Source organism: Dactylosporangium sp. NPDC051485 (genome assembly GCF_040682015.1).
GTDB lineage: Bacteria > Actinomycetota > Actinomycetes > Mycobacteriales > Micromonosporaceae > Dactylosporangium.
This window is the reverse complement of the sequence record NZ_JBFAZW010000022.1, coordinates 1-112,498: the sequence shown is the minus strand read 5'-3', so window position 1 is coordinate 112,498 and position 112,498 is coordinate 1. Positions and strand designations below refer to the sequence as shown.

General features: G+C 70.9%; 103 protein-coding genes, 4 tRNA genes, 1 other RNA gene and 4 pseudogenes (1 of these 112 cut by a window edge). 53 read left to right on the top strand and 59 right to left on the bottom strand.

The features are described 5' to 3' along the window. From AB0M46_RS15660 to AB0M46_RS15650, 3 genes are all read right to left on the bottom strand, one after another. Window positions 1–1,435, bottom strand: partial view of an MFS transporter gene (locus AB0M46_RS15660; RefSeq protein WP_363336372.1) — the 5' portion only. Its footprint begins 80 nt before the window's first position; the window shows 1,435 of its 1,515 coding nt (coding positions 1–1,435); its start codon is at window positions 1,433–1,435; its stop codon lies beyond the left edge, outside the window. Window positions 1,436–1,578: 143 nt separating this feature from the next. Then, window positions 1,579–2,640 (bottom strand): aspartate-semialdehyde dehydrogenase, encoded by a 1,062-nt coding sequence (locus AB0M46_RS15655; protein ID WP_363336370.1) that lies wholly within the window; start codon window positions 2,638–2,640, stop codon window positions 1,579–1,581. 10 nt (window positions 2,641–2,650) lie between these two features. Further along, window positions 2,651–3,916, bottom strand: a complete 1,266-nt coding sequence (locus AB0M46_RS15650) for an aspartate kinase (RefSeq protein ID WP_363336368.1) — start codon at window positions 3,914–3,916, stop codon at window positions 2,651–2,653. A 39-nt stretch (window positions 3,917–3,955) separates the two neighbouring features. On the opposite strand from AB0M46_RS15650, the gene AB0M46_RS15645 reads away from it, so the two are divergent. The 4 genes and pseudogenes from AB0M46_RS15645 to AB0M46_RS15630 form a co-directional block, all read left to right on the top strand. After that, window positions 3,956–4,831 carry a hypothetical protein gene (locus AB0M46_RS15645; protein ID WP_363336366.1) on the top strand — a complete coding sequence of 292 codons (876 nt, stop codon included), beginning with the start codon at window positions 3,956–3,958 and terminating at the stop codon, window positions 4,829–4,831. 158 nt (window positions 4,832–4,989) lie between these two features. After that, complete coding sequence (leuA, locus tag AB0M46_RS15640; protein ID WP_363336364.1) at window positions 4,990–6,696, top strand: 2-isopropylmalate synthase; 1,707 nt, start codon at window positions 4,990–4,992, stop codon at window positions 6,694–6,696. An 81-nt stretch (window positions 6,697–6,777) separates the two neighbouring features. Further along, window positions 6,778–7,494, top strand: a complete 717-nt coding sequence (locus AB0M46_RS15635) for a DUF1524 domain-containing protein (RefSeq protein ID WP_363336363.1) — start codon at window positions 6,778–6,780, stop codon at window positions 7,492–7,494. Window positions 7,495–7,746: 252 nt separating this feature from the next. Further along, window positions 7,747–7,980: pseudogene (locus AB0M46_RS15630) on the top strand (hypothetical protein); the annotation flags it as partial. Here the strand turns inward: AB0M46_RS15630 and recR are convergent. Next, window positions 7,977–8,570, bottom strand: coding sequence for a recombination mediator RecR (gene recR, locus AB0M46_RS15625; RefSeq protein WP_363336361.1), 594 nt, complete (start codon window positions 8,568–8,570; stop codon window positions 7,977–7,979). The pseudogene AB0M46_RS15630 and the gene recR overlap by 4 nt on opposite strands. Before the next feature lie 15 nt (window positions 8,571–8,585). Next, window positions 8,586–8,906: a YbaB/EbfC family nucleoid-associated protein gene (locus AB0M46_RS15620; RefSeq protein WP_350619114.1), complete on the bottom strand. Its 321-nt coding sequence runs from the start codon at window positions 8,904–8,906 to the stop codon at window positions 8,586–8,588. A 241-nt stretch (window positions 8,907–9,147) separates the two neighbouring features. Here AB0M46_RS15620 and AB0M46_RS15615 point away from each other — a divergent pair, with 241 nt between their 5' ends. Together AB0M46_RS15615 and AB0M46_RS15610 are read left to right on the top strand one after the other, a co-directional pair. Further along, entirely contained in the window at window positions 9,148–9,627 is a 480-nt protein-coding gene (locus AB0M46_RS15615) for a DUF6232 family protein (RefSeq protein WP_363336359.1), read from the top strand. A gap of 170 nt (window positions 9,628–9,797) precedes the next feature. Further along, complete coding sequence (locus tag AB0M46_RS15610; protein ID WP_363336357.1) at window positions 9,798–10,001, top strand: DUF397 domain-containing protein; 204 nt, start codon at window positions 9,798–9,800, stop codon at window positions 9,999–10,001. A gap of 3 nt (window positions 10,002–10,004) precedes the next feature. Here AB0M46_RS15610 and AB0M46_RS15605 read toward each other — a convergent pair whose 3' ends face one another. The 5 genes from AB0M46_RS15605 to AB0M46_RS15585 form a co-directional block, all read right to left on the bottom strand. After that, window positions 10,005–10,256 carry a DUF397 domain-containing protein gene (locus tag AB0M46_RS15605; protein ID WP_363336355.1) on the bottom strand — a complete coding sequence of 84 codons (252 nt, stop codon included), beginning with the start codon at window positions 10,254–10,256 and terminating at the stop codon, window positions 10,005–10,007. Next, window positions 10,237–11,142 (bottom strand): helix-turn-helix transcriptional regulator, encoded by a 906-nt coding sequence (locus AB0M46_RS15600; RefSeq protein WP_363336353.1) that lies wholly within the window; start codon window positions 11,140–11,142, stop codon window positions 10,237–10,239. The genes AB0M46_RS15605 and AB0M46_RS15600 overlap by 20 nt, the downstream gene beginning before the upstream one ends. Before the next feature lie 237 nt (window positions 11,143–11,379). Next, window positions 11,380–11,664 carry a hypothetical protein gene (locus AB0M46_RS15595; protein ID WP_363336351.1) on the bottom strand — a complete coding sequence of 95 codons (285 nt, stop codon included), beginning with the start codon at window positions 11,662–11,664 and terminating at the stop codon, window positions 11,380–11,382. Window positions 11,665–11,819: 155 nt separating this feature from the next. Beyond that, window positions 11,820–12,155, bottom strand: a complete 336-nt coding sequence (locus AB0M46_RS15590; RefSeq protein ID WP_363336349.1) for a hypothetical protein — start codon at window positions 12,153–12,155, stop codon at window positions 11,820–11,822. A 228-nt stretch (window positions 12,156–12,383) separates the two neighbouring features. Further along, window positions 12,384–12,468: transfer RNA gene (locus tag AB0M46_RS15585), tRNA-Ser, on the bottom strand. A 55-nt stretch (window positions 12,469–12,523) separates the two neighbouring features. Between AB0M46_RS15585 and ffs the strand changes: the two genes are divergently transcribed. Further along, an RNA gene (ffs, locus tag AB0M46_RS15580) (signal recognition particle sRNA small type) lies at window positions 12,524–12,617 on the top strand. A gap of 98 nt (window positions 12,618–12,715) precedes the next feature. After that, window positions 12,716–15,328 carry a DNA polymerase III subunit gamma and tau gene (locus AB0M46_RS15575; protein ID WP_363336347.1) on the top strand — a complete coding sequence of 871 codons (2,613 nt, stop codon included), beginning with the start codon at window positions 12,716–12,718 and terminating at the stop codon, window positions 15,326–15,328. A gap of 234 nt (window positions 15,329–15,562) precedes the next feature. On the opposite strand, the gene AB0M46_RS15570 is transcribed toward AB0M46_RS15575, so the two are convergent. Continuing rightward, on the bottom strand, window positions 15,563–16,000 hold the full coding sequence (locus tag AB0M46_RS15570) for a hypothetical protein (protein WP_363336345.1): 438 nt from the start codon (window positions 15,998–16,000) through the stop codon (window positions 15,563–15,565). An 8-nt stretch (window positions 16,001–16,008) separates the two neighbouring features. Here AB0M46_RS15570 and mtnA point away from each other — a divergent pair. Next, a pseudogene (gene mtnA, locus AB0M46_RS15565) lies at window positions 16,009–16,986 on the top strand (S-methyl-5-thioribose-1-phosphate isomerase); the annotation flags it as partial. A 54-nt stretch (window positions 16,987–17,040) separates the two neighbouring features. On the opposite strand, the gene AB0M46_RS15560 reads toward mtnA, so the two are convergent. Further along, complete coding sequence (locus AB0M46_RS15560; RefSeq protein ID WP_363336344.1) at window positions 17,041–18,045, bottom strand: prephenate dehydrogenase/arogenate dehydrogenase family protein; 1,005 nt, start codon at window positions 18,043–18,045, stop codon at window positions 17,041–17,043. A 115-nt stretch (window positions 18,046–18,160) separates the two neighbouring features. Here AB0M46_RS15560 and AB0M46_RS15555 point away from each other — a divergent pair, with 115 nt between their 5' ends. The 5 genes from AB0M46_RS15555 to AB0M46_RS15535 all read left to right on the top strand — a co-directional run bounded on the left by AB0M46_RS15555 (window position 18,161) and on the right by AB0M46_RS15535 (window position 21,242). Further along, window positions 18,161–19,294: a hypothetical protein gene (locus tag AB0M46_RS15555; protein WP_363336342.1), complete on the top strand. Its 1,134-nt coding sequence runs from the start codon at window positions 18,161–18,163 to the stop codon at window positions 19,292–19,294. Window positions 19,295–19,316: 22 nt separating this feature from the next. Then, window positions 19,317–19,844: a hypothetical protein gene (locus AB0M46_RS15550; protein ID WP_363336340.1), complete on the top strand. Its 528-nt coding sequence runs from the start codon at window positions 19,317–19,319 to the stop codon at window positions 19,842–19,844. Window positions 19,845–19,927: 83 nt separating this feature from the next. Continuing rightward, window positions 19,928–20,095: a hypothetical protein gene (locus tag AB0M46_RS15545; RefSeq protein WP_363336339.1), complete on the top strand. Its 168-nt coding sequence runs from the start codon at window positions 19,928–19,930 to the stop codon at window positions 20,093–20,095. A 101-nt stretch (window positions 20,096–20,196) separates the two neighbouring features. Then, entirely contained in the window at window positions 20,197–20,718 is a 522-nt protein-coding gene (locus AB0M46_RS15540) for a tRNA adenosine deaminase-associated protein (protein ID WP_363336337.1), read from the top strand. A 95-nt stretch (window positions 20,719–20,813) separates the two neighbouring features. Beyond that, on the top strand, window positions 20,814–21,242 hold the full coding sequence (locus AB0M46_RS15535; RefSeq protein ID WP_363336384.1) for a nucleoside deaminase: 429 nt from the start codon (window positions 20,814–20,816) through the stop codon (window positions 21,240–21,242). On the opposite strand, the gene AB0M46_RS15530 is transcribed toward AB0M46_RS15535, so the two are convergent. The 4 genes from AB0M46_RS15530 to AB0M46_RS15515 are packed head-to-tail and all read right to left on the bottom strand — an operon-like array spanning window position 21,207 to window position 24,104. Next, window positions 21,207–21,662 (bottom strand): thioesterase family protein, encoded by a 456-nt coding sequence (locus AB0M46_RS15530; protein WP_363336336.1) that lies wholly within the window; start codon window positions 21,660–21,662, stop codon window positions 21,207–21,209. The two genes, AB0M46_RS15535 and AB0M46_RS15530, sit on opposite strands and share 36 nt — an antisense overlap. Then, on the bottom strand, window positions 21,663–22,292 hold the full coding sequence (locus AB0M46_RS15525; RefSeq protein WP_363336334.1) for a TetR family transcriptional regulator: 630 nt from the start codon (window positions 22,290–22,292) through the stop codon (window positions 21,663–21,665). A gap of 37 nt (window positions 22,293–22,329) precedes the next feature. Then, the gene (locus tag AB0M46_RS15520) at window positions 22,330–23,451 is read right to left on the bottom strand and encodes an ATP-binding protein (protein WP_363336332.1); all 1,122 of its coding nucleotides are present in this window, start codon (window positions 23,449–23,451) and stop codon (window positions 22,330–22,332) included. Beyond that, on the bottom strand, window positions 23,448–24,104 hold the full coding sequence (locus AB0M46_RS15515) for a response regulator transcription factor (protein WP_363336330.1): 657 nt from the start codon (window positions 24,102–24,104) through the stop codon (window positions 23,448–23,450). Before AB0M46_RS15515 ends, AB0M46_RS15520 begins: the two co-directional genes overlap by 4 nt. Window positions 24,105–24,274: 170 nt before the next feature. Between AB0M46_RS15515 and AB0M46_RS15510 the strand changes: the two genes are divergently transcribed. Genes AB0M46_RS15510 through AB0M46_RS15495 form a run of 4 tightly spaced genes read left to right on the top strand, consistent with a single transcriptional unit; the run spans window position 24,275 to window position 27,601 of the window. Further along, complete coding sequence (locus AB0M46_RS15510; protein ID WP_363336328.1) at window positions 24,275–24,766, top strand: hypothetical protein; 492 nt, start codon at window positions 24,275–24,277, stop codon at window positions 24,764–24,766. Beyond that, on the top strand, window positions 24,763–25,794 hold the full coding sequence (locus AB0M46_RS15505) for a peptidoglycan-binding protein (RefSeq protein ID WP_363336326.1): 1,032 nt from the start codon (window positions 24,763–24,765) through the stop codon (window positions 25,792–25,794). Before AB0M46_RS15510 ends, AB0M46_RS15505 begins: the two co-directional genes overlap by 4 nt. Beyond that, window positions 25,791–26,441, top strand: a complete 651-nt coding sequence (locus AB0M46_RS15500) for an ABC transporter ATP-binding protein (protein WP_363336324.1) — start codon at window positions 25,791–25,793, stop codon at window positions 26,439–26,441. The genes AB0M46_RS15505 and AB0M46_RS15500 overlap by 4 nt, the downstream gene beginning before the upstream one ends. Then, window positions 26,438–27,601, top strand: coding sequence for an ABC transporter permease (locus AB0M46_RS15495; RefSeq protein WP_363336322.1), 1,164 nt, complete (start codon window positions 26,438–26,440; stop codon window positions 27,599–27,601). Before AB0M46_RS15500 ends, AB0M46_RS15495 begins: the two co-directional genes overlap by 4 nt. A gap of 81 nt (window positions 27,602–27,682) precedes the next feature. Here the strand turns inward: AB0M46_RS15495 and deoD are convergent, their stop codons facing one another. Continuing rightward, complete coding sequence (gene deoD / locus AB0M46_RS15490; RefSeq protein ID WP_363336321.1) at window positions 27,683–28,390, bottom strand: purine-nucleoside phosphorylase; 708 nt, start codon at window positions 28,388–28,390, stop codon at window positions 27,683–27,685. Window positions 28,391–28,457: 67 nt separating this feature from the next. On the opposite strand from deoD, the gene AB0M46_RS15485 reads away from it, so the two are divergent. Next, window positions 28,458–28,544, top strand: a tRNA-Ser gene (locus AB0M46_RS15485). Between the two features lie 163 nt (window positions 28,545–28,707). Here AB0M46_RS15485 and AB0M46_RS15480 read toward each other — a convergent pair. From AB0M46_RS15480 to AB0M46_RS15470, 3 genes are all read right to left on the bottom strand, one after another. Next, entirely contained in the window at window positions 28,708–29,163 is a 456-nt protein-coding gene (locus AB0M46_RS15480) for a hypothetical protein (RefSeq protein ID WP_363336320.1), read from the bottom strand. Between the two features lie 35 nt (window positions 29,164–29,198). Next, a complete protein-coding gene (locus AB0M46_RS15475) occupies window positions 29,199–29,789 on the bottom strand; it encodes a winged helix-turn-helix domain-containing protein (protein ID WP_363336318.1) in 591 nt (196 codons plus the stop codon). A 163-nt stretch (window positions 29,790–29,952) separates the two neighbouring features. Beyond that, window positions 29,953–30,414, bottom strand: coding sequence for a hypothetical protein (locus AB0M46_RS15470; protein ID WP_363336316.1), 462 nt, complete (start codon window positions 30,412–30,414; stop codon window positions 29,953–29,955). 64 nt (window positions 30,415–30,478) lie between these two features. Between AB0M46_RS15470 and AB0M46_RS15465 the strand changes: the two genes are divergently transcribed. Further along, the gene (locus tag AB0M46_RS15465) at window positions 30,479–31,522 is read left to right on the top strand and encodes a PHP domain-containing protein (protein ID WP_363336315.1); all 1,044 of its coding nucleotides are present in this window, start codon (window positions 30,479–30,481) and stop codon (window positions 31,520–31,522) included. Window positions 31,523–31,594: 72 nt separating this feature from the next. Here AB0M46_RS15465 and AB0M46_RS15460 read toward each other — a convergent pair. Beyond that, window positions 31,595–32,332: pseudogene (locus tag AB0M46_RS15460) on the bottom strand (DMT family transporter); the annotation flags it as partial. Window positions 32,333–32,521: 189 nt separating this feature from the next. On the opposite strand from AB0M46_RS15460, the gene AB0M46_RS15455 reads away from it, so the two are divergent. Then, a complete protein-coding gene (locus AB0M46_RS15455; protein ID WP_363336313.1) occupies window positions 32,522–34,192 on the top strand; it encodes a DUF885 domain-containing protein in 1,671 nt (556 codons plus the stop codon). 60 nt (window positions 34,193–34,252) lie between these two features. Here AB0M46_RS15455 and AB0M46_RS15450 read toward each other — a convergent pair whose 3' ends face one another. The 6 genes from AB0M46_RS15450 to AB0M46_RS15425 form a co-directional block, all read right to left on the bottom strand. Next, the gene (locus AB0M46_RS15450) at window positions 34,253–35,695 is read right to left on the bottom strand and encodes a DUF4407 domain-containing protein (RefSeq protein ID WP_363336312.1); all 1,443 of its coding nucleotides are present in this window, start codon (window positions 35,693–35,695) and stop codon (window positions 34,253–34,255) included. Further along, window positions 35,673–36,665 carry a hypothetical protein gene (locus tag AB0M46_RS15445; protein WP_363336310.1) on the bottom strand — a complete coding sequence of 331 codons (993 nt, stop codon included), beginning with the start codon at window positions 36,663–36,665 and terminating at the stop codon, window positions 35,673–35,675. Before AB0M46_RS15445 ends, AB0M46_RS15450 begins: the two co-directional genes overlap by 23 nt. Window positions 36,666–36,673: 8 nt before the next feature. After that, window positions 36,674–38,704, bottom strand: coding sequence for a hypothetical protein (locus AB0M46_RS15440; protein ID WP_363336308.1), 2,031 nt, complete (start codon window positions 38,702–38,704; stop codon window positions 36,674–36,676). Next, window positions 38,697–39,443 (bottom strand): hypothetical protein, encoded by a 747-nt coding sequence (locus tag AB0M46_RS15435; RefSeq protein WP_363336306.1) that lies wholly within the window; start codon window positions 39,441–39,443, stop codon window positions 38,697–38,699. The genes AB0M46_RS15440 and AB0M46_RS15435 overlap by 8 nt, the downstream gene beginning before the upstream one ends. A 34-nt stretch (window positions 39,444–39,477) precedes the next feature. Then, window positions 39,478–39,975 (bottom strand): Pycsar system effector family protein, encoded by a 498-nt coding sequence (locus tag AB0M46_RS15430; protein WP_363336304.1) that lies wholly within the window; start codon window positions 39,973–39,975, stop codon window positions 39,478–39,480. Window positions 39,976–40,347: 372 nt separating this feature from the next. Then, window positions 40,348–43,365, bottom strand: coding sequence for a tetratricopeptide repeat protein (locus AB0M46_RS15425; RefSeq protein WP_363336302.1), 3,018 nt, complete (start codon window positions 43,363–43,365; stop codon window positions 40,348–40,350). Window positions 43,366–43,541: 176 nt separating this feature from the next. Here AB0M46_RS15425 and AB0M46_RS15420 point away from each other — a divergent pair, with 176 nt between their 5' ends. Next, complete coding sequence (locus AB0M46_RS15420; RefSeq protein WP_363336301.1) at window positions 43,542–43,691, top strand: hypothetical protein; 150 nt, start codon at window positions 43,542–43,544, stop codon at window positions 43,689–43,691. Between the two features lie 20 nt (window positions 43,692–43,711). On the opposite strand, the gene AB0M46_RS15415 is transcribed toward AB0M46_RS15420, so the two are convergent. The 3 genes from AB0M46_RS15415 to AB0M46_RS15405 all read right to left on the bottom strand — a co-directional run bounded on the left by AB0M46_RS15415 (window position 43,712) and on the right by AB0M46_RS15405 (window position 46,726). Beyond that, on the bottom strand, window positions 43,712–44,419 hold the full coding sequence (locus tag AB0M46_RS15415; RefSeq protein ID WP_363336299.1) for a Crp/Fnr family transcriptional regulator: 708 nt from the start codon (window positions 44,417–44,419) through the stop codon (window positions 43,712–43,714). 153 nt (window positions 44,420–44,572) lie between these two features. After that, the gene (locus AB0M46_RS15410) at window positions 44,573–46,012 is read right to left on the bottom strand and encodes a DUF6114 domain-containing protein (protein ID WP_363336297.1); all 1,440 of its coding nucleotides are present in this window, start codon (window positions 46,010–46,012) and stop codon (window positions 44,573–44,575) included. A gap of 69 nt (window positions 46,013–46,081) precedes the next feature. Beyond that, window positions 46,082–46,726 carry a DUF6230 family protein gene (locus tag AB0M46_RS15405; protein ID WP_363336295.1) on the bottom strand — a complete coding sequence of 215 codons (645 nt, stop codon included), beginning with the start codon at window positions 46,724–46,726 and terminating at the stop codon, window positions 46,082–46,084. Window positions 46,727–47,303: 577 nt separating this feature from the next. On the opposite strand from AB0M46_RS15405, the gene AB0M46_RS15400 reads away from it, so the two are divergent. Then, a complete protein-coding gene (locus AB0M46_RS15400; protein ID WP_363336293.1) occupies window positions 47,304–50,144 on the top strand; it encodes a PQQ-dependent sugar dehydrogenase in 2,841 nt (946 codons plus the stop codon). Between the two features lie 216 nt (window positions 50,145–50,360). Here AB0M46_RS15400 and AB0M46_RS15395 read toward each other — a convergent pair whose 3' ends face one another. Genes AB0M46_RS15395 through AB0M46_RS15385 form a run of 3 tightly spaced genes read right to left on the bottom strand, consistent with a single transcriptional unit; the run spans window position 50,361 to window position 53,406 of the window. Next, on the bottom strand, window positions 50,361–51,731 hold the full coding sequence (locus AB0M46_RS15395) for an ABC transporter permease (RefSeq protein ID WP_363336382.1): 1,371 nt from the start codon (window positions 51,729–51,731) through the stop codon (window positions 50,361–50,363). Further along, window positions 51,731–52,423 (bottom strand): ABC transporter ATP-binding protein, encoded by a 693-nt coding sequence (locus AB0M46_RS15390; RefSeq protein ID WP_363336292.1) that lies wholly within the window; start codon window positions 52,421–52,423, stop codon window positions 51,731–51,733. The genes AB0M46_RS15395 and AB0M46_RS15390 overlap by 1 nt, the downstream gene beginning before the upstream one ends. Continuing rightward, on the bottom strand, window positions 52,423–53,406 hold the full coding sequence (locus tag AB0M46_RS15385; RefSeq protein WP_363336290.1) for an efflux RND transporter periplasmic adaptor subunit: 984 nt from the start codon (window positions 53,404–53,406) through the stop codon (window positions 52,423–52,425). Before AB0M46_RS15385 ends, AB0M46_RS15390 begins: the two co-directional genes overlap by 1 nt. Before the next feature lie 546 nt (window positions 53,407–53,952). On the opposite strand from AB0M46_RS15385, the gene AB0M46_RS15380 reads away from it, so the two are divergent. Continuing rightward, window positions 53,953–54,588 (top strand): hypothetical protein, encoded by a 636-nt coding sequence (locus tag AB0M46_RS15380; RefSeq protein ID WP_363336288.1) that lies wholly within the window; start codon window positions 53,953–53,955, stop codon window positions 54,586–54,588. Window positions 54,589–54,768: 180 nt separating this feature from the next. Here AB0M46_RS15380 and AB0M46_RS15375 read toward each other — a convergent pair whose 3' ends face one another. After that, on the bottom strand, window positions 54,769–55,173 hold the full coding sequence (locus AB0M46_RS15375; protein WP_363336287.1) for a helix-turn-helix domain-containing protein: 405 nt from the start codon (window positions 55,171–55,173) through the stop codon (window positions 54,769–54,771). Between the two features lie 59 nt (window positions 55,174–55,232). Here AB0M46_RS15375 and AB0M46_RS15370 point away from each other — a divergent pair, with 59 nt between their 5' ends. Then, entirely contained in the window at window positions 55,233–56,051 is an 819-nt protein-coding gene (locus AB0M46_RS15370; protein ID WP_363336285.1) for an SDR family oxidoreductase, read from the top strand. Window positions 56,052–56,098: 47 nt separating this feature from the next. On the opposite strand, the gene AB0M46_RS15365 is transcribed toward AB0M46_RS15370, so the two are convergent. The 8 genes from AB0M46_RS15365 to htpG form a co-directional block, all read right to left on the bottom strand. Then, a complete protein-coding gene (locus tag AB0M46_RS15365; RefSeq protein WP_363336283.1) occupies window positions 56,099–56,779 on the bottom strand; it encodes a hypothetical protein in 681 nt (226 codons plus the stop codon). 72 nt (window positions 56,780–56,851) lie between these two features. Continuing rightward, on the bottom strand, window positions 56,852–59,620 hold the full coding sequence (locus AB0M46_RS15360) for a DUF5682 family protein (protein WP_363336281.1): 2,769 nt from the start codon (window positions 59,618–59,620) through the stop codon (window positions 56,852–56,854). After that, window positions 59,617–60,729 (bottom strand): AAA family ATPase, encoded by a 1,113-nt coding sequence (locus AB0M46_RS15355; RefSeq protein ID WP_363336279.1) that lies wholly within the window; start codon window positions 60,727–60,729, stop codon window positions 59,617–59,619. Before AB0M46_RS15355 ends, AB0M46_RS15360 begins: the two co-directional genes overlap by 4 nt. A gap of 11 nt (window positions 60,730–60,740) precedes the next feature. After that, window positions 60,741–61,994, bottom strand: coding sequence for a VWA domain-containing protein (locus AB0M46_RS15350; RefSeq protein WP_363336380.1), 1,254 nt, complete (start codon window positions 61,992–61,994; stop codon window positions 60,741–60,743). 38 nt (window positions 61,995–62,032) lie between these two features. Then, the gene (locus tag AB0M46_RS15345) at window positions 62,033–63,358 is read right to left on the bottom strand and encodes a hypothetical protein (protein ID WP_363336277.1); all 1,326 of its coding nucleotides are present in this window, start codon (window positions 63,356–63,358) and stop codon (window positions 62,033–62,035) included. Next, window positions 63,358–63,852 carry a hypothetical protein gene (locus tag AB0M46_RS15340; RefSeq protein WP_363336275.1) on the bottom strand — a complete coding sequence of 165 codons (495 nt, stop codon included), beginning with the start codon at window positions 63,850–63,852 and terminating at the stop codon, window positions 63,358–63,360. The genes AB0M46_RS15345 and AB0M46_RS15340 overlap by 1 nt, the downstream gene beginning before the upstream one ends. A 63-nt stretch (window positions 63,853–63,915) precedes the next feature. Next, window positions 63,916–65,052 carry an aminoglycoside phosphotransferase family protein gene (locus AB0M46_RS15335; protein WP_363336273.1) on the bottom strand — a complete coding sequence of 379 codons (1,137 nt, stop codon included), beginning with the start codon at window positions 65,050–65,052 and terminating at the stop codon, window positions 63,916–63,918. A 67-nt stretch (window positions 65,053–65,119) separates the two neighbouring features. Next, entirely contained in the window at window positions 65,120–66,967 is a 1,848-nt protein-coding gene (gene htpG, locus AB0M46_RS15330) for a molecular chaperone HtpG (RefSeq protein ID WP_363336272.1), read from the bottom strand. A 397-nt stretch (window positions 66,968–67,364) separates the two neighbouring features. Here htpG and AB0M46_RS15325 point away from each other — a divergent pair, with 397 nt between their 5' ends. The 3 genes and pseudogenes from AB0M46_RS15325 (at window position 67,365) to AB0M46_RS15315 (ending at window position 68,542) form a co-directional block, all read left to right on the top strand. Then, window positions 67,365–67,463 carry a hypothetical protein gene (locus AB0M46_RS15325; RefSeq protein ID WP_363336270.1) on the top strand — a complete coding sequence of 33 codons (99 nt, stop codon included), beginning with the start codon at window positions 67,365–67,367 and terminating at the stop codon, window positions 67,461–67,463. 108 nt (window positions 67,464–67,571) lie between these two features. After that, a pseudogene (locus tag AB0M46_RS15320) lies at window positions 67,572–68,228 on the top strand (DUF6596 domain-containing protein); the annotation flags it as partial. Beyond that, on the top strand, window positions 68,225–68,542 hold the full coding sequence (locus AB0M46_RS15315) for a DUF5808 domain-containing protein (RefSeq protein ID WP_363336268.1): 318 nt from the start codon (window positions 68,225–68,227) through the stop codon (window positions 68,540–68,542). The pseudogene AB0M46_RS15320 and the gene AB0M46_RS15315, both read left to right, overlap by 4 nt. Window positions 68,543–68,692: 150 nt before the next feature. Here AB0M46_RS15315 and mgrA read toward each other — a convergent pair whose 3' ends face one another. Together mgrA and AB0M46_RS15305 are read right to left on the bottom strand one after the other, a co-directional pair. Then, complete coding sequence (gene mgrA / locus AB0M46_RS15310; RefSeq protein ID WP_363336266.1) at window positions 68,693–69,724, bottom strand: L-glyceraldehyde 3-phosphate reductase; 1,032 nt, start codon at window positions 69,722–69,724, stop codon at window positions 68,693–68,695. A gap of 12 nt (window positions 69,725–69,736) precedes the next feature. After that, window positions 69,737–70,756: a suppressor of fused domain protein gene (locus tag AB0M46_RS15305; protein WP_363336264.1), complete on the bottom strand. Its 1,020-nt coding sequence runs from the start codon at window positions 70,754–70,756 to the stop codon at window positions 69,737–69,739. Window positions 70,757–70,869: 113 nt separating this feature from the next. Here AB0M46_RS15305 and AB0M46_RS15300 point away from each other — a divergent pair, with 113 nt between their 5' ends. Then, complete coding sequence (locus tag AB0M46_RS15300) at window positions 70,870–72,441, top strand: methyl-accepting chemotaxis protein (RefSeq protein WP_363336262.1); 1,572 nt, start codon at window positions 70,870–70,872, stop codon at window positions 72,439–72,441. Between the two features lie 329 nt (window positions 72,442–72,770). Here AB0M46_RS15300 and AB0M46_RS15295 read toward each other — a convergent pair whose 3' ends face one another. Further along, entirely contained in the window at window positions 72,771–73,067 is a 297-nt protein-coding gene (locus AB0M46_RS15295; protein WP_363336260.1) for a hypothetical protein, read from the bottom strand. A 423-nt stretch (window positions 73,068–73,490) separates the two neighbouring features. Between AB0M46_RS15295 and AB0M46_RS15290 the strand changes: the two genes are divergently transcribed. The 7 genes from AB0M46_RS15290 to AB0M46_RS15260 all read left to right on the top strand — a co-directional run bounded on the left by AB0M46_RS15290 (window position 73,491) and on the right by AB0M46_RS15260 (window position 79,522). Further along, window positions 73,491–74,027, top strand: coding sequence for an RNA polymerase sigma factor (locus AB0M46_RS15290; protein ID WP_363336258.1), 537 nt, complete (start codon window positions 73,491–73,493; stop codon window positions 74,025–74,027). Next, on the top strand, window positions 74,027–75,004 hold the full coding sequence (locus tag AB0M46_RS15285) for a CU044_5270 family protein (RefSeq protein WP_363336256.1): 978 nt from the start codon (window positions 74,027–74,029) through the stop codon (window positions 75,002–75,004). Before AB0M46_RS15290 ends, AB0M46_RS15285 begins: the two co-directional genes overlap by 1 nt. Next, window positions 75,001–75,573 (top strand): hypothetical protein, encoded by a 573-nt coding sequence (locus AB0M46_RS15280; protein ID WP_363336254.1) that lies wholly within the window; start codon window positions 75,001–75,003, stop codon window positions 75,571–75,573. Before AB0M46_RS15285 ends, AB0M46_RS15280 begins: the two co-directional genes overlap by 4 nt. Beyond that, window positions 75,570–76,682 carry a peptidoglycan-binding protein gene (locus AB0M46_RS15275; protein ID WP_363336252.1) on the top strand — a complete coding sequence of 371 codons (1,113 nt, stop codon included), beginning with the start codon at window positions 75,570–75,572 and terminating at the stop codon, window positions 76,680–76,682. The genes AB0M46_RS15280 and AB0M46_RS15275 overlap by 4 nt, the downstream gene beginning before the upstream one ends. Next, a complete protein-coding gene (locus tag AB0M46_RS15270; RefSeq protein ID WP_363336251.1) occupies window positions 76,679–77,338 on the top strand; it encodes an ABC transporter ATP-binding protein in 660 nt (219 codons plus the stop codon). Before AB0M46_RS15275 ends, AB0M46_RS15270 begins: the two co-directional genes overlap by 4 nt. Beyond that, entirely contained in the window at window positions 77,335–78,519 is a 1,185-nt protein-coding gene (locus AB0M46_RS15265) for an ABC transporter permease (RefSeq protein ID WP_363336249.1), read from the top strand. The genes AB0M46_RS15270 and AB0M46_RS15265 overlap by 4 nt, the downstream gene beginning before the upstream one ends. Before the next feature lie 235 nt (window positions 78,520–78,754). Beyond that, window positions 78,755–79,522, top strand: a complete 768-nt coding sequence (locus AB0M46_RS15260; protein ID WP_363336247.1) for a hypothetical protein — start codon at window positions 78,755–78,757, stop codon at window positions 79,520–79,522. A gap of 262 nt (window positions 79,523–79,784) precedes the next feature. Here the strand turns inward: AB0M46_RS15260 and AB0M46_RS15255 are convergent, their stop codons facing one another. From AB0M46_RS15255 to AB0M46_RS15245, 3 genes are all read right to left on the bottom strand, one after another. Then, entirely contained in the window at window positions 79,785–81,827 is a 2,043-nt protein-coding gene (locus AB0M46_RS15255; protein ID WP_363336245.1) for a helix-turn-helix domain-containing protein, read from the bottom strand. A gap of 53 nt (window positions 81,828–81,880) precedes the next feature. Then, window positions 81,881–82,393 carry a hypothetical protein gene (locus AB0M46_RS15250; protein ID WP_363336244.1) on the bottom strand — a complete coding sequence of 171 codons (513 nt, stop codon included), beginning with the start codon at window positions 82,391–82,393 and terminating at the stop codon, window positions 81,881–81,883. 332 nt (window positions 82,394–82,725) lie between these two features. Beyond that, a complete protein-coding gene (locus tag AB0M46_RS15245; RefSeq protein ID WP_363336242.1) occupies window positions 82,726–83,190 on the bottom strand; it encodes a carboxymuconolactone decarboxylase family protein in 465 nt (154 codons plus the stop codon). Window positions 83,191–83,303: 113 nt separating this feature from the next. Between AB0M46_RS15245 and AB0M46_RS15240 the strand changes: the two genes are divergently transcribed. The 9 genes from AB0M46_RS15240 to AB0M46_RS15200 all read left to right on the top strand — a co-directional run bounded on the left by AB0M46_RS15240 (window position 83,304) and on the right by AB0M46_RS15200 (window position 90,918). After that, the gene (locus AB0M46_RS15240; protein WP_363336240.1) at window positions 83,304–84,158 is read left to right on the top strand and encodes a sigma-70 family RNA polymerase sigma factor; all 855 of its coding nucleotides are present in this window, start codon (window positions 83,304–83,306) and stop codon (window positions 84,156–84,158) included. Window positions 84,159–84,237: 79 nt separating this feature from the next. Beyond that, window positions 84,238–84,798 (top strand): chemotaxis protein CheW, encoded by a 561-nt coding sequence (locus tag AB0M46_RS15235; protein WP_363336238.1) that lies wholly within the window; start codon window positions 84,238–84,240, stop codon window positions 84,796–84,798. Beyond that, window positions 84,795–85,631 (top strand): CheR family methyltransferase, encoded by an 837-nt coding sequence (locus AB0M46_RS15230; RefSeq protein WP_363336237.1) that lies wholly within the window; start codon window positions 84,795–84,797, stop codon window positions 85,629–85,631. The genes AB0M46_RS15235 and AB0M46_RS15230 overlap by 4 nt, the downstream gene beginning before the upstream one ends. After that, window positions 85,624–86,106 carry a hypothetical protein gene (locus AB0M46_RS15225; RefSeq protein WP_363336235.1) on the top strand — a complete coding sequence of 161 codons (483 nt, stop codon included), beginning with the start codon at window positions 85,624–85,626 and terminating at the stop codon, window positions 86,104–86,106. Before AB0M46_RS15230 ends, AB0M46_RS15225 begins: the two co-directional genes overlap by 8 nt. Beyond that, window positions 86,103–87,134, top strand: coding sequence for a chemotaxis response regulator protein-glutamate methylesterase (locus AB0M46_RS15220; protein ID WP_363336233.1), 1,032 nt, complete (start codon window positions 86,103–86,105; stop codon window positions 87,132–87,134). The genes AB0M46_RS15225 and AB0M46_RS15220 overlap by 4 nt, the downstream gene beginning before the upstream one ends. After that, on the top strand, window positions 87,127–88,182 hold the full coding sequence (locus tag AB0M46_RS15215) for a methyl-accepting chemotaxis protein (RefSeq protein ID WP_363336231.1): 1,056 nt from the start codon (window positions 87,127–87,129) through the stop codon (window positions 88,180–88,182). The genes AB0M46_RS15220 and AB0M46_RS15215 overlap by 8 nt, the downstream gene beginning before the upstream one ends. Before the next feature lie 8 nt (window positions 88,183–88,190). Continuing rightward, window positions 88,191–88,559, top strand: coding sequence for a response regulator (locus AB0M46_RS15210; RefSeq protein ID WP_344610610.1), 369 nt, complete (start codon window positions 88,191–88,193; stop codon window positions 88,557–88,559). Continuing rightward, window positions 88,556–88,825 carry an STAS domain-containing protein gene (locus tag AB0M46_RS15205; RefSeq protein ID WP_363336229.1) on the top strand — a complete coding sequence of 90 codons (270 nt, stop codon included), beginning with the start codon at window positions 88,556–88,558 and terminating at the stop codon, window positions 88,823–88,825. Before AB0M46_RS15210 ends, AB0M46_RS15205 begins: the two co-directional genes overlap by 4 nt. Beyond that, window positions 88,822–90,918 carry a chemotaxis protein CheA gene (locus AB0M46_RS15200; protein ID WP_363336227.1) on the top strand — a complete coding sequence of 699 codons (2,097 nt, stop codon included), beginning with the start codon at window positions 88,822–88,824 and terminating at the stop codon, window positions 90,916–90,918. Before AB0M46_RS15205 ends, AB0M46_RS15200 begins: the two co-directional genes overlap by 4 nt. Window positions 90,919–90,961: 43 nt before the next feature. On the opposite strand, the gene AB0M46_RS15195 is transcribed toward AB0M46_RS15200, so the two are convergent. Together AB0M46_RS15195 and AB0M46_RS15190 are read right to left on the bottom strand one after the other, a co-directional pair. After that, entirely contained in the window at window positions 90,962–92,668 is a 1,707-nt protein-coding gene (locus AB0M46_RS15195; RefSeq protein WP_363336225.1) for a methyl-accepting chemotaxis protein, read from the bottom strand. 395 nt (window positions 92,669–93,063) lie between these two features. Then, a complete protein-coding gene (locus AB0M46_RS15190; RefSeq protein ID WP_363336223.1) occupies window positions 93,064–94,116 on the bottom strand; it encodes a hypothetical protein in 1,053 nt (350 codons plus the stop codon). 569 nt (window positions 94,117–94,685) lie between these two features. On the opposite strand from AB0M46_RS15190, the gene AB0M46_RS15185 reads away from it, so the two are divergent. The 8 genes from AB0M46_RS15185 (at window position 94,686) to AB0M46_RS15150 (ending at window position 103,217) form a co-directional block, all read left to right on the top strand. Next, window positions 94,686–94,776: transfer RNA gene (locus tag AB0M46_RS15185), tRNA-Ser, on the top strand. 44 nt (window positions 94,777–94,820) lie between these two features. Beyond that, window positions 94,821–94,893, top strand: a tRNA-Arg gene (locus AB0M46_RS15180). A 407-nt stretch (window positions 94,894–95,300) separates the two neighbouring features. Then, the gene (locus tag AB0M46_RS15175) at window positions 95,301–96,374 is read left to right on the top strand and encodes an integrase core domain-containing protein (protein ID WP_363336221.1); all 1,074 of its coding nucleotides are present in this window, start codon (window positions 95,301–95,303) and stop codon (window positions 96,372–96,374) included. 290 nt (window positions 96,375–96,664) lie between these two features. Then, window positions 96,665–97,492, top strand: coding sequence for an RICIN domain-containing protein (locus AB0M46_RS15170; RefSeq protein WP_363336219.1), 828 nt, complete (start codon window positions 96,665–96,667; stop codon window positions 97,490–97,492). An 8-nt stretch (window positions 97,493–97,500) separates the two neighbouring features. Continuing rightward, entirely contained in the window at window positions 97,501–98,754 is a 1,254-nt protein-coding gene (locus AB0M46_RS15165) for an MFS transporter (RefSeq protein ID WP_363336218.1), read from the top strand. 59 nt (window positions 98,755–98,813) lie between these two features. Then, entirely contained in the window at window positions 98,814–101,780 is a 2,967-nt protein-coding gene (locus AB0M46_RS15160) for an AAA family ATPase (RefSeq protein ID WP_363336216.1), read from the top strand. Window positions 101,781–101,795: 15 nt separating this feature from the next. Next, on the top strand, window positions 101,796–102,110 hold the full coding sequence (locus AB0M46_RS15155) for a hypothetical protein (RefSeq protein ID WP_363336214.1): 315 nt from the start codon (window positions 101,796–101,798) through the stop codon (window positions 102,108–102,110). 9 nt (window positions 102,111–102,119) lie between these two features. Continuing rightward, the gene (locus AB0M46_RS15150; RefSeq protein WP_363336212.1) at window positions 102,120–103,217 is read left to right on the top strand and encodes an integrase core domain-containing protein; all 1,098 of its coding nucleotides are present in this window, start codon (window positions 102,120–102,122) and stop codon (window positions 103,215–103,217) included. Between the two features lie 602 nt (window positions 103,218–103,819). Here the strand turns inward: AB0M46_RS15150 and AB0M46_RS15145 are convergent. The 9 genes from AB0M46_RS15145 to AB0M46_RS15105 form a co-directional block, all read right to left on the bottom strand. After that, complete coding sequence (locus AB0M46_RS15145; RefSeq protein ID WP_363336210.1) at window positions 103,820–106,195, bottom strand: ABC transporter permease; 2,376 nt, start codon at window positions 106,193–106,195, stop codon at window positions 103,820–103,822. A gap of 119 nt (window positions 106,196–106,314) precedes the next feature. Further along, window positions 106,315–107,037, bottom strand: a complete 723-nt coding sequence (locus AB0M46_RS15140; RefSeq protein ID WP_363336208.1) for an ABC transporter ATP-binding protein — start codon at window positions 107,035–107,037, stop codon at window positions 106,315–106,317. Further along, on the bottom strand, window positions 107,034–107,651 hold the full coding sequence (locus tag AB0M46_RS15135; protein ID WP_363336206.1) for a PadR family transcriptional regulator: 618 nt from the start codon (window positions 107,649–107,651) through the stop codon (window positions 107,034–107,036). The genes AB0M46_RS15140 and AB0M46_RS15135 overlap by 4 nt, the downstream gene beginning before the upstream one ends. A gap of 81 nt (window positions 107,652–107,732) precedes the next feature. Further along, window positions 107,733–108,866 (bottom strand): FtsX-like permease family protein, encoded by a 1,134-nt coding sequence (locus AB0M46_RS15130; protein WP_363336204.1) that lies wholly within the window; start codon window positions 108,864–108,866, stop codon window positions 107,733–107,735. Beyond that, entirely contained in the window at window positions 108,863–109,516 is a 654-nt protein-coding gene (locus AB0M46_RS15125; RefSeq protein ID WP_363336202.1) for an ABC transporter ATP-binding protein, read from the bottom strand. The genes AB0M46_RS15130 and AB0M46_RS15125 overlap by 4 nt, the downstream gene beginning before the upstream one ends. Then, window positions 109,509–110,579, bottom strand: a complete 1,071-nt coding sequence (locus AB0M46_RS15120; RefSeq protein WP_363336200.1) for a peptidoglycan-binding domain-containing protein — start codon at window positions 110,577–110,579, stop codon at window positions 109,509–109,511. The genes AB0M46_RS15125 and AB0M46_RS15120 overlap by 8 nt, the downstream gene beginning before the upstream one ends. Window positions 110,580–110,603: 24 nt before the next feature. After that, complete coding sequence (locus tag AB0M46_RS15115; protein WP_363336198.1) at window positions 110,604–111,128, bottom strand: hypothetical protein; 525 nt, start codon at window positions 111,126–111,128, stop codon at window positions 110,604–110,606. Window positions 111,129–111,134: 6 nt separating this feature from the next. After that, window positions 111,135–111,500: a hypothetical protein gene (locus AB0M46_RS15110; RefSeq protein WP_363336196.1), complete on the bottom strand. Its 366-nt coding sequence runs from the start codon at window positions 111,498–111,500 to the stop codon at window positions 111,135–111,137. A 160-nt stretch (window positions 111,501–111,660) separates the two neighbouring features. Next, the gene (locus AB0M46_RS15105; RefSeq protein WP_363336195.1) at window positions 111,661–112,386 is read right to left on the bottom strand and encodes a transposase; all 726 of its coding nucleotides are present in this window, start codon (window positions 112,384–112,386) and stop codon (window positions 111,661–111,663) included. Window positions 112,387–112,498 lie beyond the last annotated feature (112 nt).

Genomic DNA, 112,498 nt, shown 5'->3' with positions numbered 1-112,498 from the left:
GAACGGCGCCCACCACGGCGATGGCGGCGCAGACGAGCAGCACCGCGGCCATGGCGTCCAGGAAGGACGTGCGGGCGGCCAGGGCCAGGGCGCGGTCGCCCGTCCTGGCGGCCAGGAGCACGGCGGCGGAGATGGACTGGCGGGCGGTTTCCGGGGCGGTGTCGAGGCCGTCGCGGTACACGGCGGAGGCCAGGCTGCCCAGCAGGGCCACGCCCAAGGCGCCGCCGACCTGGCGGAGAGTCATCGTGATCGCGGTGCCCGAGCCGGCGTCGTCGCGCGGCAGGGAGCCGAGGACGGCGTCCATGGACGGGGTCAGGGCCAGGCCCACGCCGGCGCCGGTGATGGCCAGCCAGGCGGCCACGTAGCCGTAGCCCGAGCCGATGCCGGTCCGCGCGCCCATGACCATGCCGGCGGCCCCGATCAGCAGGCCCAGGGCGACCGGGATGCGGGTCTGGGTGAGGTGGGCGAGGCGCTCGCCGAGGGGCGCGCCGAAGAACATGCCGCCGATCAGCGGCAGCAGGCGCAGGCCCACCCCCAGGGCGTCGTTGCCCCGGACCGCCTGCAGGTACTGGGGCAGGATGAACAGCGCGCCGAAGAGGGCGAAGGAGGCCAGGACGCCGGCGGCGGTACCCCAGGCGAAGCGCGGCCGGCGGAAGAGCCGCAGGTCGATCATGGGCTGGGCCAGGCGGCGCTCGACGAGGGCGAAGGCCAGCAGCAGGAGCGCGCCGGCGGCCAGGGAGGCGAGCACCCTCGCGTCGGTCCAGCCGCGGGCGGGGGCCTCGATCACGCCGTAGACCAGGGCGACCAGGCCCAGCGTGGACAGCGCGGCGCCGAGGTAGTCGATGCGCTTGGGGTTGGCCGAGCGCGACTCCGGGATGAGGAACGCGACGGCGACCAGCGCGATCAGGGCCACCGGCACGTTGATGACGAAGATCGAGCCCCACCAGAAGTGCTCGAGCAGATAGCCGCCGATGATCGGGCCCAGCGGCAGGCCGATGCCCATGCCCATCGTGACCAGGGAGATCGCCTTGCCCCGGTCGCGCTCGTCGAACAGCACGGGCAGGACGGCCATCGTGAGCGGGGTCAGGATGGCGCCGCCGACGCCCATGAGCGCGCGGGCCGCGATGATCTGGCTTGCGCTGCCGGCGTAGACGGCGATCAGCGAGGCGCCGGCGAACACGAGCAGCCCGATCATGAGCAGCCGCTTGCGGCCGTAGCGGTCGCCGAGCGCGCCCATGACGAGCAGCAGGCCGGCGAAGACCAGCACGTAGGCGTTGACGATCCACTGCAGGTCGTCGCTGCCGGCGTTGAGCGCGGTGGCGAGGGTGGGCAGCGCGACGTTGAGGATCGTCGTGTCGAAGCCGACGGTGAGCACGCTGAGCACGATCGCGACGAGTGCCCACCACCGCCGCGGGCTGGAAGTGACATCATCCATGATTTGATAGTAGCTATCACTTGATAGTGACTGTCAATCAGCGACGCGTGTCCGGTAAACAACTGAGCCGGGCGCGCCAGCGCCCGGCTCAGTTGTTTTGATCTTGGTGTGGGAGTCGCCCTGGTTGCGAGTCCCGGAAAGGACTAGCGGGCCCGGAGTTCCGCGGACAGCAGCTCCGCGATCTGGGCCGTGTTCAGCGCCGCGCCCTTGCGCAGGTTGTCGCCGGTCACGAAGAAGTCGAGCGCGCGGGGATCGTCCACCGAGCGGCGGATGCGGCCGACCCACGACGGGTCCGTGCCCACGGCGTCGATCGGCATCGGGAACTCGCCGGCGGCCGGGTCGTCGACCAGGATCACGCCCGGCGCGTGGCGCAGCACCTCGCGGGCGCCCTCCGCGTCGACCTCCGCGCCGAAGACGGCGTGCACGGCGACGGAGTGCCCGGTCACGACGGGGACGCGGACGCAGGTCGCGGAGACCTTGAGGTCGGGCAGGCCGAGGATCTTGCGCGACTCGTTGCGCAGCTTGAGCTCCTCGGAGGACCAGCCGGCATCGCGCAGGGAGCCGGCCCACGGCACCACGTTGAGCGCCAGCGGGGCCGGGAACGGGCCGAGGTCGTCGCCCACGGCCTGGCGCACGTTGCCGGAGCGCGAGCCCAGCGTGCGGTCGCCCGCGACCCGCCGCAGCTGGTCGAGCAGGGTGTCCACGCCGTCCTTGCCGGCGCCGGAGACCGCCTGGTAGGAGGCCAGGACGAGCTCCTTGAGGCCGTACTCCCGGTGCAGCGGCGCCAGCGCGACGATCATCGTCAGGGTCGTGCAGTTGGCGTTCGCGATGATGCCCTTGACCCGGTTGCGCACCTGCTCGGGGTTGATCTCGGGGACGACGAGCGGCACGTCGGGGTCCATGCGGAAGGCGCCGGAGTTGTCCACGGCGACCGCGCCGCGCGACACGGCGACCGGCGCCCACTCGGCCGAGACCTCGTCAGGCACGTCGAACATGGCCACGTCGATGCCGTCGAAGACCTCGGGGGCCAGCTCGTGCACGAGGAGCTCCTCGCCGCGCACGGTGAGTCGCCGGCCCGCCGAGCGCTTCGACGCGACGAGCCGGATCTCGCCCCACACGTTCTTGCGCGAGGACAGCAGGTCGCACATCACGGAGCCGACGGCCCCGGTCGCTCCGACCACGGCCAGGCTCGGCAGAGCGCCCATGAGGGACGACCTACCTTCCGGTCCCCGCGTACACCACTGCCTCATCGTCGCCGCCGAGCTCGAAGGCGTCGTGAATGGCGCGCACGGCAACGTCGAGGTCGGTGTCGCGGCACACGACCGAGACCCGGATCTCCGACGTCGAGATCATCTCGATGTTGACCCCGGCCTCGGCGAGGGCGGCGAAGAGCTTGGCCGCGACGCCCGGGTTGGAGCGCATGCCGGCGCCGATGAGGGAGACCTTGCCGACGTGGTCGTCGAACAGGATCGTCTTGTAGTCGACCGTGGCCTTGATGCGCTCGAGCGCGGCCTTCGCGGCGGGGCCGTCGGTCTTGGGCAGCGTGAAGGAGATGTCGGTGCGGCCGGTGCTCTCGGTCGACACGTTCTGCACGATCATGTCGATGTTGGTCTCCGCGGCCGCGATCGTCTGGAAGATCCGCGCGGCGACGCCGGGCTGGTCGGGCACGCCGACGATGGTGATCTTCGCCTCGCTGCGGTCGTGCGCGACGCCGGTGATGAGCGCTTGCTCCACGGAAAGGTCCTCCATCGATCCGGTGACCATGGTGCCGTTTGCGGTTGAGTACGAGGAACGGACGTGGATCGGCAGCGAGAAGCGCCGCGCGTATTCGACGCTGCGCAGGTGCAGCACCTTCGCGCCGCACGCGGCCAGCTCGAGCATCTCCTCGTAGGTGATCTGCTTGATGTGCCGGGCGTTCTTGGCCACCCGCGGGTCGGCGGTGAAGATGCCGTCGACGTCGGTGTAGATCTCACAGACGTCGGAGTGCAGGGCGGCGGCCAGGGCCACCGCGGTGGTGTCCGAGCCGCCCCGGCCCAGCGTGGTGATGTCCTTGGTGTCCTGCGAGACGCCCTGGAAGCCGGCCACGATGGCGATCGCGCCCTCGTCGAGCGCGCTGCGCAGCCGCCCGGGGGTCACGTCGATGATCCGGGCCCGGCCGTGCGTCGACGTGGTGATCACGCCCGCCTGGCTGCCGGTGTAGGAGCGGGCCTCGAAGCCCAGGTTGTTGATCGCCATCGCCAGCAGCGCCATCGAGATGCGCTCGCCCGCGGTGAGCAGCATGTCCAGCTCTCGGCCGGCGGGCACCGGGCTGACCTGCGAGGCGAGGTCCAGCAGCTCGTCGGTCGTGTCGCCCATCGCGGACACCACCACGACGACCTCGTGGCCCGCCTTGCGCGTGTCGACGATCCGCTCGGCGACGCGCTTGATGCGCTCGGCGTTGGCGACGGAGGAACCGCCATATTTCTGCACTATCAGCGCCACCGCCGTCGAGCTCCTTCCAGGTCACACGAGAGATCGCACGTGACATTCAACGCAGCCGAGCGTACCGGGGCCGGATGTCCCCCGGGAGTGGCGTTCCACGATCCGGCCGCCCTGCCGGGCGAGAATACGCGGGTGCTGCAGCATCGGGTCGGCAATCGTGGGATCACTGTGACCACCGGCACCGCCTTGGCCGTGCTCACCGGCCTGCTGGTCGCCGGCTGCGGCTCGGCGGGGGCCCCGGACGCGCCCGTGACGAGCGCGAGCGCGGAGCCGGCCCAGCCCGACCCGAGGGCGCTGCTGGCCGCCCGGGTGGCGGTGGCCAAGGACAAGCGTTACGTGGCCGCCTACACGCTGACGGCGCAGGGCAAGGCGCCGCGATCGATCCTGGTCACCGTCGCCACCGACCGCACCTGGCGGGTCGACGTCCAGGGCGGCGCCCTCGGCGGCACCCAGGACGTGGCGATCGCGAACCGGCCCGAGGGGCTCTACCAGTGCCCGATCAACCCGGCCGGCGGCTGCGTGCGGGTGGCCGCCAGCGGCAAGCGGCTCCCGGCGGCGATCGATCCCCGCCTGCAGTACGTCTTCGTGGCCTGGCTCGACGTGCTGCTGGACCGGCAGATCCCGCTGGCCGTGGCGCCGGTCGACCCGCTGGCCGGCACGTCGGCGCCCTGCTTCGCGGTCGAGCCGGGGGTGACCGCGATCGCGCCGCCGATCGACCCGGGCACCTTCTGCTACAACGACGACGGCATCCTCACCGCGGCCAAGTTCGCGTTCGGTCAGCTGATGCTGACCGGCGAGGTGGTCGCGGCGCCGGGCACCATCTCACTGCCCGGCCCGGTGGTGGACGGCCCGCCGCTGTCCACGTCCGCCCCGCCCCCGCCGCCGTCCGCCCCCGCCTCGCCCACGCACTCCTGACCGGGTACAGTGGCGCTTGACATGTGGCAGACGCTTCTTCTTGGTCGCCGCGACGAGGCCTCCCAGGCCGGCACCTCGTCGCGGGGATAACGCGCGTCTGCGCTCCTTGCCGGTCGTTCCTCGAAGATCGTGCAAACTCATTCAGGAGCAGATAGAGCATGTCCGAAATCGCCCGCCAGACCACCAGCCGCATGCCCATCCACCGCTACCGGCCCTTCTCTGAACAGTTCCCGATCCCACTGACCGACCGGCAGTGGCCGGGCAACGAGGTCAAGGCCGCCCCCCGCTGGTGCGCGGTCGACCTGCGCGACGGCAACCAGGCCCTCATCGACCCGATGTCGGTCGAGCGCAAGCGGCGGATGTTCAACCTCCTGGTACGCATGGGCTACAAGGAGATCGAGGTCGGCTTCCCGGCCGCCTCGCAGACCGACTTCGACTTCGTGCGCACCCTGATCGAGCAGGACCTCATCCCCGAGGACGTCACGATCCAGGTGCTGACCCAGTGCCGGGACAACCTGATCGAGCGCACCTTCCAGTCGCTGGCCGGGGCCCGCCGGGCCATCGTGCACTTCTACAACTCGACCTCGACGCTGCAGCGCCGGGTGGTGTTCGGCCTGGACCGGGCCGGGATCACCGACATCGCCACCACGGGCGCGCGGCTGTGCCAGAAGTACGCCGAGGCGATCACGCCCGACACCGAGATCTTCTACGAGTACTCCCCGGAGTCCTACACCGGCACCGAGCTGGACTACGCGCTCGAGGTGTGCAGCGCGGTCATCGAGGTGCTGCAGCCCACGCCGGACCGCCCGCTGATCGTCAACCTGCCGGCCACGGTGGAGATGGCGAGCCCGAACGTCTACGCCGACTCCATCGAGTGGATGTCGCGCAACCTGCCTCGGCGCGAGTCGGTGGTGCTGTCGCTGCACCCGCACAACGACCGCGGCACGGCCGTGGCCGCCGCCGAGCTGGGCCTGCTGGCCGGGGCCGACCGGGTGGAAGGCTGCCTGTTCGGCAACGGCGAGCGCACCGGCAACGTCGACCTGGTGACGCTGGGCCTGAACCTCTTCTCGCAGGGCGTCGACCCGCAGATCGACTTCTCCGACATCGACGAGATCAAGCGCACCGTGGAGTACTGCAACCAGCTCCCCGTCCACGAGCGCCACCCCTACGCGGGCGACCTGGTGTACACCGCCTTCTCCGGCTCCCACCAGGACGCCATCAAGAAGGGCTTCGAGTGGCTGGAGCGCGACGCCGCCAAGGCGGGCGTGCCGGTTGAGCAGTTCACGTGGGGCGTGCCGTACCTGCCCGTCGACCCGAAGGACCTGGGCCGCTCCTACGAGGCGGTCATCCGGGTCAACTCGCAGTCCGGCAAGGGCGGCGTCGCGTACGTCATGAAGACCGAGCACCACCTGGACCTGCCCCGCCGGCTGCAGATCGAGTTCTCCGGCGTCGTGCAGCGGCACACCGACGACGAGGGCGGCGAGGTCAGCCCGCAGGCGATGTGGGACTTCTTCGCCGGCGAGTACTTCAGCGACCGCCGCTTCACGCTGGTGGGGTACGAGGCCACCACCGTCGACGGCAAGGTCACGCTGACCGCGGAGATCACCGCCGACGGCGAGGCCCGCACGGTGAGCGCCACCGGCAACGGCCCGATCGACGCGTTCGTGCACGCCCTGGGCGACGTCGGCGCCGACGTGCGGGTGCTGGACTACGCCGAGCACGCGCTCACCTCCGGCGAAGGCGCGCAGGCCGCGGCCTACGTCGAGTGCTCCGTGAACGGCGTCACGTACTGGGGCGTCGGCGTCGATGCGAACATCGTCACCGCCTCGCTGCGCGCCGTATTGAGCGCCGCCAACCGGGGTTAGTCGCGTATCGGACCCGCCCGTGACGATCAACACGGGCGGGTCCTCCCGGCGTGACGGGCGCGGATGCCGCACAGTAATGGCGTGCGCCCCCTCACCAACGGCAAAGCCGTCCTCATCGCCCTCGCGATCGCCACTGTGCTGACCAGCGCCGGCAGCTGCGACGCCTCCTCCCCCTCCGGCGGGGGCGAGCCCGCGTCAGGTGCGTCGGCCAATCCCGGCAGTACCACCAGCACTGGCAGCACTGGCAGCACCGGTAACGCCGGTGGTGCCAGTAGCGCGACCGCCTCCTTGAACGCGCTGACCGTTGCCGCCGCCGGCCCGATGTCCGGCTACAGCCGCGATAAGTTCACCCACTGGATCGGGCAGGGCAGCGGCTGCGACACCCGCGATGTCGTGCTCAAGCGCGACGGCAAGGACGTCAAGGCGGCCGCCGACTGCAAGATCACCGCGGGCAGCTGGGTCAGCCCGTACGACGACAAGGCGGTCACCGACCCGGGCGCCCTCGACATCGACCACGTGGTCCCGCTCGCCGCCGCCTGGCGCTCGGGCGCCGCGGCGTGGACCGCCGATCAGCGCAAGGGTTTCGCGAACGATCTGACCCGGCCGCAGCTGTTCGCGGTTAGCCTGCAGTCCAACCGGGCAAAGGGCGACCAGGATCCCTCGACCTGGAAGCCGCCGTCGCACACCTACTGGTGCACGTACGCGCAAAACTGGGTCACAGTGAAGGCGTACTACAAGCTCACCGTCACGCAGGCGGAGAAGACCGCGCTCACCGACATGCTCGCGACCTGTAAGTAGCCTTCAGAAGGGGCCGGAACAATGGCGGACACGACAACACCAACTCCGGCCCCTTCGGGCCCTGATACCCCTTCGGGCTCTGCGACTCCCCCGGCCCCCGCGACCACGCCGGCCCCCGAGACCGCTCCGGGCTCCAAGACCGCTCCGGCCCCCGAGACCGCTCCGGGCTCCGAGGCCGCTCCGGGCTCCGAGGCCGCTCCGGCCCCTGAGACCCCTTCGGACGCTCCGGCCGCTCCCGCCCCGCTGCAGACCGACATCATGGCCGGCCCGGGCGGGGTCATGACGGACGAGGTCGGCGTCGTCACCGGCGAGCTGACGCTGCGGTCCGAGCTCGGCGCCGACGGGTCCTTCGTCGTCCAGGTCCAATACAAAGACGCCGATGAGTGGTACGTCGTGACCGGCGGCAAGGGCACCGTGAAGGACCCCGCCGACCTGGCCGCCGTGCACGCCGTCGTCGCCGGGATCCTCAATCGGCCCGAGGGTTAGACCGCTCTTCTTCCCTCGAAGGCTCGCCCGAGCGTGATCTCGTCGGCGTACTCCAGGTCGCCGCCGACCGGGAGCCCGCTGGCCAGCCGCGTGACGTTGAGGCCCATCGGCTTGACCAGCAGGGCGAGGTACGTCGCCGTGGCCTCGCCCTCGGTGTTGGGGTCGGTGGCGAGGATGAGCTCCTTGCACGCCCCGTCGGCCAGCCGCGTCATCAGCTCACGGATGCGCAGGTTGTCCGGCCCGATCCCTTCCAGCGGGTTGATCGCCCCGCCGAGCACGTGGTAGCGGCCCCGGAACTCGCCCGTGCGCTCGATCGCGACGACGTCCTTGGGCTCCTCGACCACGCAGAACACCTCGTCGCTGCGGCGCGGGTCGCGGCAGATGCGGCACAGCTCGGCCTCGGCCACGTTGAAGCAGCGCGTGCAGAACCGCACGAGCTCCTTGACCCGCTGCAGCGCCTGGGCGAGCCGCTTGACGTCGACGGGGTCGGCCGACAGCACGTGGAACGCGATGCGCTGCGCGCTCTTCGGTCCGACCCCCGGCAGCCGACCGAGCTCGTCGATCAGGTCCTGGATGGCGCCTTCGTACACGCCCGGTGCCCGCTCTTAGAATCCGGGCAGGCCGAGCCCGCCGCCCAGGCCTCCCAGCCCCGCGGTCAGCGGCCCCATCTTCTGCTCGGTGAGATCCCGCGCCGCCTGGGCCGCGTTGTGCACGGCCGCCACGACCAGGTCCTCCAGCGTCTCCACGTCGTCCGGGTCGACCGCCTTGGGATCGATCTTGACCGACACGACCTCGCCGGTGCCTTTCACGGTCGCCGTGACGAGGCCGCCCCCGGCCGTGCCGGTGAGCTCCGCCTCGGCCAGTTCGGCCTGCGCGGCGACCATCTGCTGCTGCATCTTCTGCGCCTGCTTCATCATCTGCTGCAGGTTGGGCTGTCCACCGGGCCGCACGGGCCGCTCCTTCAACTCGTGGGACGGATGTTCCGATCAGCTTATGCCCTACCCGAATACGCAGTTGCCTGACCCGATCCGACGTACGACTCTGGACAGGTCTGCGGGGCACAGGTCGAGCACGGCGTTGCGGCACCTAGCGATATGGCAGCTTGTAGTCTGGCGATCTGTGACGCAGCTGACTCATACTGTTGGACGAAGGCTAAGGGGGGAACCGATGCCTACCGTCTTCTACCGAGATCCGGACTTGGTCATCACGGACGACGTCTTCGCCGTCTGGAATCCCGAGCCCCAGGTCTACGACCTGGAGGGCCTCGATCGGCTGCGCGTCGAGCACAACGGGCGCCCTGCGCGCATCGTACTGCTCGTCGCCGGGGCACTGGCAACCGTGGGGGCGGCGGCCGTGCTCACCTACACGTATACGGATGCGGCCGGGCCGTACGTGATCACCGCGGCCATGCTGTCCGTCTCGCCGCTGACCAACCGGGCGATGCGGGCCTTCACGCCGGTCGTGTGGTTATTGCGCGCCCGGTACGCGGACGCCGACGTCACGCTGTTCTCCACCACCAGCGCCATGTCCGTCATGCGCGTGCGCCGATGCCTGATGCGCGCGTTCGCGGCCAACGCCGCGAGCGTGGAGCGCCTCGACCGCGCCGGCTACGCCGAGGCCTACCGGAGGTTGAACTCCCTGCTCTGAGGTCGTGCCGTGAAGGTTGCCCGCGGGAATGTTGGTCCCGCGGGCAGCGTCTGTTGCCCGGTTTGCCGGATATATGTATTCATGGGCCAACTTCGCATACTCACGTGGTGTATGACACACCGCTAACTATGCTGAAGGTTCACGTCCTTGGGTTTGAAGGAGGCGACCCCGTGTCCGAGGACAACAACCCCCTGGTGTGGCGCAAGGCCGCAATCTGTGGCACCACATCGTGTCTGGAAGTCGCGTTCATCGCCGACGGCATCCTGGTTCGTGATTCGGAAGACCCCAGCGGTGCACGTCTGGAATTCGGCCCGGCGGATTGGCGCACGTTCCTAGCGGGATTGCGCATCGACAGCCTTACTCCGCCGCGCTGAGCGCTACTGCCCGTCGAACCGGCCGGCCTTGATGCCGCCGACGAACGCAGCCCACGACTCGCGCCCGAACGACAACACCGACCCGTCCGGCTCCTTGGCGTCACGAACAGCAACACCGCCGTGCGCGCGGTCGGCGACCTCGACGCAGGTCTGGTTGGCGCAGTAGCTGCTCTTTCGCCAGGCAGGCGTGACCGCCATGTGCATATCGATCCCTTCTGAGATGGTCTTCGGAAAGCTATTCAGTCCGAAGATCACTACCGGCCGGATGGGCGCCGACGCCGGCGGCCGCGGCGGCGATCCTTCCGGCCGAAATCTTCTCGTCGAGCGCGGCCTCCCAGGTGCGGTCCCAGCCCTCGCGATGGCGCGCGATCTTGACCGCATCGTCGACGATTTCGTCGCTCAGGCCGCTCTCCCGGTAGAGCACCGCGTGCCCGTCCGTCTCACCCGCCAGGCTCAGCAGGTCGAAATGGCCGAAGGGGGGAACCGGCCGCGAGGACGGGTGGATGCGCACGACGACCAGGCCCTCCTCGATCGCCGCGCCGATCGCGGCGAGCTGCTCACGCAGGACCTCCACCCCGCCGACCTCGCGCCTGAGGATGGACTCGTCGACGAGGGCATGCAGCGCCGGCCGGGGATCGCGCCCGCGGAGCATCTTGCGGCGCTCCGCCCGGATCGACATGCGGGCCTCGATCACGTCCGCGGCGATCTCGTACGCATAACCCTCGAGGATCGCCCGGGCGTACCGCTCGGTCTGCAGCCATCCGGGGAACGTCGTCGGCGCGAAGCTGCGGATCGAGGACGCCTCGGCCTCGAAGCTGATCAGCTGGCGCATCGCCGGCGTCAGCAGGGCGCCCTGGTAACGCTTGTCGTCCCACCACTGCTTGCGCTGCCGGGCCGCCGCCGTGGCCTCCAGCAGGTCCTCGACGATCTTGCGGTCCTTGATCCCGAGATAGGCCAGCAGCGGGCGCAGGTCGTTCTTCGAGATCGTGACCTCGCCGGACTCGATCCGCATCACCTTGGAGAGCGACCACTCCATGGCCTCGGCCACCTGGGTCTGCGTGTCACCCTTGGCGTTGCGGGCGTCCTTGATCGCGAGCCGGACCTTCCGGCGAGCGACGGCGGGCGTGTCACCCGGACTCATGACGTCGTCGTGTCCCTCGTTGGACGTATGCCTACTTGCCGTATGGCTGCCGGAATAACCGTACGCCGCCGGTAGGCGTTCGGCTGACAGAGATCGCCAACCGCTACCCGCTCGTCGCGGAATAGGCCGCCCGTTCGGGTGGTCCCCTCCGAGCCGCGGTAACTATACGGCTCTTCTGCCATACGGCCGTCCGGGATATGGCACGTTCGCCTGATCGTTACCTACCGGCCAGTAGGATCACAATGCGGCGTACCGCTGGCGCTCCCGTTCCCGCCACTCCAGGGCCCTGATCAGGGCGCGCCGGACCTGGCCGAAGGTCCGCGGGTCGCTGCCGTGGAAGAGGCGCACGTCGTGGACGCCGTACCGGGCGCGGATCTCCTGCGCGGCGCGGGTGCGGCCGGCGCGGGGGTGCTCCAGGATGTACACCCTCTCCAGGAAGTCGATGCGGTACTCCACCCGCGCGGGTCTCAGGATCACGAAGTAGTCGGCGGTCACGACCAGGTCGGGACTTCGGTAGAACATTCGCATCCCCCTCACCAACGAGAACAGCGCCCGGTCCCCGCCGGGCGCTGTTGCGTGTCGGCCACTCGGCCCCCCTCGTGGCTAACTACTTCGATGATCCCATGTGATATGACCGTGCGCTAGGCACCTATCTGCCATATCGCAGGTTGCCCTACTCAGATTGGTAGGGGGTGCCCGCGCTGCTCCAGCGCGCGGATCAGCGCCCGGCGCACCGTGGCGAAGGTGGACCGGCTGGTGGTGAAGAAGATGCGCACGTCCGCGGCCCCGTACCGCGCCCGGATCTCGTGCCCCGCCCGGAAACCGGCCCCCCGACCGTGCCGGACGATGTACGGAGACTGGATCTCCTCGAGATGGAACCGCATTGGATCGGGTTGCAGGACAACCACGTGGGTGCTGGTGATCAGGATGTCCGAGCTCCGATAGAACATCGCCGCCCCCTCAAACAGCGTGCCGATGCGTCGATGGTCCCATGGCCCGTCACGCCGGAACACCCTTCAACCTGCCGTATCGCTGATGGCGACATGACAAGTGGTGGGCCGACGGATGACGTTTCCGGGTGTGACGTGCGTCATGGCACCCCGGCCCAGGGCACGATGATCAGCAAGCCGACCGCCGCGGCCAGCGCGATCACCACCCGCCAAGCGGCGACGAGGGCCCCAAACGCCGCCGGGCCGACCCCCGGATGGGGGCCGGCCCGGCGTTCTGCCTGGTAGGCGGTGCGGAGGATACGAGATTCGAACTCGTGAGGGTTTTATCCCAACACGCTTTCCAAGCGTGCGCCCTAGGCCTCTAGGCGAATCCTCCGTGCGACAGGATACCCATTGCTCGCGGGGTCTGTGCACCAGGGTATTGTGGTGTCCAAGCCACTCGTGCGGCGACACCTCATGAACCTCCCCAGGGCCGGAAGGCAGCAAGGATAAGTGAGCTCTGTCGGGTGCACGGGTGGCCTTCTTGCATCCGGCGCCCGCGCCCGCCCGCGTGACGGCTGCCGGAAAGTGTCGGTGGTGCGGAGTACGGTGGTCCCGGCTCTAGTCGAACGGAGGGACCGCAGGTGGCGCTCGCGCTCTACCGCAAGTACCGGCCTCGCACGTTCGCCGAGATCATCGGGCAGGAACACGTCACCGAGCCGCTGACGCAGGCGCTGCGCTCGGGGCGGCTCAACCACGCCTACCTCTTCTCGGGCCCCCGCGGCTGCGGCAAGACGTCCAGCGCCCGCATCCTGGCCCGCTCCCTCAACTGCGAGCGCGGCCCGACCCCCGAGCCGTGCGGCGAGTGCCAGTCCTGCCGCGACCTGGCCCCCGACGGCGCCGGCTCGATCGACGTCATCGAGATCGACGCGGCCAGCCACGGCGGCGTGGACGACGCCCGCGACCTGCGCGAGCGCGCCTTCTTCGCCCCGGTGTCGAGCCGCTTCAAGGTATACGTGATCGACGAGGCCCACATGGTGTCCTCGGCCGGCTTCAACGCCCTCCTCAAGCTGGTGGAGGAGCCGCCGGAGTACGTCAAGTTCGTCTTCGCCACCACCGAGCCCGAGAAGGTGCTGGGCACGATCAAGTCCCGCACCCATCACTACCCCTTCCGCCTGATCCCCCCGGGCGTCCTGCGGCCCTATCTGGAGCAGCTGACCGCGGCCGAGGGCGTGAAGGTCGAGCCCGCCGTGTTTCCTTTGGTGGTACGGGCGGGGGCCGGCTCGGCCCGTGACACCCTCTCGGTCCTCGACCAGCTGATCGCCGGCGCCGGCGACGAGGGCGTCACCTACGCCCGCGCGGTGGCCCTGCTCGGCGTCACCGACGTGGCCCTCATCGACGAGATGTGCGAGGCCCTGGCCGCCGACGACGGCCGCGGCGCTTACGGCGTCATCGACCGCGTCGTCGAGGCCGGCCACGACCCGCGCCGCTTCGCCTCCGACCTGCTGGAGCGCCTGCGCGACCTGATCGTCCTGCAGCAGGTCCCCGACGCCGTCACCAAGGGCCTGCTGGACGCACCGCACGACCAGCTCGAGCGCATGGGCGCCCAGGCCACCCAGCTGGGCCAGGCCGCCCTGTCCCGCTACGCCGACATCGTCCACAACGGCCTGACCGAGATGCGCGGCACGACCGCCCCGCGCCTGCTGCTGGAGCTGATCACCGCCCGCATGCTGCTGCCGGGGGCGGACTCGTCCAGTTCCGCGCTGCTGCAGCGGCTGGAGCGCATGGAGCGGCGCCTGCAGGCCGGAGGGGTGCCCGCCGCGCCGGCCGAGGCCCCATCGATCGCGCGCGGCGCGGCCGAGGGCAACCGCGGCCTGGACTACATCCGCGGCGCGGCTGTGGAGGCGGCGCCGGCCGCACCTCAGGTGCCGCCCGCGCCCGCCCCGGCCGCCTGGTCGGACGCCCCGGCGCCGACGGCTCCCGCTGCCCCCACGGCTGCCACTGCCCCCACGGCTGCCCCGTCTTCGGCGGCGCCGGTCGAGGCCGCTCCGGAGCCGGTGCCCGCCGCTCCCCGCCCGACCCCTTCCGTGGCCGCGGGCGGCGGCGCGGGCCTGGACGCCGACGCGATGCGCCGGGCCTGGCCCGACGTCCTGTCGCTGGTCAACGACAAGAGCAAGAAGACCGGCGCCATCCTGCGCGACGCCACCGTCCAGGCCGTGGAGTCCAACACCCTGGTCCTGGGCTTCAAGTACTCCACGCACGCCAACATGCTCAACGCCGGCCCCGAGGTGCTGCTGAGCGCCCTGCAGGAGCTCTTCGGCGGCCGCTGGCAGGTCCGCTGCGAGGTCGGCGGCCAGCCGGGCGGCGGAGGCGGCGGAGGCAACCGCCCGACCCCGCCTCAGCCCACCCCGCCGCCGGCCGGCCCATCGGCTCCCCCGCCGGCCCCGTCCGGAGGGCCCACCGAGCCACAGCACCGCCCGGCGCCTCCACAGCCCTCGGGCGACCACGGCTCCCCACGCCGCGCGGCTCCCGCTCCCGCCGCCACGGCGGTGATGACGGCAACCGGCGACGGCGACTGGCCCACGCCCGCGGTGCCGGGCGGCGCCGCACCGCAGCCGCCGGCCGCCGACGACTGGCCAACTCCCGCAACGCCGGGCTCTGCCGCTGCCGCCGCCGCAACGCCGGGCTCTGCCGCTGCCGCCGCCGCAACGCCGGGCTCTGCCGCTGCCGCCGTCGCGACGCCACCGGCCCCGAGCGGCTCCCATCCGCCGGCCCCCAGTGCCGCGTGGGCGGCCTCGGCGGTCTCCGTGGCCCCTGCGGAGCCTGCGCCCCCGCCCGCACCTCCGGCGCCGGCACAGCCCCGCCAGACGGGCTCCAGCGCCCTGGAGCGCGCCCGCGAGGCCGCCAGCCGCGCCGCAGCCAACGGCACCCGCCGCGCCACCGCCACGCCTGCCCCACCGGCCCCCGCCACCAACGGCGGCCGCCCGGCCTCCCCGCCGGCCCCCGCCACCAACGGCCGCCGCCCGCCCGCCGCGGGTGCCGAGTCGGCCTGGGAGGGCGCCGGCGCCGACGAGCCCCCGTGGGACCCCGACTACGACGACGCGCCGGCGGCCGCCGATCCGCGCTTCCCCGGCCTGGACCCGGGCGACGAGCTGCTGGACGACGCCAGCGAGGTCCGCGAGACGAGCGAGGAGGCCGCCCTGCGCCTCCTGATCGAGGCCTTGGGCGCCGAACGAATCGGCGAGACCACCGGCTGACCATCTGGCGCCCGGCCACCGGCCCCGAGCTCACGACGCGGCCACACCGTCCGGGCACGACGCGGACGACCGGAAGGCCAGCGTTGCCCCCGAGCGCCCCGAGTGCCCCGAGTGCCCCGACCGCCGGGCGCGACAAGGGACGGCTAGGCGCCGGCACCAGCCATCGGCATCAAGAACCCCGGCGCTGTCGCATGCGGGCGCCACCCGCGGAGAACATCGCCGACGGCCCGAAGGTCAGTGGGCGGCGCGCTCGGGGTGGCGGGACAGTACGGTGCGCGTGCGCGCCAGGGTGGAGAACGGGTTGGCGAACTGCAGGACCAGGGTGGCGAACTCGGCGCCCGGCAGGCACGTGATGATGAGGAGCTGGTCGCCTCGGCGGACGTCCCAGAAGGTGTCGCCCCGGGCGCCGGCGGTGATGATCCCGTTGAGGTGCAGCCCGCCGTGCTGCGGCGGGGCCTCCGAGCGCGGGGCGATGCGGATCGCGGCGATGGCGGACACCGGAACCTCGATGCGCGCGCGGCGGGTCCACCAGCGGTCCAGGCCCTGGGGCTCGAGGACCAGGGCCGTCTCGGTGACGGTCAGCTGGAGGTTGGTCGGAACCTTCATCAGCGCGAGCAGGCTCGCGGCCATGACGATCGGGATCGCCGCGAGCGCCAGCAACATGGAGCTCATGAAGCCGAATGTACGCGCGTCAACGTGAGCGGTTGGCGATTTCATGGAAGCGGACCGAACGGGCGAATCCGGGAGAGGTAATGGGATTGATGCGCACCATTGACTGGATTGACGGGGCGGTGGTGGTCGTGGATCAGACGCGGCTGCCCGGCGAGACCGTGTACCTGCGGCTGGAAACGGTCGAGGCGCTGGTCGACGCCATTACGCGGCTGGCCGTGCGCGGGGCGCCGGCGCTCGGGGTGGCGGGGGCGTTCGGGGTCGCGCTGGCCGCCCTTCAGCATCAGGATGCGCAGGCCCGGGCCCATGCCGTACACCTCGTTGAAACGGCGCGGCCGACGGCGGTGAACCTGGCTCGCGGCGCGCGTCGGGCGGCGGCGCTGTTGCCGTCCTTCGACGCGGTACTCGCGGAGGCTTTGCGCATTCGGGACGAGGAAATCGCCAGTTCGGCGGCGATGGCGCGGCGCGGCGCGGATCTCGTGCAAGCGCTCTGCGGCGCGAGCGGAAACGACATTCGGCTTCTCACGCATTGCAACACCGGCGGGCTGGCCACCGTCGTGGAGGGCACCGCACTGGCCGTGGTGTTCGAGTTGTACCGCCGCAAGGCCCTCCACAGCGTCATCGCCAGCGAGACGCGGCCGCTGTTGCAGGGCGCCCGGCTGACCACGTGGGAGCTCGCCAGGGCCGGGGTGCCGCACCGCCTGGCGGTCGACTCGGCCGGGCCGTTCCTGATGGCGCGCGGGGAGGTCGACGCGGTGATCCTCGGGGCGGACCGGATCTGCGCCAACGGGGACGTGGTGAACAAGGTCGGCACGTACTCGCACGCGCTCGGGGCGTGGGCCGCCGGCATCCCGTTCATCTGCGTCGCGCCGGAGTCCACGGTGGACCTCGACACGGCGTCGGGGGCCGACGTGGAGATCGAGGACCGCGGGCCGGCCGAGGTCGTCGCGGCCGCGCCGGCGGGGACCGAGGCGATCAACCCGGCGTTCGACGTGACGCCGGCCGCGCTGGTCACCGCCGTGGTGACCGATACGAGGGTGTTCTCAGGCCGGGCGGACGGCGCGGACGGTCCGGCCGTCGGCCGAGACCGATTCGATCCAGCCGCCGACCCGGCCCAGGCGCAGCAGCACGTCGGCCCGGGCCGGCAGGTCGGCCGACTCGCCCGGCTGGGGCGGCCAGGCCAGCCGGCTGTTGTGGCCGGGGGTGAGCCAGGGGGTCAGGCCGGCGATCGGGTCGGCCCCGTCCAGCGCGGCCCGGGCCGCGCTGAGGTCGGCCAGCACGGTGTCCAGGGAGCGGCCCACGGCCGGGGCGTTGCCGCCGCACATCGCCGCGGTCAGCTCCGGCCGGGCGGCGGCGACGCGGGTGCCGTCGCGGAAGGAGCCGGCGCCGAGCGTGCCGGCCAGGGGGTCGTTGGAGATGAGGGCGGCGACCGCGGCGGCGACCAGGTGGGGCACGTGTGAGATCGCGGCCACGGCGGCGTCGTGCTCGTCCGCGGTGGCGGGCACGACGCGGGCGCCCAGGCCGGTGATCAGGGCGGCCAGCTCCACCCAGTCGCGCAGGCCGGTGCCGTCCTCGGTCAGGCAGAGCACCCAGGAGCAGCCGTCGAAGAGCCGCGGGTCGGCGGCGGTGAAGCCGGACGTCTCGCGGCCGGCCATCGGGTGGCCGCCGATGAACGTGGCCAGGGCCTGGCCGCCGGTGCGCAGGCGATCGGCGGCCAGGTCGCGGACCGGGCCCTTGACCGAGGTGACGTCGGTGACCACGCCGACGTAGCCGAGGGAGGCCAGCTCGTCGAAGACCGCGCCGACGGCCGGCAGCGGCACCGCGACGACGGTCAGGTCGGCGTCGCGCACGGCGTCGCCGATGGACGCCGTCACGTGCCAGCGGGCGTTGGCCGGGGCCTGCGCGGCCGCCGTGCGCGCCGTGGCCCGGGTCGCCGGGTCGGCGTCGTAACCCTGCGCGCGGTGTCCATGCATCGCGAGTGCCCGCAGGACCGATCCGCCGATCAGCCCGAGCCCGATCACCGCCACGTTCAACGTCGCTTCACGCACTGCGGAACTGTCGCACACTCGCCGATCACCCGTTCGGCTCGGGACGGCCGCCGAACGACTCATGCCGACCTATTCACACCAAATCACGCGGTTACGTGTAGTTACCGTGCCGTTCATGCGACTTATCCGATTTGCGGTGGCGGCGGTCGTCGCCGGGGCGTTGCTCGCCGGCGGCTCGGCCAGCGCGGCCACGGTGCGGCACAACCCGCTGCGCACGCCGCAGTTCGACGGGGCCGTGTTCGCCACCGCCTATCTGGGTGACACCGTGTACGTCGGCGGCAGCTTCGCCAACGCGATCGTGAACGGGCGCGGCGTCCCCCGCACCCGGCTGGCCGCCTTCAACGCGCGCACCGGGGCGCTGCTCGACTGGGCACCCTCGGCCGACGACACGGTCCGCGCCCTGGCGGCCGATGGTCACTCCGTGTATGCGTCAGGTGACTTCCAGCGCGTGTCCGGGGTGCAGCGCGACTCGCTGGCGAAGCTCGACGCCGCGACGGGCGCCGTCGATGCGTTCAGCCACGGCGTGACCGGCTCGGTGGTGGCCCTCGGGGTCGGGGGCGGGCGGCTGTACGTCGGCGGCCGCTTCACCGCGATCGACTCCTCCCGCCGGACCAACCTGGCCGCGTTCAGCACCACGACCGGCGAGCTCGACCCTCGCTGGGCGCCCACCACCGACGACGCCGTCGGCGCGATCGCCGTCACCCCGAAGCGGGTGTACCTCGGCGGCGGCTTCCACAGGACGAACGGCGTCGCCAACTCGCTGCGCCTCACCGCCGTCGATCCGGTCGACGGGTCGCTCGACCCGGGCTTCCTGCCCCGCCCGCCCGCCGTGGTCCTCGCGGTCGCCGTCGGCGCCGACGGGACCGTCTACGCCGGCATGGGCGGCCAGGGCGGCCGCGCCGCCGCCTACGGTCCGGCCGGCAAGCTCAGATGGACCCGCGTCTTCGACGGCGACGTGCAGGCGGTGGCGGCGCTGGGCGGGGTGGCGTACGTCGGCGGCCACTTCGACCGGGCCTGCACGACGCTGAGGAACGGCAGCCAGGGCGTCTGCACCGACGGCTCCTCGCCGCGGGTCAAGCTGGCCGCGGTCGGCGCCGCCGGGCAGCTGCTGGACTGGGCGCCGCAGGCCAACGGCATCGTCGGCGTGCGCACCCTGGCCGCCGGCGAGTCCCTGCACCAGCTGACGGCGGGCGGCGAGTTCACGACGGTCGGCGGGGCGAGCCAGAAGCGGCTCGCCGTCTTCGGCTGACACCCCGGGATAAGCTGCTGCTGTGGCACTGAGCGAGTCGCAGCAGTGGAAGGAACCGGGCGGGCCGCCGAGCCCGCCGCTCGGCCAGCTCCAGGCGACCGCCGGACAACCGCGCCAGCCCTGGCCGGGCGCGATCGGCCCGGCGGTGGTGGGCCCGCCACCGCGGCTGACCGCGGCCCGCCCGCCCACGCCGGCCGCCGCCTACGGGGCCTGGCAGGGCGCGCTGAAGCCGCCGGCGTTCCGGGTCAGCACGCCCAGGCCGACATATCGCGAGGCCCTGCCCATCCGCGGCCAGATGGTCGCCGCCGGGGGAGCCGCCGGCGCGGCCTGGATGCTGCTGTTCGGGCTGATGATGCACGGGTCCGCGCGGGGGTACGTCTGGATCACCCTCGTCGCCGGAATCCTCGCGTGGGTGGCGGCGGCGATCCTCGCCCGCTTCGGCGACCGCGGCGTGGCCGTGGGAGTGGCCGCCTCCAGCGGCATCGCGCTGGCCATCGCCGGCATCCTCGTGGCCTATCGTCTGGCCGGCGGAGACTGGCTCCTCTGGTAGCCGAGGCGAACGCCAGGGCAAGAAACGCGATACTTCGGCCCCGACTCTTGACGTGGATTCCGCCGAGGATCACTCTCAGCAACATGGCTTTGAGGCTGCAGCGGCTCGACCCCGAGCGGCGTCGCCGTCGGCTCGCGCTGCTGGTCGAACTCGCGGATGCCAAGGCGCTCCGCGAGCGGCTCCACCCCCGCCGTCTGCGGTCCGACCGCCTGCGCCAGCTGATCGCCAGCCGGCGCCGCGTCGCCGACTGACGACTCGCCGACTGAACTCGGGGGCCCTTTGCCGCCAAGCGGCAACCCGCTCGAATAGTGTTCACCGCGTACCGACGAGCACCGCACCGACCGGGGGGACCGTGTCGCACTTCGCTGCCGCTGTCACGCGCGGCGCTGATGGCTGGGCCGCTATCGAGCTCGACCTCAGCGGCATCGCCGACATCGAAGAGATCACCGATCGCCTGCGCGACGCCGATCCCGAGGCGTTCGTCTCGCTGCTGTTCGTCGAGTCCGACGACGCCTACCTGGCGATCCTGCGCCTCGACGAGGGCGAGGACCTGCGCGTCTTCGGCTCGGACTCGGTCTTCGCCGAGGAGTCGCGCCTCGGCGCCATCCTCCTGGGTGACATCGAGGACACGCTGCCGGAGCTCGCCGGGGAGGACGGCGAGGAGCCCGGCGCGGCCGAGGAGGAGGAGCGGCCCTCGGCCGAGCCCGACGTCGAGCCGGTCGGCGACTCCGAGCTGCTGGCCGACCTGGGCATGCCGGGCGGGCGGCTGCTGGAGCTGTGCGCCCAGGAGGGCATGCTGCCGGCCGACCTGACCGCCGAGATCTGCCAGGCCATCGGGGCCGGCGACGAGCTCGAGGAAATGCGCGAGGTGTGAGCGGCAGGAGCGGCCCGCAGCGCAGCGGAGGGGCCGCCTCGGAACCGCCCGGTGGCGACGGCCGCGGCGCCATCCGGCGCCGCTGGGAGCCGGCCATGCGCCGGGCCCTGGAGGTCGCGGCCACGGCCGGTCCGGACGTGCCCATCGGCGCGGTCCTGCTCGGCCCCGGCGGCGCCGAGCTGGCCGCCGCGCACAACGAGCGGGAGCTGACCGGCGACCCCACCGCGCACGCCGAGATGCTCGCCCTGCGCCGGGCCGCGACGCACACCAACGCCTGGCGGCTGGAGGACTGCGCCCTGGTGGTCACCGTCGAGCCCTGCACCATGTGCGCGGGCGCGATCGTGCTGGCCCGGGTGGGCGTGGTCGTCTTCGGCGCCTGGGAGCCCAAGACGGGCGCCGCCGGCTCGCTGTGGGACGTGCTGCGCGACCGGCGGCTCACCCACCGCCCCGAGGTGGTCGGCGGGGTGCTGGAGGACGAGTCGGCGGCCCTACTGCGCGGGTTCTTCGGCGGGCATCGCGAGTAGGGAGCGGCAGATCTCGCGGGCGGCGTCGGTCCACGGGGCCGGGCGCAGCGTGCTGGGGTCGAGCTTCACGTTGACCCGCCGGCCCTCCGCGTGCACCGTCTGCCGGTCGGCCGAGAGGATCCGGAAGCGGTACACCGCGCTGCTCTCCCCGAGCGACTCCAGCCAGAAGTGCACGCCGATCTCGCCGGTGCCGCGGACCGGCGCGCGGTAGGCGATCGAGTACTCCACGACGGCGTGGGTGACGTCCGGGGTGGTCGGGCGGCCCCCGGCGAACGAGTGGCCGCGCTGGGCCCACCAGTCGGACAGAGCGCGCTCGAGGAACACCGCGTACCGCGCGTTGTGGACGATGCCCATCGCGTCGAGGTCGTCGAAGTGCACGGTGAACGGTTGGACGGCTCCGGGCAGTACCGCTGCGGTCATTCAGGCCTCCGGAAGAAGTTCGGGCGTCGGGCTCAGGCCGCGCAGCCGCTCCAGGGCGGCCGTGCGCGCGAAGGTGTAGACGCGGCTCGCCGGCAGCAGCCGGGACTCGTAGACGGCCGCGGTCTGGTGTGCGTTGAGCTCGAAGGACAGCTGCTCCGGGTCGATCTGCGGGCGCAGCTCGCCGAGCTTGATAGCCTCGTCGATCAGCCGATGGAGCAACACGTGCCAGAGCTCCAGCGCCTCGGCCAGCCGGTCGTGCACCGGGCCGGGGCGGGCGGCGAACTCGAACTGGGCGTTGCAGAAGAAGCAGCCGCCGGGCAGGGCGCCGGAGGCCACGTCGGCGAGGCGCCGCTCGTGCATGGCCCACAGCCGGCGCAGCCCGCGCGGCTCCCGCAGCGCCGGGCGGACCACCACCCGGGTGTACCGGTCCTGCGCGTGCCCGATGGCCGCGAGCTGCAGCTCCTCCTTGGTTCGCCAGTGCGCGAAGAGGCCGGACTTGCTCACCCCCAGCCGCTCGGCGAGCTGGCTGAAGGAGAGCCCGTCCAGCCCGGACTCGGTGGCGAGCACGATGGCGGCGTCGAGCGCGGCGGTGCGCGCCCGTTCGCCACGGGCCAGGCGGCCGTCGATCACGAGACGACGGTACCAAACAATAAAAGCGATCGGTCGGTTAGTTTTGTGCGGGCAGGGTCACCGTGACCCTGAGCCCGCCCCCGGCCCGCGGTTCGGCGTCGGCCGCGCCCCCGTGCGCGACCGCGACCGAGCGCACGATCGACAGGCCGAGGCCGGTCCCTCGGGCCGATCCGGTCCGCGAGCGGAGTCGCCGGAAGGGCTCGAAAAGGCCCGGGATCTCGTACTGCGGAATCACCGGCCCTGTGTTCTCCACCACCAGCCGCACGACCCCGCCGGACCGGCCCGTCGACAGCCACACCCGCCCGTCGGGGACGTTGTAGGTCACCGCGTTGTCCACGAGGTTCTGTACGACCCGCTCCAGCAGCACGGGATCGCCCGTCACCGGCGCCGGCCCGAGGTCGGCCTCGACGTCGCCGCGCCCGGCGACCACGTGCCGGGCCACGTCGGCCAGGTCGACCCGGTCGTGCACGGTCAGCTCCTGCTCGGAGGCGACCAGCGTGAGCAGCCCGTCGATGAGGCGCTCGTGGCGGGCGTTGACGGCCAGCAGCGTCTCGCCGAGCTGGACCACCTCCGGCGGCGGGTCGGGCCGGCCGAGCGCCACCTCGATGAGCGTCCGGTTGATCGTGATCGGGGTGCGCAGCTCGTGCGAGGCGTTGGCGGCGAACCGGCGCTGCGAGTCGAAGGCCTGGTCCAGCCGCTCCAGCATGGAGTCGAACGTGTCGGCCAGCTCCTTGATCTCGTCCTTCGGGCCGGCCAGCGCGATCCGCTCGCGCAGGTGCCCGCCGGCCACCCGCCGGGCCGCCTCGGTGATCCGCCCGACCGGCCGCAGCGCCCGCTCGGCCATCAGCCAGCCGAAGCCGACGCCGATCACGGTCAGCAGGCCCAGCGCGATCGAGCCCTGGGTCAGCAGCGTGTCCAGCGTGTCGCGCTCGATCGCCTGCTGGCGCTGCTGCAGCTGCTCGACGAGCTGGAACAGCGCCTGCTGCTGGGTGCCGAGCGCGGACTTCACCTCGGGCGGCAGGGCGGTCGTCGACGAGTTGCGCTGGTGGATGTTCTGTTGCACCAGGAAGTACGTCAGCGTCAGCAGCAGCGCGCCGCCGACCAGGAACAGCGCGCCGTAGAGCAGCGTCAGGCGGGCGCGGATGCGCAGGTGCTTCACGGGATCTGGTACCCCACTCCGGCGACGGTCGCGATCACGGGCGGATCGCCCAGCTTGCGGCGCAGCGTCATCACGGCCACCCGCAGCACGTTGGTGAACGGGTCGATGTGCTCGTCCCAGGCCCGCTCCAGCAGCTGCTCGGCGCTCACCACCGCGCCGCCGGCCCGCAGCAGCTCCTCCAGCACGGCGAACTCCTTGCGGGTCAGCGCCACGTGGTGCCCGCCCCGGTAGACCTCCCGGCGGTTCGGGTCCAGCCGCAGGTCGCCGCGCTCCAGCACCGGCGGGGCGGCGGCCCGGGCCCGCCGCCCGAGCGCCCGCACCCGGGCCACCAGCTCGGCGAAGGCGAACGGCTTGCCCAGGTAGTCGTCGGCGCCGAGGGACAGCCCGGCGACCCGCTCGGTGACCGCCGAGGCCGCGGTCAGCATGAGGATGCGGGTCTCCGGCAGGGTGGCGCTGACGTGCCGGCACACCTCGTCGCCGTCGACGACGGGCAGGTCCCGGTCGAGGATCAGCACGTCGTACTCGTTGATGCCGAGCCGCTGCAGCGCCCCGTCGCCGTCGTAGGCGACGTCCACCGCGAAGGACTCCCGGCGCAGCCCCTCGGCCACGGCGTCGGCCAGCAACTGCTCGTCCTCGACCACCAGCACCCGCATGTTCCTCATGGTGCCGTGCGCGCGCGTAAGCCGGGGATAAGCCCGCGCGCTGACGGCCGTCTTATGGCCCGGCCGGTTTCGTTACCGCCTGGTGCCGTGCGCGCGCGTAAGCCGGGGATAAGCCCGCGCGCTGACGGCCGTCTTATGGCCCAGCCGGTTTCGTTACCGCCATGAGAAAGCTCCTGATCGCCACGATCTGCTGCGTGCTGCTGACGGCGTGCTCGTCGCCGTCGTCCGGTCCCTCCGTTGCCACTGCCGGCAGCGGTACCGCGACACCCTCCGCCTCCGCGGCGGCCGGCAAGGCCGAGGCGAACCGGCAGTTCGCCAAGTGCATGCGCGAGCACGGGGTCGACGTGCCGGACCCGGGGCCGGACGGCAACCTGCAGTTCGACGCCAACGCCGCCGGGGATCGCAACAAGGCGGTGCAGGCGACGTCGGCGTGCCAGCAGTACCTGCCGAACGGGGGCGACCTGAAGAACCTGTCCCCGGAGCAGCTCGAGCTGGCCCGGGCCTTCGCCAAGTGCATGCGGGAGCACGGGATCGACATGCCGGACCCCGACCCGAACTCGGGCGTCGCGGGGATCCTGAAGGGCAACATCGACTTCAACAGCCCGCAGTTCAAGTCCGCCACCGAGGCCTGCAAGAGCACGGTGAAGCGGTGAAGCGCTGGCTTCTCGCCTTCTCCGCGGTCGCCGTGGTCGCCCTTGTGGGATATACCGGATTTGCGCGAAACTCCGCGGCGACCCCGGCCGCCCCGCCGCCGCCCCACACGGCGAAGGTCGCCAAGGGGACGCTCACCGCGACCGAGGACGTGGACGGCACGCTCGGCTTCGGCGACCCGGTGACGGTCAACGGCCGGCTGCCGGGCACCGTCACCGGCCTGCCGGCGGCGGGCGCCACGGTGCGGCGGGGCGAGGCGATGTACCGCGCCGACGGCCGCCCGGTCGTGCTCTTCTACGCCGCCGCGCCCTTCTACCGCACCCTGAAGCCGGGCGACAAGGGCGAGGACGTCACCGCGTTCGAGGCCAACCTGGCGGCGCTGGGCTACAAGGGCTTCACCGCCGACGACTCCTACACCGGCGCCACCGCCGACGCCGTGCGCGACTGGCAGCACGACCTGGGCCTGCCCGAGACCGGCACGGTCGAGCTCGGCCGGGTCGTGGTCGCGCCCGACGTGGTGCGCGTCGGCGAGGTGAAGGCCCACCTGGGCGACAACGCGGCCGGCCCGATCCTGCGGTGGACCGGCGCCACCCGCCTGGTCACCGTCCAGCTCGACGTCACCGAGCAGCGCCTCGCCGCGGTCGGCGCGCCCGCCTCGGTGCGGCTGCCCGACGACACCGTGGCCGACGGGCGCATCTCCGCCATCGGCGCGGTGGCCACCGCCTCCGTACAGAACAACCAGACCAAGGTGACCGTCGACGTCACGGTGAGCATCGCCGACCAGGCGCGGCTCGCCACCTTCGACGCCGCACCGGTGAAGGTCACCCTGGTCGCGCAGCAGCGCGAGAACGTCCTCACGGTGCCCGTGAGCGCTCTGGTGGCGCTTTCCGAGGGTGGGTACGGCCTGCAGCTGATCGACGGGCCCGGCACCCGCACGGTCGCGGTGCAGACCGGCCTCTTCGCCTCGGGCCGGGTCGAGGTCTCCGGCCCCGGCCTCGCCGAAGGCCAGACCGTCGGGGTGGCCGGATGATCGCGCTGGAGCGGGTCCGCAAGGTGTACCCGGGCGGCGTCACCGCGCTCGACGACGTCTCCCTGGAGATCGAGGCCGGGGCGCTGGTGGCGATCGTGGGGCCGTCGGGCTCCGGGAAGTCGACGCTGCTGCATCTCGTCGGGGCACTGGACCTCCCGACGAGTGGTGTCGTGAACATCGACGGCCGGGACGTCGCGGCGCTGTCGGACGCGGGTCTGTCGCGGCTGCGCGCCACCACGATCGGGTTCATCTTCCAGCAGTTCCACCTCGCCCCGGGCCTGTCCGCCCTGGACAACGTGGCCGACGGCCTGCTCTACGCCGGGGTGGCCCGGGCCGAGCGGCGCCGCCGGGCCGTGCTCGCCCTGGAGCGGGTCGGCCTGGGCCACCGCCTGGAGCACCGCCCGCACCAGCTCTCCGGCGGCGAGCGCCAGCGCGTCGCCATCGCGCGGGCGGTGCTGGGCGACCCGCCGCTGCTGCTGGCCGACGAGCCGACCGGCAACCTGGACAGTGCCGCCGGCGAGGGCGTGATGGCCCTCCTGCGGGCCCTGCACGCGGCCGGCACCACGGTCGTCGTCATCACCCACGACCGCGACATCGCCGCCTCCCTCCCGCGGCGGATCGCCGTGCGCGACGGGAGGCTCGCATGAAGTTCGCGGACGTCTGGCGGCTCGGCGCGATCGGCCTGCGCACCCGCCCGCTGCGCGTGGTGCTCTCGGCCCTGGGCATCGCCATCGGCATCGCCGCGATGATGTCGGTCGTCGGCATCTCGGCCTCCAGCCGGGCCCAGGTCGACCGCCAGCTCGCCGCCCTGGGCACCAACCTGCTGACCGCCGGCCCGGGCAGGTCCTTCTTCGGCGACGACACCCACCTGCCCGACGGCGCCGAGGCCATGGTCGCCCGGATCGGCCCGGTCACCGGCGTCTCGGCCACGGGCCGGGTGCCGGGGGCGAAGGTGTACCGCACCGACCGCATCCCGGCCGCCGAGTCCGGCGGCATCGCGGTGCTGGCCGCCCGCCCCGGCCTTCCGGCCACGGTCGGCGCCACGGTGCACGCCGGGACCTGGCTGGTCGCGCCCACCTACCCGACCGTCGTCCTGGGCTCCCGGGCCGCTTCGATTCTCGGCCTCGGCGACGGCCTGGGCCTGCGGGTCTGGCTCGGCGACCATTGGTTCACGGTGGTCGGGATCCTGGATCCGGTACCGCTGGCCCCCGAGCTCGACAGCGCGGCCCTCATCGGCTGGCCGGCCGCCACGGAGGTGCTCGGCTTCGACGGGTACCCGACGACGATCTACAGCCGCTCGCGCGACGACGCCGTGCAGCAGGTGGCCGCGGTGCTGGCCGCGACCGCCAACCCCGAGGCGCCGAACGAGGTCCAGGTCTCCCGCCCGTCCGACGCGCTGGCGGCCAAGGAGGCCACCGACCAGGCGTACACCGGACTGCTCCTCGGCCTGGGCGCGGTGGCCCTGCTGGTCGGCGGCGTCGGCGTGGCCAACACGATGGTCATCTCGGTCCTCGAGCGCCGCCCGGAGATCGGCCTGCGGCGGGCACTCGGCGCGACCCGCTCCCACGTCCGCCTGCAGTTCCTGGCGGAGTCGCTGCTGCTGGCGGCGCTGGGCGGCCTGGGCGGCGTGCTGCTGGGCCTGCTGGTGACGGAGTCCTACGCGGCGGCCCGCTCGTGGCCCGCCGTCCTGCCGTGGTGGTCCATGGCCGCCGGCCTGGCCGCGACCCTGGTCATCGGCGCCATGGCCGGCCTGTACCCGGCGATGCGGGCCGCCCGCCTGTCCCCGACGACCGCTCTGGCGTCTTGAGTTGTGTCCGATATGTCGCTCGCTTTGTGAGCTTTGTGAGCTTTGTGAGCGACATATCGGATTTTTCGGTTATGCCAGAATTTATGCGATGATCGTTTGCAGCGCGATCTCGACCATCTGGCCGAACGTCTGCTCCCGCTCCTGGGCGGTCGTCCGCTCCCCGGTCTTGATGTGGTCGCTGACGGTGAGCAGCGTCAGCGCCCGGGCCCCGAACCGCGCCGCGATCGTGTACAGCGCCGCGGACTCCATCTCCACGGCCAGCACCCCGTAGTCGGCCAGCCGGTCGTACAGGTCGGGCCGGTCGGTGTAGAACGCGTCGGCGGCCAGGATCGGCCCGACCCGCATCGCGATCCCCTGCTCCGCCGCCACGTCGACGGCCGTGCGTAGCAGCCCGAAGTCCGCCACCGGCGCATAGTCGATGAGCCCGTCGAAGCGCTGCCGGTTCATCATGGAGTCGGTGCTGGACCCGATCGCCGCCACCACGTCACGCAGCCTGAGCGACTCCTGCAGCGCCCCGCAGCTGCCGACCCGGATCAGCGCCTTGACGCCGTAGTCGTTGATCAGCTCGTGCGCGTAGATGCTGGCCGAGGGCATCCCCATGCCGGAGCCCTGCACAGACACCTCGACGCCGTTGTACTTCCCGGTGAACCCGAGCATGTTCCGGACGGTCGAGTAGCAGTACGCATCCTGCAGGTACGTCTCGGCGATCCACTTCGCCCGCAGGGGATCCCCCGGCAGCAGGACCCGCTCGGCAATCTGACCCGGCTCGGCGCCGATGTGCGTGCTCATACCGTGATCCTGCCAAACGGCGAGCCCCCGCGCGGACGGGCCCGGGCCGTCAGGTAACCTCTTCGGCGGTGGCGTGTCCGAGTGGCCTAAGGAGCACGCCTCGAAAGCGTGTGAGGGGGTAACTCCTCCCGGGGTTCGAATCCCCGCGCCACCGCACTCGGCCAGCACGAACGCCCGGCACCTCCCATCGGAGGCGGCCGGGCGTTCGGCGTTCCAGTCTCATTTCGTCTCAGTTGCAATCGCCGCGATGCGCGCCGGTGGCTCGCACCGGGGTGGTTGCCGCTCGGCGCATCCGCCCGGTACCGCCCTGCCGTGTGTCAGAAGAAGCTCAGATGGGGCATGAGCTTGCCGGCAGCCTCGACAATCGACCGAGCCTCGACGTGCGCCTCCCTCGCCTCGGCCGGAGTGGTGCCGACCTCCTGAGCGGATGGGTACTCCAGTTCGTTGCGCCGCCTTCGTAGGGTGCCGAAGCCGCGGAAGTGGCCTTGAAACTGGGCTCGCATCGCTTGCTCGACTGCATAGTGGCCGCCTTTGCTCGTCGGCCGGAGGCCCTGTTGCGCAAGCAAGGCGGTGCATGCAAACCGGGCCGCGTCATAGGCCAGCGTGTAGCTGCTGTCAGGATCCTCGTCGCACAGGACGGCGGCCGAGAGTAGGGTGCGGCCTGCCTTGTCGAGCAACGGTTGGCCGTCTGCATCTGCGCCTTGGATCTTTTGCAGGTCGCCAAGTTCGAGCAGTTCCCGCACCTTGTCAGCACCCTGCGCCCACTGGGGCATTCTTGAATCCTTCCGGATGGTGTTGCCACCGCGGGCTATTCGGTGGCAACACGGTCGATGACTGTTACCAAAGGTGACGCCTTGATCTGTTGCACGAGAGCGTCCGAAGCATCCTGCCACTGCTGCGGCGATCGCACCGTCGGGTTCACCGGCAGGCCGAGGCGATCCTGCGCGGCATCCGCGGCCTCGTAGACGGCGGCCCGAACCGGGGTGCCGATCACCAGAACATCCACGTCGTTGGGCAGGGCACCCGGTTCGCCGGCGTACCGCGCCGCCCAGGAGCCGTAGATGTACACGTGCCGTACGTCGCGCACGTCGGCGAATGCCTCGCCGACGACGGTCTGCGGCCCGAACGTGAGCAGCAACAACTGGCTAAGGGCGGTCGCGACGCGGTGCCCGGTGGCTGCTCTCAGAAGTCGGGTCCGGCCAACCTTGCGGTCATGGATCAGACCCGCGGTGACGAGGCGTTGCGCCTCACGATGCAAGGTCGACAGCGGAACACCCAGGCGGGTCGCAAGTTCGGTGGCTGGATATTCGTCGCGTGGGTGGAGATACAGCCAGGTCAGCAACTCGGCCTGGTGCTGCGAACGGAAGAGCGGTAGCAGGCTCGGCGCTTCACTACGCATACTTGCAATTTATATCCCAGTTAAGTGGAGCAACGGTGCAACGCCGGCCCCGGGCATTCCGCATGCCGCGCCCGACCAGATCGCGCAGGCCTACTGGGCCCTGCACACCGAGCGCAGCCAGAACGAGCGCGTCATCAACGGCTGACTCACGCGCCAGGGCGGGTCAGGTGTCGTACTCGCCGTCCCACGGCGGTCCGAAGCCGAGCTCGTCCGGGTAGAGCTCGGCACGCTCGCCGAACTCGTCGTCCGTTTCGTCCACGAGGCCGAACAGCACGCCGTCCACGGTGGTCTGGAACAGCTGGATCGCCACGTCGCAGTAGTGCTTGTCGGGCAGGCCCGCGAGCAGGTTGGCCAACTCCTGTTCGGCTCGGGCGACGACCTCTCGCTCGCCATCGGCTGTCGTGCCGGTGAACCGGATGTCGGAGCTCAGGTGGTGGCCGTCCCGGTCGAATCGATGGAGGTAGGCGTACCAGCGCTTGTGTGGTTCCCACTGATCCGCGCCGTGGAAGTCCTCCCGGAAGGCGGCGGTAACGCCGGCGAGGAACTGACCATCGGCGAAGCGGCCGATCGTGTCGGTTCGATAGCCCGGTTCGTGTCTGATGGGAACGGTCAGAGGGACAGCCACGTGGGGCAGCATAAGGGTGGTCACCTCTCCGGGCGTGTCACCGCCGTCGCGATAGCGTGGGCGCATGGCGAGCGCTCGTGATCCTCTGGCCGATCTTCGGCGTATCGCGTTCCTGCTCGAGCGGGCGCACGAGGCCACGTACCGGGTCAGGGCGTTTCGAGGTGCGGCGGCCAAGCTGGCCAAGCTGCCCGAAGGGGAGCTGGTCTCGCGGGCCGGCGCGGGGACGCTTACCGAGCTGGCCGGGGTCGGGGACGTCACCGCCCGGTGCATCGTCGAGTCGCTGGCCGGGGAGGAACCCGTATATCTCCGGCGGCTGGAGGCCACGGCCGGGCAGGACCTCGACGAGGCCACGGCGGGGCTGCTGGCGGCGCTCAAGGGGGACTGTCACGCACACTCGGACTGGTCCGACGGCGGGTCGCCGATCGACGAGATGGCGATGGCGGCGGCGCAACTGGGGCACGAGTACCTCGTGCTCACCGATCACTCGCCCCGGCTCAAGGTGGCCAAGGGGCTGTCCGCGGAGCGGCTCGAGGAGCAGCTGGGGGTCGTGGCGGAGGTCAATGCCGGGTTCGCCGGGCTGGGGATGGACTTCCGGATTCTGACCGGCATCGAGGTGGACATCCTCGCCGACGGGTCGCTCGACCAGACCGAGGAGCTGCTCGGGCGGCTCGACGTGGTGGTCGGGTCGGTGCACAGCAACCTCAAGGACGAGCCCGAGGTCATGACCCGGCGGATGGTCACGGCGCTGGCCAATCCGCACCTCGACATCCTCGGGCACTGCACCGGGCGGCTCATCACCGGCGGGCGGGGGACGCGGGCGGAGAGCCGGTTCGATGCCGAGGCTGTGTTCCGGGCTGCCGTCGAGCATGACAAGGCCATCGAGATCAACTCCCGGCCGGAGCGGCTCGATCCGCCGAAGCGGTTGTTACGGGTGGCGCTGGAGCTGGGGTGCCGGTTCTCCATCGACACCGACGCCCACGCGCCCGGGCAGCTCGACTGGCTCGGCAACGGGTGTGCGCGGGCCGTGGCCTGCGGGGTGCCCGTCGACCGGATCGTCAACACCATGGGGGCGAAGGGCCTGCTTGCCTGGGCGGCGACGCACGAATAGGCCCTGGGAGATGCCGACCCCGCTCAGCACGATCAGGCCGCCCACCGGCTGGTGCCAGGTGAGGTGCTCGCCCAGGAACAGCACGCCGGCCAGGGCCGCGACGAACGGCGGGAAGTACGTGACCATCGAGCCCGTCGTCACGCCGGCGGTCTGGACCACGTGGTAGTTCAGGGCGAAGGCGATGCCGGTGCCGAAGATGCCCAGGGCCAGGACGCCCAGCCAGACCTTCGGGGACAGGCTCAGCGGCGACGGCGGAAGACCGGCGACCAGCGGGGCGGCGATGACCAGGTGCAGGGTCGACATGATGAGCTGGCCGGCCGAGAGCTGGAACGGGGAGATGTCGAAGTGCTGCATCAGCCAGCGGGTGTAGTTGAACGCGATGCCGTAGCCGGTCACCGCGCCCAGCAGCATCAGCTGGCCGGAGAGCGAGGCCCCGGCTACGCCGTTCCAGACGCCGAGCACCACCAGTACACCCAGGAATCCGACCAGCAGTCCGGCCATCTGGCGCCGGGCGGGACGCTGGGAACGCACGGCGACGAGGGTGACCAGCAGGGTGGTCAGCGGGGCGGTGCCGTTCCAGATGCCGGCCAGGACGCTCGGCACGCGCTGCTCGGCGTAGCCGAACAACACGAACGGGAACGTGGTGGCGAACAGCGAGAACACGAACAGGTGGGCCCACAGGCGCAGGCCGCGCGGGAGCGGCAGCCGCCGCACGGCCAGCAGGACCAGCATCGTCAGGGCGCCCAGGACGATGCGGAAGAGGGCGATGTACACCGGCGCCAGCTCCGGCAGCGCGTCCTTGATGAACATGAAGCTGGTGCCCCAGATGAGGGCGATGGCGGCGAACGCCGGCAGCCAGCGCTTGACGTCAGGGGCGGAACCAACCATGCGCCTTACTCTGCCGCAACCTGGGAAAGGCTGTCATCACGCTGAGCCACGGGTTGGGAATTGGCCTGTGGGTGCGCCGCGGCGACCCGGTTCGTGCCGTAGGGTTCGGCCGTGGGTTCTATCGATGACATCGCCAACAGGTATGTCGAGCAGTGGGCGCCCCTCGACCCGATCGGGGCGACCTTCGTCGGAATTGCCGGCCACGACGACCGGCTGACCGACCTCTCGCCCGACGGGTTCGCCGCGCTCGCGGAGCTCGACCGGCGCACGCTCGCCGCGCTCGACGCCGAGACGCCCTCCGACGAGACCGAGCGGGTGGCCAAGGAGGCCATGCAGGAGCGGCTCGGGCTGGCGCTGGAGCGGTACGAGGCCGGGGACCTGACCAGCGACATCAACGTGATCTCCAGCCCGCTGCACGGGGTGCGCAGCTCGTTCGACCTCATGCCGACCGAGGGCGAGGAGGCGGTGGCCAACATCCGGGCCCGCCTCGCCGCGGTGCCGCGGGCGCTCGCCCAGTGGCGCCAGACGCTGCTGCACGAGGCCCAGCGCGGCAACGTCGCGCCGGCCAAGCAGATCGTCGAGGTGGCCAAGCAGTGCGAGGTGTGGGCCGACCTCGAGGGCGACAACTTCTACCCCGACCTCGCCGCCCGCGTCGCCGCGGGCAACCCGGCGCTCGGCGCCGACCTGGCCCGGCACGCCGAGGAGGCGCGCGCGGCGACCGTGGAGACCGGCGAGTTCCTGCGCCGGAGGCTCGCGCCGCTGGGCCGGCCGAAGGAGGCCGCCGGGCGCGAGCGCTACCAGCTGGCCTCCCGCTACTTCCTGGGCGCGACGGTCGACCTCGACGAGGCGTACGCCTGGGGCTTCCACGAGCTGGCCCGGCTGGAGTCGGAGATGCGCGCCGTGGCCGACAAGATCGTGCCGGGCGGCACGGTCGACGAGGCCGTGGCCGCGCTGGACGCCGACCCGGCCCGCACCATCCACGGCAAGGATGCGTTCCGCGGCTGGATGCAGCAGCTGGCCGACGCGACCGTCGAGGAGCTCAACGGCCGGCACTTCGACATCCCGGAGCAGGTGCGCGCGATCGAGTGCATGCTCGCCCCGACGTCGGACGGCGGCATCTACTACACCGGGCCGAGCGAGGACTTCAGCCGCCCGGGGCGCATGTGGTGGGCCGTGCCGCAGGGCGTGGACAGCTTCTCCACCTGGCGGGAGGTGACGACGGTGTACCACGAGGGGGTCCCCGGTCACCACCTGCAGATCGCCCAGACGTACGTGCGGGCCGAACTGCTGAACCGGTGGCGCCGGCTGCTCGCCTGGTCGTCCGGGCACGGCGAGGGGTGGGCGCTCTACGCCGAGCGGCTCATGGACGAGCTGGGCTACCTCGACGACCCCGGCGACAAGCTCGGCATGCTCGACGGGCAGGCGTTCCGGGCCACCCGCGTGATCGTGGACATCGGCATGCACCTGGAGCTGACGATTCCTCGAGACAACCCGTTCGGGTTCGCGCCCGGGGAGCGGTGGACGCCCGAGCTCGGGTGGGAGTTCCTGCGGGCACACTGCCGGGTGGAGGAGAAGAGCCTCCGGTTCGAGCTGAATCGGTACCTCGGGTGGCCGGGGCAGGCGCCGTCGTACAAGCTCGGGGAGCGGGCCTGGCTCGCGGCCCGGGCGGATGCGCAGGCCCGGAAGGGTTCGGCGTTCGACCTCAAGGCCTTCCACCGGGACGCGCTCAACCTCGGCTCCCTGGGCCTGGACCCGCTGCGGGCGGCGCTCGCGCGGCTGTAACGCCGGAACGGCACGGTGCTCGGACGGCCAGCGTAAGGTACTTGCCGTCCGAGCAACCGCTCAGCGAACGCCGTTCGCGGCCTGGCGTTCGTACACCCTGGCGCGCTCGTCGACCGCGTTGGCCAGACGTTCCTCCATGTGGATCGCGTGTTCGCGCCTGCGCTGTTCCTGCTCCTCGCGCAACATCTCGCGCTCGTTGTCCTTGCCCCGCAGTTCCAGGGCGTGGGTCTCCACCGCGTCGTCGAGGGTGTGCTTCACCAACTCGTCGTAGCGGGTGTTGCCGCCGCTCATCTTCATCAGGACCGGCGCGCAGTCAATCATGATGAAGAGCAGGCGGATGAGGATCGCGGCAACGGTCAGCGTGAAGCTGCCAGCGGTGAGTTCGGCCAGCGCGTCCAGGCGCTCGATCAGGCCGATCTTGGCATCCGGCTGCGGCAACTTCCCGACCCGGGCATTGATCGCCGCGTCGCGCTGCCGGCCGAACGTGCTGCGGCTGTCCGTCACCGCCGTTTCGAGCAAGGCGATCTGTTTGTCCAGCTCCGCGAGCTGCTGTTGCTGTTGTTCGATGGGGTGCGTGCCGAAGTACTGCAGCGCGTTCTGCTTGTCCTGCTTGCAGTTGATGCCATCTCCGACGTGCCCGGTCAGCCCTTCACCCTTGTGCCCCGCGCATTCGTCGGTGCTCTTCTTGTTCAGCGCATTGAGCTGATTGGTCTCGTCCACGATCGTGGCCCGCAACGTCTTGGCCCTCTCCTGGAGCGAGGCCAGCTGCGCGTCCTGGCCGGCTGGCGAGGCAGGCAGCGACAGGATGTCACCGGTGTCGGTGCACGATGCCGGAGCCGGCCCCGCCGACTTGTCCGCCGGGTCCGGGTTGCACGCGGTCAGCCGGCTCCGCATCGCCTGGATGGCGCTCGCCCGGTCGTCCACGACTCGTGCCTCGATCGCGGTCTGGAAGACGCGCAACACCAATGGCTCGGCGACCACGATGCCAACCAGCACAGCGACACTCAGCCGGGTGACGAACAACAGCAGCTTCTGCCACGCCTCGACCGGACGGCTGGAAACGATCCACCGGTCGAACACGATGATGAACAGGAACCAGATGAGCGCCGGGACAAGGGCTCCGATGCTCGATTCGCCGACCGCCTCGCAGACGGCGAACCACATCGAGAACGCCGCAATCGTCGCGGTACCGATGACAATCGCGCCCAGCGATGAGTAGTACGACCGCTCCTGCGGCACCCGGTCCATGAGCGCCTCGTCCACCCCAGCCAGGTAGCGAAGCTGCCGACCGAACTTGGCGAAGGTCGGCAGGGAGTTCGAAGCACTTTTCGCCCGTGCGTGCCGCGGCTCCTCTTCCAACGCATGCCGCGGACCGTTGATCCACGGGGCGGCCCAGGTCTTGTGCAACGCGTCGAGGTCGCCGTTGCGCAGCGCCCCCAGATCGACGGTGGGCGCATCGGGCAGGTCGGCAGTCGACGTACTAGTCGGCGTCTTTGATGGCAAATCGACCCTCCTTCGAGGAGTTCGTGGATTCGAGCTTCCTCAGGTCCGCCGAACGCAAGCCGATCTCGGCCGTGGCGGACCCGGCCGGGAGGGCGTCCTTGCTAGCGCCGGCGAGACGTGAGACCAGCGTGTTCACGAGGATGCGTCCGTCGAACGGCAGCTGGTCGAGCTGACCGTTCTTCTCCAAGACCCTCAGCAGTTCGAGGATGTTGGCGTCCTTGGTGGCCTGGTCGGCATGGACGTCGTCGGCGAGCTTCTGCAGATCGATCTTGTCGCGGATGACGCCGAGCGCCCGGACATATGCAGGCTGCGTGATCTTCTCGGCGAGCGCCGTGGCGTCTTCGTCCTCGTAGCTGCCGAGCAGCACGGCCAACTGCCGGGCCCATTGCGCGTCCCGCAGGCCGCGCAGGTGCTCGATCATCGCGATCGGCGTCAGGACCTCTACCGATTCAAGCGTGACTCGCAGGCCGGGGATGTTGGGCGTCGTCTCACGGCACCAGGCGCGAACCCTGGCGTCCACCTTGATCCGCAGCTCACGGACGTCACCGATATCGGTCTCCTGACCCTTAACCAGCAGACCGCGGTCGGCGCGCAAGAAGTTCTGCAGCATCTTGACCAGGTCGATCGGGCCGCGCTGCGCCGCAACGACCGGATCGGTCACCTGGCACTGAAACCGGCACCGCACGGTGAACTCGTCGATGTGGCTGTTCGACGGAATCGGAACGTCGACCTCGATGTCCTTTTCGCGGGTCTGTACCACGCTCACCGAGACCGCGCTCGTCACGTACGACTCGGTGCCGGCGATCGCACCGCGTGCCACCTGCCACTTGTCTCCCGTGCTGAAGATCAGCGCGACGCCCGGTTGCTGCGCGGGCAGCGTCGCCGGGTTGCGCCGGGCGGGAATGAGTCCAAGGCCGCGCCGGGGCACCAGGCCGAGCGCGATCTCGCGAACTGGATAGTCGTCCGTCATGGGTTGATTCACCTTCTGTCGAGGATCTGGATGAACGACCGGATAATCTTGCGAGTGGACTCGGTGTCCTCCTCGGACATGGCCAGCGCGCGCTCCACCTGCGGAGCGAGAACGGCGCGTTGCTCGTGGGTCCACCTGCCTTTGACGGCAAGTCCCAGTTCATCGGCGACCGCCAGCGGATCGTCACCGTCGGCCAGTTGCATCAACAAACGGCGCAGCAGGTTGACCCCGGCGTGACGATGTGGACCACTCGCCAGGACTTCGGCGAACAGCATTCCGATCGGCCTCGCAGCGCCGGGTTCCGCCTGCAGCAGGCGTCCGATCACGAGTTCGTCGGAAGTCAGGCTCGGGGCCTCCAGGATGCTCAGGACGGCGGTGAGGCTGCCACGACGGCCGAGGGCCGTCGCGTTCTCGGTCGACCAGTCCAAGGCCGCGACGGTGGTACGGAGCATCCATACGGCGCGTTCCGCGTCGCCACCAGCGCCGGCGAGCATGACCGACAGCGCGATGCGGGCCACCGCCGCGATCTGCTTGCTGCGCGAGGCCAGATACCAGAGTTCCTCGAATGTCGCTTCCGGGTACCGCAGGCTCAACCGGCTGCCCAGGGCCAGCGCGGCCGTCATCGCTCGCCGTGACCCCTGGTTCTGCGACCACCCCAGCGCCAGTTCGAGTGCCTGTGGTGCAAGGCGCTCACTTGCGGCCATCACGGAGAGGAGGTTTGCCGCCGCGGTTCGGTACACCCATTCGCCGTCCGCCCACGGGACCAGGAACGATTCTTTGACGTCCGCCCAACGGCCCTCGGCCAGAAGGGCAACGCCGATGGAGTTCTGCACCCTGACGTCCGAAGAGACGTCGCGCGCAAGCTCCGTGATCCACTGCCGCATCGGCTGAATCAGGCGATACCCGTACCGGTGCCAGATCTCGCCGATCGCATGCTCGCGCATGTACGGCGAGCGGAACCCGACGCGCCGCTCCTTGAACGGGCCGTCCCCGTCGAGCGTGGCGAGAAGCGTCTCCGAGCCGACCCATGGGTTGTTGTCCAGATCCCGAGGTGCGTCCAGCGGGGCGCGCTCGTCCGGGTCGTACTCCCGGAACAACTGGTCCAGCCGCGACAAACAGCGCTCGAACGTACGCTCGGGCACCCCGCTGAGGAAGCATGCGGCCGCGACGGCCAGCTTCTCGGTAAGCGGCCTGCTCGTTTCGTCGAACCACCCGGCCACCTCCCGTCGATCGACGTTGGACTGGGAGTGCATCGCCTTCTCCAGGCCGTCCGACGACAGTCTCTGTACGAACGCGGCGACCTCCGCCGGGCGGCTCAGAGCGGCCGCGTAGGCACGCGCCGCGGTCTGGTCATCGGCGCTGAGGTGGATCCGCTCGACGGCGAGCCGGCGTTCGAAGACCGTGGCACTGTCCGGCGGCTCCCAGGCCACCACGAGGTCACCGAAATCACCGCGGAACAGCGCGGCTGAGTCGGCGGTGATCACCAGTCGAGCGCCGCTCCCGACAAGGCCATGGCGCAGCCGCGACAGCTCGAACCGCTGATCCGCGCTTGCCCGGCCGTCGCCCCGCATGTCGTGCACGAGGTACCGGCCGCCGCCCTTCAGAAAGCCCGGTTCGGCAAGATCGCGGATCGTCACGGTCGGCGTGAGCGAGGTGACGGCGATGCCGTCGCTCATCTCTGGCCAGTCGTTCAGGAGGCTCAGGGCCGCGGTGAAACGCCCGGTGCCAGGCCGTGCCAGCAGCAGTACCATGCCGTGCTCGGACAGAACCTTCGCGGCTTGCTGGTACGTTTCGGACGGGCAGAACTTCAGCAGATCGGCCCGGATCGCCGCGATCCGGATCGAACCGGTGTCCCTGGTGGCTTTCGCGCCGACTGTGCCCAACACAGCGTTGTCTGCGTGGACGCCGCCGAGAATGTTGATGATGGTCTGGGCATCCTGCCGGAAATTCTCAGTATCGGGGCTCTCCTCAGGCTCTACGGCCGGGCCTGGCCCGTGGGCAGGGGTCTCATCCGGGCCTGGGGCCTCCTCGTCACTCATGACCTGAACCGTTCACGACCGTGCCGAAGACCAACGTTCCCGGGCCGGTGTGATGGACGCCGTCGTTGACGTTGTTGATGACGTCGGCCTTCTGATGAAAGCTCGCCGCTCCAGCTGGCCTGCTGTTGCGCCGGTTCCGAGCCTCGCTCAGGCTCTCGGCCTTGCGCTCGCGCGGGCGCCACAGCCAGCCCGTCATCGCCACCTTCAGTTCGTCGATGTCTACCTCGACGAACTCGGTCACGTCGTGAGTGGTCCGTTCGGCGGTCACCAGATCCCGGTATAGGCCCGGAGAGAGGATCAACACGAGCGGCGCGTCCGTCACGGCGAGCGCCTCGCGGCAGACGTCGGAGTCCCGCAGCCGGCAAGCGGTGATGGGCGGGTCGCCGGCGAACCCGTTCGCCGCCACGTCGGCCGGGCCGTGGTCCATCGCCACCCGCAGCCGCAGCTTCGCCTCCGGCACGAGGTTGCGGTTGTGCCGGTTCAGGCCACTGTCCAGATGTCGCATGAACTCGTCGATGTATCGCGGCTCGGCGTCGTCGATCGGCACCATGATGAGCTGGCCGTCGCCCTGGGGCTGGACGATCCAGTCGTCGTAGGGCAGCCTGGCTTGGTTCGCGGCCGCGATGATCAGTCGGTTGAGATCGTCCTGGATCTGCGCATGCTCGGATACCAGGCGCTTGCTGTAACTCTCGACATCCACTGCGATCAGCAAACGGGAACCCGCGATCAAACTGGTCATCAGGATCGTTTCCTTTTCGGACTCAGGTGGTGGATCAACTGTGGCGAGCGACGGCTTCCACGCCGGCCGCCAGGAGGGCGACGCCGATGGACCAGGTCGCCACGGAAACCAGGCGGAACTTCACGCTGGCAATCGCGCTGTTCGTCCAGACCTGCCGAGCAATTTCGCGTCCGAGCGCGACATTGTCGGCGGCCAGCGCGAGGAACGCGGCGGAAAATCTCTCGGGCGATTCGGCGAACTGCCGCATGACGTCGCCGAAGTACAGAAGCGACGGCGTCGCGAGCCGCCGACGGACCCGCGGCTGAAGGCTCAGCAGCGACACCCCTGCACACGTGGTGACGGCCGCCATCGCGATCACGAAGGCGCCCAGCGCGAGCACGTCAGCCGGCCGGTGGACAGCGCCGATGGGATGCGTCCCGGCAAGCAGGCCACCGAGGACTCCGCTCGCGGCAAGCAGCGCGGTCGCTTTGCCATCGGCGAAGCGAATCCACTCATTGACGTGTTGTAGCGGCGTCCATACCTGCGTATCCACGACTGCCACCGTAGGGACGGCGGCAACAGCCGCGGCAGATCCGTTCGGCCGCTCCGACGGCGCGGTCGGAGAGGTAACTTCGGCCGTGTCGGATATAGGCGTCCACCGACCGACTACCTTCTCGGACCGGTCGACGGCCAGTGGTTTCCCCGGCGACTGCCGTGGGTCGTCCGGATTGGTCTTCTGATGTGTCATTCGACGCCGGGCGGCCGCCGTCCGGAGCGTCGTTCCGTTCGAGGGGGTCATTCGGGTGCGTGCCATGGGCATCCTGCCAACCGCGTAACGTGGGCTGCGTTGCGCGTTCAAGATGGCATGAGCCAAGACCGTCAACCTTGAAAAAACATTGAATCGACTGCCCGACGCGGTGGTATGTCAGTCTGCCGACAATTGTTCGGACAGCCGGGCGAGTTGCTGCGGGATCTCGACGTTGAGCCGCTCGTATCGCCGATGAGCGTTCGCGAGGTGCACGTTGGCGTACGTACGATCCTCGCGAGGTGTCGGGGACTGCGAAGCACGCCAGGCGTACACCTGAGCGAGCCCGGTCTCCGCTCGGGCGGCCTCGCCGAGGTCGCCCAGCGAATCCGCCAGGTGCAGTGCGCGCTGATGGCTGGCCAGGGCGGCGGTGGGCCGGCCCGCGGCGAGTTGAGCGGTACCTAGGTTGTTGAGCGTCTCCACGGTCTTTCCCGGGTCACCGGCCTGCTCGAAGATCTTCTGGGCGCGCTCGTGCAGCTCGGTCGCGCCCACGGGATTGCCCTGGTCGAGCCGGAGCAGGCCGAGATAGGTCAGCGTGCTGGCGGCTCCGATCCGGTCACCCAGTAGGTCGAAGCTGGCCAGAGCCTGCTCGTAGTGCTCTGCCGCCTCGGCTAGCCGGCCCTCGGCACGCAGCATGCCGGCGACGCTGCCGAGAGCGCGTGCCGTCGCGTCTGGAATGTCGAGCGTCCGGCAGAGTTCGAGGGCTGCGGTGTGATGGCGCAACGCGGCTCCGAGATCCCCGCTCTGTTCACAGACCAGGCCCACGTTGGTCAGCGTGCGCGCCTGACCGACCCGATCGCCGCAGGCCCGGAACAGCGTCAGCGCCTGCTCATGCATGGCGATGGCGTCGTCGTATCGGCCCTGACGAGCGGCCACCCGGGCGAGGTTACCCAGCGATATCGCGCGACCGCGAGAATCACCGAGATCAAAATATGCCTGACCGGCCCGCTCGAGCGCGTCAACAGCCTCGTCCAGAAGGCCGCAGCGGATCAGGACAGCACCGAGACGGCGCCGAGCGTCGGCGAGGGTCTGGGCGTCACCGAGGGTTTCGGCGGCCGCAACGGCGGCTCGGTTCAGCCTCATCGCGTCGTCGAGGTACCCGCCATGGTCCAAGTAGCGGAACAGGCTGTCGGCGATGGCCACCACGTGCTCTGGCCGGGCCTGACCGGCTTCGTGCAGAGCCGCCGTGATCAGGTCGTCCCGATGATCGTCCAGCCAGCGCAGAGCCTCCGCAGTATCGACATCGAGTCCGGAGTCGTCCGGTACCTCCATGGGCCACAGTCGATGTGCGTAAGCCCGGGCAGTGCTTGCTTGGTGGCCACAAAGCCGGTCGAGCGCGTCACGCACGGCAGTGGGTTCGGCGTCGACGGCGGCCGCGTACTCGGCGATCAGATCGAGCATGCCGTACCGGCCCGGTGCAGGCACCGTCACCAGATGACCGGCGAGGAGGCTTTCGAGTGCGCGCAGCGTGGTGGCCGGGTCAAGGCCGCATAGAGCGGCCACGGCCGGCACGTCGAGGCTCCGGCATGGAGACACCCCGAGGGCCCGGAACACGCGGGACGCGCCCTCGTCCATCGCCCGGTAGGACAACCCGATCACGTCAGAGACCGAAGCGCCTCGCTCCGCGTACCGGTCAAGCTCAGGGATGAGTCCGACTCCGGTGACAAGTGCATCCGTGACCGCCTTCACCGGTTCCTCGGGACGGGTCGCCAGCCTCGCACCGATCAGACACAGCGCCAGCGGGTAGCAGCCACAGATCCGCGCGATCTCACGGAGCGCGGTCGTATCCACGTCCGGCCGGGTACCGATGAGCCGTTGCAACAGCGCTACCGCCGCCGCATCATCGATGGTCTCCAGCACGATCGCCTGCGCGTGATGGACCGCGGTAAGGGTGGTCAGGCGCTGGCGGCTGGTCACAACGGCCAACGATCCAGGTCCGGTCGGCAGAAGCGCGGCGGCCTCCGCCGTGGTCTCGACATTGTCCAGCACGATCAGCACCCGGCGCTGGCGTACCAGATCACGGTATCGCGCGAGACGTGCGTCCGGATCTACCGAGAGCTGTTCGCCGGGCACCCCGAGTGCGCTGAGGAAGAGCCCCAGCACCTCGTGTACATCACGACGCACCGAGTTGCCGTGCCCCGCGAAGTCGGTGAACAACACGCCGCCCGGGTACTGGTCCTTGTACCGGTGGGCGAACACGGTTGCGAGCGTCGTCTTGCCGATGCCGGGCGGACCGTAGATCCCGATGACCCGGACGGCCTCGTCGGTGCGGCTGGCGTGGGCCCGCATGCGGTCCATCTCGTCCCGCCGGCCGGCCAGGTCGCCGGTCGGCGGCGGCAGAATGTTGGGCACCCTACTGGTCGCCGCCGGCGCGCCGGGGCGGTCCAAGGCCGGGTCCCGCCGGCCGATCCGCTTGATCAGGTTGGCGAGCCGACTCTCGAGCGGTGACTGTCGTTGGCGGGCCTGTCGCAGCAGCGCGACGCCGACCTGTTCCGCCTCGTCACGCTCGCCACTGTGGTACAGGGCGAGGAGAAAATCCCGCGCCAACTGTGGATCCGTCGTATGGTCCGCGCCCGCCTGCCGCAGGACGGCCACCAGCTGGCGATGCCGGCCGTCCTCCAGCCAGAGCCGGTTGCGCCGCAGCACGGCTGCATCCCACCGCTGCTGGTGCTGCTGCCGCCCAGCATGTACCCACTGGCGAGTGAAACCGGTCAGCAGCTCGGGAGTGGGGCACAGAGCCAGCGCGTCCCCCAGCAACGCGCGTCGCGCAACGGGTTCCTCCGCGTGATCCGCCCGGGTCAAGAGCTGCTCGAAGCGCAGCACGTCGACACGGTCACGATCGATGCGCAACGTGTATTGGGCGTTGGCGCCGTCGATCTCGGCGTCGGCGCCATCGAGTAACTGCCGCAGCCTCGTGATGTACGGCCGGATAAATTCATGATTGGCGTGCGTTTTGTCCGGCCAGATCTTGCCGGCGACATCGGCGATTGCGACCGGTCGGTCTGCGTTCAACAACAGCAGCGCCAGGATCTCGTGCAGCCTGGTCGGACGCAGCTCGGCCTCAACACCGTCCCGGCCGCGAAGCCGCAGAGGACCGGCGAGCAGGAAGTCGGGTGGCCCGAGCCCGGCCTCAGTCATGCGGTCATCGTCCGACACACGTCGATCGCCCACAAGCTCACCGAAATCCCGTCACACGTCCGAGTTTTGGCGGCCCACTCCGTCGTCTCCTGTGCCTATGCCCGCCACACGGGGGCGGGATCACTCGGTTCTGGAGGACCACAATGGAGTTCACGCGTGCGGTACGGCCGATTGTCATGGCGGTCATCGCGATCGTGGCGGCGCTCGCACCGATCGCATCGACAGAGATCCCTCGGCACCACACCGTCGGCGTCGACGCGTACGACACATCGCCGGGCGTCATCGGCAGCGGCGGCGGCCCCAGCCCCAGTCCGTCGCACAAGTGACGGCCGGCCGGCGGGCGGCCTCAGAACCGCCCGCCGGCCCCGTCCGCATAGCGCAGCAGCCGTTCGTTGTCCAGCACGGTGATCTGCCGGTACGCAACGTCAATGACGCCGGCACGGCGCAATTCGTCGTACGCGCGATAGACGCCTTTCTCCGAAGTGCCGGCCAACGACGCGAGATCACGCTGCGGCAGGGGAACATCGAGAAGCATCCCGCCGGTCACCGACCGTCCGTAGCCGTCGACAAGGTGCTCCAGGACTCTGGACACGCGGGTGAGCACCGAAGCCGCGCCGGTTTCCACGCGGTATCGTGTGGCAGCGCGCAGCTTGCTGACAACGCTCCGTGCTACCGCCTCCCCGACGTACGGATGCGCGGTGGTGAACGACCGGAATAGGAGCCCATCGACCTTCCGCGCGATCACCTTGCCGGCCGCGATGACCGTGGACGTGCGCGGCATGCCGTCCAGCGCGGCGAGTTCGCCGACCAGATCGCCGCGGGTGCGGATGGCGATCATGGTCTCGTCCCCGGTGCGGCTGTGATTCAGGACGCGGACAAATCCGCCGACGATAACGTAGACCTCGGTGGTCGTAACGCCCTCGGCGATGAGGACATCGCCCCGCTCGAAGGCGACCGGCGTCCCGAGGCGCAGAAAGTGGTCACGCACGTTGCCCGGTAGGTCGGCGACCAGGCTGCGGGTCGGCCACTCTGCTCGCGCAGACAGGCGGGTCACTCAGTCATGGTTTCACTCGGCGCACCGGAGTGTCGATGACGGCGAGAACCAATATTTGTACGTCTCGCGCACCCTGGCCGGGCCGTCGCGCTCCGGCACGCAAGGGACCGCCGGCCGGCGGCAGCTGGTCGGCGGTCCCATGGCGCCCTCCGGTCAGGGGGCGTATGCGATGTTCAGCGCCGGCGCGGTCAGGACGTTCGACTGCACGTACACCAGCTCGATCGTGCAAGCCGTGTAGAAGCCCGGCAGCGGGAACGACGGCGGCGGGAACGACGGCGTGAATGTGAGCGGCAGCGGAATGCCGAGCGTGTTGGCCGTGAAAGACGTGGTGTAGAACTTCACGTCGCCCTCGACCGTCAGCTTGCTGCTGAGGGTGAGCAGGGTCTTCGCCGCGCCCGGGGTCTCGAGCCGGAACGGCGTGGAGACCGAGTTCTTCATCGTGAAGGCCAGCACCTTCACGGTGGTGCCGTCCTTGTGCGGCAGCTCGGCCACGCCGTCGTAGGTCAGGCTGTCCATCGTCATCACGTCGGCCTTGAGGATCGACGGCTGCTTGGCGACAAAGGGCTGACCCGCGGCGAGCTGGGCCTTCTTGTTGTTCGGGGTCGGGGACGCGCTTGCCGAGGCGCAGGCCTTGGACTTGCCCGGGGCCGGCCTGCCGCCGGTGCTCCCGGACGGGGCCGGGGCCGGCGGCGCGGGGGTGGTCGGGGCGGCGGTCGTCGGGGTCGCCTCCTTCTTCCCGCCGGTGAACAGGTCGCCGAGCCAGCCCAGGATGCCCCCGGGCTTGTCCTCCTCGGTCCTGGCCGGCGACGGGGCCGGGCTGGCCTCCGCCTTCGGGGTGCTCGCCCCGGTGGCGGGGGCCGTGGTGCCGGTCCCCGCCACCGCGCTCTTCGCCGGGGCGGACGAGGGGCACGCGGCCGGCGCCGCGTACGCCGCCTGGCCGGTGTGCGCGGCGGCGCCGGCGATCGTGGCGGCCACGACGACCGCCATCAGCAGTGGGCCCAGGTGACGCCGCTTGGGCAGCTCACCCGGGCCACCCGCTGGGGGGCGCTGGTCATCGGCGCTTCCGGCACCGGCCCCTCCGTGCAGGGGGCTCAGGCGGCTCGTCGGGAGCTCATCACGCAGTAGACCCGGCTGCTCGTCGACGAGGAGGTCGTCCAGCCGAGTGTCCTCATGGGGCGGCTCGTCGGGTGGAAGGTCTTGCGGAGTGGAAGCCGCGGGTGCCGGCTCGCCCGGGGTCCAGGCGACGGCCAGCCCGCCGCCGACGAGCCCCAGGACGGTGCCGAGGAAGAACCCGCCGAGGTTGAGGCCGATCAGCGAGTACAGCGCCACGACCGTGCCGAGGATGCCGTAGAAGAGGCGCTGCTGCGGGCTGAACCAGCTCAGCGCCCCGCACAGCAGCATCATCAGCGGCAGTACGTAGGACAGGAAGCCGGTCGGTCCGAAGTGGATCTCCAGCGCCAGGTGCAGGTTGCCGCTGAGGAAGAGCTCCAGCCCTGACAGGATCAGGAAGAGCCCGCCCCAGAACGGCCGTTGGGCAACCCACCCACCATTGTCCGCACCGTCCTTGCCGTGCGCGGCGTGTGAGGTGGTCACGAGGTCCTCCAGAAAGGGTGGCAAACGAGGGGGCCCGCGGGTGTGCACCCGCGGGCCCAGGCGGTGCGCTTAGAAGCACTCCTCCGGCTTGGAGCCCGTGGAGACGCTCAGGTCGAGGCCGCTCAGCTTGAACGTGCCGGCGGTGGTGGACCACGCCACCTGCTTGAGGTTGGTGATCGTCACGCTGTCCGCCTGCTGGGCGAAGCCGCCCTGCAGGCCCTTCGCGTTCGCGCCGCCCTTGCTCAGGTCGGAGGCGTCGATGCCGATCTGGATGTTGTTGAACGTCGCGTCGCCCTGGAGCGAGGACAGGTCGATCAGCAGGTCGGTGGCCGCGGCCGGGTTGTTCTTGTCCTGGCCGGCGTGGATGACCATGCTGGCCGGCAGGCCGGGGATCTTCACCGACTGGCAAAGGTTGTAGAGCTTCGCGCTGGCGATGCCGGACACGGCGATCAGGTGGTTCTTCGGGTCGGCAGGGTTCTGCGGGTTGCCGCCCTTCTCGGTCGCGATGCCGCCGTACTGGACGAAGCCGGTGCCCTCGAGCCTGTCGGCGGACACCTTGAACTGACTGCCGGACACGTTGAACGACGCGGCGATGGCGCCGGTGGCCTGGCCGAAGACGATGGCTCCGGCGATGAAGCTGGCCGGCACGACGACGGTCGCGAAACGCTTCCACCGTGTGCGGCCCTTCACCGCGCTGCCCTGAGCTACGGACACGTAGGGCTCCTCTTGTCGCGGGGTGCTTGTGGGTGCGGCGCTCCTGCCTTGCGGGCGCTCACGAGCCGGGACCCGTCTCTGGCGGCGGCCGCACAAGGGAGATCCCAGAGGCGGGGTCGGGGCGTGCGGACGATGTTGCCGGGTCACTCGCGCGCGTACAAGGCCGGTCGTTACTGACCAGTAACCCCGGAAGATCGAAATTCATACAGTCCGTAATTGGTTACCGGAGCATTTCCGCCGGATGACGGCCCATCAAAGTCCATGAATGCGGACATACCTTCACTGTGACGACTACCACACGTGACGGATCTTGGGCATTATCACGGTTTCGTAACGACAAACCCCCGGGGTTCTTTTTGGTATCGAACCCTATAAGTTTCCGGGCAAATAGGGCAAAGGCCATATTGCCAAAAAGTCGGCATTGCGCGGGCCGGGCGGCCGATGGTTAGTTAGCACCCGTAACTAAGCTCGCGCGACAAGGGTCGGCGCCCTGGTCCGAGCGGTTGCTTTCCGCAAGCGCGGTCGGCGCGCGTCTTGCCTGGCTGAACCCCGCAGCTCAGGAAGGACACCCCCGCACATGACCCCATCCCCGCGCCGGTTGCGGCGGCTGCTGACGGCAGCCTCGCTCGCCGCCGGTGGCACCATCGTGGCCGCCGTGGCCCACGCCCCGGCCGCCGCCGCGATTCCCCTCCCGGCCTCCGACTATCAGCACGTCCAGCTCGCCCTGGGCAGCGCGGAGCTCGGTGAGCCGATGTCCCTGGCGGTCATGCCCGACCGCACGGTGATCCACACCGCCCGGGACGGCACAGTCCGCGTCACCGACGCCGCGGGCAACACCAAGGTCGCCGGCAAGCTCTCCGTCTACACCCACGACGAGGAGGGCCTGCAGGGCGTCGCCGTCGACCCCGGCTTCGCCACGAACCGCTGGGTCTGGCTGTACTACTCCCCCACGCTGTCCACGCCGGCCGGTGACGCCCCCGCCACGGGCACCGCCGCCGACTTCAACGCGTGGAAGGGGCACCTCAACCTGTCCCGGTTCACCCTGAAGGCCGACAACACGCTGGACCTGACCAGCGAAAAGGTCGTCATGACCGTCGACAACGACCGCGGCATGTGCTGCCACGTCGGCGGGGACATCGACTTCGACGCGCAGGGCAACCTGTACCTGACGACCGGCGACGACACCAACCCGTTCGAGTCGGCGTCCTACTCGCCGATCGACGAGCGGACCAACCGCAACCCGCAGTACGACGCCCAGCGCACCGCGGCGAACAGCAACGACCTGCGGGGCAAGCTGCTGCGGATCCACCCCAACACCGACGGGACGTACTCCATCCCGTCCGGCAACCTCTTCGCGCCGGGGACCGCCAAGACCCGGCCGGAGATCTACGCGATGGGCTTCCGCAACCCGTTCCGGATGAGCGTGGACAAGCCGACCGGGATCGTGTACCTCGGCGACTACGGCCCCGACGCCGGCGTCACCGACCCGAACCGCGGCCCCAACGGGCAGGTCGAGTTCGACCGGGTCACCGGCCCGGGCAACTTCGGGTGGCCGTACTGCACCGGCACGAACACCACCGCCGAGACCTACAACAAGTGGGACTTCGCGACCAACACGACGGGCCCGAAGTTCAACTGCGCCGGCGGCCCGACGAACAACTCCTTCCGCAACACGGGCCTGAACGCCCTGCCCGCGGCCAAGCCCAGCTGGATCCGTTACGGCGGCGACGCCGGCAGCCCGCCGGAGTTCGGCAGCGGCTCCGAGTCGCCGATGGGCGGCCCGGTGTACCACTACGACGCCGCGCTGAACTCCACCGTGAAGTTCCCGCAGAGCCTCGACGGGCAGTACTTCGCCGGCGAGTACGGCCGCAAGTGGATCAAGCCGATCAAGGTCAACGCGGACGGCTCGCCGGGCGAGATCTCGACCTTCCCGTGGGCCGGCACGCAGGTCATGGACATGGCCTTCGGCCCCGACGGGGCGCTCTACGTGCTCGATTACGGCACCGGGTCGAACAACCAGGCCCTGTGGCGCGTCGAGTACGTCGGCAGCGGCAACAAGGCGCCGATCGCGAAGATCACCGTGGACAAGACCTCCGGGCCCAGCCCGCTCACGGTGAACTTCTCCTCGGCCGGCAGCTCCGACCCGGAGGGCGGCGCGCTGACGTACGCCTGGGACTTCGACGGCGACGGCACGACCGACTCGACGGCGGCCAACCCGACGTACACCTACACCACGAACGGCACGAAGACCCCGAAGCTGACGGTCAAGGACCCGCAGGGCGCGACCGGCACGGCGAGCACCGTCATCACGGTGGGCAACACCGCCCCGACGGTGAAGCTGAACCTGCCGGCCAACGGCCAGCTGTTCAGCTTCGGCGACACGGTGCCGTTCAACGTGACGGTGACCGACCCGGAGGATGGGACGATCGACTGCTCGAAGGTCACCGTGACGTACTTCCTGGGCCACGACAGCCACTCGCACCAGATCACGTCGAAGACCGGCTGCTCGGGCTCGATCACGGTGCCGGTCGACGGTGAGCACGACGCCGCGGCCAACGTCTACGGCATCTTCGACGCCTCCTACACCGACAACGGCGGGCTGACCGGCCACGGCATCGCGACGCTGCAGCCGCGGCACCGGCAGGGCGAGCACTTCAGCTCGCAGTCCGGCGTCCAGCCCGCCGACCACGCCACGGCCGAGGGCGGCAAGACCGCCGGGTACATCGAGAACGGCGACTGGATCTCCTACACGCCGTACCTGCTGAACAACGCGACCCAGTTCACCGCGCGGGTGGCGTCGGCCGGCTCGGGCGGCACCATCGAGGTCCGCGTCGGCTCGCCGACCGGCACGCTGCTCGGCACGGCGACGGTGACCAGCACCGGTAGCTGGGAGACGTTCGCCAACGTCAGCACCGCCATCTCCGGCGCGCCGAGCACCGCCAATTCGCTGTACCTCGTGTTCAAGGGCGGCAGCGGCTACCTGTTCGACGTCGACGCGTTCACGTTCACGACCGGGACCCCGACCACTCCGGTGGTGAACCTCAAGTCGCTGACCAACAACAACTACGTGTCGGCGCCGAACGCCACCACCGCGCTGACCGCCAACTCGGCGACGATCGGCACCGCGCAGCAGTTCGACCTCGTCGACCTCGGCGGGGGCAAGGTGGCGCTGCGGGCGAAGTCCAACGGGCAGTTCGTCTGCGCCGAGAACGCCGGGGCCAACCCGCTGCTCGCCAACCGGGCGACGGCGGGCTCCTGGGAAACCTTCAACCTGATCCGCAACGCCGACGGCAGCGAGTCGCTGCAGGCGACGGTGAACGGGAAGTACGTCACCGCCGAGAACAACGGCGCGGGCTCGCTCATCGCCAACCGCGACGCGATCGGGCCCTGGGAGAAGTTCGACCTGATCGGCTTCTAAGTACGTGACGCAGTCGGTCCGTGGGGTGCTCTCGAGCGCTCCCACGGATCGGTCGCGGGGCATGCCTTGGGCGCTGTGACGGCTGGCCCGCCAGTTCGGTTCGACCCCGGCTGCTTGTTCGTGCCACAGCGGAGCTGGCAGGCAGGCCTCCCGTTTCGCCTGGTCTGGCTCGATGAGGCTTCGCCCTGATCGGGCCAGACCAGGCGCTGTTCGGTTTTAGGCTCTCATGACCGTGGCGATCGGGATTCGGGCGGCGCGGACGGCCGGGATGGAGCCGCCGAGCAGGCCGGCGACCAGGCCCGCGATCACGCCGGCCACGCCCGCCTGCCAGGGGAAGGTCATCTCCAGCAGCTGCGGGACGCGGCCGCCCAGGATGCGGCCGGCGACGTCGATGCCGGCGGCGGCCGCGGCGATCGCGGCGCCGGCCGTCAGCAGGCCGGTGATCAGGGTCTCGGCCAGCACGATGCCGGCCAGCAGGGCGCGCGGGGTGCCCACGGCGCGGCGCAGGGCGAACTCCTCGACGCGCTCGCCGACGGTGGCCAGGCCGACGTTGAGGATGCCGGCCACGCCGATGAGCAGGACCAGGGCGGCCATGCCGAGGAAGATCCAGTTGAGGATGGCCAGCGACTGCTCGATGCTCTTGCGGGCGTCGTTGACCTGGACCTGCAGGGCCTCGCGCGGGACGCCGGCGCCGGCGAGCTTGCGGATCAGCAGGCTCTCCGTCTCGCCCGCGGTAGGCGAGAGCATGATCTGCAGGCCCGGGCCGTTGCCGATGACCATGCGCGACTTGGGGTCGTTGCCCTTGGTCACGGCGGCGGCGGGCTCGGCCTTCGCCATCCAGTTGTCGATCTCGTCGGCCCGGGCGTAGGCCATCGGCTGCTCGTTGCCGTCGTCGATCACGCCGATGATCCGCGGGGTCGGGTTGGCGATGGCGCCCTCGAAGCGCATCTCGGCCGGGATCGTGTATCGATTGAAGCCGGCCGCGGCCGCCTTGTTCACCACGATACGCGGGGAGTACGACGGTTTTCCGCCGAAGTCCAGCCACTGCCCCGACACGGACCGGAACGGCCGGAACTGGCGGATGTCGTTGACCATGGCGGTGAGCTGCATCTCGATCGCCGCGCCGGGCGGGGCGCCGCCGGACTCGTCGACCGGGACCGGGCGGCAGGCGCCGGATTCGTCGCACTGCACCTCGTAGCGGGTGCCGGGGCCATAGCCGCCATACCGTTCCGGATGATCCAGCGGCGAGCCGCCCGGGTTGATCGGGCGGACCTTCGGCTCGCCGATGGTGACCGGCAGCGAGTACGTGGCGGCGGTGCCCGGCTGACCCTTGATCGTGTCGATCACGATGTCGTTGGCCGATCCGAAGGGCGGGACGTACATCATCCGTGTGCCGTCCTTGCCGCTGTGCAGCTCGATGTCGGCCAGCTGCAGCGTGCGGGCGGTCTCGGCGGCGGCCTGGACGGTGACCACCGCGAGCACGCCCAGGAACAGCGAGATCATCGACAGGAACGTGCGCATCTTGCGGGCGCGGATGCCCTGCAGGCCGATGATCAGGGCCGAGCGGAACCTTCCCGACAGGCGCATCACGCCGGCTCCATCACGACCGGGCGGAGGGCGCCGTCCTCGAGGCGCAGGACGCGCTGCATCTTGGCCGCGTGTGCGTGGTCGTGGGTGACCAGGATCAGGCCGCAGCCGCGGTCGGTGGCGGCCCGCATGACCTCGATGACGAGGTTGCCGGTCTCGGTGTCGAGCGCACCGGTCGGCTCGTCGGCCAGCAGCAACCGCGGGCGGCGCACCAGCGCCCGGGCGATGGCCACCCGCTGCTGCTCGCCGCCGGAGAGCCGGGCCGGCCGGTGCTTGGCCAGGTGCGCGATGCCGACCTGGTCCAGCGCCTCGAGCGTGCGCGCCCGCCGCTTGCGCCGGGGCAGCCAGCCCTGGCCGTTGACCAGCGCCATGGCCACGTTCTGCGCGGCGGTGAGGTGCTTGAGCAGGAAGAAGCGCTGGAACACGAAGCCGAACTCGGCGCTTCGCAGCCGGGCCGCCCGCCGCTCGGAGATGCGGGCCAGGTCACGCCCGCCCATCAGGTAGGTGCCGGAGTCGGGGCGGTCGAAGAGCCCGATGAGGCTCAGCAGCGTGCTCTTGCCCGAGCCGGAGCGGCCCAGGATGGCCACGCTCTCGCCCTCGCCGACGGTCAGGTCGACGCCGTCGAGGATCGTGCGCGGCTCATGCTGGCCCTTGAGGGTCTTGGTGATCCCGGCGAGCTCGATGATCGGCATCAACTGGACACCACCACCGGACCGTTGTTCTCGCCCGGGCCGGCCCCGCCGCCCTTGACCGACGGGATGTTCGGCCCCGGCACCGCGACGGTCTCTTCCCCGGTGAGCCCGCTCTTGATCTCGATGACCTTGCCGTCGGTGATCCCGAGCTGGACCTCGCGGACCTCCCGGCTCTGGTCGGCCTTGACCACCTCGACCTGGCCCTTGCCCTGGGAGCCGGCGACCGCCTCGACCGGCAGCACCAGCGCCCCGGCCGCCTTGGCGGTGATGATCTCGACGGTGGCGGCGGCGCCATTGATGAGCTTCACGTCGGCCGGGCCGGCGCACACCAGCCGCATCCCGGTCGCCTCCGACGGCTGCTGCGCCACCTGGGTGGGCGCCACCGCCGGGGCGGTCGCGCTCGGGTTGACCACCGGGGCCTTGGGCTCGGGAATCGTGCCGGCCGGCAGCGCGGCGAGCGTGCCGAGCACCGTGCACGGGAAGGGCCCGGGCCCGCTCTTGATCTGCGCGGTGACCGACTGCAGCGTGTCGGAGACCTGGTAGGCCTGGGCGCCGTCGATGTCGGCGACGATGCCGTAGCCGACCTGCCGGGCCGAGACGATCGGCATGCCCGCGGTCACCTTCGAGTGGTCGTCGACCAGCCGGCCGGCGAAGACCGCCCCGGCGGGCACCTCGATCGCGGTCGCCTTGCCCCCGGCCCAGATGTTGGCCACCTTGGTCGGCTTCGTCGGGGTGCTGGTCGACGCCTTCACGTCGAGGTAGCGCACCTCGCCGTCGACCGGGGCGACGAGGCCGAAGGTCGGGCCGAGCGCGACCTTGCCGCCGAGGCTCACCTTGTTGGTCAGGTCCTGCCGGGTCGGCTTGGCCGTGGTGACCGCGGTGCCGCGGTCGGCCATGCCCGGCGGAGGCTGCTCCGCGGCGCCGGACGCGGTGCACCCGGCGGCCAGGACAATCACGGTCAGTAGTGGCAAGACCCCTCGCACCGGGCGAACCCCCTCGTGGCCGATCGAAGATGGCCAAAGGGTAGCGGGCAAGTGGTGGGCACTGCTGCCCCGTCGTGGGGTGAGCGCGAAAGATTCACCCAGCGTGAAATTCACCGAACGTGGAGCGATCCCACCCGGGAGGGCGTCCGATATCGGTCGGCGTCAAACCCTGCCGTCGCGCTTGGCGTAGTACCCGATGATGGTGTGCGCGATGGTTCACGCCACGGGCCCTGGTCGCGTTGACCCGCTTCCCCGGCCGCGTGGGGCAGCGCGGTGGTCGCCGCCGAGGCCGGCGCGACGCCGACCAGCGCACCGCCGGCGGCCACGACGAGGCCGAGGGCCGATGAGAGAAGGCGCAGTTGGGTGGGGCATCGCCGCCGGGCCGCAACCCTGCGGGGCAGGGACCGTTTGACGCCGGGTCTGAGCGGCGCGCCCGGGTCCGGCCCGACCGGATGACATCGGCCGAGCAGGCAGGTGACAGCAAGGGCCGGTGCGTCCTGGGCGCGGCGTGCACCGCTCCGTCGCGCGGTTAGGCTCATTGGCCTGATGACCGCCGCCGCCCTCGTCGCCCTGGCTGCCATGGGCGCATTCCACGGCCTGAACCCGGGCATGGGCTGGCTCTTCGCCGTGGCGACCGGCCTGCAGGAACGCAGCCGGGCCGCCCTGCTGCGCGCCCTTCTCCCGATCGCGGCCGGCCACGCGGCGTCCATCTTCGTGATCGCCGGCCTGGTCAGCGCCCTCCAGTCGGTGCTCGCCACCCGGGCGGTCGCCATCGCCGGCGGCGCGATCCTGGTCGGCTTCGGCCTGTGGCGCGCCGTGTCCCGCCGCCACCCGCAGCTCACCGGCCTGCGCCTCACGCCGCCGCAGCTGGCCGGCTGGTCGTTCCTGATGTCGAGCATCCATGGCGCGGGCCTGATGCTGGTGCCGGTCCTGGTCGTCGGCCGCACCGACGTCCACGGGCACCACGGCATGGCGGCCTCGACGACCGCGCCGCTCTGGGTCGGCTTTCTCGCCACCGCGGTGCACACGCTCGGGATGGTGAGCGTGGCGGGCGCCATCGCCCTGGTCGCGTACCGGGCGGTGGGCCACCGGATCCTGCGCTCGACCCGGTTCAACCTGGACCGGATCTGGGCCGTGGCCCTAATCGGCGCGGGCCTGGCCACGGTCGCGGCGGCGGTCTGAGCACGACGCCAGACGGCGCGCCACACCATCGCCACGCCGAGACAGCGGTCGTTGGCGCCGGGACCATGACGCCGTCCCGCGGGCACCGCTGGTGGGCATCACGATGCCGACGGGGAGTACCGCCAGCGCACGCCGGACAGGGCACCGCCGTGGCCGTCCTCGCGGCCTACGTGCCGGTGCTCACCGCGGCGGCTGTTGCGGTACAACAGCGGGATCTTTAGCGGCGTCGTAGCGGGCCTGCGCCAGCGTGATCCCGGGCATCTCGGCCTCGAGCAGCTCGATGAGCTCCGTCAGCTTGGCGGCGATCCGGCGGCCGGGGTCGGTGAGGCTGTACTCCACCCGGGGCGGGATCGCGCTGCGCACCTCCCGCACCACCAGCCCGTCGCGCTCCAGCGCGTGCAGCGTCTGCGACAGCATCTTCTCGCTCACGCCGTCGACCCGCCGCCGCAGTTCGTTGAAGCGGTGCGTGCCGTCCCGAAGCGCGGCCATCGTCAGGATGCCCCACCGGCCGGCCACGGTCTCCATGACCGGCCGCGAGGTGCAGTTCCGGGCGAAGACGTCGAAGACCAGCTCCTCGTAGGACATGGCTCATACGATAACCCGAGCGCTTGCACTTTCGAAAAGTTAGTGCCTACGATCCGGAAATGACAATCACCGTCACCGGCGCGACCGGGCACCTGGGAAAACTGATCCTCGACGAGCTGAAGGGGCACGACGCGCGCGGCGTGGCCCGCCGGCCCGAGGAGGCCGCAAGCGGGACCCGCTACGGCGACTACGACAAGCCGGAGAGCCTCGTCGAGGCGTTCGAGGGCACCGACGTGCTCGTGTTCGTCTCGGCCAGCGACGTCGGCCGGCGCACGGACCAGCACCGCGCGGTCGTCGAGGCGGCCGCGGCGGCCAAGGTCGGCCGGATCGTGTACACCAGCATCACCCGCGCCGACACCAACCCGATCCCGATCGCGCCCGAGCACCTGGCCACCGAGGAGCACATCCGCTCCACCGGCGTGCCGTTCACCTTCCTGCGCAACAACTGGTACCTGGAGAACTACACCGGGAACCTGCCCGCCACGCTGGAGCACGGCGTGGTCCTCGGCTCGGCCGGCGACGGGCGCGTCGCCGGGGCCACCCGGGCGGACTTCGCCGCGGCCGCCGCCGTCGTGGCCAGCACCGACGGGCACGACAACGCGATCTACGAGCTCGGCGGCGACCACGCGTTCACGCTCACGGAGCTCGCCGAGGCGCTCTCGCGGCGCTTTCAGAGCCGGGTGTCGTACCGCGACCTGCCCGTCGAGGAGTACGCCCGCACGCTGGAGGGCTTCGGCGTGCCGGCCGCGTTCGCCCAGATCCTGGCCCGGTCGGACGCCGAGATCGCCAAGGGCGCGCTGGACGTCGTGACCGGCGAGCTCAGCCGGCTGCTCGGCCGCCCGACGACGACGCTGGACGAGTTCCTGGCCAGGCTCTAGCGAGCCTCAATCAGGCCCGCCAGGACGACGCTGGACGAGATCCGGCTTTAGCGAGGCTCGATCAGGTCCGCCAGCCGGACCAGGGCCGCGAAGCGCCCCGGGATCGTCGCGGGGTCGTCGATCCGCCCTGTTTCGAAGGTCATGAGCTCGGCGCCGTGCAGGCTCCACTCCGGCAGCCGCCCGGCGACGTGCTCGGCCACGAGATCGCGCCGGAACACCGCCGGCACGACGTCGGGCCGCTCGGCCGAGATCCGGTAGGCGCGGTCGAAGGGCTCGTGGCCCAGCGCGGTGGGCCGATCGCCGAAGAGCGCCCGGCCGAAGCGCGACACGGCGCCGCGGCGGTGCACCGCCAGGCCGGGCAGGGCCTGGCGCAGCCGGACCAGGTACACCACGTAGCGGTGCGTGGACGGGCTGGTCGTGCCCACGCCGTCGGGGCCGGGCGTGGTCGTGGTGGTGGTGTGGGAGTACTCGGCGATCGAGACGGTCCGGCCGCCGACGAGGCCGGTCAGCGCGAGGGTGACCCCGCGCCGGTTGCGTCCCGGCAGCCGGCGCCACCAGTCGACCGCCGGGCGCGGCTCGTAGCGCCACCCGTTGTGCGCGGCCCACTGCTGCAGGCCCTCGCGCCGCCGCCGCTCCCGCCGGTGCTGCACGACCCCCACAACGATCGCGAAGACCAGCAGGACCCCGAGGCAGGCACCCCCGGCGAGCAGCAGCGGCGACAAGTCCATAGACCTACGCTAATCCGGGTGGTCCACTCCCGGCGATCGCCGGGAGTGGACCGGACACCGCGCCGGAACGGCCTAGACCGGCGCGGCGAGCAGAGCGGCCAGGGCGTCGGCCGTCTCGGGGTAGTCGTCGAGCAGGGGCAGCGGCCCGGCGGCGGGCCCGGACCCGGCCGCGACCCAGCCGGCCGTCAGCCCGAGCGCCCCGGCCAGGGCGTCGGTGGTCGCCGGGTGGGCGGCCAGGAACGCCTCGACCGGCCCGTCCGCGCGCGCGGACGGGGTGGCCGCGGCCCGGGGCGGGGCCAGCCACGGCGGCACGAAGGAGTCGACCGCGGCCAGCGTGCCCGGGAACGTGCGGCCCGCCTCGCGCACGAGCAGCGGCACCAGCTCCGCGGCCTGGTCGCGCAGCGTGGTGATGAGCGTCGGCAGCCACGGCAGCAGCACCGGGTCGGGCAGCTTGGCGAAGGCGTTGGACATCACCTCGACCACGAACGGCGTCAGCTTCGGCGCCGGGTCCAGCGCCTGGATGAAGCCGCTCAGGTACTGCGGCACCGACGGCACGACCAGCGGGTTGGCCAGCAGCTCGGCGCAGCGGGCCCGCAGGTCGGCCAGCGGCAGCAGGCCCAGCTGGTGCTGGGCCGACCACAGCAGGGCGAGCTTCGCCGGGCTCTCCGGGTGGGACTGGCGCACGGCCAGCTCCAGCTGGGCCCGGTCGCAGCCCAGCGACAGTGCCAGCCCCTCCATGGTGAAGAGGAACCCACACATGGCCGCCACCTGCCGCACGCCCGTCCCGTCGTCGACGAACGCGGTCGGCAGCAGCGTGCAGTAGTGCGCGTAGCCGGCCGTCACGAACGACTCGCACCAGGCCGGCAGCGTGGGCTCGCTCGTGCGGTAGAAGGCCAGCAGCCGCCGGATCCGCCGCAGCACCTCCGGGGCCTCGTCCACCGTCCGCTCGGCGGCCAGCAGCTCCACCGCGCGGGCGCCGAGCTCGTCGGTGAAGCGGCGGCTGCCGAGGAACAGGATCGAGTCCTCGACCGCGCTCAGGGCCCGGGCCGCGGTGGCGTCAGCGGCCCAGACCGAGCGGCGCAGCCGCTGCTCGACCACCTGCTCGACGGTCACGCCCTCGTAGCCCAGCTCGATGATGTACCGCTGGTGCTTGCCGATCGCGAGGTCCCAGCTCTCCTGGATCGACTTCTCGCCGAGCCGCCGGGTGCCCATGATCGGCCGGACCGCCCCGTCGGGCAGCAGATACCGCAGCATCCACAGCAGATGCGAGGCCGGCCCGAGCTCGGGCTTGCCGGCCAGGTCGAGCAGCGCCCGCTGGACGGTGGAGCGGGTCAGGTCCAGCCCGATCGGGGCGAGCCGGTCGTAGACGTCGCGGGCCAGGGGCGGCAGCGCCTCGTAGCCGACCTGCCCGACCCGGTCGCCGCCGAGCAGGATCTCGCACAGCCGCCGCACGTCGCGCCGCCCGGGCACGACGTCCTTCTCGATGCAGGTGACCGCGGCGTCCTGGAAGTCGTACGGCGTCGGCCGCGCCCGGTTGCGCATGCCCGCCAGCAGGATCGAGGTCTCGTAGACCGCGATCGCGTCGGCGGTGCTGGCCAGGTAGCCGTTGCGCCGGGCCAGCCGCACGATGTCGACGCACCAGCCGAGCAGCTCCTCCTCGTCGAGCCCGTCGAGCGCCGGCGGGCTGGCCAGGAAGCCGGTCAGCCGGTCGGACACCGGCTCCGGCCCGGCGGCCGGCGCGACCGCGACCGCCTTGCGCTTGCGGCTGCCCTTCTGCCCCTCCAGCTGAAACGGCGTGAGCCGGGCCCGGGTGATCGCCTTCTGCCAGGTCGCCGCGGCGATCGAGACCGAGCCCGAGGCCAGCCCGAACTGCGCCTCGATGGCCGAGTGACTCGACGGGATGAGCCCGTAGAGCCACTTCGTCTCGGTGCGCGGGCTGATGTGCCAGTCCGGCGTGCCCTCCGCGGTGCCGAACTCCGGCACCCGGCTCGCGGCGTGGAAGGCGCCGCAGACGTAGAGGCAGTCGGCCCGGTCGACGCCGGTGCGGGCCAGGTGCTCCCGCATCCGGGTCCACATGTACCGCTCCCGGTCCTCGTCCACCTTCACCCGCCGGGCGTCAGTGGGCTGCAACCGGCGGAACAGGCTGCCGATCAGCACCATGACCTGCCGGTAGGTGGCGTAGTCGGCGCCGGACAGCGGCTGCTCCACGTACTGGTCCCACCACTCCGACCAGTGCCGCACCTTGCCGTGGTGCAGCAGGTGCTGCTCCAGCTCGGCGAAGCGCGGGCGCAGGTCGCCGATCTCGATGCCGACCGCGTCGCCGTGCAGGTCGGCGTCGTCGGACTCCTCCGCCCCATCCGCGGCCGGCGCGTCGTCCTCCCGCGGCTGCCACTGGAAGACGTGGTCGGTCGAGCGGTCGACCAGCACCAGCTCGACGCCGGGGGTGTCGAGGGCGTAGGCGATCGCCTGGTACTCCGCGGACGCCTCCGTGATCGGCGCGACCACGCTGAGCGGCCCCCACTCCTGCGGGAAGCCGTCCAGCTGCGAGGCGAAGGACTGCAGGGCCACCGGGAGCCGGCAGTTGCGCAGCTCGGTGAGCAGCGGCGCCATGTCCTCGCACAGCTCGAGGTAGATGACCTTGGGCTGCTTCTCCCGCAGCCGCCGGACCATGGCCAGGCCGGACGCCGGCGAGTGGTGGCAGACCGGGAAGATCTCCAGCTCCTCGCGCAGCGCCCGGTCAACGTCGTCGACGATCCCGGACAAGATCTCCGGCACGGCGCTCTTTTCGGCCAACGCCGTGGTGGCGTCGACCAGCTGAGTCCGCAGCTCGGCAAAAATCATGACAGTGTGGCGATCGCCTGGCGGCCGCCCTCGAGGAACGCCGGCCACTCCCCGCCGTCCTCCTTGCTGCGCGGCTCGACGACGCCGTGCCAGTACTTGTTCAGGATGGCCAGGTCCTCCGGGCTGCGCCGGGCGAGCGAGCCGACCAGGGAGCCGGCGAGGGTCTCGGCCCGCAGCTTGCGGTCGCCGAAGAACGTGCTGTGCAGGATCGCGTCCTCCAGCACGCCGATCTGCTCGGCGGTGGACAGCGCCGACTCGAGCTTCTCGTCGTCGCTGGTGGCCGAGGAGGCCGCGGTCCGCAGGTCGGCGAAGCTCTGCAGCAGGATGTCGAGCAGGTTGGGCGGCACGTCCAGCTCGATGCGGTGCCGGCGCAGCAGCTCGGTGGTGCGGAAGCGGACGATCTCCGCCTCGCTCTTCTTGTTGGTGACCACCGGGATGCGCACGAAGTTGAACCGCCGCTTCAGCGCCGAGGACAGGTCGTTGACGCCCCGGTCGCGGCTGTTGGCGGTGGCGATGATGGAGAAGCCGGGCTGAGCGAAGACGATGTTGTCCTCGTCGAGCTCCGGGATCGAGACGTACTTCTCCGACAGGATCGAGATCAGCGCGTCCTGCACGTCGCTGGTGGAGCGGGTCAGCTCCTCGAACCGGCCGATGACGCCATTCTCCATCGCGGTCATGATCGGCGACGGGATCATCGACGCCCGGGACTGGCCCTTGGCGATGACCATCGAGACGTTCCAGGAGTACTTGATGTGGTCCTCGGTGGTGCCGGCCGTGCCCTGCACCACGAGCGTCGAGTTGCGCGAGATGGCCGCGGCGAGCAGCTCGGCCAGCCAGCTCTTGCCGGTGCCGGGGTCGCCGATGAGCAGCAGCCCGCGGTCGGAGGCCAGCGTCACGATGCTGCGCTCGACGAAGCTGCGGTCGCCGAACCACTTCTGCGAGATCTCGCGGTCGAGGCCGTCGGCGCGTTCGGAGCCGAGGATGAACAGGCGCACCATGTGCGGGCTGAGCCGCCAGGAGAACGGCTTGGGCCCATCGTCGATCGACTCGAGCCAGTCCAGCTCCTCGGCATACTTGACCTCGGCGGGGGCGCGGAGCATGTCGGTCATTGCGGGATCTCCTATGCGAGGAAGCTCTTGAGTTCGGTGACAAGCTTTTTGATGTGCCCGGAGAGCACCGGCGCGCCCATGTCCTTGAAGCGCTCGCGGAACCACGGGTTGACGCTCTGCTGCCCGCCGCTGCTGACCGAGCCGACCGGGATGAACTTGACCCCGGATCGGTGCATGGCCTGCATGGAGTCGAACAGCACCTGCGACTGCGACTCGTAGAAGTCGGAGATCCACACCACGACCGTGTTGCGCGGGTCGGCCACCTTCGGCTGGGCCAGCGCCATCGCCACCGTGCCGTCGGTGCCGCCGCCGAGCCGGGTGCGCAGCAGCACCTCGAAGGGGTCGTGCACCCAGGGCGTGAGGTCCAGCGCGCGGGTGTCGTAGGCCAGCAGGTGCACGTCGACCTTCGGCAGCCCGGCGAAGATCGAGGCCAGGATCGTGCAGTTGACCATCGCGCTGACCATCGAGCCGGACTGGTCCACGACCACGATCAACCGGGCCGGGGTGGTGCGCTTGGCCGTGTGCTTGTAGAAGAGCCGGTCGACGTAGAGCCGCTCGTCCTCGGGGCTCCAGTTGGTGAGGTTCTTCCAGATGGTGCGCTCGATGTCGAGGTTGCGGAACACCCGCTTCGGCGGCACCGACCGGTCGATCTCGCCGACGCTGGTCTGCTGGACCTGCGTGCGCAGCACCGCGGCGACCTCGTCGACGAACCGCCGGATGAGCGCCTTGGCGTTGGCCAGGGCGATCCCGGAGAGGTTGTCCTTGTCCCGCAGCAGCTGCCCGATCAGCGACATGCTCGGGGTGAGCCGCTTGGCCAGCGCCGGGTTGGCCAGCACCTCGCGCAGGTGCATCCGGTTGACCAGGTCGCCCTCAATCTCGCCGAGCGTGGCGCCCATCCCGCCCTCGCCCGGCCGGCCGCGCAGCGCCCCCGGGTCGTGGCCGAGCGCCTTCTCGAACCAGCCGGCGTCGGCCTGCCAGTTGCCCAGCTGGGTGGCGCTCACCCCGCCGGTGCCGGTGTTGAAGACGTTGATCAGCAGCTTGGAGACCAGCGCGGCGCGGCGCACCTCGCCGCCGGGCTGTCCGGCCTTTTCCTCGGTCATCAGCCCGTCGAACTCGGCGGCCAGGTCGGGGTGGCGCTGGACCAGGTCGTCGACCGTGGCGCCCGGGTCGAGCACGGCCGTGGGCAGCCCGATGTCCTCGACGATGGCGACGCTGGCGGACTCCAGGACGGCCTGCTCGTCGGCCTCGAACACCCGGCCGAGCATCCGCCAGTACAAGACCTGCCTGCGGTTCTCGTCGGCGTTCACTTGCGCAGCAACCTTCCGGCCCGCTCGCGCAGCACCTCGATCGCCTCGCCCTTCTTCGTGGGCTCCCAGTCGGCCAGGGCGGTGTTGTGCACCGCGACGAGCTTCTTCTTCACCGTGGCCCGCACCGCGAGCGGCTGCACCGTCCAGGCCCCGTCGTCCCAGCGCAGCAGCCCGATGGCGGCGCTCGCGGACTCCAGCAGGGCCGGGGTGAGCGGCCCGCAGGCCGGCAGCCGCCGCGCGTCCAGGGTGACCGCGGAGAGGTCCTCGATGAGCACCGGCTCGGCGATGCGGGCCGGGTGCCGCTCCAGCGGCGGGGTGGCCGGGGCGAGCGCGGCGCCGAGGTGCACGCGGGCGGTGGTGAACGGGTCGGCCTCGTCGCCGGGGGTGGCCCGCTCGTCGCGCCAGATCAGGTCGCCGCCCGGCAGCAGCGGCATGTCGGCGAGCTCCAGCACGCGGTGCTTGGCCAGCGCGCTCAGCAGCCGCGGGTGGTCGGCCAGCAGCAGCCAGATCGCCGGGCCGACGATCGTGTCGACCTTCGCCGCCGAGACGCTCGCGCGGACCAGCCGCGGCGGGGCGCCGCCGGCCGTCAGCACGCCGTGGACCTGCACCTGCACGGCGGTGGGGTGCTCGTGGACGTCGGCGCCGAGCACGTAGAGCTGCCCGGTCACCGGCTCGGCCTGGGCCTCGCCGGGGGCCCGGCCGCCGTCGCGGGCCAGCAGCAGCGCGCGGCTCCACAGGTCGGCCCAGCGGCGCACCGGCAGGTGCGCCAGGGTGGCGATCGGGCTGCCCGCGCGCAGCTCGGCGGCGAACCCGTCGAGCAGCAGCGCCAGGCGGCGCAGCTGCGGGTCGCCCAGCGCCGCCTCGATGGCCTGGGTGGAGGCGGCGACGAGGTCGTTGTCGACGCCGCGCCAGCCGGTGATGGCCAGCTCCCGCAGCCACGACCGGGCGCCGCCCAGCAGGTGGGTGGCGGCCGCGGCCGGTCCGGGCTCCCCGGCCCAGGTCTCGCGCCGGCGGCCCAGCGCCGCGTCGGCCTGCGCGAGCAGCGCGTCGTGGGCCGCCCCGAAGAGCGCGATCCGGGCCGCGGCCAGGGCGAAGAGGTGCTCGTCGGCGATCGAGCCGGTGGCGATCTTCTCGATCGCCTCGGCGACCGGATCGCGCAGGGGGCTGCCGGCGAACGCCGCGGCCAGGCCGGCCAGCGCGGCCGCCCGGTCCTCATCGACGCGGGCGAACCCGTGCACCAGGCCCTCGTCGACGGCGCCGGCCAGCTCGAGCGCGGCGGTCAGGCCGGCCTCGGCCTCGGCGGTGAACAGCGAGGACAGCATCAGATGTCGCTCCTCGTCTCGCGCACCGACGGGAACCAGTGCAGCTCGGGGATCGGCTCGCCGCTGCCGGGCACCTCCAGGTAGGCCAGGTGGCGCAGGAAGCGGCTGAACACCGTGGCGGCGGGGGTCGGCTCGTGGTGCGGCTTCAGCGCGCTGAGCAGCGAGACGCCCTCCTCGGCCTCGACCCGCAGGTAGCGGGCGACCCGCTGCCGCCCGTACTGCGCCTCGGCCTCGGCCAGCAGCGCCTGCAGGTGCTTGCAGGGATGGGCGCCGCGCAGCCCGCCGCAGGGCCGGTTGTTGTTCGTGCTGCAGCTGAGCCCGTGCGTGCCCGCGCCGATCGACGAGACGTAGACCCGCTCGATGTCGGAACCGCTGGACACCACGCCCTGCAGGCGCCCGTCGGCGAGCTCGACGAACGGCACCTTGGCCAGGTTGCGTGGCTCCACGGGCGGTATCACGACCGCCGTCGAGCGCGTTTCGACGCTCAAGACCATCTACCTCCAGCATTGGGGTGGTCCTTGACGCCGGTAGTTGTATCGCATGGGTACGACAAAAATTCAGGAACCCAGCGAGACGGCCTCCTTCAGGCAGGTGGGGACGTCGTGGGTGTGGTACGGCCATTCACTTGGCTCGATGTTGTGCACGAAGTTGGCGTACACCGCGGCCCCCAGCAGCGGGGCGGCCGGCGCGAGGAGCTCCACGGCCCGCTCCGGCTCGCAGCCGGGTGCCGTGCGACGCCAGAGGCCGGCCCAATGGGTCACGAGCGCCGAAGCCGAGGACGGGTCCAGGCCGCCGCACAGCCGGATGATGTCGAACGCCGGGTTGCCCAGGAAGGCGTCGCCCCAGTCGAGGATGGCCGGGAAGCGCACGTTGCCCGGGTGGAAGTCGCCGTGCACGAGGGTGTCGGGCATCGCCGCGGCGGCCAGCCGCCCGGGCAGCCCCGCCAGCACCGCGTCGAGCCCGATGATCTCGGCCAGCCACGGCTCGGCGGCCACGACGATCTGCTCGCGCAGCAGGTCGCCGCGCCGGTCCCGGGTCCCGCGACCGGCCAGAACGGACATCTCAGGCAACGCCCGCCGCTGCAGCTCATGCAGCCGGTCCGCCATCTCCAGGCGGGCGGCGAGCGGCGCGTCGAAGCCGTCCTCGCCGGGCAGGTGGCCGATGAGCTGCCGCCCGGTGCCGTCGGCGGCCAGCAGCGGCGGCGCGGAGCCCGGGGCGACCTCGCCGAGCCAGCCCAGCACCTGCCCCTCGGCCCGCAGGAACGGCGGCAGGTGCTTGAGCCACACCGCGCCGCCGGGGCCGTCCAGCGTCCACAGCCCGGAGAGGTTCCAGGTCTTGCGCTGCACGACCGAGGTCGCCTCGAAGTGCTCGAGCGCCCACCGCAGCGACTCGGCCGGCCCGCCCACTTCGGCGTAGGGTGCCCGCTTCGGATGCGGCACCGGCACGAAGTCCGTCTCGTCCAGGGGACGCGTCACATCGGAGGTTTCGGCGAGGTACGTTACCGAGCCCCCGTGCGGGTGCGGCCGAGAGGCATGCAGCAGCCGCAGCACGGTGACGTCGACGCCGAAGCGCTCCCGCGCCCCGGCGACCACGTCGTCCACCTCCGGCCAGTAGGGCCGCTCGACCGGGAACGCCGGCAGCGCGCCGAGCACGTCGCCGCCGGCGTCGACCAGCACGAGCGTCACCGTCCGCACGGCTACACCGGGCTCCCGTGCGCGGCCATCCGCCAGCCGGGCGCGTCGCAGCGGTGCCAGGTGGCGCTCACAGCGTCCGGGCCAGACGCTCGGCGACCAGGCGGGTGAAGCGGGAGGGGTCTTCCAGCTCGCCGCCCTCCGACAGCAGCGCGATGCCGTAGAGCAGCTCCGCGGTCTCGCCCAGGCCGGCCGCCGCAGGGTCGGCCGCGTGCGCCGCACGCAGGCCGCCGACCAGCGGGTGGTCGGGGTTGAGCTCGAGGATGCGCTTCATGTGTGGCATCTCCTGGCCCATCGCGCGGTACATCCGCTCCAGCGTCGGCGTCATGTCGTGCTCGTCGCCGACAATGCAGGCGGCCGAGGTGGTGAGCCGGGTCGAGAGCCGCACCTCCTTGACGTCCTTCTCCAGGGTAGTGCCGAGCCAGGCCAGCAGCGGCGCGAAGCCCTCGCTGCGCTCCGGTGCGATCTCCTCGGCGCCGAGGTCCACCTGGCCCTTGGCCACGGACTGCAGGGGCCGCTCGTCGTACTGCGCCACCTGCTCCACCCACACCTCGTCGACCGGGTCGGTGAGGATGAGCACCTCGTAGCCCTTGGCCAGGAACGCTTCGAGGTGCGGCGAGTTCTCCACGTGGGCCCGCGACTCGCCGGTCATGTAGTAGATGTCGCTCTGCCCCTCCTTCATCCGCTCCACGTATTCGCGCAGGGACGTCGGCTCCTGCGAGTGCGTGGACGGAAGCAGGAGCAGGTCCAGCAGCGCCTCGCGATTCTCGGCGTCGTCGAGCAGGCCCTCCTTCAGGGTGCGGCCGAACTCGCCCCAGAACGTGGAGTACCGCTGCTGGTCCTTGTCCTTGATCTCCCGCAGGGTGCTCAGCACCTTCTTCACCAGGCGCCGCTGCACGACCTGGATCTGGCGGTCCTGCTGCAGGATCTCGCGGGAGATGTTGAGCGACAGATCGTGCGCGTCGACGACGCCCTTCACGAATCGGAGGTATCGCGGGGTGAGCGCCTCGCAGTCGTCCATGATGAACACGCGCTTGACGTAGAGCTGCACCCCGCGCTTGCCGTCGCGGGTGTAGAGGTCGAACGGCGCGCGGGCCGGAATGAACAGCAGCGCCTCGTATTCGAAGGTGCCCTCGCCGCGCATGTGAATGGTCTCGAACGGGTCGGTCCAGTCGTGGCTGACGTGCTTGTAGAACTCGTGGTACTCCTCGTCGGCCACCTCGCTGCGCGGCCGCGCCCAGAGCGCCTTCATCGAGTTCAGCGGGGTGTCGGCGCCGTCCAGGCGGATGGGCCAGGCGATGAAGTCCGAGTACTTCTTGACGATCTCCCGGATCTTCCATTCCGCCGTGTAGTCGAACAGCCGGTCCTCACTGTCCTCCGGCTTGAGGTGCAGCGTGACCGTGGTGCCCTGAGGGGCGTCGTCGAGGGGCTCGATCTCGTACGTCCCCTCACCCGCCGACTCCCATCGGGTGCCCTGGCTCTCGCCCGCCTTGCGGGTCACCAGCGTCACCTTGTCGGCCACCATGAACGTCGAGTAGAAACCGACGCCGAACTGCCCGATGAGCTCCGCCCGCTGCTGTTGTTCGGGCGATTCCCGCAGCTTGCGCAGCAGTTCCGCGGTGCCCGACTTGGCGATCGTGCCGATCAGCGAGACGACGTCGTCGTGAGACATGCCGATGCCGTTGTCCCGGACCGTGATCGTGCGCTGCTCCTTGTCGACCTCCAGCGCGACGTGCAGGTCGCCGGTGTCCACGTTGAGCTCCTTGTTGACCAACGACTCAAGGCGGAGCTTGTCCAGCGCGTCGGAGGCATTTGAGATCAGCTCACGCAGGAAGATGTCCTTGTTGGAGTAGATCGAGTGCACCATCAGCTGCAACAGCTGCCTGGTCTCGGCCTGGAACTCCAGCGTCTCGCTCACGTCGACTCCCTCTCGAGGCTAACGACCGCGAAAAAGAATACTGGCGCCGTGTCGATTCCGTGCCGCCTAGTTCGTACAGGGGACAGCCTCGTTCGTACAGGGGGACAGCCTCGCTCGTACAGGGGACAACAGAACGGCACCGAGGAGGATGAAATGAAGGAGTATCTGCTCAGCGTCGTCGAGCCCAGCACCGTCGAGCCGCCGGCGCCCGAGGAGCTGGCGAAGATCGGGGCCCGGGTCGAGCAGCTGGACCGGGAGGTCAAAGAGGCCGGGGTGTGGGTGTTCAGCGGCGGGCTGCACCCGCCGGCCAGCGCCACCCTGCTGCACCCCAAGGGCGACGACGTGCTGATCACCGACGGGCCCTTCGCCGAGGGCAAGGAGCACCTCGGGGGGGTTCATGATCCTGCGCTGCGCCGACCTGGACGAGGCGCTGGAGTGGGCCCGGCGGGCGGTGGCGGCCACCTCCCTGCCGATCGAGGTCCGACCCTTCCGATGAGCCGGGAGGTGGAGCGGGTCTTCCGCGAGCAGTACGGCCACGCGGTCGCCGTGCTGGTCCGCAGCTTCGGCGACATCGACCTCGCCGAGGAGGCGGTCCAAGAGGCGTTACGCCGCCGGCTCCGGCGCCGCGCTCGTGCGCGACGACCTGTGCGCCGAGGCGATCCGCCTGGCCCGGATGCTGCACCGCCTCCTGCCCGACGAGCCTGAGGCGACCGGCCTGCTGGCCCTCATGCTGCTGGCCGCCGCCCGGCGCCCGGCCCGGGTGGACGCATCGGGCGCCCTGGCGCCGCTGCCCGAGCAGGACCGCTCCCGGTGGGACCGGGCGGCGATCGCGGAGGGCCACGGCATCGTGCTCGAGTGCCTGCGGCGCGGCCGGCCCGGGCCGTACCAGATCCAGGCCGCGATCAACGCCGTGCACACCGACGCCGCCCGGGCCGCGGACACCGACTGGGCGCAGATCGTCCGGCTGTACGACCAGCTCATGACCGTGGCGCCGTCCCCCGTCGTCGAGCTCAACCGCGCGGTCGCGGTGGCCGAGCTCGACGGGCCCGACGCCGGGCTGCGGCTGATCGAGGGGCTGCGGTTGCCGCGGTACCACGTGCTGCACGCCGTGCGCGCGGACCTCCTGCGCCGGGCGGGCCGCGACGCCGAGGCCCGGGCCGAGTACGACGCCGCGATCGAGCTGGCCGGCAACGAGGCCGAGCGCGCTTTCCTGCGGGCGCGCTCGACCCTCGGCCCCGTGAGTGGGACTCTAGAGAGATGACGCATCCGGTGCTCGCCCAGCTGCTCGCCGTCGCGCTGATCGTCGCCGTGGTCGCGCTGGTCGTCGTCGTCATCCCGGTCAACCGGCGCGGCGCCCCGATCAGCGCCCGCCCCGGCCGCGACGACCGTTACTGGTACGGCTTCATCTACGCCAACCCGGACAACCCCAACCTGATCGTGCCCAAGCGGCTGGGCCTGGGCTGGACAGTCAACTTCGGCCACCGCCGCGCCTGGCAGGCCGTCTTCGGCGTGCTCGCCTTCATCGCCGTGAGCATCATCATCGGCACGCTGGCCAGCGCCGACGGCCGGCATTAGTCGACCGCCAGCCAGTCCCGGGCCGCCCGCACGGGCGCCGGCACGGATGACGCCGCCAGGTTCACCTACGCCGTGGACGCCCTGCCCGGCCCGCCGGATGCCGGGCACACGCAACACGGCGGCGGCCACGAGGGCCGCCGCCGTGATCGGCTACTCCGCGCTTGAGCGCGCCCAGAGGTTGATGCCGGACTCCGTCGCGTGCTTGTCAATCGCGGCCAGCTCGGCCGCCGAGAACTCCAGGTTGCCCAGCGCCGCCACGTTGTCCTCCAGCTGGCGCACGCTGCTCACGCCGATGAGCGTGGAGGTGACCCGCGGGTCGCGCAGCGTCCAGGCCAGGGCCATCTGGGCCAGGCTCTGCCCGCGGGAGGCGGCGATCTCGTTCAGGGAGCGGATCTTCACGAGGTTCTCCGCGGTCAGCCAGTCCTGCGACAGGGAGCTGCCCTCGCTGGCCCGGGATCCCGTGGGCACGCCGTTGAGGTAACGGTCGGTCAGCATGCCCTGGGCCAGGGGCGAGAAGGTGATGCAGCCGATGCCCTCGCGCTCGAGCACGTCGAGGAGCTCGTCCTCGATCCAGCGGTTGAGCATCGAGTACGACGGCTGGTGGATGAGCGCCGGGGTGCCCAGCCGCCGCAGGATCGCCGCGGCCTCGGCGGTCTTGGCCGGCGAGTAGGAGGAGACGCCGACGTACAGCGCCTTGCCCTGGCGCACCGCCGCGTCCAGGGCGCCCATCGTCTCTTCCAGCGGCGTATCGGGGTCGAAGCGGTGCGAGTAGAAGATGTCGACGTACTCCAGGCCCATCCGCTGAAGGCTCTGGTCGAGGCTCGCCGTCAGGTACTTCCGCGACCCCCAGTTGCCGTAGGGCCCCGGCCACATGTCGTAGCCGGCCTTGGTCGAAATGACCAGCTCGTCGCGGTACGGGTGGAGGTCGGTGGCCATCACGCGGCCGAAGTTCTCCTCCGCCGAGCCGTACGGCGGCCCGTAGTTGTTGGCCAGGTCGAAATGCGTGATGCCGAGGTCAAAGGCGCGCCGAACGAGCGCGCGGTGGCCGTCCAGCGGCCGGTCGTGGCCGAAGTTGTGCCACAGGCCGAGGGAGACGGCCGGCAGCTTCAGGCCGCTGCGTCCGCTGCGGCGGTAGGTCATCTGTTCATAACGCGAGGAATCCGCGGTGTACGCCATGATCACAACCTAGTTGCGCTAACCCACCGTGCGCACGATGTTGCCGCCTGGATCACGGATCAGCGAGCGGACGATCTCCACCACCAGCGGCCCGGCGCCGGCCGGGGCACGGACCCCGGCGACGGGCACCAGCACCGCCACGAGCCCGTCCAGGGCCTCCCCGGTCAGCGCGACCTGGAGCTGGTCGTCGGCGTCCTGCGCGGTACCGACAAAGAAACTGCCGGACGAGAACTCCACGCTGCTCTCCGGCCCGTCCAGGCGCAGCGTGCGGCCGAACGGCAGGCGGCCCAGCAGCGTCTGCGCGACCCGCGGGGCCACGTGCGCGCCCAGCACCAGGCGCACCAGGTCGCCGTCGGGGCGCCAGCCGAACTCGGCCAGGGCCAGGGTGGCGGTGGCCGACCCGTCGACCCGCCGGCCCTCCTCGACCGCCTCGGCGACCTCCGGCTCGTCGGCGACCGACGCCCGGTCCAGATCGGTGACGAGCAGCGGGATGCGCCGGGCCAGCAGCTCCAGGAAGCCGTGGACGCTCCAGGCCTGGGTCGCCTCGTACTCGTCCGGGGTGATCCCGACGACCTGCAGGAACTGCACGGTGCCGTTGGCCGTCGCGATCGTGCCGAGCTCCGGGTCCTCGGCGAAGACGACCGCCCGGATGAGCGTGTCGCGGTCCAGGGCGATCGGGCCGTTGAGGTCCATGTGGTGGTTCGGCTCGAACCAGTTTCCGGTCTGGTAGACGTACCGCGCCAGGTTCTGCAGGAAGTTGGCGGCCCAGATCGGCGGCTCGGTCTCGGCCGGCCGGCGGGCGATCCGGAACGTGAACTCGAAGCCCCAGCCGGACTCCTCCGGATTGTCGGTCTGTTTGCCGTAGAGCTCGCTCATGCCGTACGAGATGGCGTGCCAGTGCGGGATCGGCTCCAGCCGCGGGAAGAAGGCGACGGCCTCCAGGGGGTCGTGGCCGCGGGCGAAGCGGGGTGCGGCGCCGGGGTACAGCCGCGCGAGCGCCGCGTCGATGGCCGCCCAGCCGGATGCTTCGGGGTCCATGCGCTGAATTAAACCCGCTCGATGGCGGGCCGGCATATCCGGAAATCCTTCACCCCGGGCCGGGCCCGTCGATCAGATCGCGGGGAGGGTAGCCGCTGCAGGAGGGCACGAGCATGCGCTGGTTCGCCGATCGGCCCGTCGCGGTCAAGATCCTGATGACCTGCGGCCTGTTCGCCGTTGCCGCCGTCGTGGCCGGCTTCGTCGGCGTGTCCAGCCTGGCCGCCGTCTACGAGCACGGCGAGGCCATCGAGAGGGAGAACTTCCGCCCGTCGCTGCAGCTGGACAACCTGCGCGCCCAGGCGCTCACGGCCCGCATCGCGATCCGCGACGTGGCCCTGTCGCCGGACAAGGCGGCGGCCGAGCAGCGGCTCACCGCGGCCGACGACGCCGTGGCCGCGGACGCCGCCGCCTACCTGCTCAACGCGACCGACCCCGGCGCGGTGCGGCGGTTCGAGGTCGCCTGGGCGCAGTACGTCCAGGTCCGCGACAGCGAGCAGCTGCCGGCCGCGCGCCACGGCGACCTCGTCACCTTCGAGAAGGTGGCCACCGGCAAGGCCAACGCGCTCATGGCCACGGCGATGAGCGACCTGGACGCCGCGGCCAAGGCCGAGTCCGACGAGGCGATCGACCGCGTGGCCGCGGCCCGCCAGGACTACCACCGGGCGACCGCCATGCTCATCTCCGTGCTCGGCGCCGGCGTGCTGCTCGGCGCCGCGCTCGCCGCCTACACCGTGCGGCGCATCGTCGTGCCGCTGCGCCGGGTCGGCACGGTGCTGGCCGCGATGGCCGACGGCGACCTGACCGGGCTGGCCGCCAGCGGGGGCCGCGACGAGATCGGCCGCATGTCGGAGGCGCTGGACGCGGCCACCGCCCGCACCCGGCAGACCGTCCGCGAGGTGGCCGACACCGCCGCCGGGGTGGCCGCCGCGGCCGACCGGCTCGCCGCGACCAGCGAGGAGATCGCCCACGCGGCCGAGACCACCTCGACCCGCTCGGACGCGGTCGCCGCCTCGGCCGGCCGGGTGGCCGGCAACGTGCACAGCGTGGTCGCCGGCGCCGAGCAGATGACCGCCTCCATCCACGAGATCGCCCGGTCGGCGACCCAGGCCGCGAGCGTCGCCGCCGCCGCGGTCCGGGCGGCCGAGACGGCGTCGGGCACAGTCACCCAGTTGGACGGCTCGTCGACCGAGATCGGCAACGTGCTCAAGCTCATCACCTCGATCGCCGAGCAGACCAACCTCCTCGCCCTGAACGCCACCATCGAGGCGGCCCGGGCGGGCGAGGCCGGCAAGGGCTTCGCCGTGGTCGCCAACGAGGTGAAGGACCTGGCCCAGGAGACGGCCAAGGCCACCGAGGACATCGCCGGCCGGGTGGGCGCCATCCAGGCCGACGCGCGCGCCGCGGCCGCCTCGATCGGCGAGATCAGCACGGTGATCGACGAGATCAGCCAGTACCAGACCACGATCGCGGCGGCCGTCGAGGAGCAGACCGCGACGACCGGCGAGATCAGCCGCAACGTCGCGCAGGCCGCGGTCGGCACGGACGAGATCGCCTCCACCATCACGGGGGTGGCCGAGGCGTCGCGGACGACGAGCGGCGGCATGGGACAGTCGCGCACGGCGACCGCGGAGCTGGCCACGATGGCCGGTCACCTGCAGCAGCTGGTCGGACAGTTCCGGTACTAGGTTCTTTTGACTCCGGTCCCGTCGCTCGCGTCAGCGCCTGGTCCGGGTCGATCAGAGCTCCGCCTTATCGCCCCAGGCCAGGCGAAACGGTCGGCCTTGGGGGCCTCCCTGCCGGGTCCGCGGCGCCAGGATCAGGAACGAGATCGCGTACCTTGATCAACCCGAAACTGATCAGGACGGACACACGACATGCTGCGAGTGCGCTACTTACCGGCCACCTCGGCGGCCTATCAGCCCCATCCCAGCGGCCGACGTGACACTGACCCAGAGCATGTTGGCACGTGACACTGACCCAGAGCATGTTGGCTGGACCCAACGGTTCGCGCTCATCACCAGCGCTCATAGCGGCGGCTCGGCCAGGTCAGCGGATGACGGAGGTCATCCAGCACCATCAGCGTGAACTCCATCTGCCCGGAAACGTCGATACCGGCCACACCACTCCATCGCCGACCGATGGCGAAAAGCACCGCGCCAGACACCGCAGCCGTCGCAACAGCAAGGAAACCCGCAGTAGAGGCGGCCACCGAGAGCGGAGCGCAGACCGTCTGCGGTGCGCCAACTGAGCTGAGCAGCCAGACCAGGCCGCGAATGACCAGCGTCGCCAGCAGCGCCTGGATGGCGGTCACGAAGAACCGATAGGCTACCGACGCTCGCATGCGCCGAAACCGTTCGTACGCTGGCGATCCCATCGAACGTCCCTCCTGGCCAACTGCCATGGTTCCGATCAAAGCGCGTGCCACTGGCACAAGTGTGGCTGGCACGGGTCTGCAATGCCATCCTCTTCTGCCGCCGATCGTGCGCGGTGTCTGATAGAACTCCGTCACAGTCCGCACTGGGCGCCCAAGCGGCAACCGCCGAGCAGGGTGCTCCAACATGCCGATGACCGGATGACATGGTCGGTTTCAGACGTCGCGGTCGCAGTGGCGTGACCCGTGGGTCCGCGGGAGCCTCAACGAGGCCGGTCGCCAAAAAGATGCCGTGAACCCGGGCCGGGGGAAGTGGAAATACCTATCGTGATCCGGGAGGCAATGGGCGTCGACGCTGAGTCGATGCGCGCTGCCCGTACGGACCCGGACCGGTTCGCGGATCTGTACGACCGCTACGCAGCGCAGCTCTACCACTACGCGTACCAGCGAGTGGGCGCGCAGACCGCCGAGGACGTCGTCGCCGACACGTTCCTCGCCGCGTTCGCGCAGCGCGACTCCTACGACCCGAAGCGGCTCGACGCCCGGCCGTGGCTGTTCGGCATCCTCACCCGCAAGCTGGCCCGGCATTTCCGGGCGGAGAAGACGCACTACCGCGCGCTGTTGCGGACCCCGGCGGAGTCCGCCGTCGACGGGCACGCCGATCGCGTCGCGGCCCGCGTCGCCGCGTCCGCCGTCCGCGCTCCGCTCGTCGCCGCGCTCGGCAAGCTCTCCGCCGGCGACCGTGACGTGCTGCTGCTCATCGCCTGGTGCGACTTCAGCTATGACGAGGTGGCCAGAGCGCTCGACATCCCGCTGGGCACCGTGCGGTCCCGGCTCAACCGCGCCCGGCGCAAGGTCCGCGCCGTGCTGGGCGACATCGACCCCACCGGGGAGGCGTGATGGAACCCGACCTGCGACTCGTGCGGGAACTCGGCGAGCAGCTCGCGCCGCCGACCGGGGCGCTGCCGGCCGACCTGCGGCGCCGGGTGCTGTCCGCGCCCGTCCGGGCGCCGCGGCCACGGAGCTGGGTCAGCTCGCGCATCTGGCAGACGGCGCTGGTCGGCGCCGCGGCGGCCGCGGCCATTGCGGCCATCACCGGCCCCGTGGTGATCACCCACTCCGGCGACGGCCGGCCGCCGCCGGCGACAGTGGACGTGGTGCGGCTCGCGTCGGAGCGGGCGGCGGCCGTTCCGGCGGCGATCGCTTGGCCGGACCAGTTCATCTATACCGAGTCGGTGGTGCTCTACCGGACCATCGACGGGCGGTCGACGCCGCCGGCCGACGACGGACCGCTCCTCGTGCGCGAATGGCGGTCCGTCAACGGTACCCACGACGGCCTGGTGCGCGAGCGCCCGCGCGACCAGCCGGCGGCCGCCTGGCGCGACGCGACGGTCGCCGGATGCCGCGACGGCTACCAGAGCACCGCCGTGCCGGAGTGGCGTGTGCCGTGCATGCCCGACCTGGGCTCCGACGGCAGCCTGCCGGTCGACGTCGACGCGATGCTCGCCTACCTGCGCCGGTCGGGCACCAGCGACGACCAGGCTTTCGACAACGCCGCCCGCGTGCTCTACGTCAGCCAGCACGCATCGGCCGTGCAGGCGGCGGTGGTCGCGGCGATCGGGCGGATCCCGGGCATCACGGTGCGGCCCGGCGTCGTCGACGCGGCCGGACGTCCGGGTGTCGCGCTCGCCTACCGGAGCCGCGATGCCGAGACCGAGCTGGTCTTCGACGCCTCCACCTACGCCTATCTCGGCGTGAACCGGACGATCCTCCGGCGCACGACACCCAACCAAGCCACCGAGCCGGCCTCGCGGATTCTGATCCGCCAGGCCGTCGAGCACGTGGCGATCGTCGACTCAATCGGAAGTGTGCGATGAGACGCGCTGTCATCGTCGTGGTTGCGTTCTTCGGCCTCGCGGCGTGCTCGTCGTCCCCACCGACACCCGAGGTGGCCAGCGCGCGACAACCCTCGGCCTCCGCGGCGGCGGGCCCGTCTGCGGCAGCCAGGGAAACCGACTACGACAAGGCGCTGCGATACACGCGCTGCCTCACCGAGAACGGGGCTGAGACGCCCGACCCGGTCGAGGGGGAGCCGCTCGTCACCGCCTATGTCGTCACGTCCGGGACCTCCGTCAAGACCTACGCCGTCACGCCCAGGACCTCCGTCGAGACGACGGTGGCGCGCATCGAGGCGCACGAAAAGTGCAAGCAGTTCCTGCCGGCGACCTGGCCGGTCAAGGTGGACCAGGCTCAGGTCAAGCGGTCCCGTCCCTACTTCGACTGCATGCGCAGCCACGGGATCGACGAGCCGGTACCCGACGAGAACGGCATGGTCCAGGGCCGGACCGACCCCTCCTACAGATCGACGCCGGAGTACCAGGACGCGGTGGCGAAGTGCCGGCACCTGTACGACGACCCGGCCAACGACCTCCCCGAGAACCGATGAGGCGGTGGCTCGTCGCGGTCGCCGCATCCGGCGTCGCGGTGCTGGTCGCGGCCGGTGCGGTGGCCTACGCGTGGCCGTCGGGCCCGGCCGCCGGACCCGGGCCGGAGGCCGAGACGACCACGATCACCCGCACGACGCTGGTCGACGTGGCCGTGGTCAACGGCAAGCTCGGCTACGGCCCGGAACAGGAGCTGATCAGCCGCCTGACGGGCACGGTGACGGCGCTGCCGGAGGTGGGCACGACGATCGAGCGCGGTGCGGGTACCGTCCGGATCAACGACCGGCCGGTAGTGCTCCTCTACGGCACGCTGCCCGCCTACCGTGACCTCACCCCGCCGACCACCTCGGACCGTAGGCCGGACAGTGACCAGCCGGCGGCAGCGAGCCCGACCGGTTCGGCGACGCCCGCCGGCGGAACCGTCGGAGCCGACGTCAGGCAGTTCGAGACCAACCTGAAAGCGCTGGGCTACACCGGGTTCACCGTCGACGACGAATACACCGCGTCGACCGCCTCGGCGGTCAAGCGCTGGCAGCGCGATCTCGGCCTGCCGGAGACCGGGACCGTCGAGCTGGGCCGGGTCCTCTACACGCCCGGCCCGATCCGGGTCGCGTCACACGTCGTCAGGGCCGGTCAGGTCGCCGAGGGGCCGCTGCTCACCTTCACCGAGACCACCCGGCTCGTCACCGCGTCACTGCCGGCGCGCAGCGCGAGCCTGGCGGCGGTGAAGACGAAGGTGACCGTGGAGCTGCCCGGCGGGTCGACGGCGCCCGGGACGGTCCAGTCGGTGCGGACACCCGACGCCGCGTCCGCCGCGTCCGCCCCGGAGCCCACCGTCGAGGTCGTGGTCGCCGCCGACGACCCCAAGGCGTTCGCGGTACCCGGCGACGGCGCGGTCCGCGTCCGGTTCGTCGCGTCCACCCGTCAAGACGTGCTCGCCGTGCCGGTCGGCGCCCTGCTCGCGCTCGCCGAGGGCGGCTACGGTCTGCAGGTCGTCGAGGGCGCCACGACCCGGGTCGTCGCCGTGACCACGGGGCTGTTCGCCGACGGCCGCGTCGAGGTGAGCGGGCCCGACATCCGCGAGGGCATGACCGTGGGGATGGCCCGGTGACCGTCGTGGAGCTCAGGGGGGTCACGAAGACGTACCAGGGGAACGTCACGGCCGTGCGCGGTGCCGACCTGACCGTCGGCCGCGGCGAGCTCGCCGCGATTGTGGGTCCGTCCGGCTCGGGAAAGTCCACATTGCTCAATCTGATCGGCACGCTCGACCGGCCGACCGAGGGCCGCGTCATCGTCGCGGGGCGCGACATCGCGACGCTCGGCGACCGCGCACTGTCGGCGCTGCGGGCGGCGTCGATCGGGTTCGTGTTCCAGCAGTTCCATCTCGCGGCCGGGGTCAGCGCGCTCGACAACGTCGCCGACGGGCTGCTGTACGCGGGCGTGCGGCGCAAGGAGCGCCGCGCGCTGGCCGCCGCGGCGCTGGCGCGGGTCGGGCTCGCGCACCGGGCACACCACCGGCCGCACGAGCTTTCCGGCGGCGAGCGTCAGCGGGTGGCGATCGCCCGCGCGGTCGTGGGCGAGCCGGACCTGCTGCTCGCCGACGAGCCGACCGGCAACCTCGACAGCGCCGCCGGAGCCTCCGTCATGGACCTGCTGCGTACGCTCAACGCCGGCGGTACCACCGTAATCGTCATCACCCACGACGGCGCGATCGCCGACACGCTCCCCCGCCGCATCCGGGTCCACGACGGCATGGTCACCGGATGAGCCGGCCGGGGCGCCGTCTCGCGGTCGGTGACGTGCTCCGGCTCGGCGCCGTCGGCCTGCGATCCCGGCCACTGCGGGCCGTGCTGTCGGCCCTGGGCATCGCGATCGGGATCGCCGCGATGCTCGCCGTGGTCGGCATCTCCGGCTCGGGCCGGGCCGACCTGCGACAGACCCTCGACGCGCTGGGCACCAACCTGTTGAGGGTGAGCCCCGGCGAGAAAGCGGTGCTGCCCGACGGCGCCGTCGGCATGATCGAGCGGATCGGGCCGGTGACCAACGCGGCCGCGCTGCGCAAGCTGCCCGACGACGTGCACGTCTACCGCAACGACCGGGTACCGCCGCGGCAGACCAACGGCATCGTCCCGTTCGCCGCCGACCTCGACCTGACCGAGACGGTCGGCGCGACCGTGGCGCGCGGCGTCTGGCTCAACCCGGCCGCCGCCGACTTCCCGGCGGTGGTGCTCGGCGCCGAGTCCGCCCGGCGGCTCGGGATCACCACGCCCGACCCTCGGGCGGTGGTGTACGTCGGCCACGAGGGGTTCACGGTCGTCGGCATCCTGGCGCCGGTCACGCTGCTGCCCGAACTCGACAGCGCCGCCCTGATCGGCACGAACGCCGCACGGACGTACCTCGGCGTCGAAGGCCACCCGACGGCGATTTACCTGCGTACCGTCGACTCGCAGGTCACAGCCGTCCGCGACGTGCTGGCGGCGACCGCCAACCCGGAGGCGCCGTACGAGGTCGCGGTGTCCCGACCCTCCGACGCGCTGGCGGCCAAGCTCGCCACCGAACGCGCCTTCAACGGCCTGCTGCTCGGCCTCGGGGCGGTCGCGCTGCTCGTCGGCGGTGTCGGGGTGGCCAACACGATGGTGATCACCGTCCTCGAACGGCGCGCGGAGATCGGCCTGCGCCGGTCGCTCGGCGCCACTCGCGGCCAGATCCGGCTGCAGTTCCTCACCGAGGCGGCCCTGCTCTCGACGCTCGGCGGGTTGACGGGCGTGGTGCTCGGCGCGCTGGTCACCGCCGCCTACGCCATCAGCCAGAGCTGGCCGGTCGCGCTGCCCGCCTGGGCGCTGCTGGCCGGCGTCGGCGCCACGGTCGTCGTGGGTGCGGTGGCGGGGCTCTATCCGGCTGTCCGCGCCGCCCGCCTCTCACCGACCGAAGCCCTGACCGCGACGTAGGGCCTTCGGAAACGGGGTGGGCGTCTCGTCAAAAGGCAGGTCAGGACACTGCACCGCGCCCGGATCGTCCACGGAAGGGCAAGGGCGGGAAGAAGCACGCAGCGAGCAGTCACCGTCCACACCGGACGGATCGGACGCGCAAAATTGCTGGTCAAGTGGTGGCCACCAGGGACCCTGAACCTACGGATGAAAAGCGGGTCGGACAGCGCGTACGGTGCTCTGCAAGGATGACGCGGTGTCCACGCGCTTTGGGACCCGCGTCTGCGTTGCCCTCCTGTCCTGCCTGCCCCTCTTCGCGGCCGGGTGCGGCTCCACGTCGTCGCCGTCGCCGTCGCCCAGTGCATCGCCTGTGCCGCCGGCCATCGAGCTCGACCAGCTGCGGCCTCGGCTGCTCGGGACGGCGCGGCTGGGGGCTGGGTGGAGCGATCAAACCGGGACGGACGTATACGCCGACACCGGGCACCTGCCCCCGCTGTGCGAGAGCCCCACGCCGGCCGTCGGAGGGACGCTCGAGACCGGGCCCGACACCGGCGGCGCGAAGGTCGCGGTCGTCAGCGTGTCGAAGGACATCGGGCCGCCGGTCGGCAAGCAGCCGCAGTTCCTGACACAGTTCGCGGCGGTGTTCCCGAGCGACCAGCAGGCAGCCACCTACGTGACCCGCGTGCGTGCCGTCGCCGACGCGTGCCCGAAGAAGGTATTGATACCAGCCATGCCGGTCGACGGGGGCGGGCACACGGCGCCCTACGTCGAGGTCGTCGACGTCGCTGACAAGACCGAGGGCGCGTGGTCCGGCTTCCAGGTGGTGCGCGAACAGCAGTACGAGTCCAGCCTGAACAACGGTGGCCATATTGCGATCGCCGTCCTGGGCCAGCGGAACGCCGTCGTCGTGGTGCGCTTCGCGCTGTTCGCCGAACCGCCCGGGGGCGACACCTTCACAGTGCTGTGGCAGAAGTACCTCGACGAGCTGACGACGGCCGCCCGGGCCACGCCGACGCCCTCCTAGGTGCGCTTGTTCAAGATCGGACCCGACAGCTGGGACCGTAGAGCCTCGCGGCCATCCTCGCCCGGGTCGCAGCCGTCCGGCTCTCTGCCCTGTGGTCCGCAGGGCGGAATGCCGGTAGATGCTGACCACAACGAGCAGCCTTGGGTTGGGCACGGTCCGAGGCGTTCGTTCGGCTACGGGCCTCACCGCCCCGGCCGGGAGCACGCGCTGTTCGACCCGCGCCGGCTCACCGGCGGCGTCTGATCCGACACATCGGAGACGGTTAGAAACCCAGGCGCGCCGCAACCGTGGCTGCGGCCGGGTGGTCCAGGCGCTCGTAGATGGCCAGGGCGCGCCGCCAGAGGCCGATCGCCGGGGCGCCCTCCAGTGCGTCGCCCAGCCGCGTCGCGGTCTCGGCCTCGTCGAGCCGATCGCCCAGCTCGGCGAAGCGGTCCAGCGCGCCCCGGAAGCACTCCAGCGAGCGCTCCCGGTCGCCGAGCGCCGCGTGCACCCGCCCCAGGTGGGCGAGGGCGACGGCGAAGGCGTGCGGATCGTCCCCGTGCAGGCCCAGCGCCTTCTCGCCGTGGGTGACCGCCTCGGCCGCCCGGCCGGCCTGCGCGTAGTGCCAGGCGGCCGCGGCGTGGGCCGCCGCCGACCCGAGCCGGTCGCCGGCCCGGCGGAACAGGGCCAGGGCCACCTCGTCGTGCACGATCGCCTCGGCGAAGCGGGCCATCGACTCCAGCAGCGCGGCGAGGTCCTGGCGGCATCGGGCCGCGGCGGCGGGGTCGCCCTGGGCCTGGAAGCAGTCGGCCGCCTCGCGCAGCCGGCGCAGCGCCGCCTCGTGCTGCCCCGTGCGCAGGTATGCGGCGGACTGCGCCCGCTGCGCCCGGCCCAGCAGGGCCGCGTCCCCGAGTTGCTCGGCGGCCCGGATCGCGATCTCCTGCGCGGCGATGCGGTCGTCCCAGCGCCCGGCCGCGTCGAGCTCGCCGTCGAGGGCGTCGGCGATGCGCCAGGCGTCGCGGTACCGGCCGCGCCGCATCGCCAGGCCCAGCACGGCGAGGTCGCGGCCGTGCTCGACCAGCCGGTCCTGCATCGTCCCGCGCTCCGTGTCCGCGATCCGGGCGGCGGCGTGCTCGCGGAGGAGGGCGTGCATGGCGTACCGCCCGGGTCGCACCTGCGACACCAGCCGCGCCCGCACCAGCTCGGCCAGCGCGTCCACATCGGACTGTCCGATGAGGACGGCCGCGTCGGCCGCGGACAGGTCCGGGCCCGGGTGCGCGCCGAAGCCGTGGAACAGCCGGCGCGCGGGCGGCGAGAGCAGCCCGTAGGACCAGTCGAACGCGCCGCCCTCGGCCAGGGCGTCGGCCGCGGCCGCCAGGGACAGCGACGGGTGCAGCGCGGCCCGGGCCGAGACGACGGCGAGCGCAATGGGCAGCCGGCCGCACGCGGTGATGATGCGGTCGACCGCCTCGGGCTCGGCCGCCGTGCGCTCGGCCCCGATCCGCCCGGCCAGCACCGCCCGCGCCTCGGTGCGGTCCAGCGCGCCCAGCACCAGGCCGGGCTCTTCCAGCCGGGACAGGTCGGCCCGCCCGGTGACCAGTGCGACGCTGTCCCCCGCGGCCGGCAGCAGCGGCCGGACCTGGGCCGGGCCGGCGGCGTCGTCGAGCACGACCAGCACGCCGCGGCGGGCGGTCAGCGCACGGTACATCCCGGTGCGCGCCGCCACCCCCAGCGGCATGTCCGCGGGCGCCACCCCGAGCGCCTCCAGCAGCATCCGCAGCGCCTCGGCGGCCGGTAGCGGGCCGTCCGGGTCGCCGCCGCGCAGCGACACGAGCAGCGCCCCGTCGGGGAACCGGCCGGCCACCCGGTGTCCATAGTGGACGGCGAGCGCGGTCTTGCCGACGCCGGCCGGGCCGCCGATGACGAGCGCCCGGGCGCCGGGCAGCAGCGCGTCGAGCCGGGCGATCGCGCCGGCCCGGCCGGCAAAGCCCGCGGGCGCGCCCGGAAGCTGGTGGTCCGTCGGCGGGGGCGTTGGAGCGACGCCACTGCCGGACGGCGCGGCGATGCGGGACCGCGCGGAGGCGACCGCGCCGCACTCGGCCGGGCTCGCCCCGAGCAGCCGCAGCAGCGCGTCGAGCCGGTCGGCCGGGGGCAGCGCCCGCCCGGCGAAGTACGCCCCGATGGCCGCGTGCGGCCAGCCGGTGCGCGCGGCAAGTTCGCCGAAGGTCAGCGGCGAGCTGCGGACCCGGCTGGCCTGCCGGCGCCGCAGGTCGCGCAGGAGCCCTCCGAGCTCGTCCAGGGTGGCGACACCCGATGGATCTACCACGCCCGAGAGCCTGCCACAGCCCGCCAACGTTTCGCCGGGTTGTGAGTGCGGGCTCACGGGTTACAGGCCGTCTCGAGGTCACGAACCGCCGCGGAGATGGCGGTGGTCAGCTTGGTCATGTCGTCGATCGAGTTGATGTTCTTGAGGTAGTCGGGCGAGCCGAACAGCGCGATGCCGTCGGCCGCCTTGTCCAGGGCCGTGCGCAGCTTCGCGTCGGCCACCTCGGCCTTGAGGTCGCGGGCCTGCTGGGCCAGGCCGTCGGCCAGCTCCTTGGCCTTGGCCATCGCCTGCTGCTCGGCCGCCTTGTTGCCCGACTGCCGGGCCTGGATCATGAGGCCGATCTGCGTGCCGATCGGCTTCGCCGCGTCCGGGGTGAGGATCGTCTTGGCCTTGTCGCAGACCTGCTTGGTGTTGGCCTTCACGTCCACGGTCGGGCTCGGGCTGGCACTCGGACTGGGCGAGCTCGCGGTGCTCGACGCCGAGGCGGGCTTGTCGTCGGACTGCGAACAGGCCGCCGAGGTGCCCGCGAGCGCGGCAAGGATTACCACGGACAGTAGCCGTCGCACGATGAAAAGCTCCTTGGGTAGGGGTCCTCATCGCTGACGGTAACAGCGCCCGGCCATTTCGGCGCGTCTCATATCCGATCGAGCGCCCGATCCACAGTGGACACCCCGGGCCGCGAGCAGGCGGTCGGTGCCGAGCGCCCGGGCGGCCCGCCCCTGGTTTCCGGGTCAGGACCAGGCCGGCAGGACGCCCGGGCCGGTGACCATCAGCAGCACGCAGATACCCGTGGCTATCAAGACTCGCGTGATAATCCGCATGCAACGGAAGTTAGCCGCGTCGATCGGAACCCGCGGTCACCCCACGGGGGGAGTTGCCTGCGGTCCAGGCGTCACCTTCAGCCCCAGTTCTGCGGGGCCTGCTGGCGGGTGGTGACGTTGATGCGGTTGAAGAAGTTCGTGATGGCCACCCACAGCACGAGCCCGCCCAGCTGCTCGTCGTTGAAGTGCTCGGCGGCCGCGGCCCAGATCTCGTCCGGCACCGCGTCCGCCCGGTCGGCCAGCCGGGTCGCCGCCTCGGCGAGGGCCAGGGCGGCGCGCTCGGCGGCGGTGAAGTACGGCGTCTCCCGCCACGCGGCCACGGCGAACAGCCGCTCGTCGGTCTCGCCGTTCTTGCGGGCGGAGCGGGCGCCGGAGTCCACGCAGGGGCCGCAGCCGTTGATCTGGCTGGCCCGCAGGTGGACCAGCTCCAGCGTCGGGCCCGGCACCCCGGACGAGTGCGCCGCCTTGTACAGCAGGTTGATCGCCTTGACGACGTCCGGCCCGGCGGGGTTGGTCAGGCGGGGCGAATTCGTGGTCTCCATCGTCGTTCCTCCGTCACATCGGGGATGTTTGGTTCGTCGCTGGTATGACGCCCCGGTGGCGGGCTGTGTGACGAATATGACGTTGGCCACAATTGTTGCCAAAGGTGGGCGATATGAACGACGAGGTGCTGGCCGAGCGGTTCGAGGCCCTGCGGCCCCGGCTGCGGGGGGTGGCGCAGCGGATGCTGGGCTCGGCGGCCGAGGCCGAGGACGCCGTGCAGGAGGCCTGGCTGCGGCTGCACCGGGCGGGCGCCGACGAGGTGGACAACCTCGCCGCCTGGCTCACCACCGTCGTGGGCCGCATCTGCCTGGACATGCTGCGATCGCGGGCCGGGCGCCGCGAGGAGCCGCTGGACGGCGCGGACGCGCCGGTCGGCGGCGGCCCCGAGGAGGAGGCGGTGCTGGCCGACTCGGTCGGGGTGGCGCTGCTCGTGGTGCTGGAGACGCTCACCCCGACCGAGCGGCTGGCGTTCGTGCTGCACGACCTGTTCGCGGTGTCGTTCGAGGACATCGCGGTCGTCGTGGGGCGCAGCCCGGCCGCGGCCCGGCAGCTGGCCAGCCGGGCCCGGCGGCGGGTGCAGGCGGGCGGCTCCGCCTCGGCGGCCGACACGCGGCGGCAGCGGGAGATCGTGGCCGCGTTTCTCACCGCCTCACGCACCGGGGACATGGCCGGGCTGCTCACCCTGCTGGACCCCGACGTGGTCATGCGCGCCGACGAGACCGCGGCCCGGATGGGCGGCACCGGCCAGCCGCGCGGCGCGGAGGTGGTCGCCGAGTTCTTCTGCGGCCGGGCGCAGGGCGCCGAGCCGGCCGACATCGACGGCGCGGCGGGCGCGGTGGTGCGCTCGCCGGAGGGGCAGCCCTGGCTGGCGCTCAGCTTCACCGTCGCCGGCGGGCGAATCCTCGCGATCGAGGTGGTGGCCGGGGCGCAGGAGCTGGCGGGGCTGGAGATCACGCCGCTCGCCTGACGTTTTCCTTGAGGTGGCTCCCGTGGTGCCGATGAGTGGCACGAGGGGTGCAGCACGGGTGTCACCAGGGGGAATCGCCGTGAGCGTGGACGTTGCTTCGGAGGCGCGGTACCTCACGTTCACGCTCAACGGCGAGGCGTACGCGCTGGACATCTTCCACATCGCGGAGATCCTGGAGTACCGCAGCCTCACGGTCGTGCCCATGGCGCCCGATTTCGTCCGCGGCGTCATCAACCTGCGCGGCCGGGCGGTTCCGGTGATCGACCTGGCCATCCGCTTCGCCAAGGGCTCCACGGCCATCGCCCGGCGCACCAGCATCATCATCGTGCACGTCAACGGCGTGCCGGGGGCCGGCGAGCCCCCGGGCGGGCGCGGCGACGGGCAGGAGATCGGCATCCTGGTCGACGCGGTGAGCAAGGTCGAGACGTTCACGCCGGAGGACCTCGAGCCGCCGCCGGCCTTCGGCGCCGGCATCCACGCGGACTTCATCGGCGGCATGGCCAAGCGCGAGGGCGACTTCATCATCGTGCTCGACATCGGGCACCTGCTGCCGGCGGCCGACATCGGGGCACTGGGGAGCGCGCCGCCCGATCCGGCCGACACCGCCGAGGGTGCGAACCGGCCCGCGCCGGTGTCATGACGCCGCTGCTGGCCGGGCCGACCGCGATCACCCCGGCCGAGTTCCAGGCCGTCAGCGAGTTCCTGCACCGCCACACGGGCATCCGGCTCTCCCCGGGCAAGGAGTCGCTGGTCATGGGCCGGCTGGACAAGCGGCTGCGGACGCTGGGGCTGTCGAGCTACACGCAGTACCTGCGGCTGCTCTCCTCGCCGCAGCAGACGCAGGAGCTGCGCCGGGCGATCGACCAGCTGACGACCAACGAGACGTTCTTCTTCCGCGAGCCGCAGCACTTCGAGTACCTGGGCCGGGTCATCGCGCCCGCGCACCCGGCTGGCCGGCCGCTGCGGCTGTGGAGCGCGGCCAGCTCCAGCGGCGAGGAGGCGTACACCGCCGCGGTCGTGCTGTCCGAGGCGATGCCGAACGGGGCCTGGGAGATCGTCGGCACTGACATCTCGTCGCGAATGGTGGCCGGCGCCCGGACCGGCCTGTACCCGATCACCGCGGCCGAGCGGATCCCCCGGCCGCTGCTGCAGCGGTACTTCCTGCGCGGCCGGGAGGAGTACCACGGGCTCATCCTCGTCGACCGCGCGCTGCGGGCCCGGACGAACTTCCAGCACGCCAACCTGCTCGACGACCTTCGCCGGCTGGGCCGCTTCGACGTGATCATGCTGCGCAACGTGATGATCTACTTCGAGAACGCCACGAAAGCCGGCCTGATCGACCGGGTCCAGCACATGCTGCAGCCCGGCGGGCACCTCATCGTCAGCCTGTCCGAGACGCTCAACGGCATCCCGTCGCGGCTGCGGGCCATGCAGCCGTCGATCTACCGGCTGCCCGAGGCGGCCCATGGCTAGCCCGGCGACGGACGTCTACCTGCACCCCGGCGACGTCCGCTTCGCCGGGGCCGGGGTCCGGCTGCGCACGCTGCTGGGCTCGTGCGTGGCGATCACCCTGTGGCACCCGCGGCTGTGCATCGGCGGCATGTGCCACTTCGTCGTGCCGGCGCGGGGACAGCGGCCCCGGGGCGAGCTCAGCGGGCGGTACGCCGACGAGGCCGTCGAACTGCTGCTGCGCGAGGTGCGCGGGCGAGGGACGGAGATCTCGCAGTACGAGGCGAAAATGTTCGGTGGCGGGGCGCAGTTCTCGCACAGCGGCGGCGTGCCGCAGGGCAACGTCGCGGCCGGGCTGCGGCTGCTCGAGCAGCACGGCCTGCATCTCGCGGCCCGGCACCTGGGCAGCACGGGGTCCCGCCTGCTCATCTTCGACATCGCCACCGGCGAGGTCTGGCTGCAGCATCAGGCGCTGCGCCACCTGGAGGACTCGGCATGACGATCCGCGTCCTCATCGTGGACGACTCGGCGGTGGTGCGGCAGGTGCTGTCGCGCCGCCTGTCCGGCGCGCCCGGCATCGAGGTGATCGGCTGCGCCGCCGACCCGATCTTCGCCATGACGCAGATGAACCGCCAGTGGCCCGACGTCGTGGTGCTCGACATCGAGATGCCCCGGATGGACGGCATCACCTTCCTCAAGAAGATCATGGCGGTCCGGCCGACGCCGGTGATCATCTGCTCGACGCTGAGCCAGCGCGGCGCCCGCGCGACGATGGAGGCGCTGGCGGCCGGGGCGGCGAGCGTCGTACCGAAGCCCACCTCCGGCCTGAAGACATTCCTGGAGGAGGACACCGGCGACATCGTCGCGGCGGTGAAGGCCGCGGCGGCCGGCAAGGCATCCCGGCTGGTCCCCACGCACGAGCGCCACTCCCCGCCGGCCGCGCCGGACCCGCCCGACACCATCAGCGACCGGGTCGTGGCCATCGGCACCTCGACCGGCGGCACCCAGGCGCTCGAACTGGTGCTCACCGCCCTGCCCCCGGTGCGCTCGGGCATCGTGATCGTGCAGCACATGCCGGAGAAGTTCACGGCCGCCTTCGCCGAACGGCTCGACGGGATGTGCCGGATGAGCGTGCGCGAGGCCGGCAACGGCGACCCGGTGGTGGCCGGGACCGTGCTCGTGGCCCCGGGCGGCCGGCACCTGCAGCTGGTCGGCGACGGCGCGCACTTCCGGGTCAAGGTGAGCGACGGCCCGCCGATCAACCGGCACCGGCCGTCGGTCGACGTGCTGTTCCGCTCCGTCGCCAAGGTCGCCGGGCCGCGCGCGCTGGGCGTGATCATGACCGGCATGGGCGACGACGGCGCCCGCGGTCTGCTCGAGATGCGCCAGGCCGGCGCGCGCACCGTCGCGCAGGACGAGGCGACCTGCGTCGTGCACGGCATGCCGAAAGAGGCGGTCCGGCTCGGGGCCGTCGACCGGGAGGTTCCGCTGTCCGCCATAGCCGAGGTGATCCGTACCCATGCTTGAGTCGCTGCTCGTCCTGCTCGCCCTCGTGGCCGGCGCCGCCGCCGGTGCCTGGTTCGGCCGTCGGTCCGCCCGCGGTCGTACCGATGCGGTCGCGGTACACCGGGACGCCCTTCGCTTCCAGGACAGCGTGGGCGAGCTCGCGTCCACGATCGCGCCCGTCTGGGCCAACCAGATCGCGTCCTCGCGCTCGCAGATGGAGGACGCCGTCGGCGCCGTGACCGCCGAGTTCGGCCAGATCGTCGAGAACCTCGACACGGTCCTGGCCTCCTCCAGCGCCGCACTGGAGGACGGCCGGGGCGGCGGCGCGCTGGAGCGCGGCCGGCACCGCCTGGGCAACGTGGTGAGCACGCTGGACGACGCGCTGCGCTCCAAGCGCGCCGCCCTGGGCGACCTGGAGCGGCTGCTCGAGCTCAACCAGGAGCTCAAGCAGATGACCGCCGAGGTGGCGCAGATCGCGGCGCAGACCAACCTCCTGGCCCTCAACGCCTCCATCGAGGCGGCCCGGGCCGGCGCGGCCGGGGCCGGCTTCGGCATCGTCGCGCTCGAGGTCCGCCAGCTCGCCGACCGCTCGTTCCAGACCAGCGAGCGGATGGCGCAGCGGGTGGACGGCATCGGCAGCGCGATCACGTCCACCCTGTCGCGGGCCGAGGGCGACGCCGAGCGCGAGGGGGTCGCCGTCGCGCGGGCCAACGCCGAGGTGAGCGAGGTGCTCGACGACCTCGACGTGGTCTTCTCCGGCCTGCGGCACTCCTCCGACGAGCTGGAACGGGCCGCCGTGGGCATCCGCGGCGGCGTCTCGCAGGCCATCGTCAACCTGCAGTTCCAGGACCGCATCGGGCAGGTCCTGGGGCACGTCAAGGACAGCATCGAGCAGCTGCCGGTCCTCGTCGACCGGGCCGAACCGGACGCGACCGGGATCCGCCGCCCGCTGGACGGGCAGCGCCTGCTCGGCGACCTCACCGCGGCCTACACGATGCACCAGGAGCGCGACGCCCAGCACGCCGGCGTCGCGGCCGCGGTGCCCGAATCGGAGATCACCTTCTTCTAGGAGTCCTCATGTCGAAGACCATCCTCGTTGTCGACGACTCGGCATCCGTGCGGCAGGTCGTGACGATCGCCCTGCGCGGCGCGGGCTACGAGGTGCTGGCCGCCACGGACGGCCAGGACGCGCTGCGCCAGCTCGACGGCCGCCGGGTGCACCTCATCGTGTCGGACGTGAACATGCCCAACATGGACGGCATCACGCTGGTCGGCGAGGTGAAGAAGCTCCCGGCGTACAAGTTCACGCCCATCATCATGCTGACGACCGAGTCGCAGGAGGAGAAGAAGCGGCAGGCTCAGGCGGCCGGGGCCAAGGCGTGGGTGACCAAGCCGTTCCAGCCGGCCCAGATGCTCGCCGCCGTGCAGAAGCTCATCGCGCCGTGAGCCTCGCCTTCGAAGGGGAACTGACCGTCATGACGGCCGCGGAGCAGCACGCCCGGCTGCGCGCGTACCTGCGCGGGACGGGCCCCTTCGAGCTCGACCTGTCCGGCGTGACCGAACTGGACACCGCCGGCCTGCAGCTCCTGCTGGCCGCCCACCACGACGCCCGCCAGCAGGGCGCCCACCTCACGCTGCGCCATCCCAGCCCCGCGGTGGCAACGGCCCTCGCGGTCGCCCACCTCGACACCGAGTCGCTGGGGGACCTGTGAGCGACTTCGCCGAGTTCGCAGACGCGCTGGAGACGTTCATCACCGAGGCCCGCGAGCTCCTGCAGGACTTCGAGGAGGGCCTGCTCGGGCTGGAGGGCTACGACGACACCGCGGACACCGTCAACGCCCTCTTCCGGGCCATGCACACGCTCAAGGGCTCGGCCGGGCTGTTCGGGCTGGAGCACGTGGTGTCGTTCACGCACGTGGTCGAGACGGTGCTGGAGTCGGTCCGCGCGGGCGAGCTCCCCGTCACCGCCGACCTCGTGAGCGCGCTGCTGCCGTGCGCGGACCACGTCTCCTCGATGGTGGAGGGCATCGCCTCCGGCCGGCTCGCGCCGACCGCCTCCGAGCAGGCCATCGGGGAGCGTCTCCTGGCCGCCCTGCAGCCATTCCTGGAGCCCGCCGCGACGGCGTCCCCCGTGTGGCGGCTCAGGCTCTGGTTCGGGCCGGACAGCCTGCGCAACGGCATGGACCCGTTGTCGTTCCTGCGGTACCTGTCGACCATGGGCACCCTCGTGCAGGTCGCCACCCGGACCGATGCGCTGCCCGACCTCGAGCACCTCGATCCCGAGACCTGCTACCTGGGCTTCGAGGCGGCGCTCGCCACCGCCGCCCCGAAGGCCGACATCGAGGGCGTCTTCGACTTCGTGCGCGACGACAGCCAGATCGAGATCGTGCCGGTGCCCGACGATGCCTTCGTCCGCCGCATCGAGCAGCTGCCCGACCGGGACCGGCTCGGGGACCTGCTCATCGAGAGCGGCGTGGCCACCGACCGCGACATCAGCACGGCCCTGCAGATCCAGCAGCAGGACAACGCCCGCACCGGCGACGGCAGCTCGCGCCCGCTCGGCGAGATCCTCATCGAGCGCAACGTGGTCCAGGCGCCGGTGGTGCAGGCCGCGCTGAGCCGGCAGCGCAAGACCGCCGAGAGCCGCCCTCAGGACCAGACCATCCGGGTGTACGCCAACCGCCTGGACAAGCTGATCGACCTCGTCGGCGAGCTGGTCATCGCGCAGTCCAGCGTCGGCATCCGGCGGGTCGACGGCGGCGACAACGTGGACGCGCAGCACGAGGTCATGCGGCTGGTCGAGGAGGTGCGGCACAGCGCGCTCTCGCTGCGGATGGTGCCGATCGGCACCACGCTGCGCCGGTTCGAGCGGGTGGTCCGCGACGTCTGCGTCGACCTCGACAAGGACGTCGACCTCATCATCACCGGCGGCGACGCCGAGATGGACAAGGCGCTGGTCGAGCGGATCAGCGACCCGCTGACCCACCTCGTGCGCAACGCCCTGGACCACGGCATCGAGACCCGCGCGGAGCGCGAGCGGGCGGGCAAGCCGGTGCGCGGCAAGCTGCGGCTCAACGCCTTCCACGACGCCGGCTCCATCGTCATCGAGGTGGCCGACGACGGCCGGGGCCTCGACCGGGACCGGATCCTCGCCAAGGCCGTGGGCAACGGCCTCGTGTCGGCCACGGCCACCCCGAGCGACCAGGAGGTCTACGACCTCATCTTCGAGCCCGGATTCTCCACCAAGGAGACCGTCTCGAGCCTCTCCGGGCGGGGCGTCGGCATGGACGTCGTGCGCCGCAACATCGCCGAGCTGCGCGGCACGGTCGAGGTCGACACGCGGGCCGGCGCCGGAACCACCTTCCGCATCCGGCTGCCGCTGACGCTGGCCATCATCGACGGATTCCTCGTCGGGGTGGGCCCGGCGTCGTACATCGTCCCGCTGGACCGGGTGACCGAGTGCGTGGAGCTGCCGGCGAGCTGCGCCGAGCGGCCGTGCATGCCGCTTCGCGGCGAGGTGCTGCCGTTCATCCGGCTGCGCGACATCTTCGGCATCGCCGAGCCGCCGCCGCGCCGGCAGAACGTCGTCGTCATCGAGCAGTCCGGGCAGCGGGCCGGGCTCGTGGTGGACGTGCTGCTCGGGCAGTTCCAGACCGTCATCAAGCCGCTGGGAGGGCTGTTCGGGGCGGCGACCTGTATCGGCGGCTCGACGGTGCTCGGCAACGGCGAGGTGGCGCTGATCCTCGACGTGGGCCCGCTCGTGGCCGACCACGTCGCCCGCGAGCAGGTCCCTGTCCTTTCCTAGCAGCGGCCTCCTTTCCTACAAGCGGCCTCCTGGAAGCGGCCTCCTAGAAGCGGTCGAACTTGCTTTCGTCGATGTCCGGGACCGTTACCTCGGAGCCCGTCGCCGGGTACGACGCGAAGGTCCGCTGGTTGCTCGCGCCGGCCGCGGCGTAGGCCGGGGCCGGGCGGGACGGCCGGGCCGGGGCGAACCCGCGTCCCCCGCCGTCGGCCCGCCCGGTGGTGAAGAACGCCATCATGGCGCGCAGCTCCTCGGTCTGCGCGGCCATCTGCTCGGCGGTGGCCGCCAGTTCCTCGCTGGACGACGCCGTCTGCTGGGTGACCTTGCCGATCTGGGTCATCGCGATGTTGATCTGATGCACCCCGGTCGACTGCTCGCCGCTGGCCGCCGCGATCTCCTGCACCAGGTCGGAGGTCCGGGTGATCGAGGGGATGATCTGATCGAGCAGCTCGCCGGCCCGCTCGGCCGTCGTCACGCTGCTGGTCGCCAGCTCGCTGATCTCCTGCGCGGCGACCTGGCTGCGCTCGGCGAGCTTGCCGACCTCGGTGGCCACCACCGCGAAGCCCTTGCCGTGCTCCCCGGCCCGGGCCGCCTCGATCGTCGCGTTGAGCGCCAGCATGTTGGTCTGGAACGCGATGTCGTCGATGATGCCGATCTTGCTGGTGATCTGCCGCATCGCCTCGAGGGTCTTCTTGACCGCCTCCCCGCCGCCATGGGCCTCGGTGGTCGCCTTCGTCGCGATGCCCTCGGTGGTCCCGGCGTTCTCGCTGTTCTGCGAGATCCCGGCGGACATCTGCTCGATGCTGGCGGTGGTCTCCTCGACGCTCGCCGCCTGCTCGGTCGCCGCCTGCGACAGGCTCTGCGACGCACCGCTGATCTGGCTCGCCGCGTTGGTCAGCTGGGCGGTCGAGTCGATCACCGAGCTCACCGTCTCGGAGAGCCGCTCGATCGCGCTGTTGAGCGAGCGCCCCATCCGCCCGACCTCGTCGCGGCTGCGCACGGAGACCCGCTGGTCCAGCCGCCCGTCGGCCAGCGCGGCGAGGACGTTCACCGTCTGGGCGAGCGGCCGCGAGATGGCCCGGCTGATCAGCTGGACCACGGTGAACGCCAGCACCACCGCCACCACGATCAGGGTCAGCATGATCACCCGCGAGGTGTCGTAGGCCGACTTGGAGTCCTTCAGCGTGCCCGCCGCGTCCGTGGTCTGCAGGGTGACCAGCTTCCCGGTGGCGGTGTCGATCGCCGCCGCGATCGGCTGACCCTGCGCCTTGGTCACCTTGTTGAAGTTGTCGTAGTCGTGCGCGGAGGCGAGCGGGATCAGCTTCTCCGACAACAGCGACTGGTACGCCCGCCAGGTATCGGCGAACGACTGCCGCTCCTGCGTGGCCCACTGCCCGGCCGAGGAGTTGAACTGCTCCCACATCTTGTTCAGCTCGTCGATCGCCGCGTGCAACGTCTTCTCGGCCGCCGAGGTGTCGTCGGCCGACTGCGCCAGCGCGAGCTCCCGCAGCCGGATGCGGACGTCCTTGTACGCCATGAGCACGTTGTCCACCGCCTGGACCTGGTGGAGATTCTCGTTGTACAGCAGGTTGAGCCGGTCCTGCGCACTACTGAGCTGGGAGAGGGCGAGCAGCCCGATCGCCAGCAGCTGGACCGACACCAGGATCGCCATGATGCGAAGCTTCCAGCCGACCGACAGATCGCGAAACGCGGACATCAATGAACGGCGCGGATTCCCGGTTGCCTCGACCATGCCAGCCCTCCTCGAGCGGTGAGTCCTCCTTTTGTGACATCGGCGCGGCCTCGCACCCGGATGAGACCTTTCCCGCAACCTGCTCGGCGGGCGCCACGTCCGTTCCGGTACCGGGTTCGGGCAGCCCGCGGGTCCCGCAACCCGCTCCAGCGCCCCGGCGGCGGCGCCGAGCGTGACGAGGACCCGGCGGGCGCCGGCGTGCTTGACCACGTTGGTGAGCGCCTCCTGCGCGGCGGGCGCCACATTCGTTCCGGTACCGGGCTCGGGCAGCCCGCGGGTCCCGCAACTCGCTCGGCGGGCGCCACGTCCGCTCCCGGAGCCCGGCCGGCGGGCGCGTCCGCGACCGTCCGTTCCCGGAGCCCGGCCGACACGGCTGTTGTCGGGCAGCCCGCGGGTCAGCCTCGGAGGTTGCGGTAGTAGCGGACGGCGCGGGCGGCGAGGCGTTCGGTGCTGCGGGCAGCGGTCACGGACCCGAGCATCGCGGGTGCGCCGGGCACGATCCGGCGGGCGACCCGGGCGGCGAACGCCCGCGCGACTCCGGCGCCGAGCGCCCGGGCCAAGGGCGCCACCGAGCGTGGGGCTCCGGTCCGGCGGCCGGCCTGCCGGGACTCCCGCACCGCGGCCTCGGCGGTCTCCACCGTGGCGTGGATCTGCTGCAGGACGAGAAGCTCGGCGGCCCGGCGGTGGTCCTCGGGGTCGTGCCCGTACGCGGCGGCCACGTGCAGCACCAGCCGCGCCTGCAGCCAGCCGAGGGCGGCCGCCTCGACGACGAGCCCGGCCGAACCGGCGAACCCCGCCGCGAAGCCCTGCCGCCGCGCCCGCCAGACGAACTCCCGGGTGATCGCCCGCGAGATCGCGTCACCGTCGACGCCCGGGTAGGTGACCCGGTACCACTCGACCTGCCGGCGTGCCCCCTCGCCGAGCCGCTCGACCGCCGCCACCGCGAGCCTCTCGGGGAGGAACGCGGGATCGATCGGCGCCGGCTGGATCCGGATATTTTCGGATACGGCCGATTCGACGGCCTCCACCGTGGCGATCGGCTCAGGCTCGACGAACGCGCGGGCCTCCGACTCCCCCACATCCACGGACGGTGTCGATTCCACTACCGCATCAGAATTAGTGACCTTCGCCACCGCTGTTGTCGCGGTGGCCTTCTTCGGGGCGGCCTTCTTCACCGTGGCCCTCTTGGCGGGCGGGTCGACGGGAGGTTCCGCCGCGGGTGTGACCTTCGTCGCCTCCGGGGCGGCCTTCTCGGCTGGAGCCGTCTTCTTGGCCGCGGTCTTCCTCGCTGGCTCCGCGGCCGTCCTAGCTGCGGTTTTCCTCGCGGGAGTCGCCCTCTTGGCCGCCGTGGCCCGCTTCGCCGGGGTCGTCACCACCGGCGGCGCCTCCTCTGCCACCGTCACCTCTGCCGCCGACGCCTCGGCCGCCGACGCCTCGGCCGCCGTCACCTTCGCCGCCGCTACTTCGGCCGCCGTTACTTCGGCCGCCGAAGCTTGGCCGGGCACCGCTTCGACGACGGGAAGCGGCTCAGGCCCGGTTACCGGGGGCTCGGCGGGAGGCGGCGGGGTGGGCTCGACGGGAGGCGGGCTGGCCTGCGCAGGGACGGTGCGGAAAGGGGTCGCCGCGACCGTGGGCGCGGTCGGCGCGAAGGGCGTGGTCTGGGCCGGCGTGCGGGGCCGGGGCGGCGTGGCCGGCGCATCCTCCGCGGCCGCGTCCCGGGGCGGCGGCTCGAACCGCAGCGCCGTGTCACCCAGAGCCTCGGCGCGTCGGGCACGGCCCGAGGGTGGGGCTTGTGGCGGTACCGAATCCGGTTTTGTGTCCTTTGTCGCCTTCCGACGCCCCGGCGGATTCGCGTCCTCTCCCATCTTCACGAGCGTAATGGCCAACCGCCCAGAGCACCCGCCACGCGCGCGACCAGCGCACACCCCCGCCCGACACACGGGTGGACCACCCACTTTGCCGGGTCTCGCCCCAAGCCTGTATCCTCGTACGGCGGTCTCTGGTGACAGGGATTGCTGGAGGCTTCGCCTAGTTCGGTCTATGGCGCCGCACTGCTAATGCGGTTTGGGTCTTAAAGCCCATCCCGGGTTCGAATCCCGGAGCCTCCGCGTAAGACCCGCAAAACCTGGTGTGTACACTAGGCAAGCACCGAGCGCCCGTAGCTCAACGGATAGAGCATCTGACTACGGATCAGAAGGTTAGGGGTTCGAGTCCCTTCGGGCGCGCGAGATCAAGAGGCGGTTGACCTGCGGAAACGTAGATCAACCGCCTCTCTTTGTTTGTCCACTGTGGACTTGATGTGTTCCAAATGTGTTCGGCTGTTTCGGAAGGGTCCAGCCCGGCCCGTGCCGATGGGCACCGGTCCGTGCCGACTGGTCTGGATCTTGGATGGTGACGCCAGCGGTCGAACCGCTCTCCAGCAGGGTTGTCCGGGCTTCTGACCTCGGCCGGATTTTCTGCCTTGACGAGAAGATCGTCTCCCGCCCCAGGGCCTCGGTGATCTTGCCAATTTTGGGTCACCGGTCTCGGTGCCAGCCCGGGGAGCCTGTACCGTTCGATAACTCGGTCAAGGGGGTTCTGACGTGCGCTTTTGTGCGTCCCCGCCGCGCTCGTCGTGGGCAGGCTGCAGGTCATGATCCTGTCGTTCGGGTATCTGGTGCTGCGCCAAGTCCTGCACCTGGTGATCCTGGGGCTGCGCGGCGAGCGGTCCAAGGAGATCGAGATCCTGGTACTGCGTCATCAGGTCGCGGTGCTGCGCTGTCAGGTCCACCGCCCAGACCTCGCAGCCGCCGACCGGGCGGTGCTGGCCGCGCTGTCTCGGCTGCTGCCGCGCCGGCAATGGCCGACGTTCTTCGTCACCCCGGCGACGCTGCTGCGCTGGCACCGCAACCTGATCGCTCGCAAGTGGACGTATCCGCGCCAGCGTCCCGGGCGTCCACAGGCGCGGGCGGAACTCCGTACCCTGGTCCCGCGCCTGGCCCAGGAGAACCCGACCTGGGGCTGCCGGCGCATCCAGGGCGAACTGGCCGAACTGGGCTACCGGATCGCGGCGAGCACCGTGTGGGCGATCCTGACCAAGGCCGGCATCGACCCGGCACCTCGCCGGGCTGTGCCGACCTGGACCCAGCTCCTTACCACCCAGGCCAAGGGCATCCTGGCCTGCGACTTCCTGCACGTCGACACGATCGGACTGACCCGGATCTACGTACTGTTCCTGATGGAGATCGAAACCCGCCGGGTCCGCATTCTCGGTGCCACCACGAACCCGACCGGCGCGTGGGTTGCCCAGCAGGCCCGCAACCTGTTGATGGAACTCGGGGAGAGGGTCGAGCGGTTCCGGTTCTTGATTCGCGACCGGGACGCGAAGTACACCGCCATGTTCGACCAGGTGTTCACCGCCGAGGGCATCAAGATCATACGGACGCCGCCGCAGGCGCCGAGGGCGAACGCCTACGCCGAACGGTGGGTGCGGACGGTACGCCGCGAGTGCCTGGACCGGATGCTCATCTACAACGCACGGCACCTGCTCACCACGCTGGGGCAATACGTCGCGCACGACAACGAACACCGACCACATCAAGGGCGCGACCAACGCCCTCCAGCCCTTGAGACCTTGCCGGCACCGGTCACCGATCTCACCACGGTCCGGGCCCGCCGCCGCAAAGTCCTCAATGGGCTGATCAACGAATACTCCCAGGCAGCATAGCCAGAACCGAGTTTTCGAACGGGACAGGGCCCGACGCGGTGAGGCGAAAATTAGGACAAACTAGCACTAAAGAGCATGGGCAATATCCGTAAGGCGGACGCAATCGAAGGGTTGCGGGTTCCCGGGCACTGTCGCCCAGCCGACGTGAGCCTAGGGATGGCGCAGCGCGGGTCGATTCGCGATGGCGAATCTGAGGTGGTCCGGATACGGCGATCGCCAGATCCGGCCGGCCCCCTCAGCCGGTGATCGTGGTCGGCATGACACGACACACGCCCGAACGGAGATCGATCATGCAGCTACGTCCTCGCCGCCTCGCCTGGCTGTTGGTTCCGCTCGCCGCGGGGGCCGGACTCGCCATCGCCAGCCCCGCCTTCGCCTCCGCCGGCCAGGCGCCGACCATCGTCGCCGTGAGTTCCTCGGGTACCCTGGCCTACGGCAATCTCGTGAATCTCAAGGCGCTGGTCTACCCGACCGACGGTGGCGGCACCGTGCGGTTCGCCGTGGACGGGGCGACGATTCCCGGCTGTGGGGCGGTGGGCTTCGGCTCCGGCGGCGGCGACACCTGGCAGGCGATCTGCAGCACCTACGTGCTGTCCCAGGGCACGCACACCATCACCGCCACGTACAGCGGCGACACCGGCTACGCCGGCAGCTCCGGCACCATGCAGCAGACCATTGATCCGAGCCCGGGATACTTCGTCGGCAAGCTGCTGTCCGGGGCCAACCCGAACCTGACCCTCTCCGTGGAGGGGGCGTCGACCAGCATCAACGCCCACATCATCCAGTCGACGGTCGACGGCACCGGGGACGACATCTGGGTCTTCAAGCCGGTCGCCGGCGGGTACCAGATCATCAACGGCCACAGCGGCATGTGCGTGACCACCACATACACCGCGGGAGCGGACCTGATCCAGCTCCCCTGCGTCGGCGTTCCCAACCAGACATGGCTGATGCCGGGCAGCTTCACGTCCGGCGGATACCGGTTCATCTGGGACGCGAACACCAACATGTACTTCGACGTCTACGGCGGCAGCACCGCCGCCGGGGCCCACATCGACAGCTTCCCGTACAACGGCTGGTACCCCAACCAGCTGTTCCTGCCGGTCCCGGCCGCCTAGGCCTATCGATGCGGGACACGACGAGGATGCTCGGCCGCAACGCGACGCTGCGGCGGCTGCTGGCGGCACTTGCGGTGTCGCAGTTGGGCGACTGGCTGTACAACCTCGCGCTGCTGGCCTTCGTCTACGACCGTACCCACTCGGTCACCTGGACCGCGGTGACCACAGCGGCACGGGCGCTGCCCATGGTGCTGCTCGGCCCCTTTGGCGGGGTGCTGGCGGACCGCTACGACCGGCGCCGGTTGATGATCGCCTCGGACGTGCTGCGGGCGGGCACGATGGTGCTGTTGGCCGTCGTGGCCGCGGCCGGCCTGCCGGTGGTCCTCGCGCCGGTGCTGGCGGCGGTGTCCACAGCGGCGTCGGCCGTCTATCCCCCGTCGGTGGCCGCGACGGTTCCGCGCATCGTCGATGATGCCGACTTGCCGGCCGCCAACGCCGTCCGGTCGGCGATCCAGTCGGTGTCGGTGATCGCCGGTCCGGCCGGTGGCGCCCTGTTGCTGCTGGTCGGCTCGCCGACCTGGGCGTTCCTGCTCAACGCCGCGACGTTCGCCGGGTCGGCGCTGCTGCTGGCCGGCCTGGTGCCGGGTGCGCTGTTCGCCCCGCCCGCCAGCAACGCCAAGGCAGCAGGTGTACTGCGGGAGCTGCGCACCGGGCTGTCGGCGTTGCGCGCCGACGCGGTGGCGGGGCGGATCGTCGGCGCCGACATCGTGTGCAGCCTGGCCTACGGCGCGCTGACGGTGTTGCTGCTGTTGCTGAGCCGCAGGCTCGGCGACGGTGATGCCGGCTACGGGTACCTGCTGGCCGGCTTCGGCGTCGGCGGGCTGGTCGGGGCGGCGGTGGCGGCGCGGCTCGGCGTGCGCAACGCGCGGTACGCCGTCGCCGGGATGCTGGTCGTGGTCGCGGTGCCCGCGGCGCTGCTGTCGGTCGCGCCGTCGCTGGTCGTCGGGGTGGCGTTGGCCGTCGCCTTCGGCGCCGGGACCGTCATGGTCGAGATCGTCGTGGACACCGCTCTGGCCCGCCGGCTGGACGAGACGGTCCTGGCCCGCGCCTACGGGCTGGCGTATCCGGCCAGTATCGGCGGCGTCGTGGCCGGCTCCCTGATCGCGGCGCCGCTCGTCGGGCTGTTCGGCTTGTCCGGCGCACTCGCCGCGGTGGGCGTTGTCGTCGTCGCCTACGCCGGCTGGCTCGCGCTCCCCGCCGCGCAACGGCAGCGGGCGCAACCGGCAGAGGTGGCCGCGCCGGTCGGTATCGGCACCATCTGATCCCACTGTGCCCGATGGTCGGATGGTGCAGCGTTCACCCCGGAACGTACCGTTCCGGGGTGAACCGTGAGCTGGTCAGCCCGGTCCTGGTCGGGCGCCGTGCCGAACTGGGCCGGCTGCGTTCCCTGCTCGACCGGGCGGTCGCCGGGGAACCGGTGGTGGCGCTGGTGGCCGGCGAGGCGGGGGTGGGCAAGAGCCGCCTGGTCCAGGAGATCGTCCGGATCGCGACGGAGTCGGGGGCTCGGGTCCTGGCCGGCGGATGCGTGGAGCTCGGTGGGCAGGGTCTTCCGCTGGCGCCGCTGGTGGACATGCTGCGCACCGTCGTCCGGTCGACCCCGGCGGAAGAGCTGGAGCATTGCCTCGGTCCGGCCCGCAGCGAGTTCGCCCGGTTGCTGCCCGAGCTCGACCCGGACACCCGGGGCGGCGCCCCGCAGGAGGGGTCGCCGACCCAGTTGCTGGAGCACGTGCTGAGGCTGATCACCCGCCTCGTCGCGAACCGGCCGCTGCTGCTGGTCGTCGAGGACCTGCACTGGGCCGACCGCTCCACCCTGGACCTGCTGGTGTTTCTGGTCCAGACGCTACGCGAGCTCGACGTGCTGCTGGTGCTGACGTACCGCTCCGACGAGCTGCACCGCCGGCACCCACTGCGCCCGGTGGTCACCGCCTGGGAGCGGGTGCGCAGCGTCGAACGCATCGAGCTGGGCCGGTTCAGCCGGGCGGAGGTGGGCCAGCAGCTGCGGGCCATCCGCGACGCGACACCCACCGCCCAGTTCATCGATGTGGTCTTCGAACGCTCGCAGGGCAACGCCTTCCTGGTGGAGGAGCTCCTCGCCTCCGTCGACACCGGCGCTGACCCTGGCGATCTGCCGCCGTCGCTGCGCGACGTGCTGCTCGCGCGTACCGAGACGGTGTCCGACGCCGCGCAACGGATCCTGCGCACCGCCGCCGCGGCCGGGCCGTCGGTGCAGGAGCGGCTGCTGGAGGTCGTCGCCGGGATGGCCGAGTCGCAGCTGTACCCGGCGCTGCGCGAGGCCGTCGAGCACCACCTGCTGGTGGTCGACCAATCCGGGCATGGCTACGCCTTCCGGCACGCGCTGACCCGTGACGCCCTGTACGACGACATGCTGCCCGGCGAGCGGGTGCGGCTGCACGCGGGATACGGCGCGGCGCTGTCGGCCGATCCGGCGCTGCTCGGCGACGACGGCGCGGTCGCGGCGACGCTGGCCCATCACTGGTACGCCGCGCTGGACCTCCCTCGGGCACTGTCCGCGTCGGTGCAGGCCGGCCGGCAGGCCGTCGCCGCGTTCGCGCCGGCGGAGGCGCTACGCCACCTGGAACGGGCGTTGCAGATCTGGGCCCGCGTCCCGGACGCGGTCGAGCGCGCCGGTGTGGACTGGATCGCGCTGAACATCCTGGCCGCCGAGGCCGCGTTCAGCGCAGGCGAGCCGAACCGCGGCCTGTCCATTGTGGACCAGGTGCTGGCCGACGCGGAGTCGGTCACCGATCCGCTGCGCAGAGCCTCAGTGGTGGAGCGGCGGGCGTTCATGCTGCGCGGGCTGGGCCGCGACGAGGAGGCCGCACAGCAGCTTCGCGACGCGCTGGCGCTGCTGCCGCAGCAGCCGGTCACCCTGACCCACGCCGTGGTGCTGGCGTCGCTGGCCAACTCGCTCATGCGCATCGACGACATGGGTGGCGCCGCGGCGACTGCCCGACAGGCGGTCGCCGCGGCCGCCGAGTTCGGCGCCACCGCGCAGCAGGCCGATGCCCTCATCACCCTAGGCGGCGCCGTGACCTACCTCGGCGACGCGCCCGACGGGCTCACCGCGTTGCGTGAAGGTCTTGACCTGGCGGAACGCCACGACCTGCACGCCGTGAGCGCGCGGGGCTACACCAATCTCTCCGACGTCCTGGCGATGCTCGGCCGGCACGGCGAGGCCGTCCAGGTCGCCCGGACCGGCGTCGCGCTGGCCGGGCAGGTCGGACTGGCCCGATCGTGGGGCGCGATGATCACCGGAAACCTGGCCGAACCGCTGTTCCGCCTGGGCCGCTGGCGTGAGGCCCTCGACCTCATCACCGAGTCACTCGCCGACGATCCGACCGGCACGTTCGCCAGCACGCTGCTGTTGCAGCGGGCCGAGCTGCAGCTGTGGCAGGGCGACGCGCAGCGGGCCGAGCACGACGTCCGCGAAGCCCGGCGCCACTTCGGCGACGGCGTCGACGTGCAGTTCACGGCGCCGATGGTGTACATCGAGGCGGAACTGGCCCGCGGCCGGGGCGACCTGACCGCAGCTCGGCAACGCCTGCAGGCCGAGCTGCACGGGCCGATCACCGGCACGTACGTGCGCTACGCCTGGCCACTGCTCTGGCTCGGCATGCGGATCGAAGCCGACACCGCCGCCGGTACACCGGCGCCGGACGCTGCCATCATCGCGCGGCGCGATGCGCTCCAAGCCCTCGCCGCCACCGTCCAGGCGACCACCCTGCCCGCACGCGCGTATCGGACGCTGGTGGCCGCCGAAGCGGCTCGCCTGGACCACCACGACGAGATCGCCGCCTGGCAGGACGCGGTCGCCGCGACCCGTGCCGCCGATGAGGCACTCCTGCTGTGCTACAGCCTGTTCCGGCTCGCCGAGGCCCAGGCAACCGACCCGGCGACCGGCGCGGAAGCCGCGACCGCCACAGCGGCGCAGTGCCTTCGTCTCGCCGACGAACTGGCCAGCGTCACGGCCGACGACATCCGGACCCTGGCCCGGCACGCCCGGCTGCGGGTCGGACCGGCCACCTCCGGTCCGGCCGACGCGCCTCAGCCACGCCCGGACCTGCGGTTCCGGCTCACCGACCGCGAGCGCGAAGTCCTCGCCCTGGTCGCCGAGGGCCGCTCGAACGGACAGATCGCCACAGCGTTGTACATCAGCCCCAAGACGGCCAGCGTCCACGTGTCCAACATCCTGGCCAAACTCAACGTCTCCACCCGTACCGAGGCGGCCACCCACGCCCACCGCCTCGGTCTGCTGCCCGCACACTAAGGAAGAGCTGCCCCGATGGCACATCTCACCGCTCGACTCGAGCGCCGGGTCCAGGCAGACTTTCCACACCAAACCGATCTTGTCGCAGCGCGCCTGGAAGCGTTGGGACACACGATGTCCACCGCGTATTCGTTCGATCCTGACGGCAACGAGCGCTTCCTGGCCGCCGTCATCATCTTCGCCGAGGGCAACCTCCAGCGTCTCGACGGCGCCTGCGGGTGCCGACAATGTCGTCTGCCCTGGTCACGGCTCCCTGAGCAGGAGAACAGGATCTTGCCATGGCTGATGTTGCTGGCGTGCGTCCGATCGGTGGCGATGACTGGGCGATGATGCCAGGCTGTGCTGCTTCGACTGGCGTACCTCGGCGTGACCAACGCGCTCGCGCTGCTACGGCCGCTGCCGATGAGCGAGCGGGACAAGGACACCGAGATCCTGGTGCTCCGGCACCAGATCGCGGTCCTCGAGCGGCAGCTGGATGGTCAGAAGGTCCGGTTCACCGCGGCCGACCGGGCGTTTCTCGCCGCGCTGCTGCACCGGCTGCCCCGTAACGTGCTCCGAGGCATCCGGCTGCTGATCCGCCCGGAGACCGTGCTGCGCTGGCACCGCGACCTGATCACCCGCCGACACGCGATGATCCCCCTTTCCAAACGGGCCGGGCGACCGCCCACCGTCCGCTCCATTCGCGTCCTGGTGCTGCGGCTGGCCCGCGAGAACAGCACGTGGGGCTACCGGAGCATCCACGGCGAACTGCTCGTGCCGGGCATCAAGGTCGCCGCCTCGACCGTCTGGGAGATGCTCAAGGACGCCGGCATCGACCCGGCACCCGACAGGACATCGCAGACCTGGTCGGCGTTTCTGCGCTCCCAAGCCCAGGCCATCATCGCCGCGGACTTCTTCGAAACCTCCACCCTGACCGGCGCCAGACTCCATGTCCTGACCGTCATCGAGCACGCCACCCGCCGGGTGCGCATCCTCGGCGTCACCACCCACCCCAGCGCAGCGTGGGTGGCCCAGGCCGCCCGCAACCTCGCCATGGACATCGAAGACGCAGGATGCTCCGTGAAGTACCTTCTCCGTGATCGCGACGGCAAGTACCCGGCCCTGTTCGACGCCATCCTCGCCGACACCGGCATCACGGTCGTGCTCAGCGGCGTCCGAGTCCCGCGAATGAACTCGATCATGGAACGATGGATCCAGTCCTGCCGACATGAGCTGCTCGACCGCACGCTCATCTGGAACCAGGCGCACCTCCTGCACGCCCTGCGCGAATACGAACGCCACTTCAACGCGCATCGACCCCATCGCGGCATCTCCAACGCCAGGCCGCTGCGCCTGCTCCCGGATCCGATCACCGATCCGGCTACGGTCGAACAGATGGCCATCCGCCGAAACGACCGGCTGGGCGGCCTCCTCCACGAATACGAGCATGCCGCCTGAGCTGCCCGGATCAGGTTTCCGGCACCCACAACGTTCCCTGTTTTGCATCGGCCGAGAACCCACAGGCTCTGTAGAAGGCGTGGGTCGCAGGCTTGCGCGAGCCCGTCATCAGCATCGTCTTGTAGCAGCCCGCATCCCATGCGGCTTGGAATGTGCCGCGGCCATGACCTGCTTGCCCAGGCCTGCACCCCGCCACGATTTCTCGACGACATTGTCGATGATGGCGTAGAGTGACGCCGATCGAGTTATGATCGGTTACCGTGAATTCGGCAGGCCTCCTGTCCTTCTCGTGCTCCGGCCACTACGGCGATCACTTTAACGACGTTCGTCTCCGATGGGGATTCAGGAACGCCTGAGCGAGTTGATCGAGGTTCTACGCGTAACCAGACGCATGGCCTGCTCGCCAGGGGCGAAGACGAGACGGCCATGCCGGCTGAGATGATCGGTGAAGGACGAAACACCGCAACGAACCGGCAAGGTCGTGTCCAATCATGCGCCGTGCACACGGGTGACCGTCTCCCAAGCGGCCGGTGGCACGTTCGGGAGAAGAGCGTTCGTCATTTTGACTCTGCCAACTTCGTTCCACCGCGGCGTGTGCGTGGTCATGTCGCTCGTCGCATCAACTCCAGGCGCCCGCCGGTAGATAGGGCGGCCAGGATGGTGGCGAGCATCGGCGGTACGGCAACGACCAGCAGCAACGCGAGCCACGGCGTATGCCAGTTGGTCTCGACGTTGTAGGCGACGTAGCCGGCGGCCGGCCCGATCCCGGCGGCCAAGCCGAGCGGGGTGGCCAGACCGACGATCAGCGCGGCCTGGCCGGCCCGGATGCGCCGGCGGATGTTCGGCGTGGCCCCGACGGCGACCATGGTGGCCAGGTCGCCGCGCATCTCGGTGGCCGCGAGCCCGACAGCAACGGTGCTTGCGATCGCCGTGACGAGCGCGCTGACTGCGGCGAGGACGTAGAACATGGTGCTGGTCTCGCTGACCGACCTGTCGTGTGCTGCGATCACGTCCGGCACGATCGGCGCCGATGGGGCCTGGCTCGCGTGTAGCTGTGCCTGCAGCAGCAGCTGGGTCGCGGCCGCAAGCTCATTTGGACGTGGCGGTCGAACGGTGTCGACAACGATGGCGTTGACCGCGGTGGTGAGACCGATTCTGCGTGCGGTGTCCGGCGAGATGAGCAGGCCCGGGAGGTTTGTGAAGTAGGTCCCGGTGGCGGCGATGCTCGCCGGGAGCTCCTGTTCGGCACCCTTCTCGGAGGCCAGCGTCACCCGTCCGTCGCTGATCAGCGTGTCGTTGAACGCGACCGCGCCACCCGCCCGGAGCGCGTCCGACTCGGCGGGGGTAGCCGCGCGTCCGGTGACCAACTGGATGATCTCATCACCACCGACGGCAATGCCGCGCTGCTCCATGGCGGCCAGCGCGGCGCCATCGGCGGTGCCTTCGATGGGCCGGGCCGTTGGTATGAAGACTCGGCCGCCCGGCGAACCGGTCACGATCTCCAGCCTGATGAGGTTGCGGCTGGGCAGGGTCGACGCCAGGCGTCGCAGACCGTCCTCGCCCAGCAGGTCCGCCACCTCGGCCGGCAGCATCACCTGCCCTGGGCGAGCCTCCTGCCGCGAGGGCGTGATCTGCCCCCGCGCATCGCCGACGAGCGTTAACGCCACCGTTCCGGCGACCGCGGCGGTCACGGCGGCCACCGCCGACGCGGTGCGCAGGTAGTGCCGCGCCGCGTGTCGGGTTGCCAGCCGGGCGGTGAGCGGCAGCATGCGTGCGGCGTGGCCGCAGCCACGGCGCACGAGTGCCGGTATGACGGCCACTATTCCGGCGAGCTGCGCGACGCCGCCCGCCGCGATGAGCTCCGGCCGCCCGTCCGGATTCGCGGTATATCCCAGCATGGCCGTCCCGGCAGCCGCGCACAGCAACCCACCGACCAGCCAGCGCAGGTCGCCGGTGGAGCGGGACCGGCTCGTGCTGGTCTCGGACCGGACCGGACGATTCCCGGCGGTGCGCGCCGGAAGGTAGGCGGCGAGCAGGCCGATCACGACCACAAGCAGCGCGACCGCCGCGACCTGCGCGGGCGGGATCGAGGTATCGATCAGCGGGTGATCGGCGACCTCCTCGATCGCCCGGCCGGCCAGCGCGAACGTCAGCAGGCCGAGGACGACGCCGAGCACCGCGGCGGCAACGCCGAGGATCAAGCCAGCGGCGAGGACGACCCGGCCGGCCTGGCGCGACGTGGCACCCACCGCAGACATCATCAGCAGTTGTTGCCGCTGGCGTCTCGCGCCGATCATGAATGCCGCGCCGGCGAGGAGGACCACCTGAGCGCCGGCGAACGCCACGACGACCGTCGTAGCCGCGGCCTCGATCGCCCGCTGCCCGCTGTCGGGTTGCAGGGCCCTCCGGTCGACGTAGCTCAGCCCCGGCACGTCGGCGCCGGGCGGCGACCAGGACGCGGAGCCGCCGGGTAGATCGACAAGCAGCTGCCGGTGCGCGCCGGCCGACAGGGCAGCCTCCGCGGACACGATCAGCGCTGGGCGCCGCAACGACCTGCTCAGGTCGACAACACCCACGACGGTCAGCTGCCGCATCGGCATGCCGGCCTCGATCTGCTGGCCGACGTCGATGTGTAACTGCCGGGCTAGGGCCCTGGTCAGCGCCACCTCAGCCCTGCCCTGTGGCGCTCGACCGGCCCGCCGGACGTACCTACCCTCCGCGATCACGCCCGTGACGTCGACCGCCTCGTAGTCGTATACGCCCAAGCCCTGTGGGCTCCGCACGATGGTCCTGCCGTCCGCGACCGGCTCGGTTCGGCTGCCGGCCGGCAGCGACGCGGCCACGCTTGCCACGTCATCCGCGCCGACCAGCAAGTCGGCCCGGCCCAGTTGGAAGGTCGCCTGCTGCGCGGACGTGCCGCTGAGATTTCCCCACGAGACGACGAGGACGACGGCGGCATATGCGGGTACGAAGAGCATGAGCAGGATCAGGAGGTTACGCGTCTTGTTACGCCAGATCGAGCGACGGCCGATGCGCAGCGCGACACGCCACGAGCCACCGAACCCCGACCTGGGTCGTGCCGGCGCCGGCGTCGGACTCACGAGGAACCCCCGAGCAGGTGCTCGACCGGGACGCGTGGTCCGGTGGTGTCGGTGAGCCGGCCATCGCGCAGGAAGATGGTGCGGTCGGCCCAGCCCGCATACCGCGGCTCATGCGTGACGAGGACCCCGGCCGCGCCGGCGTCGACCCTGCCGCGCAGGACCTCGAGGACCGCCTCGCCGGTGCGGGAGTCCAGCGCGCCGGTCGGCTCGTCGGCCAACACCAGTCGTCGATCGCCGATCAGCGCTCGAGCGATGGCGACCCGCTGCTGCTGCCCCCCGGACATCTGGTCGGGGAAACGACGCGCCAGGTGACCGACACCGACCTCCGCGAGCGCGGCAAGCGCCTCCCGCCGGGCGGCACGGACGCTCAGGCCCGCCAGTTCGCGCGGCAGCGCGACGTTCTCGGCCGCGGTCAGGTCCGCGATGAGATTGAGATTTTGGAAGACGTAGCCGATCCGGTCGCGCCGCAACCGTGCCAACTCGGTCGCGGTCAGGCTGCCCAGCGCGACGTCCTCCACGGACACCACGCCCGATGTCGGCAGATCGAGGCCACCGGCGATCGCGAGCAGCGTCGACTTGCCGGAGCCGGACGGGCCCATGATGGCGACCAACTCGCCCGCGTGGACCTCGAAACTCACCTCGTCAAGCGCCCAGACGTCGTCATCGCCGGAGCGGAAGGTCCGACTCACATTCGCAAACCGCAGCACGATGTCGCTCACCGCGTGCCCCCGGCCGACGGCTGCTCGGCGGCCTCGACGGGCGCGCCCCACCCGCGATCCGCCGGGGCAGGCGCCGGCGAACCGGATGATGACCTGTGGCGCAATACCGTGGCCTCGATGTGGTCGAGCCAGCGAAGCTCGCTGTCCAGGGCGAACATCAGGTGATCGAGGAGCAGTATCCAGGCCAGCTCCTTCGCCGGATCAGCACGCCTGCGCAGATCGGTGTGGTCACGCATCTGCCGCATCGACTCAACCCGCTGGGCCTGGACAATCCCGGCCACGTCCGCTTGCGGCGTGGTCACGGCAATGGCCAGCTTGATCGCCAGTTCGCTGCGTGAACGGTCCGTGTTGGTCACCGGTGTGGCGAACCATTCGGCCAGCGCCGCCTGTCCTTGCTCGGTCATCGCGTACACCGTTCGGCCCTCGTCGTTCTGCCCTACCGAGTCGACGAGGCCGTCGCGGTGTAGCCGCTCCAGCGTCGTGTAGATCTGGCCGACGTTGAGCGCCCACATTCCCCCGGTCCGCGTATCGAGTTCGGTCCGCAGCTGGTAGCCGTACTTCGGACCATCACTGAACAGCGCCAGCAGTCCCCAATGCACCGCACCTCTCCGCATGGCGGCGAGCTTACCAAGTAACTAGTTACTTGGTAAGCTCGCCCCGGCATGCGGTCACTTGCGGGGGGCGACCAAAGATCGCTAGGGAACACGAAGCTCGTGGAGAGGGTCGCGTCGCGCTGCGATGAGTGCCGGCGGAAGCGCGGCGAGGAGCGCTGCGATGATGGCCGTGATCGAAACCGCAGCGATGAAGGTGAACGGCGGCGTGATGTTCCCGGTGGCGTTGAGCGTTATCACCGAGATTGTGATACCTGCCGCGACGCCCGTGACCGCAAGGATGCCGACCTGCGTAAGCAGGAGCGTGACGATAAGCATCCGGGTGGCACCGAGCGCGCGACGGCGACCGAAGTCCCGTCGCCGCATGGTGACCAATGCGAGCAGGTTGATGCTCGTCAGAGCGGCTGAGGTTGCCAGGATGCCTAGGATGGTGCCGCGTCCGTAGGTGTTGAGTTCGCCGTTGACCACGGCCCGTACCGCGGCGAGCTGAGCAGAGGTTTCAAGGTGGATCTTGGACTGGTCGGCGCCGGCGAGCAAGCCGTTCAGCAGGCGGGTTACCACGGCGACCTCGGCTGGGGACGTCGCAAGGACAACAAGCACTGTGACTGGAGGGGCATCGAGTGTGTCGCCGGTCCAGTCGACGGTTACAGGACGAACGACTAACGGTTCGAGGAATGCCAGATACGCCGGAACGCGCAGGCCGACGGTGACGGCGACGCCCTCCCCATCTTCGGTGAGCAGACCACCTTGGCCGTCGACCAGACCGAGATTCAAAGCTGCCAGCGGCGACGCGATCGCCGTCGGTGGCCGAGCCGGAGCGCCTGGCCCCACGCTGGAGTGCGGATCGGTGAGTCCAGTTACCGCGCCGTACAACGGCCGGATCGGGACGGCGGTGCCGTCGGGTATGCCTGCGTTGTGCGCGTCTGTGGGCGGCCCAAGCGCGGTTATCGCAGCAATGCCCCGCACCGTTTGCAACTGATCGATGATTTCGGTGCTGATCCCGGCAGATGCGTCGGCCCGGACAACGATGCTACGGGTGTCGAGGGCATCGATGTGGGCGATGACCGCTTGTTGTGCCGCCGCGGTGCGAGCGGAGGTGAGTAACACCGCCACGCACATCCCGGCGACAACGGCGACGGTGAGCAGGCTTGCTACGACCTGGCTTCGCGCACTGGCGTAGGCTTCGCGCAGCACGGCAGTTGCAGAGGAGGTGTTCACAACGAGACGTGTTGATCGCACGAGCTGGCGAGGTTCGGGTCGTGCGTGGCGATGATCACTGTGGCTCCCGTTGCAGCATGGCTGCGTAGAGCGGACACGACAAGCTGCGCCGTGGCGGGATCAAGGTTGCCGGTCGGTTCGTCCGCCAGGACCACAGCTGGGCCCGCGAGTAGCGCGCGGCACAGGGCGATTCGTTGTGCCTGACCACCGGAGATCTGACCGGGTTTGTGCGACGCACGCAACTGTACGTCGAATCGCTCGAGTAACGCGTGCGCCTGTGTGATCGCGTCCTTGCGGGACTGGCCGCGGTACAGGGCAGTTTCGACGATGTTGTCGAGTACCGTCCGGGTGGGATCGAGCGCAGCGTCTTGGAACACGAATCCGAAGTGCCGTGCTCGCAGGCGGGCGCGGCCGCTGTCGCTCAGGGTATTGACCGGTGTGCCGTCGTAGAGCACATAGCCACTGCTCGCTCGCAGCATCAGGCCGAGGATATAGAGCAGGGTCGACTTACCGGTTCCTGACCTGCCCGTCAGGGCCGTGACCGTTTCTCGGGGGAACTCCACGTGAAGGTTGTCGATGATGGGGTTGTCGACGACGTAGCTGAACTTCAGACCCGACGCGGCAAGGAGCGGTACTGCGGCACTAGTCATGGCTGCCCGGTTGAAGGTTGCCGGGGGCTCGGACGACGTCTCCGGCCGCGATCCCATCGACGACGGCGGAGCCGGAACCGTTCGCGACCACAGTGACCGGGCGAAACACCCCCGATTCGAGAACGACGCCTGTACGTCCGCTCGCATCGGTCACCAGCGCCACGGTGGGGACGACGACTCCTGAGGTGGGCGCTATGAGCCAGATGCGGCTCGGCAAGAGTGTCACCCCGTCTGTCTTGATGGATGCGCATTGGGAGGCGCAGATGGTGTCTGCTCCAGCAGCCGTGAGGTGGGCGGTCTTGGCTCCCTGGTCGCCGGAGGTGATGTCGGCCACCTTGGCCTGCCAGCGGCTGCCGACGCCATCGATGTCTACCGCCATACCAGCGTTGATGAGGCGGGCCTGGTTTTCTGGCAGATCGATGGTGAACTGCGGAGCGTCAGGAAGCACCTGGACGGCAGGTTCGCCCCCGGACAATCGGGTGCCGACGGTGACTTTCGCGTCGAGAGCGAGGCGGGCAGGAAGTTGCGGTACGAAGATGACATCCCCAAGCCGAACCACGCCGTCTGGCGTGAGCTTACGGCTTTTCTGCCAGGCGCGTACCGCGCCAGCGACGGCATCGTCGAACTTGCCGTCCGCGGTTCCGTTGGGATAGCCCATCTTGGTCAGCATCCGCTGCAACTGCGCCACGTCGGCACCCTCGTCGCCTTGGTGCAGCTCGCGGAAGGCGGGAACGCTGCCGGCTGCGACAACGGCCGGTCGTAGATCGACGGTGTACAGGGTCGACCCCGACTCGACCGCTGTTCCCGCCTTGAGCGTGATGGTCGTGATGATGCCTGACGCACCGTTGGCAAGTGTCGCGGTGGGGGACCAGCGGGCGGAGGCGTTCAGCCGAATCGCCTGCTCGACAGTCCCAGAACTCGCGGATACCAGCGTGTACGACGGGGAGTCGAGAACGGCCGGTGCAGGCCCGAGCAGGGTGCGGAGGGCCCAGCCTCCCGCCAGCCCGGCGACAGTGAGAACGGCGGCGCCGATGATCCACGTAAGGCGGAGACGCCGCCACACCCTAGACATACTCGGATGCCTCAGCTACGGCTGGGGACATGTGATGAACACTTTGTCGATCTCCGCCTTTGATCGGCCCGGACTGAAGACGTTCTCGTAAGGGTCCCACAGCGGATTGCCATTGCTGATCATCGACTCCACGGACTTCTGTTTGGTCGGCGGCTTCGGGACATCGTAGCCGAGCTTCTTGACGCACTCACCGGTAGCGACGAGCGCATCGTAGTGAGCCTCCGCTTGCGCTTGTGTCAGCGGAGGCGGGGTCTTGTCGAAGTCGAACTTCGCCTTGCAACTGTCAGTGTCACGGTTGAACTGGTCCTCCTGCGCGATCGGTATCCCTCCGGTGGGTTCCCAGCCGCCGTCAGGATCGATGGTGATCTGCCATCCCAACCCTCGCATACAGCTAGCCATTTTCTCGGCGCCAGCATAGATGCTGTTCTTGGCCGGGGTGGGCTGCGGCGTGGCTTGCCCGGTCTGCTTGTCGCTACACGCGGTCACCGCCACGGCCAGGGCCGCAACGGTGACCACTGCTACTGCACGCTTCGTGATCATCTCATCCTAATTGATGCAGGAGGCGCTCCAGCTGTCCATGGCGCCATCCGTTTGCACGGCCCAAGAGTCCACGGAGGACCAGCCCGAAGCATAGTAGTGGTCGTAGGAGACGCTGAGCTGGAGCCCCGTCCACGTCTTCTTCTTCAGTGTCCCGCCGAGGGTGTGATTGTGGTAGCCGTTGCCGTAGCCGCGGCTGAAGGTATTGACCAGGTAAGACCCGCCGCAGTTCTTCACCCCACCTGTGTGAATGTCAGCGAAGCTCGGCGTTGCCGCCAGTCCGATCAACCCCATCGACGCGACCGCGATCACTGCGCTGCGGCGAAGCGTTCCGCCCAGCCGATGGCCTTCCCGACGCCCTGTCGACTCGCCCACACGAACCGCCTTTCCATTGATATGCTGCCGGCCATCCACTGATCGGCGTGACCGCATCGAACCTCGTACAGGTCCAGCGAAATCGAGACAAGACCATCTGCTGGAGTTCCCGGCGGCGGATGGTTGCTACCCTGGCGGATTCCCTGGCAGGCGGGGCGGTTCACCAGCCGTCCGTGCTGATGCCCGAGGAGGCGGTGAAAGGCCATGCGCGCAAATCCTTCCGGCAGCTCGGCCGTGTACGCCGTACTGGGCCCACTGGCGCGTCTCCGTTCCCAGGTCTACTGCCCGCAGGAACGCACGAAAAAGGACGGGCCGCGATTATTGGCGCCAGGACGGCCGCCCCGTTTCGCGCGATGGTCAATCCGTATTTGAGTGACCACGCTAAGCTATCCAATGAATGTACCCATGTCAATGAGATCGGGATGGGGTAACTGTTCAGCTGGTTGTGGGCGTCCAGGTATGTCCATTGTGGGAGATCGGTGAGTGCTTCGAGGGCATTGATGCTGTGTTTGCGGGCGGTGGCCAGGTAGCTGCGGATGGCGCAGAAGGTTTCGGCGCCGGTCCAGGTGCGCAGGCCGCCGCTGATCTTCTGGCGGAGTTTGACCATGCGGATGTCGCGTTCGGCGAGGTTGTTGTCGAACGGCACGCGCAGGTCGTGGGCGAAGCGCAGCACGTCGGTGGCGAAGCCGCCGAGGCGGGCCAGGAGGTTGACCGCGGGTGAGCGGGCGCCGTGTCCTGGCGGTGTGGGGTTGGCGGCCTTCCCGGCGGTGATGATGTCGGTGTAGCGGTTGCGGTAGACGCCCAGCAGCCGTTGGCCGATGGCGTGCGCGCCGGCGGTTCGTGCCGAGCGGGCGATGTCGTTGATCTCGCACAACAGCCTGGTCATGTCAGCCGCCCAGGTCTGACCCGGATCCGCGGATAGGAATATAACACCGTGTGGCATAGATGAACGGATGCCTTGCCAGCAGGGATGATTGGGCTTGTCGAAGGACCAATCT

Bases quoted from the DNA above. Each gene is read 5' to 3' on its own strand.
- leuA (WP_363336364.1), top strand. From the start codon at position 4,990: ATGTCCGAAATCGCCCGCCAGACCACCAGCCGCATGCCCATCCACCGC.
- AB0M46_RS15535 (WP_363336384.1), top strand. From the start codon at position 20,814: ATGCGCCGGGCCCTGGAGGTCGCGGCCACGGCCGGTCCGGACGTGCCC.
- AB0M46_RS15465 (WP_363336315.1), top strand. From the start codon at position 30,479: ATGGCGAGCGCTCGTGATCCTCTGGCCGATCTTCGGCGTATCGCGTTC.
- AB0M46_RS15355 (WP_363336279.1), bottom strand. From the start codon at position 60,729: ATGACCGACATGCTCCGCGCCCCCGCCGAGGTCAAGTATGCCGAGGAG.
- AB0M46_RS15400 (WP_363336293.1), top strand. From the start codon at position 47,304: ATGACCCCATCCCCGCGCCGGTTGCGGCGGCTGCTGACGGCAGCCTCG.
- AB0M46_RS15425 (WP_363336302.1), bottom strand. From the start codon at position 43,365: ATGACTGAGGCCGGGCTCGGGCCACCCGACTTCCTGCTCGCCGGTCCT.
- AB0M46_RS15495 (WP_363336322.1), top strand. From the start codon at position 26,438: ATGAAGTTCGCGGACGTCTGGCGGCTCGGCGCGATCGGCCTGCGCACC.
- AB0M46_RS15440 (WP_363336308.1), bottom strand. From the start codon at position 38,704: ATGAGTGACGAGGAGGCCCCAGGCCCGGATGAGACCCCTGCCCACGGG.
- AB0M46_RS15595 (WP_363336351.1), bottom strand. From the start codon at position 11,664: ATGTTCTACCGAAGTCCCGACCTGGTCGTGACCGCCGACTACTTCGTG.
- AB0M46_RS15655 (WP_363336370.1), bottom strand. From the start codon at position 2,640: ATGGGCGCTCTGCCGAGCCTGGCCGTGGTCGGAGCGACCGGGGCCGTC.
- AB0M46_RS15570 (WP_363336345.1), bottom strand. From the start codon at position 16,000: ATGAGCTCCATGTTGCTGGCGCTCGCGGCGATCCCGATCGTCATGGCC.
- AB0M46_RS15325 (WP_363336270.1), top strand. From the start codon at position 67,365: ATGATCCTGCGCTGCGCCGACCTGGACGAGGCGCTGGAGTGGGCCCGG.
- AB0M46_RS15360 (WP_363336281.1), bottom strand. From the start codon at position 59,620: ATGATTTTTGCCGAGCTGCGGACTCAGCTGGTCGACGCCACCACGGCG.
- AB0M46_RS15345 (WP_363336277.1), bottom strand. From the start codon at position 63,358: ATGCTGTCCTCGCTGTTCACCGCCGAGGCCGAGGCCGGCCTGACCGCC.
- AB0M46_RS15350 (WP_363336380.1), bottom strand. From the start codon at position 61,994: ATGCTCGGCCGGGTGTTCGAGGCCGACGAGCAGGCCGTCCTGGAGTCC.
- deoD (WP_363336321.1), bottom strand. From the start codon at position 28,390: ATGAGCACGCACATCGGCGCCGAGCCGGGTCAGATTGCCGAGCGGGTC.
- AB0M46_RS15555 (WP_363336342.1), top strand. From the start codon at position 18,161: ATGCGACTTATCCGATTTGCGGTGGCGGCGGTCGTCGCCGGGGCGTTG.
- AB0M46_RS15370 (WP_363336285.1), top strand. From the start codon at position 55,233: ATGACAATCACCGTCACCGGCGCGACCGGGCACCTGGGAAAACTGATC.
- AB0M46_RS15390 (WP_363336292.1), bottom strand. From the start codon at position 52,423: ATGCCGATCATCGAGCTCGCCGGGATCACCAAGACCCTCAAGGGCCAG.
- AB0M46_RS15530 (WP_363336336.1), bottom strand. From the start codon at position 21,662: ATGACCGCAGCGGTACTGCCCGGAGCCGTCCAACCGTTCACCGTGCAC.
- AB0M46_RS15380 (WP_363336288.1), top strand. From the start codon at position 53,953: ATGACCGCCGCCGCCCTCGTCGCCCTGGCTGCCATGGGCGCATTCCAC.
- AB0M46_RS15145 (WP_363336210.1), bottom strand. From the start codon at position 106,195: ATGCTCTTCGTACCCGCATATGCCGCCGTCGTCCTCGTCGTCTCGTGG.
- AB0M46_RS15275 (WP_363336252.1), top strand. From the start codon at position 75,570: ATGAGGCGGTGGCTCGTCGCGGTCGCCGCATCCGGCGTCGCGGTGCTG.
- AB0M46_RS15285 (WP_363336256.1), top strand. From the start codon at position 74,027: ATGGAACCCGACCTGCGACTCGTGCGGGAACTCGGCGAGCAGCTCGCG.
- AB0M46_RS15265 (WP_363336249.1), top strand. From the start codon at position 77,335: ATGAGCCGGCCGGGGCGCCGTCTCGCGGTCGGTGACGTGCTCCGGCTC.
- AB0M46_RS15220 (WP_363336233.1), top strand. From the start codon at position 86,103: ATGACGATCCGCGTCCTCATCGTGGACGACTCGGCGGTGGTGCGGCAG.
- AB0M46_RS15545 (WP_363336339.1), top strand. From the start codon at position 19,928: ATGGCTTTGAGGCTGCAGCGGCTCGACCCCGAGCGGCGTCGCCGTCGG.
- AB0M46_RS15435 (WP_363336306.1), bottom strand. From the start codon at position 39,443: ATGACCAGTTTGATCGCGGGTTCCCGTTTGCTGATCGCAGTGGATGTC.
- AB0M46_RS15510 (WP_363336328.1), top strand. From the start codon at position 24,275: ATGAGAAAGCTCCTGATCGCCACGATCTGCTGCGTGCTGCTGACGGCG.
- AB0M46_RS15230 (WP_363336237.1), top strand. From the start codon at position 84,795: ATGACGCCGCTGCTGGCCGGGCCGACCGCGATCACCCCGGCCGAGTTC.
- AB0M46_RS15225 (WP_363336235.1), top strand. From the start codon at position 85,624: ATGGCTAGCCCGGCGACGGACGTCTACCTGCACCCCGGCGACGTCCGC.
- AB0M46_RS15240 (WP_363336240.1), top strand. From the start codon at position 83,304: ATGAACGACGAGGTGCTGGCCGAGCGGTTCGAGGCCCTGCGGCCCCGG.
- AB0M46_RS15515 (WP_363336330.1), bottom strand. From the start codon at position 24,104: ATGCGGGTGCTGGTGGTCGAGGACGAGCAGTTGCTGGCCGACGCCGTG.
- AB0M46_RS15475 (WP_363336318.1), bottom strand. From the start codon at position 29,789: ATGCGTAGTGAAGCGCCGAGCCTGCTACCGCTCTTCCGTTCGCAGCAC.
- AB0M46_RS15305 (WP_363336264.1), bottom strand. From the start codon at position 70,756: ATGGACCCCGAAGCATCCGGCTGGGCGGCCATCGACGCGGCGCTCGCG.
- AB0M46_RS15195 (WP_363336225.1), bottom strand. From the start codon at position 92,668: ATGGTCGAGGCAACCGGGAATCCGCGCCGTTCATTGATGTCCGCGTTT.
- AB0M46_RS15155 (WP_363336214.1), top strand. From the start codon at position 101,796: ATGGCACATCTCACCGCTCGACTCGAGCGCCGGGTCCAGGCAGACTTT.
- AB0M46_RS15290 (WP_363336258.1), top strand. From the start codon at position 73,491: ATGCGCGCTGCCCGTACGGACCCGGACCGGTTCGCGGATCTGTACGAC.
- AB0M46_RS15615 (WP_363336359.1), top strand. From the start codon at position 9,148: ATGCCTACCGTCTTCTACCGAGATCCGGACTTGGTCATCACGGACGAC.
- AB0M46_RS15170 (WP_363336219.1), top strand. From the start codon at position 96,665: ATGCAGCTACGTCCTCGCCGCCTCGCCTGGCTGTTGGTTCCGCTCGCC.
- AB0M46_RS15165 (WP_363336218.1), top strand. From the start codon at position 97,501: ATGCGGGACACGACGAGGATGCTCGGCCGCAACGCGACGCTGCGGCGG.
- AB0M46_RS15135 (WP_363336206.1), bottom strand. From the start codon at position 107,651: ATGCGGAGAGGTGCGGTGCATTGGGGACTGCTGGCGCTGTTCAGTGAT.
- AB0M46_RS15395 (WP_363336382.1), bottom strand. From the start codon at position 51,731: ATGCGCCTGTCGGGAAGGTTCCGCTCGGCCCTGATCATCGGCCTGCAG.
- AB0M46_RS15245 (WP_363336242.1), bottom strand. From the start codon at position 83,190: ATGGAGACCACGAATTCGCCCCGCCTGACCAACCCCGCCGGGCCGGAC.
- AB0M46_RS15365 (WP_363336283.1), bottom strand. From the start codon at position 56,779: ATGGACTTGTCGCCGCTGCTGCTCGCCGGGGGTGCCTGCCTCGGGGTC.
- AB0M46_RS15125 (WP_363336202.1), bottom strand. From the start codon at position 109,516: ATGACTAGTGCCGCAGTACCGCTCCTTGCCGCGTCGGGTCTGAAGTTC.
- AB0M46_RS15375 (WP_363336287.1), bottom strand. From the start codon at position 55,173: ATGTCCTACGAGGAGCTGGTCTTCGACGTCTTCGCCCGGAACTGCACC.
- AB0M46_RS15340 (WP_363336275.1), bottom strand. From the start codon at position 63,852: ATGGTCTTGAGCGTCGAAACGCGCTCGACGGCGGTCGTGATACCGCCC.
- AB0M46_RS15600 (WP_363336353.1), bottom strand. From the start codon at position 11,142: ATGAGTCCGGGTGACACGCCCGCCGTCGCTCGCCGGAAGGTCCGGCTC.
- AB0M46_RS15215 (WP_363336231.1), top strand. From the start codon at position 87,127: ATGCTTGAGTCGCTGCTCGTCCTGCTCGCCCTCGTGGCCGGCGCCGCC.
- AB0M46_RS15280 (WP_363336254.1), top strand. From the start codon at position 75,001: ATGAGACGCGCTGTCATCGTCGTGGTTGCGTTCTTCGGCCTCGCGGCG.
- AB0M46_RS15480 (WP_363336320.1), bottom strand. From the start codon at position 29,163: ATGCCCCAGTGGGCGCAGGGTGCTGACAAGGTGCGGGAACTGCTCGAA.
- AB0M46_RS15210 (WP_344610610.1), top strand. From the start codon at position 88,191: ATGTCGAAGACCATCCTCGTTGTCGACGACTCGGCATCCGTGCGGCAG.
- AB0M46_RS15420 (WP_363336301.1), top strand. From the start codon at position 43,542: ATGGCGGTCATCGCGATCGTGGCGGCGCTCGCACCGATCGCATCGACA.
- AB0M46_RS15445 (WP_363336310.1), bottom strand. From the start codon at position 36,665: ATGACGGACGACTATCCAGTTCGCGAGATCGCGCTCGGCCTGGTGCCC.
- AB0M46_RS15500 (WP_363336324.1), top strand. From the start codon at position 25,791: ATGATCGCGCTGGAGCGGGTCCGCAAGGTGTACCCGGGCGGCGTCACC.
- AB0M46_RS15105 (WP_363336195.1), bottom strand. From the start codon at position 112,386: ATGACCAGGCTGTTGTGCGAGATCAACGACATCGCCCGCTCGGCACGA.
- AB0M46_RS15175 (WP_363336221.1), top strand. From the start codon at position 95,301: ATGATCCTGTCGTTCGGGTATCTGGTGCTGCGCCAAGTCCTGCACCTG.
- AB0M46_RS15115 (WP_363336198.1), bottom strand. From the start codon at position 111,128: ATGATCACGAAGCGTGCAGTAGCAGTGGTCACCGTTGCGGCCCTGGCC.
- AB0M46_RS15315 (WP_363336268.1), top strand. From the start codon at position 68,225: ATGACGCATCCGGTGCTCGCCCAGCTGCTCGCCGTCGCGCTGATCGTC.
- AB0M46_RS15300 (WP_363336262.1), top strand. From the start codon at position 70,870: ATGCGCTGGTTCGCCGATCGGCCCGTCGCGGTCAAGATCCTGATGACC.